The sequence below is a fragment of the Thalassospira sp. MCCC 1A01428 genome (assembly GCF_002115825.1).
GTDB lineage: Bacteria > Pseudomonadota > Alphaproteobacteria > Rhodospirillales > Thalassospiraceae > Thalassospira.
Map to the genome: position 1 here is coordinate 1 of NZ_JFJZ01000006.1, position 115343 is coordinate 115343.

The window sequence follows — 115343 nt, forward strand, 5'->3', positions numbered from 1 at the left end:
TAATGAGTCCTGAGCCTAGTTTTGTCTGTTCGTATGAGCAGCGTAAATGGGATTTGATGAATTAGCTCTTTTTTTAAGAGGCTGATTTTAAGGATGTATTATTTTTCTCCATTGCGGGCGCGGGCGAAGTTCCGCTCGCCTGATGTTTTTGTAAATTGTCCGAGTTTCTTCCTGTTGCCCGATCTACGTAGTTGCCGTAAAGTCCGGACCATGAACGAACAGATTATTTATCGGGTTCTTGGCAGCGATGAATGGGCGGAAGCCCTGTCGCATGGCGAGTATCTGGGCGCGCCACATGATGTGGCCGATGGCTTTATTCATTTTTCAACCCATGACACGCTGGCGGCGACGCTGGCGCTGCATTATGCCGGGCGGGATCATTTGAAACTGTTGCATGTGCCCGTGGCACCCATTGCGCAGAATATCAAATGGGAACCGGCGCGCGGCGGCACGCTGTTTCCGCATCTTTATGCGCGTTTGTCGGTGCAGGATGTTTTTCGGGTAGATGATGTGCGCCTTGATGAGAACGGCGTTCACATTTTGCCGGAAGATTTGCGTTAGGCGACTATCACATCTTTTTGAAGGTGGCGGAGTTAGGGTTTTTCTATTTTTTGATAGACCCGACCGCCGCCTTTTTTTGTGCCGGTATCGATAATGCCGGGAAATTTTCCGGCCCGAACGGCATTCATAAAAGCGTGGCCGCGTTTTACCTTGTCACCGATATAGAGGGTGTCCCAGTCCGGGCCGTAAATTTCGGGAAAGTGAAAATTTCCCGTCGGCAGTTGCTTGATCTGGTGACGCAGACGGATAATTTCTTCGTCGGTCATCGTGGTCCCGGCCCGGTTTCAGGTTGGAAAATATCAATATTTTACCTGAACAACGCTAACAGTTTTATGGCATCGGCAACAGGGCGGAAAAACCGGCCCTGTTGCCGTGATAGTCAGATATTTGGGCCGGGGTTAAACCAGTTCGCCCAGGGAATTGGGGGTGAAGGTTGAAATTTCATCCCATTTCTCGGTGCGGATTTTGGAGGCCCAATGCGGGTCGCTTAGCAGGGCACGGCCAACTGCGATCAGGTCAAATTCATCACGTTCCATGCGGGTTAGCAGTTTTTCAATGCCCGCATTGCTGACCGCTTCACCGGAAAACGAACCGATGAAATCGCCCGAAAGGCCAACAGACCCAACGCTGATGGTGGCGGCACCGGTAATTTTTTTGGCCCAACCGGCAAAGTTAAGGCCGTTTTCGCCATCAATTTCGGGGAATTCCGGTTCCCAGAAACGGCGCTGAGAGCAATGGAAAATATCGACACCGGCATCGGCCATTGGTGCCAGCCAGCTTTCCATTTCAGCCGGGCTGGTGGCAAGACGAGCGGTGTAATCCTGCTGCTTCCATTGTGACAGACGGATGATGATCGGGAAGTCGGGGCCAACGGCCTTGCGCACGGCGGCAACGGTTTCAACGGCAAAGCGGGATCGTTCGGCAATGGTTTTGCCGCCGTATTTGTCAGCCCGGTGGTTGGTGCCATCCCAGAAGAACTGGTCAATCAGATAGCCATGTGCGCCATGAATTTCGGCAACGTCAAAACCCAGGTGTTTGGCATCGGCGGCGGCTTTGGCAAAGGCGGCGATGGTGTCGGCAATGTCTTCGTCGCTCATGGCATTGCCACGGGGTTTATCCGGGGCTTCAAGGCCGGATGGGCTTTCAACCGGGACATCGGGCAGCCAGTCGCTCAGGAAGCTGGTGACAGACCCTGTATGCCAGATTTGCGGACCCATTTTGCCTCCGGCCTCGTGGACGGCATCGATGACGCCTTTCCAGCCGGCAAGGGCAGCATCGCCGTGAAAAAAGGGAATGTTGCCTTCATTGCGTGATGCCGGGCGGTCAATCACGGTGCCTTCGGACAGGATCAGGCCAACGTCACCTTGCGCGCGGCGTTTGTAATAGGCGGCATTTGCCTCGCCAGGAATGCCTGCCGGTGCCTTGGAACGGGTCATGGGGGCCATGACAATGCGGTTGGCAAGCTCCAGAGATTTGATTTTGAAGGGTTTGAAGAGAACGTCGCTGGAAGTCATCGGTTTTCCTTTGAAAAAGTGAATTGCTGTTTAGATATAAAAAATATACTTACTGTCAATCAGGCACCTAAACACAACCAGGTATATTCGAGGAAACCATATGGACGATTATAATGGAATGTGTAACCCGCAGCGCTTCCATGTTGACTGCCCCAGCCGGAAGCTGTTTGACCAGATCGCGGACAAATGGTCGATGATGGTTCTGACTGTTCTGGATGGTGGCCCGATGCGCTTTAATGCCATTCGTCGCCAGCTTGAAGGAATTACACAAAAGGCCCTGACCCAGACTTTGCGCCGCCTGGAGCGCAACGGGCTGGTGGAACGACAAGTGATCGCCAGTTCGCCGGTGGCCGTCCAGTATGAAGTGACAACACTTGGTCGCCAGTTAAAGGAGCCGTTCAAGGCGCTGTATAAATGGACCATTGATAACATGGACACAGTGGAACAGGCCCGTGCCGCCTATGACGCGCGAATTGAAAAGGAAGCGCGCGTTTCGCAAGGTTGAGCCGTGTTGCAGGCAGGAAGATAAGGATAATGGCGAGACATGACTTGCCCCGGCGTGTTCGCCCGCGTAAGAAAAGGGACAAGGACAAACAGATGGATGGAGCCTGACGGGTGGGGTGGTATAAAACTTTTGTTTTACCGGTGGTGCGCTGGATTGATCCGGAATGCGCGCATGGTATGGCCCTGTGGGCGTTAAAGCATAATCTGGTGCCAAAACCGGATGGTGCGCGCGATGCTACCCCTGTCCTGGAATGCGAGGTTTTCGGGCGCAAATTTGCCAATCCGATTGGTCTTGCCGCAGGATTTGATAAAAATGCCGAAGTTCCCAACGCGATGCTTGATCAGGGTTTCGGGTTTGTCGAAATCGGTTCTGTCACGCCGGAACCCCAGTCGGGTAACCGCAAACCCCGTTTGATCCGTTTGTATTCCGACCGTGCCGTTATTAACCGGATGGGGTTTAATAATGACGGGTCGGCAGTGGTGGCGACGCGCCTGCGCAAACGCGCGCGGCGGGGCATTTTGGGGGCCAATCTGGGCAAAAACAAATATGCCGCCGATGCCGTCGATGATTATGCCAAGGGTGTTCGGGCATTGGGCCGGTATGCCGATTACCTGGTGGTGAATGTATCGTCACCCAATACGCCGGGCCTGCGAGCGTTGCAGGGGCGTGAACCGCTGGCGGCGTTATTGTCTGCCGTGCTGGTGGCGCGAGACGAGGCGGCACCGGGGGTGCCGGTTTTGTTGAAAGTGGCCCCGGACCTGACCGAGGATGACAAGGCAGATATTGCTGCTGTTGTGCTGGATTTGAAAATTGACGGCATGATTGTTTCAAATACCACGATTGATCGCCCGGTCGGCCTTAACAGCTATGAGCAGGGCGAAGCGGGCGGGTTGTCCGGCCCGCCATTGATGGCGCCATCGACCAAGGTGCTTGCCGATTTTTACCTGCTGACCAAGGGCCAGGTGCCCTTGATCGGCGTTGGCGGGGTGACATCGGGCAAGGATGCCTATGAAAAAATCCTGAATGGTGCATCATTGGTGCAGCTTTATTCAGCACTGGTTTATCACGGGCCGGGGCTGGCGCAGGAAATTAAGGAAGACCTTGAAAAGCGATTGCGACAGGATGGATTTGCATCGGTTGGGGATGCTGTTGGGGCCGCTTTCCCGGAAATCAGCGGCAAACATGCCGCGATTGACGAGGTTGTGAAGGCAACAGGCATTTCCTCGGATATCGAGGCAGGGCAGAACCCGGATGTAACCCCGGATATAACCCCAGATGCGTCCCCGGTGGTGAAACCCGATGTCGGGGAAAAAGCACCAAACACGCCCAAACAGGATTAATCTGTTTTAGCTTCCCTGATTTTGACGCGGGCATTTTTCGGCCCGTCTGATGTTTGTTCCATGCAGGAGAACCCGATGCCGCAAACCCCGTATCACATGATCAATGGCTTGTCCGAGGTGATCGGCAATTATGATGCCGTTATTCTGGATTTGTGGGGGGTGGTGCATGATGGTGTTACGCCTTATCCCAGCTCAATTGCGGCGATGACGGCGTTAAAAGAGGCCGGTATTCCGGTTGCGTTGTTGTCCAATGCGCCGCGCCGTTCCAGTGTGGTGATTGCACGTATGGAAGATATGGGCATTGACCGCGCGCTTTATGGCCCTGCGGTGGCATCGGGGGAAATTGCCTATCATCAGCTGCGCGACCGGCATGATGAATGGTATGGCAAGCTGGGGCGCAAGGTGTTTCGGGTGGGGCCGGTGCGCGATCATTCAATGTTCGAGGAACAGGACGTTGAAGTTGTTGAAACCCTTGAAGATGCTGACTGGATACTGGTTACCGGACCCGATGACGACCATGATGCGGTTTCGAATTATGAAGATATGTTGCATTTGGCACTGTCACGGGAATTGCCCATGTTGTGCCCGAACCCGGACCGTGAAGTGATACGCGGCGGGGAACGCATTATTTGCGCAGGTGCCATTGCCGGGCGCTATGAAGAACTGGGGGGCAATGTGCGCTGGGAAGGCAAACCCCTTGCCAGTGCCTATGATTTTTGCCTGCAGGCGTTTGATATGGGGCCGGATGCACGGTTGCTGGTGGTGGGGGATTCCCTGTCAACCGATGTTGCCGGGTCTAATGCAGCGGGGCTTGATATTGCTTTTGTCACCGGTGGGATCCATGCCGAGGAACTTGATGCCCCACGGGGTACTTTGCCCGAAAAGGCACGGCTGGACCAGTTACTTGAAGTGACCGGTCGCCATGTAACCTATGCCATGGGCGATTTTTGCTGGTAGGACATATTGGTTCTGGTGTGAAACACGAACGCCGCCCGGTTTTTCGGGCGGCGTTCGTTGTTTTTGCCAAAGGCTTATGAGGATCAGATGGCAGCCGCGCGGTTTGCATCGATATAAATTTCGCGCAGGCGCTTGGCGATGGGGCCAGGTTTGCCATCGGTAATGGCGACGCCGTCGATCTCGACCACCGGATACACAAAGGATGATGCCGAGGTGATGAAGGCTTCTTTTGCCTTTTGGGCTTCGGCGATGGTAAAGGCGCGTTCTTCGACTTTCAGGTCAAGTTCGGCGGCACATTGCAAAATGGCCTTGCGGGTGATGCCATGCAGAATGTCGTTGGACAATTCACGTGTGATGATGGTGTTGTTTTCATCCACGATATAGGCATTGTTCGACGAGCCTTCGGTTACTTTGCCATCCAGCACCAGCCAGGCATCATCGGCGCCTTTTTTGGCCGCTTCGTTTTTAACCAGCGACGAATAAAGCAGCTGAACGGTTTTAATATCGCACCGGCGCCAGCGCTGGTCGGGGAAGCTGGCGATTTTCAGGCCGCGTTCGGCAGCGGCACTTTTGATGAGCGATTTGGCCTGGGTAAACAGAACAAGGCCCGGTTTGACGTCGTCTGACGGGAACATGAAATCGCGATCTGCGGCAGCACCGCGCGAAACCTGCAAATAAATCAGGCCTTCGGTGATGTCGTTTTTGCTGATCAGGTCGCGGTGGATGGCCAGCAGGGCATCGCTATCGACGGTAAAGTTAATACCGAGTTCTTTTAACGAGCGTTCAAGGCGGGTCATGTGGCCGTGAAAATCGATCAGCTTGCCGTCGAGAACCGATGTTACCTCGTAAACGGCATCGGCGAATAGAAAGGCGCGATCAAAGATTGAAACGGTTGCTTCATTTTCCGGCACATACTGGCCGTTGACATAAACAGTACGCATTTGATTTTCCTGATGGTTCAGATCGGCTGCCGATCCCGTAAAGCAATATGGGCGCTTCCAAACATAATGTGCCTGCCAATTCTGGTTAAATGCAGGCATTACAACGCTGTTAACCAGATAGCACAGCTTTGCTGTCCTTGTCGCTGTGCGCTTTTTTTATTGCGCCAAAAAGGTGAAATGTTGTTTGGTTGGGCTAAAAGGCAGGTATAATTGCGCACCAGGAAGCAAGGTTTCCCCAATTTTTCGTATAAAATTGCAAGATTGGCAAGGGCCATGGAATCGTTGCCGAAAATGGGCAAGGTTTTGCGTTAATTGGTCATGACCAGACCATATTTATTGACCAGCCGGGCATATGTGCCGTTCATTTTAACCGTTGCCAGGGCTGTGTTAAAACGGGTCAGCAAGGTTGCGGTATCGGGATAGTTTTTTGACGTCATAAGAAACAGGCCTTCACCGGCCACCAGCGGTTTTTTCAGGGTATAGAATTTCGCGACTTCTTCGGGGGGGAACAGCTGTTCAATAATATACCAGCCAACAGTGGTGGCCGTTGAAAACAGGTCAATACGGCCGATTTTCAAGCGTTTGAAGTTTTGTTCCTCGGACAGGGCATATTGAACATCCAGCCCGGCTTTTTCGAACCATGGTTCATAATAATAGCCCTGAATTCCGCCAATTTTATAAGGAAGAAGATCGGTCAGTTTTTCAAACGGAATGTCGGGTTTGCTGCCGTCTTTGCGATAGGCAAAAAAATGTGAATCTGCGACATAGACCGGATCGGAAAACAGAAATGATTGTTCGCGTGTCGCAGTTTTGCGGTAGGGAAGGGTGGCCCATATATTGGCATTGGCGACTTCCTGCTCGCCCCGTTTCCAGGGGAAATATTGAAAATCAAAATGCACACCCATTTCTTTGCCAATTTCGGCAAACAGTTCGGGAATAAAACTGTTTTTTGCATCGGGCAGGATATAGGGCGGATATTCATTGGTGGCGATGACCAGCGATGGCATGGCCCGCACGGACGTTGTCGAGAGGATCAGCAAGGCTGAAAAAAGCTTGATTTTGCCCAGCAGATTCATGGTGGTATTTCCCCGGTGTCGTCCAATAGAAGCAAGACAGCAAACAGGTGATCTGTTTGTATTTGCTATATATGGGAATGATCCAGACAGATTTTAGCCCCTTATGCATGTTCCAAAAAAGTTAAAGGCCGCAGCATTCATGCTGGCGGCCTTTAACGAAAACATGTCGATAAATTGACATGGGACCGGGCAGATCAGGCCGGTTGGCTTGAATGCGGTTCGCTTGCCGGGGGCAGGCGCAGTTCGCTTTCGCTGTCAAAAAGGTGGGTTTTATCCATGTTAAAGGCGATTTGAACGGTGCTGTCGATGGCAAGGTCGGGCCGGGCAAGGGTGAAGATTTTAACCGGTTTGCCCGCCAGGGTTACATGAACCAGTGTTGACAGCCCCATGGGTTCGATCAGGTCCACATTGGCGGTAACCGATGGCACACTGCCGTTTTCAACAATGTCGATATGTTCTGGCCGCGCACCAAGGGTAACTTTTTGGCCGTTGCTGGCATTGGGGGTTGCCAGCACCGGGATAACGGTACCGTCATCAAGTGTCATGGCGGCTGTGTTACCGGTTGCCTGATACGTACCCGTCAGGAAATTCATTGCCGGTGAGCCAATAAAGGAGGCAACAAAGATGTTTGCCGGGCGGTCATAAATTTCAAGCGGCGTTCCCACCTGCTGGACAATACCGTCATACATGGCAACAATGCGGTCTGCCATGGTCATGGCTTCGATCTGGTCATGGGTGACATAAACCGATGTTGCGCCAAGGCGACGGTGCAGTTTGCGAATTTCCGTACGCATTTGTTCGCGCAGCCGGGCATCGAGGTTTGACAGCGGTTCGTCAAACAGGAATGCCTGGGGCTGGCGCACAATGGCCCGGCCCATGGCAACCCGCTGGCGCTGCCCGCCCGAAAGGGCCTTGGGGCGGCGTTGCAACAGGGCATTGAGGCCCAGAATACCGGCAACATTATCAATCGCGGCACTGACTTTTTCCTTGGCGGTTTTGCGAAGCGTCAGCGCGTAGCTCATGTTTTCGGCAACGGTCATATGCGGGTAAAGGGCATAGGACTGAAACACCATGGCGATATCGCGGTCTTTGGGTTGCAAATCGTTTACAACATTGCCCCCGATGGCGATATCGCCTGATGTGATTTCCTCAAGCCCGGCAATCATGCGCAACAGCGTCGATTTGCCACAGCCCGACGGGCCAACCAGCACGATAAATTCCCCGTCCTGAATATCAAGATTGATGCCGTGCAGAACATCGACGGCGCCATAGCTTTTGCGGGCATTGGTAATTTCAATTGAAGCCATTTTGTCCTCGTTTATCCTTTAACGGCACCAGCCGTCAGCCCCTGAACCAGATAACGCTGGATCAGCAGGAAGAAGGCACAGGCAGGGATCAGGGCCAGCACACCGGCGGCCATCATTTGTCCGAAATCGACACCGAATTTTGAAACAAAACTCAGCAAGCCAACTGGGAAGGTAGAGGCCGATTCACTGCTGACCAGCATCAGGGCGAATAACAGTTCCGACCATGCCGCGGTAAAGACAAAGCCAAGGGTGGCGGCAATGCCAGGCAGGGTGAGGGGCAGGATGATGCGGCGGAAGGCCTCAAACCGGGTGTTACCGTCAATCATGGCGGCTTCTTCCAGATCCTTGGGGATGCCATCAAAGAAGGATTGCATCAGGAAGGTGGCGAAGGGCACGTTAAAGGCGGTGTAAACAATGATCAGCCCGGTCAGGCTGTCGGTCAGGCCCAGCGGGGCCAGAATGCGGAAAATTGGCGCAATCAGCATCACCAGCGGAAACATCTGCGTGATCAGCATCAGGGCGACGATGATGATTTTGCCGTTAAAGCGAAAACGCGAAAACGCATAGCCCGTGATAGCGGCAATGATGCAGGTAAACAGGGCGGTGCAGCCCGAAACAATCACTGAATTCATGAAGTAATGGGGGAAATGGCTTTGCGTCAGGACAAAGGTGTAATTGTCCCACGTTGTGCGTGACGGCCACATCCGCACACCTTCGGTATAGAGAATGTCGTTGGGGGTCACCGAAACCTTAAGCAGCCAGTAAAGCGGAAACAGCGCAAAGGCAACGAAAGCCGCGATCATAAGATAATGCGCGCCCCAATAGATCGTTTTGCGAAGCGGAAATTTTCCGGGCGTTGACATGTCCGAATTCCTTTGGGGTTAACTGTCGGCGTGGGTCATGGCGCGACGCAGCGCAATAACGCCCAGCGCATATGCCAGCAACAAAACAAGCAACACAGCCGCAATGGCCGAGGCGTAACCAAAATCAAGGCGGCGGAAAGCCTGGGTGAAGATGTAGCTGGCGACGATCTGGGTTGAGTCAGCCGGGCCACCTTTGGTCATCACCACAATTAAATCGGCGAAATTGGCGATCCAGATGGTGCGCAACATCAATGTGATGGCAATGGTCGGTGCCAAAAACGGTATGGTGATGCTGACAAATTGCTGGCGCGTTGTGGCACCGTCAATGGATGCGGCTTCGTATAATTCACCGGGAATGGATTGCAGGGCCGCCAGCAGGGTGATGGCAAAAAACGGAATACCGAACCAGATATTGGCAATGATCGGCCCCCACATTGCCAGATCGGGATCCGACAAAATGTTAAAAGGCGTATCCATAATGCCAAGGCTGGTAAGCCAGTGGGGCAGCGGACCCACAACGGGGTTAAACATCCATGCCCAATTAAGCCCGGACAGAAAGGTTGGCACGGCCCAGGGCAAAAACACCAGCGCCTGAACCAGCCTGCGGCCTGCAAACTGGCGATTAAGCAGCAATGCCAGAACCAGCCCCAGTGTAAACTGAAACGCCAGCGAGCCAAAGGTCCACCAGGCGGTATTGATCAGCGCGCCGAGAAACGCGCTGTCATGCATAAGGGCCTGAAAATGAGCCAGACCAACAAAACCGCCGCTAAACGGGTTCAGAATACGAATATCGCGAAAGGCATAGCTTAAGCCCAGAATAAGGGGCATCAGCATAACCGCGATGATAAGCACCACGGCGGGCGAAACATAATAATAGGGTTCAAGTATGCCGGAAAGCCTGCGGGAAAATACGCCCCGCCTTGCGGCGGGACGTTTTCCGACATCAGTCATGTTGGTCACGGGTTTGTCGCCATCCATTTCTGCTGGGCCGGGGTCAGGTAATCGGCCCACTGTTTGCCCAGTTCTTCGGGGGTGATGCGGCCCAGAAGGGCTTCCTGGCTGGTGCGGATCACCAGGGAATCTTTAAAGAACGCAAATTCTTCAAGATGGGTGGGCATCACGGTCGGATGGACATCGGGGTCCGAAAGTTCGGCAAACCAGCCTTTGAACTGGTCGGATGCAAAGAACGGATCGGATTCAGCCCCTTTGTAAATCGGCAACGCGCCAATGCGCTTGTTCCAGGTCAGGTTGGAATCCTTGCTTTCCAGATGCGAAATCAGTTTCCAGGCTTCGTCTTTATGCTCGCTGGATTTGAACATCGACCAACCGGCATAGCCAATGGTCGGGAATGCCTTGCCAGACGGGCCTTTGGGCATGGTGGTAATGCCGAAATCCTCGGCTTTCATGCGGCTGGAAATGGCGATCAGGGCGTCGGGGTCCTGGTCAAGCATGGCGCAGGTACCCGAATAGAACCCGGCGACAATTTCGTTAAAGCCCCAGTTCAGGCTGTCTTTCGGTGCCAGACCGTCTTTGTAAAGGTCGGTCAGGTATTTAAGACCCTTAACCCAGCCATCGGAATCAAAGGTGCTTTCGCCGTCCTTGGTGAAAAATTCGTTCGAGCCGGCCGCTGCCGCACCAAACATCACCCAGCCGTTCAGGCCACCGGGGCCACCGCGCAGGCAATAGCCCGATTTGCCCGGCAAGGCTGAAACCTTTTTGGCGGCTTCGCGGAAATCTTCCAGTGTTTTGGGAACTTCGGTAACACCAGCTTCCTTGAACAGCTTTTTGTTATAGAACATGGCACGCAGATAGAAGCCGTAAGGCAGCATATAGGCTTCGTTGCCAGCCGAGCGGGCAAATTCAAGCGCGCGTGAATTCAGGTTTTCGGTGGCATCCCAGCCCTTAAGGTAAGGTTCCAGGCTTTCAAGTGCGCCGTTATTGGCATAAAGCGTTAGCCAGGTATCGGGCATTTCGACGACATCGGGCGTTTGACCGGCCGAAACCATGGTGGCGAATTTTTCAAATGCCTGTCCCCAGGGCAGTGAAGTGATCTCCACATTCACGCCGGGATTGGCATCTTCATATTCCTTGACCAGCGTTTTAAGGGTTTCGGTGCGGTCCGGGCTGGTGATGACTTCGACCAGCTTCAAGGTGGTATCGGCGTAGGCATTGCTGGCCAGCGCAAGCGAAGCTGCACCTGCCAGAATTGTTGTCTTCCAGTTCATGTGAAGTCCCCTGTTAATGGACGTTTTGTTATTTAAAGGGCGGCATCGATGGCAGCAGACAGATCCGACCAAAGGTCTTCTGCATCCTCAAGGCCGATATGCAGGCGAACCAGGTTTTCAGGCACGCCAAAGCGCAGTGCCGAATTTGGCCCGCCGACCTGTGCCCGCGAAACCAGTGCAGGCACAACCAGGCTTTCATGCCCGCCCCAACTGACCCCGATTTTGAAAATGCCCAGGGCATCGCAAAAATTCGGGATGTTGACACGGGGTGAAAATTCAAACGAAAACAGTCCCGATGCGCCGGTTAAGCCGTCGGGCAGATTGCGGCCCAATGTCGGGTGATGAACGGCAACGACCTCGGGGTGGTCGGCAAGTTTTTGGGCAATGGCAAGGCCCGAGCGCTGATGTTCGCGCATGCGGGCAGGAAGCGTGCGCAACCCGCGCAACAAAAGCCAGGCATCAAAAGCCGAAAGTTTACTGCCCAGATAAGGCAAAATCTGCCCGCGCAAACGACCGATAAATTCGTTGTTCGATGCCACAACCCCGGCGACCACATCACTATGTCCGCCAAGATATTTTGATGCCGAATGAATAACAACATCGCAGCCCAGCTTTGCCGGTTGCTGAAATACCGGCGAAGCCCAGCTGTTATCAATCATGGAAATCGCACTGTGTTTGCGGGCGATTTCGCATAGTTTGGCGATATCGTGAACATGGAATGTCCAGGATGTCGGGCTTTCAAGGTAAAGCAGCTTTGCGCCGGGCAGGGCCTTGTCCACGGCGTCGGGATCGCGGCCATCAACATAATCGACCGTAACGTTAAGGTCCTTGAGCATCATTTCAAAGAAACGATAGGCATCAGGGTAGATATGCTCGACCGCGACAATACGGTCGCCGGGTTTTACCACCGAGAGAACCGATGCCGAAATGGCGGCCATGCCACTGCCAAAACCAAGGGCGTCTTCGGTTTTTTCCAGTTTGGCGATTTTTTCTTCAAAGGCGCGGACCGTCGGGTTCAGGCCGCGACTGTAAACGGGGCGGACTTTTTTACCGGCATAGGTATCGGCCATGTCGGTGAAGGATTCAAAAACAAACAGCGAGTTTTGAAAAATCGGCGGCACAACCGCATTGCCAAAATGGGTTTGATCATAGGCAACGACAGTTGACGGGGAAGACGTAACGACGGGGGGCTTATTGGTGTTCATTGGACATTCTCACGATGTCGTTTTCAACGACTTCCAGGATGGCGAGGGTATGCTGCCGGGCGCTTTCGGGGTCGCGCCGTTCGATGGCGTCAAACAGCATGCGGTGAAATTCAAACGAATCCCGGGCAAAATCGGGGCGATTAAACGGGATGGAAAAGAACGATTCAAAAGCTTCGCGCATTTGACCCAGCAATTGTTCAAACAGCGGGTTTCCTGCGGCCTTATAGATTGACAGGTGAAACACAAGGTCGGCCTGGCCGGCCGTGCCTTCGCGTAAATGTTCGGCCTCCATTGCGTCTAGGGCTGTGCGCATTTCCTCGATATCTTCGGGGGATGCACGTTTGGCGGCCAAAACGCTGGCCTCGCATTCCAGCCCACGGCGAACTTCGAGCGTTTGCAGCAGGCCGTCGCGCTGGGTGGCAATGGAAAGCGGCATGTAAACGGTTTGTTCCGTGACCGATCGTTTCAGATAGGTGCCGGACCCACGGCGAATTTCAACAATGCCCAGGGCCTGCATATGGCCAATAGCCTCGCGGATGCTGGATCGGCCAACCTGAAGGCCCGCCATTAATTCGCGTTCCGGCGGCAGACGGTCGCCGGGTTTCAAGTTGGTTTGAACGATAAAGCCGGTCAGCGCTTCCAAAATTGCATCGCGGCGTCCCGATGATGCAATGGGCGTAAAGCCGGTTGCCGTTATGTCTGCCACACTTTGATCCCTGATTTGTCGGTTATGCATCCTTGTCGGGCATATCTGGTATGCCGTCGGACATCAGACGTCAGACCAATTTGAGCAATGGGAAAGAGCGTGTCAAGATTAATGAAAGTTCACGACTGTTTTTTAATGATTTGCGAAAGAAAATTACAAGATGGCATGTGACAGGTGTGTATGGGGTTGCCGTGGATTTGGTGAGAAATATCACGGCAACAGCCCCTGAAAAGCGTTTCGCACCCGGGGTTGGCCTTGCTGCGTGCGGGCAGGCAGAGAGGGGCGCATGCGCCGGGATCGAGGTGGATTCGCACCCGCGCATGGCAAGCGTTTGGTGCGACGATGGGCGATGCCCCCGCCACGGGGCGTGGTTTTCTTGCGGGTTGTGCGCAATATAAAAGCCTGCCCCCGGCTGTTGCGAATGGGAGCAGGCTTTGAGAAAGGTTGCAGGCTAATCTGGTAAAAGCAGCTGAAATGCTAGCTGCCCGGCCGCGACATTACGGTAACGCCGTTTACCGTGATGCGGCCATCGGTCAGCAATTGCAGCTTATATTTGCTTGTGCCCTGGTTGCCGGGTTTGCCTGCTGCCAGGCCGTCGACGGCGGGCGGGAAAAGTGCGCCAAGGATGGTGGGACTTTTCGGGGTTCCCAAAAGATATTCCAGCTGGTCGCGTCCGATCAGGTCAAGGTCCAGTAACCCCTTAAAGCCATAGGCGGCCTTTTCCTGTGGTATGAACTGGCCTGTTCCGGCAGCTTCAAGGTTGCGGCTTTCGACATACAGGTTTTCAACATCAATCGGTTTGCCGGTTTTCAGGGCTTCGTGCCACAGGGCATTGGCAATGTTGTTGCGCACCAGTGCCGGGCGCATTCCTGACAGAAGGTCGGTTAAGCCCTGTTGCAATATCGGGCGGGCCTTTGTCCATTGAATGCCGGTGGCGTGGCCCGACAGGCGCACCGTGCGCGGCTGAAACAGGCCGGGCACCCACATGCCGTCATGGGTATAGTCAAGGCGGGTGGTGCCGTCATTATCGGGATACAGCGATAGTTCGGCTGATTTCATCGCCCCCATTTTTTCGCGGTTGGGGCCTGTCCATTCTGCGTCGCGCCAGGCAAGGTCAACCTTGCGCGGCAGCCACGAAATTTTCAGATCGCTGAGCAACCAGTGCTGGCGCGAAACCGGTTCGTCGGCGCCAAGGAAATTGGCAAGGCCGGTAAAACCCTCCGGGCTTTGCGTTTGTGTGTTCCAGGTCACTGTGCCACGCGCATTATGCATGGTCAGGTTCCGCTGATTAATGGTTTCCTGTGCGCTGATGCGGGCCTGTTCAGGCAGATTGAAATCGATGTTGACATAACGGGGGGTGTTTTTGTCGTCATTAACGTTGATCGCGACATTGTTTATTACAAGGTCGCGGTCACCTTCGTATCCGCCCAGGGGCACATGAACATTATCGTAACGAAAACGGGCAATGCCGTTGTCGCTGGTGGCAGATGTTTCAGTTGCCGTAACATCATGTTGCGCCATGATTTTTTGCAAAATCTGGCGGGCCTTGGCAACATCCATGGCCGAGGCGATACCGGGCATGGCAAGCATCGCGGCAGTCAGGCACAAAAAGGCCGTTAACCGGGGTGTTTTGCTGCCGGGTCGAAATCGAAAAACGGCCTTGTTCATGTATATCGTCTCGCTGGTCGTGAAGGAACGAATGCGAAGATATTGCAGGATTTTGGTAAAGATGGGGCAGTCCCGCTTTTGGGGCGTGTCACGATGTTGTGAAAACTCGTATGTTATTATTTCTGGCGCGCCGGTTTTTTAAACAGAATGATGGCGTTTGGCGACATAAAGGCATGCTGGCATAGCCCATAAATCGGAATGTCGCGTTTTGATGTGCAACAGGACGGGCATACACGACCGATTTTGCCCGACAGGACGCGCGGACGACGCATGTATGACACCTTGCGCGAAAGACTGGTGACGATGGCCTATTTTGGCGGCGACGCGTTATTTTTTGGCCCGCGCGCGCGGGCATAAAAGATGGCAAGCTGTTATTAAATGATGTGTCGGCGGGTTTTGGGAAAGAAATACAGGCGCGCGGCATTTCAGTGCGCAGGTGCCCCTTGCGTATCAGGTTGCATATCGGGGCTTTACGGGATGAGCATGAGTTTGAAAAGCGGGCAGGGGGCCGGGGATGACAGATAATTGTAATTTAATTTTGCGTTGCAATATATGCGGGTGTGCTAGACTTTTTTTGATGTCGAATTGCGCAGGGATGCCTTTGCCTGTTTTACTTCGGATGGGGGGAAATGCCGTTGAACAGCAAGTCAACCAGCTGGTTGGCGGCTTTGACGATTTCGTCTTGTGACGGGATGTATGGTGGAACCCGTTCAATGACAGTATCGCGCCATTGTCCCTGAATCATGGACAGGAACATTTTGGCGGTAAATTCAGGGTCGGGAACGTGCAATGTACCTATGTTATTGTGGTGGCGAAAAAAGGAAACAATACCTTCCGTAACCAGTTTGGGGCCGCTTTCCATAAAGGCTTCGCGGATGCCGGGGAACTGATCCATCTCTTGCTGAAGAAAGCTCATGAGGCGGATGGATTCCTCGTCCAGACATTTGGTGGTCATGATGATTGTGAAATTCAGCAGCGCGTCGCGCGGGGGGGCGTCTAAAACAAGGGATGTTTGCAGGATTTCGGAAAATTCCTGACACTTTTCGGTCACCACCGATGCGATAAGACCATCTTTGCCACCAAACGCTTCGTACAGGGTGGTGCGGGAACCACCGGAACGCGAGATAACATCGTTTAACGTGACAGCAGCAAAACCTTTGGTCGACAGGATTTCCCATGTGGCATCCATCATGGCCCGACGCCGGGCTTCTCCACGGGAATTCTGTTTTGAAACTGGTTGTAGACTGTCGCTCATGATTTTAACGGGCCTTATCTTTTTGGGGCTTGCTTCGGCACTGCACAATATGTACTGTACAGTACAGTATTATTTAAAGCAATGGCAATGCTGATTCAACGGCTTTGCATTTCGGGACTGGAAGGAAGAAAATTTTGTCGGTTCGTTCTTGTCTAAAAGCTGCCTGTCTGGCGGCAATGGTGATTTCTGTTGCTGCATGCGACGAACAAAAGGGCGGTGGCGATGCTGCGGCCCAGCAGGCACCTGCAACCCAGGTAAATTTTGTCGAGGTGCAACCTCAGACAATTGACCTGGTTGCGGAATTGCCGGGCCGTACCGTGGCATCACGCAAGGCAGATGTGCGCCCGCAGGTGGACGGTATCATCAAGGAACGTAATTTCACAGAAGGTGCGACCGTGAAGGCGGGGCAGCAACTTTATCAGATTGACCAAAGTGTTTATCTGGCCAATCTGGATGCGGCAAAGGCTGAACTGGCGCGTGCGCAGGCAACGCTGGACCAGGCAACCAAAACCCGCGCGCGTTATGACAAGCTGATCAAGACCCAGGCGGTTAGTGAACAGGCCCGTGATGATGCGGTTGCCGCAGAAGCACAAGGCAAGGCCAGTGTTGCATCGGCCCGTGCCCAGATTGATCAGGCGCGCATTAACCTGGAATACACCACCGTAACAGCCCCGATCCCCGGCAAGATCGGCGCATCGACGGTCACCGAAGGGGCGCTGGTAACGGCAAACCAGGAGATGGCGCTGGCAACGATTACCCAGCTTGACCCGATTTATGTCGATGTCACCCAGGCGGGTGGTCGTCTGATGCGGATCAATCAGGGGATTGCATCGGGCCGGATCAAAAGCACGGCGGGCGACGATGGCGTTGATGTTCGCCTTGTTCTGGATTCAACCGGTGACAAATATGCCCATGTCGGCAAATTGCAGTTTTCGGATGTGACAGTGAATGAAACCACTGGCACCGTGCGTTTGCGGGCTGTTTTCGATAACCCGGAACAGATTTTGCTGCCCGGTATGTTTGTTCGGGCCTTTGTTGGCCAGGGTGAACTCGAAGATGCCTATCTGGTGCCGCAGCGTGCAGTCATGCGTCGCCCGGACGGATCGGCCTATGTCTTCACCATCAAGTCCGACAATACCGTCGAAGCCAGGGCACTGACGATTGAGCAGTCCAAGGGCGATGACTGGGTTGTGACAAAGGGACTGAACCCCGGAGACCACATCATTGTCGATGGCTTGCAGCGCGTTGGCCCCGGCGCACCGGTAACACCGGTTGCGGCAAAGGGCGACGATGCACAGCCGGCATCCCGGTAAGGATAGTATCTGATGGCAAAGTTTTTCATTGATCGCCCGGTATTTGCCTGGGTGATTGCCCTTGTAATCATGTTGGCGGGGGGGCTGTCGATTCTGCAATTGCCGATCGAACAGTACCCGTCCATTGCGCCGCCTTCGGTGAAGATATCGGCAACTTATCCTGGGGCATCGGCACAAACTGTTGAAAATACGGTCACCCAGGTGATCGAACAGCAGATGAACGGCCTTGATAATCTGCGTTATATGTCCTCGACCAGTGATTCAACCGGTCGTGCGCAGATTACCCTGACTTTTAACTCCGAAGCTGACCCGGATATTGCCCAGGTTCAGGTGCAAAACAAATTGCAGGCGGCAATGTCTGTTTTGCCAAGCCAGGTGCAGCAACAGGGCATTAATGTTACCAAATCCAGCGGGTCGTTCCTGATGGTGGTGGGGTTTGTGTCCTCCGATGGTAAAATTGGTGCCTATGACCTGGCCGATTTCGTTTCCAACACCATCAAAGACCCGATTTCGCGTGTAAACGGCGTTGGCGATGTACAGGTGTTTGGTGCGCAGCACGCCATGCGGGTGTGGCTGAACCCAAATAGCCTGATCAGCTATGGTTTAACGGTTTCTGACGTTCGCAAAGCAATTGAAGATCAGAATACCGAAGTTTCCGCCGGTCAGATTGGCGGGGCACCTGCCGTCGAAGGTCAACAGATCAACGCAACCATTACGGCCCAAAGCCGCCTGCAGACGCCGGAAGAATTTTCCAACATTTTGCTGCGCGTGAACACCGATGGTTCGCAGGTTCGCCTTGGCGATGTTGCCCGCGTTGAAATCGGCGCGGAAAGCTATAACGTTGTTGCCCGTTACAATGGCAAGGATTCTGTTGGTATTGGTATCAACCTTGCCACTGGTGCCAACGCCCTTGATACGGCAGAAGCGGTAAAAAGCCGCGTTGTCGAGTTGCAGGATTACATGCCTGCCGGTGTGAAGGTTGTTTATCCTTACGATACGACACCGTTTGTTAAAATTTCGATCGAGGAAGTTGTCCATACGCTGGTTGAAGCCGTCGTACTGGTTTTCCTTGTGATGTTCCTGTTTTTGCAAAACTGGCGCGCCACCCTTATCCCGACCATCGCCGTTCCGGTGGTGTTGCTGGGGACGTTTGGCGTGCTGGCGGCGTTTGGCTATTCCATTAACACTTTGACCATGTTTGGCATGGTTCTCGCCATCGGCCTTCTGGTTGATGACGCCATCGTGGTTGTGGAAAACGTCGAACGTGTGATGTTTGAAGACGGTCTGTCCCCGCGTGATGCAACTCGCAAATCAATGGAACAGATCACCGGTGCCCTGATCGGTATCGCCCTTGTGCTGTCGGCCGTGTTTATTCCGATGGCTTTCTTCTCCGGTTCGACCGGGGCAATTTACCGTCAGTTCTCGATCACGATTGTCTCGGCAATGGTGCTGTCGGTGGTTGTTGCTATTGTTCTGACACCGGCCCTTTGCGCCACCTTGCTTAAAAACTCGCATCACGACCCTTATAGCCGTAAGGGCCTGTTTGGCCTGTTTAACCGCGGTTTTGACAAAACCAATACGTTCTACCAGAGCAGTGTTGGCCATGTTGTTAATCGCAAATGGCGCTATCTGGTGGTTTATGTTGGTCTGGTCGGTGGTCTTGGTTATCTGTTTACCCAATTGCCATCATCGTTTTTGCCCGATGAAGACCAGGGCATCATGTTCTCGATGGTGCAATTGCCCGCAGGTGCCACGCAGGAACGCACAATTGGTGTTCTGAAAAAGGTCGAAGACCATTTTCTGAATGACGAAAAAGAAAATGTGAATGGCATCTTTACCGTTGCGGGCTTCAGTTTTGCCGGTAGCGGGCAAAATGCCGGTATCGCCTTCGTCAGCCTGAAAGACTGGTCGCAACGTACCGAGCCGCAACAGGCGGTCAAGGCGATCATTGGCCGGGCCTATGGCTTCTTTGCCCAGATCAAGGAAGGCATGGTGTTTGCCTTTACCCCGCCGGCGATTGTCGAGCTGGGTACGGCAAACGGCTTTGACATGCAGCTGGTGGATCGCGGGGCTGTTGGCCACGATGCGCTGGTTGCTGCGCGTAACCAGTTGCTTGGCATGGCGGCCCAAAACCCGGCAGTTCAGGGCGTTCGTCCGAACGGTCTGGATGACATGCCGCAATTCGAGGTGAATATTGACCAGGAAAAGGCCAAGGCACTTGGTCTTTCCATCGGCGATATCAACGATACCCTGTCCACTGCCTGGGGGTCGAGCTACGTTAACGACTTCATGGAAAAAGGCCGGGTTAAAAAGGTTTATATTCAGGCTGATGCAAAATATCGCATGATGCCAAAGGATATGGACAACTGGTATGTCCGTAACGACAAGGGCGAAATGGTGCCGATTTCGGCATTTGCGACCACGTCGTGGGGTTATGGTTCGCCGCGTCTGGAACGCTTTAGCGGTTTGTCATCCCTTAATATTCAGGGGCAGGCGGCACCGGGGGTCAGTTCTGGCGATGCGATGAATGCCATGGCCGATATGGTTTCCAAGCTGCCAGCCGGTATTGGTCTGGAATGGACGGGGCTGTCCTATGAAGAACGCGCGGCTGGTGACCAGGCGCCGGCACTGTATGCCTTGTCGGTTATTGTTGTGTTCCTGTGCCTTGCCGCCCTTTACGAAAGCTGGTCGATCCCGGTTTCCGTGATGCTGGTGGTGCCGCTGGGCGTTTTGGGTGCCGTTGCGGCAGCTTTGCTGCGCGGTTTGCCCGATGACGTGTATTTCCAGGTGGCCCTGTTGACCACAATTGGCTTGTCGGCAAAGAACGCCATTCTGATTGTTGAATTCGCCCGCGATCTTTACGAAGACGGGATGGATTTGCTTGATGCAACAGTGGAAGCGGCGCGGCAACGTTTGCGCCCGATCATTATGACATCGATGGCGTTTACGCTGGGTGTTTTGCCCCTTGCGATCAGTAGCGGTGCCGGGGCAGCAGCCCGTATTGCCGTGGGTACTGGCGTGATGGGCGGGATGATTGCCGCAACGGTTCTGGCAATTTTCTTCGTGCCGCTGTTCTTTATGGTGATTGTCGGCACGTTCTCGCGCCGCCAGGTTCAGCACAAGGAAAAGCCGGTTATCGACGATAGCCCGGAACTTTAGAAACCTGGTCCCGGTGGTTGGTTTCGATCACCGGGGCATTAATCAGCGGGACTGACATTTATGTTGGTCCCGCACATGAAAAAGCCGGCCCGTTGCCGGACCGGCTTTGTTCCCGCGCCTTCGACGGTCTGCAGAATAATCTGCAAGTCCCCCGACCCCGCCGTCGGTTGCGCGTGACGAAGAGCCGGTGCAAACGCACCGGCTCTTTTGTTTTGGCCAAATGCGTGGGGATCGTCAAGGTCGGATAAGCTAAATCGACTGTATAGATCCGTATTATCGCATTGGGATAGGCGGAACCAGCTGCAACGTGCTGCGTTTAGCTATCAATGGTTTGTTTTTCCAATTTGCCGTGTCCCTTGCGAGAATCGGAAAATCGACCATTTTCTGATAAATGCCCGATGCCGTTCTGGCGCGCTGGCAGCCCCCTTATGATCCTGCCTTGTGTTCTTTCTACGCCCGAAACGCATTCCTGGCCTGTTCGTCGTGTCTGCGAAAGGAACCTTCATGTCCCGAACTATTGCCGAAACCATTGTCGATATGCTGGCCGATGCCGGTGTAAAACGCCTGTATGCGGTTACCGGCGACAGCCTGAATTTGCTAAATGATGCCATCCGCCGCGACGGACGCATTGACTGGGTTCATGTGCGCCACGAAGAAGCCGGTGCCTATGCCGCCATGGCCGAAGGGGTGCTGGGGGGGATTGGCTGTTGTGCGGGCAGTTCCGGCCCCGGCCATGTGCATTTGATTAACGGTTTATATGATGCGCACCGCTGGGGCGCGCCGGTGATTGCGCTGCCATCTACCATCGACCGTGCCGATTATGGCATGGAATCGTTCCAGGAAACCGACCTTGGCATGTTTGATGGCTGTAGCTGGTATAATGAGCTGGCGCAAATCCCCGAACAGGCACCGCGCATGTTGCAACAGGCGCTGCAAAACGCCATCACCCGCAAAGGTGTGGGCGTTTTTGGTTATAGCGGCGATATTCTGCCGCTTGATTTGCCCGAAACCTCCATCGCATCACCGGTTTACCGGCCCGAAACCATCGTTCGGCCCGACGATGCGACGCTTGATGAACTGGCTAATTTGCTTGCCAATGCCAAACGCCCGCTTATTTACGGCGGAATGGGGTGCGACCACGCCCGTGCGCAGGTGCGTGAACTGGCCCGTCGCCTTAATGCGCCGCTGGGCTGGACGTTAAAAGGTAAAATGGCGCTGGAGCACGACAACCCCAACGGCATTGGCATGACCGGGTTTATTGGCGGCAAGGCCTGTGCCGATGCCATTGCCAAAGCCGATGTGGTATTGTTGCTGGGAACGGATTTTCCGTGGAAGGACTTTTTAAAAACCGATGCCCGCATTGCCCAGATATTAACGCATGGCGAACGGCTGGGGCGGCGCACCCATGTTGAAATGGGCCTGATTGGCGATGTGCGCGCCACACTGGATGCCTTGTTGCCGCGCCTTAAAAACCGCGACGATGACAGCTTTCTGAAAGACCGGCGCGACGTTTACACATCCGATCAGGAAGGTTTGGCACGCCATGCCAAAGACGGCGGCAAAACCGGCGAAATCAGCCCGGAATATTTAACCGCCATGATCAGCGAATATGCCGATGACGACGCCATTTTCACCGCTGATACCGGCATGACCACGGTATGGGCGGCACGTTATCTTGAAAGTACCGGTAAACGGGTCTTTATGGGGTCGTTCTCGCACGGGTCGATGGCCAATGCCATGCCCCAGGCCATGGGGGCCGCGCTGGCAGGCGAGGGGCGGCAAAGCATTGCCCTGTGTGGCGATGGCGGGCTGTCGATGCTGATGGGGGACCTTGCCACCATCGGGCAGTATCAGTTGCCGGTTAAAATGGTGGTCTATAACAATTCCAGCCTTGGCATGGTTGAAATTGAAATGCAGTTGGCCGGTTTGCCCAATTACCAGACCGAAATGACCAACCCCGATTTCGCCCAAATCGCCAGAGCCTGCAATATCAAGGGTGTAACGGTGGATGACCCGGAAAAAGTCGATGATGCCATTCGGAGCGCAATGGCACATGACGGGCCCGTATTGCTGGATGTAAAAACCGACCGCTATGCCGTGGCAATGCCGCCCCATACTTCTGTTGATCAGCTTGGCAGCTATGCGCTTAGCGAAGCAAAAATGATCCTTTCGGGGCGCGGTACCGAAGTGATCGACCAGATTTCGACCAATTTCAAATATCTGCGCGATCTGTAACAGCAAGGGGGCCTATGCCCCCTGCCGGTTTTTAACGTTATGGGCCTTAACCATGGAACATCCCGCATGAAACAGAAAGAAAGCATCCTTGCTGCGTTTAACGGCGGCAACGGCCCGATCCGCGCCATTTTACCCCTTATTGCCATTGTGGGGACTGTGGTTTGCCTGCTTGGTGCCGTCTGGGAGGATGACTGGTTATGGGGGCTGGTTGTGTTCCTGCCGGTGCTTGTGATTGCCCTGCATGACGTTACCCAACGCGATTACGCGGTGTTGCGCAATTACCCGGTTCTGGGCTGGGCGCGCTATCTGTTTCAGGATTTACGGCCCTATCTGCGGTCCTATATCGTCGAGGGCGACCTTGAAGGCCGCCCGTTTAACCAGGACCAGCGTCGTCTGGTTTATGAACGTGCGCGTGGGCAGGAAGATAACCACCCCTTTGGCACCGAGCTTGACGTTTACGCCCACGAATATAAATGGATCAGCCATTCGATTGCCGCCAAAGAAGTCCCCGATATTGACCCGCGCATTACCATTGGCGGCCCGCAATGCACCCAGCCCTATAGTGCGTCGATCCTCAATATTTCGGCCATGAGCTTTGGCTCCCTGTCGGCCCGCGCGATCGAGGCACTTAATACCGGGGCCAAAATGGGCAACTTCGCCCATGATACCGGCGAAGGTTCGATCAGTCCCTATCACCGCAAGGGCGGCGGTGATCTGATCTGGGAACTTGGCTCGGGCTATTTTGGCTGCCGGACCGAAGATGGTAATTTTGATGAAGACCTGTTTATCAAAGCTGCCTGTACCGATCAGGTTAAAATGATCGAAATAAAACTTAGCCAGGGGGCCAAGCCCGGCCATGGCGGGGTGCTGCCCGGTGCCAAAGTTACCCCCGAAATCGCCGAAACGCGCAAAGTGCCAGAGGGCGAGGATTGCATTTCGCCCGCGTCCCACAAAGCCTTTTCCACCCCGCGCGAAATGCTGCATTTCGCCGCCCGCCTGCGCGATTTATCGGGCGGCAAGCCGGTTGGCATCAAGCTGTGCGTCGGCCATCCGCACGAACCGTTTGCCATTGCCAAGGCCATGCTGGAAACCGGCATCTATCTTGATTTCATCGTGGTTGACGGGGCCGAAGGCGGCACCGGTGCCGCCCCGATAGAGCTGTCAAACCATGTTGGCCTGCCGCTCTATGACGGGCTGGTGATTGTGCGTAATGCGCTGGTGGGAACTGGCCTTAAAAAACATGTGCGTTTGGGGGCTAGTGGCAAGGTTCATTCCGGCAGTGGTGTGGCCCATGCCATTGCACTCGGCGCTGACTGGGTGAATGCCGCCCGGGCCTTCATGTTCTCGATTGGCTGTATTCAATCCATGAGCTGCCATAAAGGCAACTGCCCCACGGGCATCGCAACCCAGGACCCGCGCCGCCAGCGGGGGCTGGTGGTAGAAGACAAGGCCGAGCAGGTCGAACGCTTCCACCGCAAAACCGTCCACGCGGCCCTGCAAATTTCAAGCTCTGCCGGGCTGGACAGCATCCACGACCTCGAACCCCACCACCTGTTCCACCGCATCAGCCCCACCGAAGCCCGCACGGCCGACCAGATTTACCCGTTCGTGGCGGAAAACCAGCTGATTGATGCGCCGGAAGATACCCCGTATGCCCTTTGGTGGAAAGCAGCCTCCGTGGATAGCTTCAATGTCGCCAAACAAGTTGGGGAAGAGCATAAGGCGCGGTCGATGGAACCGACGAGATTGTAATAGTCGTTGTTTATTAGAGGCGTTTTACATATGAATTAATTCATTTTTTTGTGGTTTGGATTCTTTTCATTTCTTCCTCGGTTAAAAGCGTCATTTTCATGGGTTGTCGTTCATCGTATATTCTATTCATTTGAGACCTTACATCCCCAACCCTACGGTCATTTTTTGTAGGTGGGTGCCTGACATCAATTGCAGTGAGGATGTTGATACATCCTATTAATGTTTCTTTATCTTGATCGTCATTCTTGTCATTAAATTCTCTTGGAGATAATGTTTTATATACTTCGTCTAAAGAATTGCATTTTAATGTTCTTAAAAAAATAAGTCTTTCGTTGATGCGCTCCATTACAGAATCTCCAAATCTTATCGCTTCCTCTATTCTAGGTACGTATCCATTGTGAATGACATTGTTGCGGAAAGATACTTGAGTGTTGTCGTTCAATAAATTGGGAGTATTTTTTTCTAAGGCTAAGGTTGCGGTTACATACGCGCCAATTTGTCGCTCAGACATTTTTGCCATAGGCTTCCAAGCGAGGCTTATTTGCGATTGACTAAGGCCAAAGTGGGTCATGGCAACTCGCCAGTAAAACTCATGAAACCTCTCTAAGGAGGATGCAAAAGATGATACAGCCTCTCTTGGGTAGCCATCAATTAATGCGTTTAAGCCCATTTCAAAAAGAAGTTCAAATTTTACGTTGTCTAGAATTACATTTTCTGTGTGTCCATTGCTGCAATTAACTTGGTATATTCCGTTGTCAGATAATTGAGAGATGGGAACTCTTATGTAGGGTTTGGTGCCTAACTTGTTTTTTGCCTCCATTAGGCAGCGAGGGCAAAATAATGGAATAATCATGTAAAAATATCCTTTTGGTCTGTGCGTTGTATGCTTGGATATTTAATTTAGATGGGTGATTTTTTTTTTGAGAAATAAAGTTCTTGTCAATAAGCAGTAGTGCCGTTTAAGGAGTTAAACGATCGGGCGTTAATGGAGCAATACTGATTAATTTGAAATAACCCTCACCAATTTATCCAAAAACACCTCACAGCGTACCAACTGATCGAGCGCGATGAATTCATCGGGTTTGTGGGCCTGTTCGATATTGCCGGGGCCGCAAACCACGGTGGGGATGTCGCCCAGTTCGGCGAAAATGCCGGCTTCGGTGCCAAAGCTGACTTTGCCGGTGGTGTTCGCCCCGGTCAGTTCCATGACAAGGCGGGTGACGTCGTCGTCATCGCCGGTGGCAAGGCCGGCGACATCGGCGACGGTTTCAATTTCGATGCCGACCTCGGGGTAGGTTTGGCGCATTTCCGGTATCAGGGTGTTGTCGAGATAGTCCTGAATGGTTTTGCGGATTTCAGCGCGATCATGCAGGGGCAGGTTGCGATATTCAAAATCGAACCAGCAATTTTGCGGAATGATATTCAGCTGGGTGCCGCCCTGGATCAGCCCGGTATGGACCGTGGTGTGGTTGGGCACAAAGTCGTTGTCGTGCGGGCCTTCGTCGCGGAATTTTGCACCGAGTTTTTTAAGAAACACAATCAGTTCGGCGGCAAATTCAACCGCGTTCACCCCTTCGCCCGGAAGGGACGAATGGCCTGAACGGCCCGTAACATGGGCGCGGCCGGAAAACTTGCCTTTATGCTGGGTAATGACCTGCATGCTGGTCGGCTCGCCAACAATACACATGGCCGGTTTGCAATTGAGATCATTGATCATTTCAACCAGGCGCGGTGCGCCGATGCAGCCAACTTCCTCGTCATAGGTAAAGGCGATGTGGATCGGTACGCGCAGATTGGCACTGGCGAAAAGTTCTGCCTTGCCCATCAGGCAGGCGAGGAAGCCTTTCATATCGCAGGAGCCCCGGCCATAAAGTTTGTCGCCGCGAATTTCGGTGGTGAACGGGTCGCTTTGCCAAACCTGACCTTCGACCGGCACCACATCGCTATGGCCCGAAAGGATCACCCCGCCGGGAATATCCGGCCCGATAGAGGCATAAAGGTTGGCTTTGCCGTGATCGTCGTCAAACACCGTATGGCAGCGATAACCAAGCCCTTGCAGGAAATCCTGCGCCTGATTGATCAGATCCAGGTTGGAATCCATGCTGGTGGTTTTGTGGCTGATCAGTTTTTCAAGCCAGTCCAGGGTTTTTTCGGTCGGGTGCGCGCTCATTCGACAAACTGTTCCTTTAGAATACGTTCTTCAAGATTGTGTTCCGGGTCAAACAGCAGCCGGATTTTCATGCTGCGATCCTCGCGGACAATGACCTTGGAAACATCACGGACTTCGGTGTAATCGGCCACGGCGGAAACCGGGCGTTTTTCGGCATCAAGAATTTCAAAAACCACTTCGGCCCGTTCGGGCAGCAAGGCCCCGCGCCAGCGACGCGGACGAAACGGGCTGATTGGGGTAAGGGCCATTAAACCGCTGCCCATGGGCAAAATCGGCCCGTGGGCGGAGAGGTTATAGGCTGTGCTGCCCGCCGGGGTACACACAAGTGCGCCATCACAAACCAGTTCGGGCAGGCGTTCCACCCCGTCTATTTTAATGCGTAATTTTGCGGCTTGCCGTGTTTCACGCAGAAGCGATACCTCGTTAATGGCAAGGGCGCACAGGCTGCCGCCATCCTTGGTGTGGGCTTCCATTTGCAACGGGTGCAGTTCCACCGTTTGGGATTCTGCAATGCGGTCGGGCAAATCGATTTCGCGAAATTCATTCATCAAAAAGCCGACGGTGCCCCGGTTCATGCCATAAATCGGCACCTTGCGCCCCATATAGCGATGCAGGGTTTGAAGCATGAAACCATCACCGCCGAGCGCGACAATCACCTCGGCCTTGTCGGGCGAAACATGGCCGTAGCGATGCTTGAGCCGATACATGGCATCCTGGGCAATTTTGGTTTCGGCGGCGACAAAGGCGATTGAATGAATATACATTTTTTATCCGTCGAGGCGGGAATGGCCACGTGGGCCGTCACGATAAGGTCCGACACACGATATGGACCGGAAAGGCACCCGGCGCAATCAGCCTGCAAATAGAGCCTTATTGATTTGGAATTGCAAGGGGCTGGCACAAAAACAGCCCGATCGGGGATGAAAGAAAGGTGATATATCTCACGTCGTTATCCTCAGGTGTTATTGACCTTGGGGCTAAAAGAGGTAACCCTTTGCATAGTTATGGTCACATTACGGCGTATCAAAACGATATGAGCGACATCCGACACCTGACACCGCTGGTTCTTGGCGATGATGACGAAAATGAAGATGGCTGGCGCCGTGATGGCAAAGGCGATGGCGAACGCCGGTTGCAATTGCGCACCCCGCGTGACCCCAACGGGACCCGGCAAAAACTGCTGGATGCCGGGTTTGCCGAAATTCGCCGGGCCGGGGTGGACGGGGCATCGATTGCCAATATTATTGACCTGGCCGGGGTGACCAAAGGCGCACTTTACCACCATTTTCGCAGTAAAGCGCAATTGGCAAATGCGGTGATTGACGAATGCCTGCCAGCCTATATCGATGATATATGGCTGGACGCGCTGGCCTTTGAACAGGATGTTTTACCGGTTCTGATGGCGCAGGTAGACAGGCTTGGCACCCGTGATGCCCCGGAAATATTAAATCACGGTTGCCCGCTGGCCCGGCTGGCGTCGGGGGCTGATAACATGGACGATGCCACCCGCAAACGGGTTGATAGCGTTTATCGCTATTGGCGGCGCGGGCTGGCCGGCCATATCAGCCGGTCGCAATTTGGCAAATATGTTCGCACCGACATTCAGGCATCGTCTGTGGCCGAGTTTATCATGGCTACCCTGCATGGTTATCTTAGCCGCCCGCCGGTTTTGCGCAGTAGCGATGTTCACGCGGCCTTTGCCGGTGAATATGCCCGCTATCTTAGCAGCCTGCGCCCCTGATTTTAACGCGAACAGTGTGCTTATCCGTCTTGCCCTGAGGTTGGGGCGGGGGTATCTTCCTGTATGGGGTATGGCATGGAGAGGGGCACCATGTTGCGGAAGATCACGTTATGTGCGGTGGTTTTGCTGGTTGCTTCTGGTGCCAGCGCAGGGGCGGTTGACAGTGCCGGTTATCTTGACCAGGTGCTTGGCGATGCGTTGGGCCGTTCGCTGGGCGAATTTGATGCCCGGGTGAAGCTGGAACAGGAAACCCGCGAAACACGCCGGATAGAGGGCGATAAACTTGATGCCATTCGCAACGCTGAAATGGAGATTCAGTGGGCCGAATATGAAAAAGCCAAGGCCGAGAAAAAACGCCAGGCAAAACTGGTGGAAGAAAACGAAGCGAAAATAAAGGCCGCCCGCCGTGCCGCCGACATTGCCCGCATTGAAGCCATTCGCAATTCAGGTGCCTCAAACGCGCAGGCGCAAAATAACGCCACGATCATGGATGCGATTAACCGGGCTGCAAACAACATTGCCCAGGCCGAAATACAGGGCCGTGCCGCTTCGGAAAATGCCTATGCCACGGTAAATGCACTTAATGCCGCCCGCCGCGCCCAGGCCGATGCCGAGGCGCAGCTTGTTGCCGCGCAAAATGCCGCAGCGACCCGTGCGGCGCAGGCCCAGGTTGAAAATGCCCGCAAACAGGCAGAAGCCGCCCGCCTTGCCGCCGCCCGACAGGCCAGTGCCGCGCAAAGCAGTGCGGCCGCCTCAGCAACAATTATGGCCGGTGTGGTCAAGGGTGGGGCCGGTGGCGCAATAACGGGCAATAAGGGTTCTGATACCTATGTTGCCTTTGGCGGTGGAACGGCGATGTCGCCTTTGGCACCAAAGGCGGGCGCGGGGACCGGTGCCGGTGCGTCGAATGCGGGGGCAGGGGCATCTGGCGGGCCGGGCGGCGTTTTGCTTGCGGCGCGTGAACCGGTAAAACGGATGGAAGCCGTTGCCTATTGTTACACGCGGGAAAACACATCGGCCGATTTTGGCGACACGCAATGGTTTTGTGATGGCCCGATTCAGAAAACCGAGCTTAAAAATACCATGCCCCAGGCGCTGGAATATGTGGGCTGTGCGGCGGCGGATATAGACCATCGCCGGGTGCCGTATCAGCAGGGCTTTATCCTGTTTTGTGAAGATGCCCTTTTGCCTTATGACCGCGATATGGCCGAAAAAATGTCGCTGCCATCCTATATTCTGGTTCGGCGAAACACCTATCACTGTAACAGCGTGGCGCGCCAATGCGATGCATCAAACGCAATCAGCGTTGTTCCCGGGCATGGGTGATATCATGAAAACAGGGATGTTTCGCGGCGGCACCAGGTTCGGGTTTTTGCTTTGCGCGATGGCATTGTTTTTGGCAATCATGGCGATGCCCCAGGTGCAAATGGCACATGCCGCACCGGCCGCATCAGCCAGCGATGATTTTAAACAACTGGCAACGGCACTGGGCGATGCGGTTATCCGGGCGGATGACAGCGATACGCTGGAAATGATTGCACGTCTGCGGGCGTTAAACGTACCGCTGGGAAATGAAATTAACTTTGCCGAAGGCCAGGCCTTGATGCGGATGCACCGCAATGATGCCGCCACAGCCAGCCTGACCAGATATATGGCAGGCAAAGGACGCCTGAAAAAACGTGCGCAGGCGATGCTCGATGAATTAAAGGCCCGCCAAACCCTGCTCGATAAAAGCTGGCGCCGCGACGAACCCCTTGGCCCCATTCGTCTGACATATCCCGATGGCAGTCATATTGCTGCAAGCAGCACGAGCGAAGATTTGGGGTATTCAAACGCCGTAAGCAGTTTTGTCGATGCGCGGGGCGTGGTGCAATGGCGCAGTGTTCTGGGCGGGACCAGCGGTGCATTTTTCAAAGCCGGAACCTTGTTGGAAGATGGCCAGTTTGTGATGGCCGGGAGTACCTATGGACCGACCCCGATTGAGCGGACGGTGCCAGCAAATGCTGCTTTTGTGCGCTATGATGCCTTGGGGCGCGTTGTGTGGCAGCGAAATATTGGTTCCAGCACGGGTAAAAATGCATATGGAACCGGGGTGCTGGCCGATGGCAAAGGCGGAATGATTGTTTCCTACACGTTGATTGGCGCGCAGGACTATATCGAAAGGCTGGACGGGGATGGCAAAACGCAGTGGCGTTATGTGCCCCCCAAAGAAAAGAATGTCAGTGATGATCTGGCGGCGATGGTTCGCGATGATGCCGGGAATATCTATTTGCACATGGAGGGGATCAACCCGGTGCTGCGTGTTTTAAACGCGCAAGGCCAGTTGCTGCGTGTGGTTAAGCCGCAGCCCCCAACCACCGGCTTTGGCAAGGATTTTTGGGAAAAACACAGAAATTACACCCGTGTCACGAAAGCTGCCCTGTCACCGGACGGGCGCCATATATATTTGTATGGCGCAAGTAGCTTTGGCGCATCAAGGCGGTCACGCGGCAGTTTGTATGTTGTGGATACAACAACAGGTGCCGTGCCGTGGGTTATTGATTTGGGGGCCATGGTTGATTATCGCGATGGGGGTTTTTCCTTTGCTGCTGATAATAAAGGTGTGGTGGTGACCGGCGTTATCGTGCCTGAAACCGGTCCGCAAGAAGGCAAAAGCTTTTTTACGATCACCCGCTATGCCGCCTTGACCGGGGGAAAGGTTTGGGAACGTAGCGAGGAAGTCGGCAGCAATTTGCGGTCGCATCTGGCAACCGTTTCCCTGATGCCATCGGGCATTATGGCCGGGGTGCGGGTGGGCAACAAATTTGAAACGGTGTTTTTGTCGCATAAGGATTTTGATGCGATCGAGGCCGACCCGACAGCCGATGCGCCCGTTGTTGCCTTTTTGCCCTTTAGCCAAAATACCGAAGCCCGGCAAGCCTTGCTGCTGGGGCAGGCTCGGGACCGGTTGAATGCGGCAAATGCCCGTCTTGCCCAATGTCAGGCCAGCCTGATTTCGTTAAACCGGGTTGGGGTTATTCGCGAAGTGCGCGCCGATTGGGGATTTGTTGTTGTTGATCTCGACAGCCCGTCCGGCCCTGGTGGCGATATGCTGGTGCAACGTGATGATGGCGCACTGATAAAATTAAAGCCGGGTAAAAAGCCCAACCCCCGGGCCATCTCGGCCATGCCGGAAGATAACAGTTTTAATCAGTTAACATCCGGGATGGCGGTTGTGGTGTCGGGGGATGTTCCCCCGTCGCGCTGCCCGGCGGAACTTGCCGCGATGAATGCGGCGCAACAGGAACTTGCCGGGTTAAGCGGGTCACAAATAAAATAACAGGTCATGATCGCACAGGCCGGCACAGGCTGGCACAGGATCAGGATACAGATAGCGGCCATCATCGCCTGTGATGCCAAATTAAAGGTCACAGCGGCAGGAACAGGGCGGGCTCTTACCGTTACAGTTTTAGGGAACAAGTATGAAAAAGCGATTTTTGGGGTTGGGGTGCCTGGCTGCTTTTATGCTGGCCGGGTGCGAATTTAAAGACGCGACGATTGACCGCACGGCAGTTGATTTTATGCCAGCGGATGTTGCGCTGACATTTCTAAATAACAATGCCCGCCCCTGGACCGACGGATATGATCCGTGTGTTTTAACCGAACATGGCGTTGTGATTGACGGGGATTTATACCCCTACGCCAAAATGCACCTGATCATTGAACGGAACGCCATTGGCGATTTTTATGATTTGCGGGTGATTGAAAACACATTGATCATTCCGGAATATTGTTCGTACTACAAAGGGCCGGATGATACGGGCACGACCGAGGCCGAAATACGGAAAATAGACCGGATTGGCACTGCCTTTGCCGCCCTTGGGGTGGTTGTGCCCGGGGCCGGGAACTAATCAAATTGTATTTTTATCCGGCAAGGGCCAATAAATGTTGGTGTTGGCGATGCCGTGTTGTGCATTGCCGTGAACTTTGATGGATCAAAATTAACACAATAAATTATGTTATTTAAAAAAATTTGACTAACTAGTAGTGGAAAATATATAAGACCTACAAATCGAATTTCTTTTTGGAGGTTGCATACCATGCGTTCTTATATTCTGGCAGGCATCGCCGCCATTTCCCTGATGGTTGGCGCAACCGCTGCCCAGGCCGAACGTTTGACCGAAAAGCCGCTGGTTGATACATCCTGGCTGGCCGATAACCTTGGCAATGCGTCAATGGTTGTGGTTGATATTCGTTCGCCGGGTAAATCGGGCAATCCCTATTCTGCGGGGCACATCCCCGGCGCGGTTGCTGCGCCCTATGGCAAATTTGGCTGGCGTTCAAAGGTTGGCGACGTTGTTGCCATGTTGCCGCCCGTTGACGTGATCGCGCAGCGCGTTGGCAGCCTTGGCATTGATAACGACAAGCAGGTCGTGATTGTCCCCGCGGGCGATAATTCCAGCGATTTTGGGGCTGCCACCCGTGTTTACTGGACTTTCAAGGTGCTGGGCCATGATGCCGTAACCATTCTGGATGGCGGTCAGCGGGCTTGGGTTGCTGCCGATGGTGACATTTCGACCGATGCCGTTGCCCCGCAACAGGTGGCTTTCACCGCCCATTATCGCCCTGAACTGGTTGCCAGTGCCGATGATGTTGCTGCGGCAAAGGCCAATGGCGTTGCCCTGATTGATGCCCGCCCCGAAGCCCAGTTTGAAGGCAAAAGCAAAAGCCCGGTTGTTGCCCGTTATGGTGCGATCCCCGGTGCGGTCAATATTTCACAGTCGAAATTCTATGACGAGAAACAGGGTAAATTTGTTGCTGCCGATGTGATTGAACAATTGGCAGGCAAAGCCGGTGTTTCGCAGAACAGTCAGGAAATTACCTATTGCAACACCGGCCATTGGGCGTCGGTGGCATGGTTTGGCCTGTCCGAAGTGGCGGGTAACAAAAACACCAAAATGTATGATGGCTCGATGACCGAATGGGCCGCCGATCCGTCGCGCGATGTGGTAAAAACCCAATAATTCCGCGGTTTTTATGGTTGCCGGTATGTGTTTGCATTATGGGGTGATCCCTGCAGGGGCAGGGGGCTGAAACATCACTCTTATATTGTGAGGCAAACATACCGGCGCTGCGCGTAACAATATCGGGCTATGCCGGGGCGGAACTTCAGGGGCGGCTTGATCATATCTTCAAGTGGCCCCTTATGCGTTCGATGCGCACGGCTTTGTCTGAAAATCAAAATATTCAGGATCAATCATGGCTGATACCAGCGGGGCTGCGGCCCGCACCCAAAGCGCACCCATGCCCCGATTTACCTTTGATCGTGGCCCGACGGCGATTTGTGCCGTTATCTTTATTGCTGTTGCGCTGATTATTGCCCAGGCCGTTAGCCTGCATCAGATGGTGGTTTATCTGATTGGCGGGGTGTTGGGGCTTGCGCTTTATCATGCGTCATTCGGTTTTACCGGCGGTTGGCGTCGCATGGCGGTTGAACGTCGCGGGCGCGCTATGAGGGCGCAGTTGCTGATGATTGCGGTTGCCGCCATTGCCTTTATTCCCCTGCTTGCCTTTGGCGCACCTTTGGGCAACCCGATTGTCGGGGCATTGGCCCCGGTCGGGGTGTCGGTGCTGGTCGGGGCCCTGATGTTTGGTTTTGGCATGCAACTTGGCGGTGGCTGTGGTTCCGGTACGCTGTTTACGGCGGGCGGTGGTTCGGCCCGCATGTTGGTGACCCTGGCCTTTTTTGTTTTCGGTGCGCTCATCGGTACGGCTCATTTGCCCATGTGGCTGACCTTGCCGGCCATTCCCGCTGTGGGGCTGGGGGCGGTTTTTGGCCCGGCAGGCGGGGTGGCTGTAACGCTTGTTGCTCTGGCACTGGTCGCGTTGATTACGGTGGTGATTGAACGTCGGGCCCATGGGGCGCTTGAAACGGTTTCTGCCCCGTCACGTTCAGGCTGGCCGCGTTTTTTTCACGGTCCATGGCCGCTGGTAGGAACCGGTTTTTTGCTGGCGGGGATGAACGTCATCACCTTGCTGGTGACTGGTCACCCGTGGTCAATCACGTTCGGGTTCGGGGTCTGGGGCGCTAAAATCGCCCAGGTGTTTGGCGTTGGTGTTGAAAACTGGGCGTTCTGGAACTGGCCCGGACCGGCGCGCGCCCTGCATAATTCAGTGCTGGCCGATGATACATCGGTGATGAATTTTGGCATTCTGATCGGGGCGGCGCTGGCAGCGGCCCTGGCAGGTAAATTTGCCCCGCGGGTGCGGGTGCCAATGGCATCGCTTGTGGCTGCGGCAATTGGCGGCGTTTTGATGGGTTATGGTGCCCGTCTTGCCTTTGGTTGCAACATTGGTGCGCTGTTTAGTGGCATTGCATCGGGCAGCCTGCATGGCTGGTTGTGGTTTGCGGCGGCCTTTACCGGCAGTTTGCTTGGTATTGCCGTTCGCCCCGTTTTTGGCCTTGATGGATTTAAAAAGAAATGACCGATCGTAATTATTTGCTCTATGGCGCGGTTTTTCTGGCGGCAACAGGTGCCATCGCCGCCGACCATTTTAGCCACGCCACAGCCACCCCTAATCCACCTGCTATTGCCAAACCGGCACCGGCGGCATCGGATAACGGAAATCCGTGTGCGGCGGGTAATCCCTGTGGCGCGGGCAACCCGTGTGCAGCGGCCAGCCCCTGCATGGCCAACCCTTGCGGTGCGGCGGGCACCAATGCCAACCCGTGCGCCGGGTTTAATCCCTGTGCTGCTGAAAATCCCTGCGGTGCGGCAAACCCGTGCAGTGCAGCTAACCCGTGTGGCGCATATAATCCATGCGCCGCGAGTAACCCCTGTGCGGCAAGTAATCCGTGCGGGGCGTTTAACCCCTGTGCTGCGGGCAACCCGTGTGCGCCAGCAATGAGCAATCCCTGTGCTGCTGAAAACCCTTGCGGGGCGTACAATCCTTGTGGGGCAGCCGGCCAATAAGGGTGTCGGTAACTGATTGTAAATCAATATCTTCCAATCTGTGCTAGGGGGCGGTTTATGCGCCTTTCTTAGCGTTTTGGGGGATACATGGCGGGTCGTAGGTGGGGCGAAACTGAATTATTGGTGGCCCTTAAGATTTATTTCGAGCTTGAGTTTGGGCAATTCCACCAATATCAACCTCGCATTATCGAGATTTCTAAAGTGCTGGATCGGACACCAAGTTCGCTGGCGATGAAGTTATGTAATTTCGCCAGTCTTGACCCGGCGATGAACGGCAAGGGCCTAAAAGGGGCAAGTCAGGCTGATCGCGACTTGATGGCAGCCTTTGTTGCCGATCCGGAAAGTATCGTTGGTAAGGTTGAAGATGCCGTCATGCGCGTCCTTGATCGCGATCAATACGACGATGGCCTTAATGGTTCAGTGCCGCCACCCCGTCAATTTGACGAAGGAGATATGCCGTTTTTGGGACGGCCACCAGCGGTGACAGAGCGTGTTTCCCTGCGTAAAAATCGCGTCGGGCAGTCATTTTTCCGAGATGCAGTGTTATCGGGTTATTATCATCAATGTGGAGTCTGTGGGCTAAAGATAACAAACTTATTGGTCGCATCGCATATCGTGCCGTGGAATCAGCGCCACGATTTAAGGTTGCGGCCCGATAACGGCATCTCTCTTTGTTCGATCCATGATAAAGCATTTGACCTAGGGTTTTGGACGCTAGACAGCCAATTTCACATTAGGTTGAGCAAAAAGTTACAAGATGATAAATCCGATATCTCTATGAGTTATTTCGGTAAATTTGACGGATGCAGTCTTAATTTGCCTTTTCGGTTTACCCCAAATGCAGAATGCCTGAATTGGCATCGCGAAAATGTTTTTTTAGATGAGAAACCCTAAGTTCTCTGTAGATTCGCTAAAAACCTTGGGGGCAGGTTGAAATATCCCGTTTGACAACGTCGTGGAACTCTGCGTATCTTGCCCAAGTCATTTGATTGCTCCAGTAGCGTAGAAGGAACGTTAACTTGTTCCTGCCTGTTGAGTGGTTACGGAAGAACAGCATGGAACTGCCCTGCTACGCGGGTAATTCGAAAGAGATGCAAGGCGCAGACCTGTAAGTTAAACATATCAAGGGCCGATTCCCTTTGTCTGCTGCTGCAAACCTAAGAGAACTATTTATTTGACCCAGTTTTCGGATCTCGGCCTGGCCGAGCCCGTACTTCGAGCCTTAACGCACGAAGGTTACGTTACGCCGACGCCCATTCAGGCACAGGCCATTCCTTCCCTTCTGGAAGGCAAAGATCTTCTGGGTATTGCCCAGACCGGCACCGGCAAAACCGCTGCTTTTGCACTGCCGATATTAGACCGTCTTTCCAAATCAGAAAAACGGACCGCACCCCGGCATTGCCGTGTATTGGTGCTGGCGCCGACGCGTGAGCTGGCCGCACAGATTGGCGACAGCTTCCGTGCTTATGGCCGCTTTACCAAAACCACTGTTGCGGTTGTTGTGGGCGGGGTTTCCCCCGGTCCGCAGATCAAGGCAATTACGCCGGGTGTCGATGTGCTTGTCGCAACGCCAGGCCGTTTGCTTGACCATGTCGACAGCGGCAAGCTGAAACTTGACCAGGTCGAAGTCGTCGTTCTCGACGAGGCCGACCACATGCTGGATCTCGGCTTCCTGCCGCCGATCCGCCGTGTCGTCAAGATGCTGCCAAAATCCCGTCAGAACCTGTTTTTCTCGGCTACCATGCCAACCCAGATCGGACAGCTTGCCGGCGATATGCTGCGCGATCCGGTCAAGGTTTCGGTAACGCCGGTCTCCACCACTGCTGAACGTGTCAATCAGTCGGTTTATCTGATCGAGGCATCACGCAAGCGGGCTTTGCTGGCCGAGTTGCTTGATAACCCTGCTTTTGGCCGGACCCTGGTTTTTACCCGCACCAAACGCGGGGCGGACCGGGTGGCGCGCCATCTGGAATCTTGCAAAATCAGTGCTTCCGCCATTCATGGTAATAAAAGCCAGAACCAGCGTGAACGCGCCCTGGCAGCCTTTAAGGATGGTCAGGTTCAGGTTTTGGTTGCCACCGACATTGCCGCACGCGGCATTGATGTTGATGGCGTGACCCATGTGGTCAATTACGAACTTCCCAATGTTCCTGAAAGCTACGTTCATCGTATTGGTCGTACCGCCCGTGCGGGTGCTGCGGGCCATGCGATTGCGTTTTGTGCGGATGATGAGCGTAGTTTGCTGCGCGATATTGAACGCACAACCCGGCAGACCATTCCGTCGATTGATCGTCGCGATGCGAAGGCCGCAGCCCAGGAAGAAGCTGAATCCGCTGCGAACCGTGCTGCGCAAGGCCCGCGCCGTTCCAGCCGTGGTGCGGCTGGTAATGGCAATGGTGGCCGCCAAAATAATGGTGGCAGTGCCAATGGTCGTCGTGCAGAAGGTGGCCGCAATGGCGCTGCCAACCGTAGTGACGGCCCGGCAGCAAAGCCGGCGCAAGGGCGTTATAAAGGCGGGCGGAAGCCGGCTTCTGATGCGCCGCGCGGTGAAAATACAAATATTGCCGCAAGCGGCACCACAGACGGGGCTGCTGCGCAGCCGGTAAAAACCGGGTTTGTTGCACGTAATAGCCGCGATGGTGCCCCGGCCCGTTCCGGGCGCAGTGGCAATGGTGGTGCCGTGCGCGGAAACGCGCCGCGCAATAATCGTAATGACCGTGACGGCGGCAGTGATGCCAGCCAGAACCGTATCGCTTCCAGCGTAGCGTTTCTGGGTAAAACGTCATCGGGCAAATCCGGTGCGACCGGCAATGGCAGTGCAAATGCCGATGCGGGGCGTACCAGCCGAAATTCACGAAATTCCGGTCCGGCAAGGGGAGCTGCGAATGCTTCTGATCGTGGCCGGTCGAAAACAGGAAATCGCCCGCGTCATTCTGTCGCGTAAGCTGATTTCCGAAAAAGATGGACAGGATCCACGCGGGGTTCTGTCTGACAGTTTGGGCCAACTATACTCATAGGAGAGATTAAAATGGCAACTGGTACCGTAAAATGGTTTAACGCAACCAAAGGCTTTGGTTTCATTCAGCCGGACGAAGGCGGAAATGACGTTTTCTTGCACATCAGTGCAGTTGAACGCGCTGGCCTGCGTCACCCGCAGGAAGGCGACAAGATCAACTACGAACTGCGCACCGACTCACGTTCGGGCCGCGTTTCGGCTGACGATCTGACCGCTGCCTAATTCGGTTTGTTGCCTTTCGAGGTAACGCTGAAATTGCAAACCCCGCCCGGGTAACCGGGCGGGGTTTGTTTTGTTTGGTGCGACGATACAGCCACCTGCGGGAAATATCGAAAACATCGGAGCACAAAGTAACCCTGCCCGAAAAATAGTGATCAGGGGCCGCCAGCGAGGTTGCGAACAGTCATGCTGCCTGAGGTGTAATGCCCATAACCGCTTGACGAATTGGGTGGCTGTTGTGGTGCGGCTTGCGCTGTTATGGGCGTAAAAACGCTATGTTGGCCCGGGTGGCGGCACTTAACACATGGAAATGCATGGCATCGCGGGCGCGCGACGGGTTGCGTTCGCGTACAAACCGTAAAACCTGTTCATGTTCCTGGAGCGGGGCCTGTATGGCTGCTGCGTTGGCAAAGGGGAGCATCTGGTTTTCGTGAATGCTTTGCGCCGTAGGGTGCATTGCCTTGGCAAATAGCGGATTATCGGCTGCGTGCAGCAAAATATTATGAAATTCGGTATCGGCCTTTGCGGCCTGAAACAGATTATCATCAAGAAATGCCTGGCGCATTTCTTCAATGCTGTTTTGCAAAGCTGACAAATGTATGTTGGTTCTTGCCTGTGCGGCCAGCCCCGCAACATAAGGTTCAATTGCCAACCTGAACTGATAGACCTGTGCTGCGTGCCGGGTGGAGCGGGCGTCGCGCGGCGTGCCATCTTGCGGGTCCGTCACAAACACCCCTTTTCCGGCCTGAACACGAATGAGGCCAAGTGCCTCCAGTGTTGCCAAAGCCTCGCGCAGGCTGGCGCGGCTGATGTGAAGCTCCTGCGCAAGAATGCGCTGGGAGGGAAGCGAGTCTCCTGTTTGTAATGCCCTGGTTTTGATGAGTTTTCTGATCTCTCGTGTGGCACGTTCGGGCGCGCTTTCGGTTTGTTTCATTGAAACTCCCTTAACTGGTCAGACCAGATGGATAAGGCGGAAATTTTTAATTCCGTTATATTTCAACACTTTTCGTAAAATTTGAAGTTGTATTTTGCTGCGATGCAAAAATCAGCATGGACAATAGTATAAAAAATATGCACCAATTAATAATGATCAAAAATTAAACTTATCTCAAATATGCAATTCGGAGAGGCACATGAAGAATTTCCTGAAGGTAACACTTGCCGCAGTGGCAATGATGGCGGCCCCGCTGGCCGGGGCATCGGCGGCGGGCGCGCTTTCGGCGATCAAGGATGCCGGTGTGATAAAAATTGCCGTCCCGCAGGATTTTCCGCCGTTTGGCACTGTTGGAACCGATATGCAGCCCCAGGGCTATGACATTGATATGGCCAAGCTGATTGCCAGTGATCTGGGTGTTAAGCTGGAAATGGTGCCGGTCACCACCAATAACCGTATCCCTTACCTGACCACGGGCAAGGTTGATCTGGTGATTTCGACGCTGGGCAAAAACCCGGACCGTGAAAAGGTTATCGATTTTACCGACCCGTATGCCCCGTTTTTTAACGGCGTTTTTGGCCCGGCCGATATCGAAATTAAAGGCCCGGCAGACCTTAGTGGTCACACTCTGGGTGTCACGCGCGCGACCATCGAAGATATGGAATTGCAGAAAATCGCGCCCAAAGATGTCGATATCAAACGATACGAAGATAACAACGCCACCATTTCCGCGTTTCTTTCCGGTCAGGTCGAAGTGATTGCCACCGGTAACGTATCCGCCGCTGCCATTATCAAACGCAACCCGCCGCGCAAGCCGGAACCGAAATTCCTGATTAAAAATTCGCCTTGTTATGTCGGCCTGAACAAGGACGAACCGGAACTTAAAGCCAAGGTAAACGAAATTATTGCCGCGTCGCTGAAAGATGGCCGTCTGAACGACATTTCCATTCAGTGGCTGGGCAACCCGTTGCCTGAAAAGTTCTGATCTCATCTCATCGCGACAAACAGGTGATAGCTTTTTAATGGCTTATCAATTTGATTTTGGCTCAATTCTTCCACACTGGAAACTGCTGCTGGATGGCGTTGTGCTGACGACCGAACTGGCTGCTGTTGGGGCTGTCGCCGGTGTCGGGCTGGGTATTTTAGGGGCGTGGGCGCGAAGCTCACGCATCCCGGTTATCAGCCAGATTGTGGCTGTCTATGTCGAACTGATCCGCAATACACCGTTTCTGGTGCAATTGTTTTTCATCTTTTTCGGTTTGCCTGCGCTGGGGGTAAAGCTGTCTGAATTTCAGGCTGCTGCCCTGGCAATGGTCATAAATCTTGGTGCCTATTCGACCGAAATTGTCCGTGCAGGTATTCAGGCCATCCCGCAAGGGCAGATCGAAGCGGCCCAAAGCCTGGCGATGAACCGGGTGCAGATTTTTCGCTATATCGTTATCCGCCCGGCCTTGAAAAAAATCTGGCCGGCTTTGTCCAGTCAGGTGGTGATCGTCATGCTGGGGTCTTCTGTCTGTTCGCAAATTGCCGCCGAAGAGCTGACCTTTGCCGCCAATTATATTCAGGGCATGAATTTTCGCGCTTTCGAGGTCTATTTCGTTACGACCGGGATGTATCTGGTGATGTCTATTGTACTGCGCCAGATTTTGAAAATCTTTGGTAACTTTTTGTTTGAACGGCGGCACCATGCCTGAATTTACCCTGTGGGACATTGTTTATAATTTGCTGCTTGCCGCTCGCTGGACGGTATTGCTGTCGCTTGTAGCCTTTGTCATGGGCGGGTTTGTCGCCCTGGTGTTATTGCTGGTGCGCACGGCAGGCAACCCGTGGGCCATGCGGCTGGTGCGCGGCTATGTCGAACTGTTTCAGGGCACGCCGCTTTTGATGCAGTTATTCATTCTGTTTTTTGGCTTGCCCCTGATCGGCATTGATGTTTCGCCCTGGATCGCCGCCATGCTGGGCTTAACCCTGTTTACCAGTGCGTTTTTAACCGAGATTTGGCGCGGTTGTGTTGAATCGGTCAATAAAGGCCAGTGGGAAGCATCGGCAACCCTGGGCATGAATTTTACCCAGCAAATGCGCTATATCATCCTGCCGCAGGCCTTGCGCATTGCAGTCGCACCCACGGTTGGTTTTTCAGTTCAGGTGGTTAAGGGCACAGCTGTGACCTCGATTATCGGTTTTGTCGAACTAACCAAGGCGGGAACCATGATCACGAACGCCACTTACGCGCCCTTCACCGTCTATGGCTGTGTTGCCGTGCTTTATTTTGTCATCTGTTACCCGCTGTCGCTTTATGCCCGCCGCCTGGAAGGAAAACTTCATAATGTCTCTCGTTGAGCTTCATGCCATTCACAAAAGTTTTGGCGCGGTGCAGGTCCTTAAGGGCATTGATTTGAAAATCGATGAAGGGCAGGTTATCGCGCTGATCGGGCGCAGCGGATCGGGCAAAAGCACGCTTTTGCGTACCATCAATGGCCTGGAAACCATCGATGACGGCACCATCATGGTTGCAGGTAAAAAGGTTGGCGATCATGACACCGACCTTCTTGATCTGCGCCTGAATGTCGGCATGGTGTTTCAGCAGTTCAATCTGTTTCCGCATTATACCGCCCTTGAAAACGTGATGCTGTCGCCCCAGGTGGTGAAAAAACAGTCCAAAGCCGAAGCCCGCGCCATTGCCGAAGAAATGCTGACCAAGGTTGGCCTGGCCGATAAAATGACCCATTACCCCGACCAGCTTTCGGGGGGGCAGCAACAACGTGTTGCCATTGCCCGCGCCCTTGCCATGAAGCCGCGCGTGTTGCTGTGCGATGAAGTCACATCCGCGCTGGACCCGGAACTGGTTAACGAAGTGCTGGCCGTTGTGCGCCAACTGGCCGAAGAAGGCATGACGCTGGTGATGGTGACCCATGAAATGCGTTTTGCCCGCGAAGTTTGCGATACACTGGTCTTTATGCATCATGGCCGCATCCACGAAAAAGGGGCCCCCGAAGCGGTTTTTGCCAACCCTAAAACACCCGAACTGGCAAATTTTGTTGGCGGGCTGGCCGGTTAGGCTGGTGTCACTTATGTGACAGTTTCCAGTTGTTGCCGGTTTATGGTTTTCCCCTTTCGCGACAGTCCCTAAAACAGGCTTTCGGTTTTGAAGGTGTGTCGGGGATGGATCGGTGATGAACAAGCGGGTAGATACGGCGCAAACATCCGGCAAGCAGTTGCAGCCTCCTTTAACCGGTGCAATGGCCCTTCTCGACCGTTTCCCGTTTCTTGTTCTTGGGGTTGTGCTGGTGGGGGCGTTTGCCTCGTCGACATCGGCACCGCTGGGGGGCTTGTTTGTTGTCGACGGGCTGGGCGAAGCACCGTGGAAAATCAGCGTAGCGGCCATTATCAAGGTGGTGGTAACACTATTAACCAACCGTTATTACGGCCATGCGATTGATCGCGGGGTGCCTGTTCGCCGTTTGCTGCTAATCAGTATTACCTGCTTTACCATCGGTATGGGAATTATCGGTACCTTTCAGGTGTATTGGGTTTATGCGGGTATTGCCTCGGTCCTGATCGGGGTTGGGTCCGGCGCGTTATCGGTGGTGTATTCGTTCGGGCGTTTGTTTGCCGAACAAACCGGTCGTGACGTAAAAAAGTTTAATTCCTGGTTGCGGATGCAAACATCGCTGGGCTGGATGGTCGGCCCCGCCATATCATTATCGGTTTATGGCGCATTTGGTTTCACGGCCATCTATTTTGCCATTGCGGGCTTAGGCGCGGCGTGGCTGTTATTTTGTTTTTGTGTGGTGCCATCAGCCTTTAAAACCCACCATCCCGGCAGTATCACGCCGGGGCAAAAGGTGCCGTTTAATCGCGGTTTGGTGCTGGCCTGTATTCCGGTCTATCTGATTTCGACCGGGCATGTATTGTTTTTAACCGCGATGCCGCTTTATTTCACAACCGGCCTTGGCCTGGCACCCGCTGCCGCCGGGTTTGAACTAACGGTGAAATGCTTTGTCGAGGTGATCGCAATTTACGCATCAGCCGGGGTTATCCATCGCATTGGGGAACGCAGGGGCCTGATGATTGCGGCAAGCTGTGCGGTGTTGTTTTTTGCGCTGGTGTATCATGCGCAAACCTTGCTGCATGTGCTGGCCTTGGGGGCATTGGATGGCCTTTATTACGGGCTGTTTGCCGCCATTGGCATGACGTTTGTGCAAAATTTTGCCCGGCATCGGCCCGGCATGGCAACCAGTTATTATATCAGCACATTGTTTGTCGGCGGTCTTACCGGCAACCTTTTAATGGGGACCATTGCCAACTGGTATTCGTTTCATGCCACGGTTGCGGTGTCCGGTTTTATCGTTGCCATTGGCGGTTTGGTGTTGCTGGTGATTGGCGACGCCCCCGCCGAAGAAGCACCCCCGCAACAGGCATGATCCACTTGACTTTGGCGCATCTGACGCGATGATCAGCCCATGTCAGATCAAAATCAAAACCCAACACCCCAGCGCGCCCGGCTGTTTGTTGACGCCGATGCCTGCCCGGTAAAGGCTGAATGCGAACGTGTTGCCGAACGCCACCGTATCGAAATGTTCCTGGTGTCGAACGGGGGCATTCGCCCGTCGCGCAACCCGCTTATCCACAGCATTTTTGTCCCGCCCGAACCCGATGCTGCCGATGACTGGATTGCCGAAAATGCCAGCACCAACGATGTGATTATCACAGCCGATATTCCGCTGGCGTCGCGCGGGCTGGAACTGGGCGCGCATGTGTTGGGGCCGACGGGCAAAGCCTTTACCGAGGCCAATATTGCCAATGCGCTGGCCGGGCGTGAAATTGCCGCCCATATGCGTGAAGTCACTGGCGAGCAGGGCCGTAATGCCGGTTTCACGCAAAAGGACCGGTCGCGGTTTTCCAGTGCGCTGGAAGTTATGGTTCAGGCAGCATTGCGCGCCTGAGATTGGTTGCGTGCTTAGGTGCAAGGCCCGGAGCATAACGTTTCCGGGCCTTGTCTTTGTTATTTTAAGACACGTCAGAATGGATAATGCCGCTTGCCGTTCTGAATGGTGATCCAGCGCATGTCGGTAAATTCATCAATCGATGCCTTGGCGCCAAATCGGCCATAGCCGCTGGATTTAACGCCGCCAAACGGCATTTGCGCCTCGTCATGCACGGTGGGGCCGTTAATGTGGCAAATGCCGCTTTCAATTTGTTGGGCGACCTGCATGGCGCGCGAAACATCGCGCGAAAATACTGCCGATGACAGGCCATATTCACTGTCGTTGGCAATGCGAATGGCTTCGTCTTCGTCGTCCACGCGCATCACACAGACCACCGGGCCAAAACTCTCCTCGCTGTAAATCCGCATTGATGACGTGACATGGTCCAGCAATGTGGCGTCCATCAAGGCGCCATCGGCCTTGCCCGACCCCGCCATTAACCTGGCCCCCTTTGATATGGCATCGGCCACCAGTTCCTCGATCCGGCGGGTGGCTTCGGCAGTAACCACGCCGCCCAAAATATGTTCGCCCCCGGCCGGGTCGCCCGCGGTCAGGGTTTTTGCCCTGGCGGCCAGTTTGGCAACAAAATCATCGCCAATGGCATTATCGACAATGAGCCGTTCGGTCGACATGCAGATTTGGCCCTGGTTCATATAGGCCCCAAAGGCCGCGGCGTTAACGGCTTCGTCAATATCGGCGTCATGCAGCACTAAAAACGGGGCCTTGCCGCCCAGTTCCAGCAAAACCGGTTTTAAATGCTGTGCCGCCAACCCGGCAATAATGCGACCCACCCGGGTAGAGCCGGTGAAATTAATGCGGCGGACGGCGGGGTGGGCAATCAGGGTTTCAACAATTTCCGGCGCATCTTCGGGGGCATTGGTAATCACGTTAACCACACCTTCGGGCGCACCGGCTTCACGCAGGCAATCGCCGATTAAATGGTGAATGGCGGGGCAAAGCTCGGATGCCTTCAGGATCACCGTATTGCCGCAGGCCAGCGGCATGGCAATGGCACGAGTGCCCAAAATCACCGGGGCATTCCAGGGGGCGATACCCAAAACCACACCGGCAGGCTGGCGAATACCCATGGCAAAACTGCCCGGCACATCGGATGGAATAACATCACCGGTGATTTGCGTGGTCATTGATGCTGCTTCGCGCAACATATTGGCGGCCAGATGGGCGTTAAACCCGCCCCACATTGCGGTGCTGCCGGTTTCGACCAGCACCCGGCGGCCAAATTCCTCGCCTTTGCTTTCCATAATATCGGCGGCTTTGAGCAAAATGGCCCGCCGCGCACCAGGCCCTGTTTTTGACCATGCAGGAAACGCGCTTGCCGCGGCATCGGCGGCACGAATGGCATCGGCACTGGTTGCCGCGGCGGCCGTGGTGGCAATGTCGCCGGTTATCGGGTTTTTGCGGGTAAAGGTGCGGTTCTGGCTGGCGGGTGTGTCGGTATTATTGATCAACAGGTTAATGTCATACATCGGAACGTGATCCTCGGTGGGGCTGGCATGGCAGCCGGTTTGTTTGTGCTGCGTAATCTGATGTTACGCTGGTTTTGGCATCGGCCACCATACGGGTAACCGGTAAATCGCCCCTGCCACTTATCCATGACCGTCTCATTTAGGCCTGCCTGTGGCTGGAACAATCTTTTGGGCCGTGGTGCAGATAACCTGTGGTCCCGGTTTTCGCAATCCGGCCTATTTCAACCGGTTTTTCAAACGATACACGGCAATGGTACCGGTTACGTGGTGGCGTATGAAACGTGCAAGCCATCTTGCTTACGATACCAGTTTTGCCGCAGGGCCGTAATAAACACGTATAGTTGATCCGCACCGGTACTGGACGACGTAAATAAATCTGACATATTTGTGAAATGGCAACGCGGGGCTACGGGGGTACTCTGTTATGCAATTGTAGAAAATGGATGAATCATTTGAAACGTCGAACAACGTTGTTATTGGGGCTGGTTATGGTGCTGATATTGCCATTCGGGATCAGCCTTGCCCAAAATCCCCCCGGCAATGATGGTGCAAAGAACAGCTGGCGCACAGCGCCGCGCCATTCAGCGGGCATTGCCCCCGATCCGGTGGCAAATGTCGATACCGCAATCGTGCAGGTCTATGCGGCATCGACCTATAGCTGGCGGGGTTATTTTGCCGTTCACACATGGATCATTGTTAAACATAGCGGTGCCAATGCGTTTATCCGTTATGATGTTGTTGGCTGGGGTGGGGGCAATGTTGTTCGCACCAACTATGCCATTCCCGATGGATTGTGGTTCGGTGCAGAGCCGGAAGTTTTGGTTGATCTGCGCGGCGACGGCGTCGATGCGATCATTGATAACGTTGAAAAAGCGGTGCAATCCTATCCCTATCCGCAGCAATATCGCAGCTATCCCGGCCCCAACAGCAATACCTTTATTGCCCATATTGGCCGTGAAGTTCCGGCACTTGATCTTGATATGCCAGCCAATGCAATTGGCAAGGATTACCGCGCCATTACCAACCCGGTGGGCCTGTCGCCGTCGGGAACAGGGGTGCAGGCGAACCTGTTTGGCATGTTAGGTTTTACCGCCGGGCTGGAAGAAGGCCTTGAAATCAACCTGCTGGGGTTAAATTTCGGCATCGATTTTAACCGCCCTGCCATTCGACTGCCGTCTATTGGCCGGTTGGGGTTATCGAATAATGGATCGTTGGCTGCTGATGCAGAGAACCCGTAGCGGGTTTAAGTATCGGCGCTGTGCTTTTGCCAAGCTCATCGAAGTGCTTTCCAAAGGGATAGGCACTTCGATTAAATCATATGCTGATCAGTCAGTTTTGACCTGGTTTCTAAGACTGGCCAGTTCCGCAAGAATATCATGTGCAAGTTCGGCAGGATAACCCCAATAGTCGAAAATTCCGCCTTGCGCGCTATTTTGCCCGCAAACAACAAAAACACCGGTACCATACTTGTGTTTCAAGTGGTTGGCTAACCAGCCGACAAAGCCACTATTGTCCGCTCCGGCAGGGAAATGCAGCCTGAATATCTGAAACTGTTCGCCGCGATCGTCCTTTGCAGGGACAAGCTGGCTCCAGACATCGTCATCACGCACGATTGCCAGTGCATCTTCGCGAATGCGTGCTGAAAATTCCGTAATCGGAAATTCATCGAAAATATAGGGTTCGGCATAGGCCTTAAACTGTGTTTGCACCATGACCTGCCGTAAACGGGTATCGGTTTGTTCCGGTGTTTCCTGTGAGATATTAACCAAAATTAGTCTCCGTTCGAGATTTTCATATGCGTGGAAAGTATTTTCCCGGCATCTGTTTTGTGGATCGAGAGTGTTGCTTGCCGTGTCTGTCTGATTTCTATGACTATGGTGTGCGTCCTTTGCGATATTGATTTTGTCTGGACGGTATGAGAGAGAAAGCGATCAGGATAGGCTGATAAAGTAGAAACCAGAATTCAGTATGAGATGATATCAGACGCATTTGATCCACGTCTTTTACGGGTGTTTGTTGCGGTATGCTCGCATGGCAGTATAAACCGTGCCGCAAGCGAGCTTGGACGAACGCAATCCGCACTTAGTATGCAAATTCGTCGGCTGGAAGATGTGGTCGGCCAACCCTTGTTGCGACGAACCGGGCGGGGTGTGGTGCCTACCGATGACGGTGAAGTGATGCTGGTCTATGCGCGGCGGATTTTGATGCTGTGCGAGGAGGCCGCTGCGCATTTTCGCAAAAATGTGGAGATTGGCGAAATTCGTATTGGTTTGACAGAAACCATCGCCGATTCCACCCTGCCTTCGGCACTTGCAAGGCTGAGGCGCACTTTTCCGGGATTGCACTTGAATGTGACCATTGATCACGGCAGCGCGCTTGGGCAGCGCTGGAACGACGGGATGCTGGATCTGGCAGTGGCGACGTGCTCGGCCTTTTCGGCCGATCCGTTGGAAGTTTGGGATGTAAACCTGAACTGGGTATGCGGAATTGATGCAACGCTTGACCTTGCTTCACCGCTGGATGTGATTGTTAATGCCGAGCCCTGTGCCTGGCGCCGCATTATGTTTGACAAATTAATGGAGGCAGAGCTTGAGTTTCGCGTGGTCCTGACCAGCCATAATATGGGTGCGATGATTACGGCAGTTGAAAACGGCCTTGGCCTGGCATTGATGACCAGCGAAAGCGTTAATACCCGAACCATGCGCGTCGTTTCATCGTCTTTTGGCGGAACGCCACCTACGGTGAAATATGGGCTGTATGCTGCGAGAAACCGATCAAACACAATTGATGCCGCGATTGATGTGGTGCGGGAAAATCTGGGAGCTTTAACAGGATAATAGTCACAGGTGACGGGCCGGGCCGTATGGACAAACAATGGCCGCTGGCCCGCTGGTTTGCAAAGGATAACGACCAGAACATTATGTATGTTTTGGTCGTTATTTTGTTTGCAAACCGTTTCAGGCAGCCAGCTTAACCAGCATTTTCCCGGTGTTCTTGCCATCGAACAGGCCAATAAAGGCATCGGGGGCTTTGTTAAGGCCTTCGTAAACGGTTTCACGCCATGTCAATGCGCCCGATCGTACCAGGTCAACCCCTTCGCGGACAAATTCGGGGTAGGATGACCAATGATCTGAAACGATAAAACCTTCCATGCGGGCACGTTGTGCCGTCAGGCGAAACAGGTTGCGTGGCCCGGTGGCTTTTTCGCGGTCATTATAAACCGAAATCATACCGCAAACGGCAATACGGCCATTGATGTTGATATGGTCAAGGGCCGCTTCCAGATGAGGGCCGCCAACATTTTCGTAATAAACATCAATGCCATGCGGTGCGGCGTCATCAAGGGCGGCGGAAAGGTCATCGGTTTCGCGGTAATTGATGACGCTATCAATGCCAATGGTGTTTTTTAACCAGTCAGCTTTGTCGGCGTTACCGGTACTGCCAATAACACGGCACCCTTTGGCCTTTGCCAATTGACACGCGACCGAGCCGACGGCACCGGCTGCGGCCGAAACAAACACGGTTTCACCAGCCTGGTACTGGGCGATTTTGTTAAGACCAACCCATGCTGTCATGCCGGGCATGCCCAGGGGGCCTAAAAAAGCCTGCTCGGGAATGTCCGGGGTATCGGGCAGGGGATGCAAATAATCGCGTTCCAGCAAGGCATGGCTGCGCCATCCTGTCATGGATGTTACCAGGTCGCCTTCGGTAAACCTTTTATCGCGCGATGCAATAACGCGGCCCACGGCGTGGCCTTCCATTGGGGCATTAAGGGCAAAGGGCGGGATATAGCTTTTGCGCGGGCTCATGCGGCCGCGCATATAAGGGTCAACCGACATCCAGATGTTTTCGATCAAAACCTCGCCATCCAGTGGTTTTAATACCGGAACATCAACAATTGAAAAGTCGTCAGGGGCGGGGACGCCGCTGGGATAGCGCAGCAAATGTACTTCCTGCGCTGTTTCGGGAATTTCGGGAAAATGGCTGGTATTGGTCATGAGTCCTCGGCAGGTTTTCGGCATTTTAAGGGATGCGGAATGGCAATAGGCATCCGGCCTGCTTCGGAACTAGGAAATCCAGCCGTTATGTGCAACCGTTTATCCTGGTAATTCGGGGCGTTTTTTTAACTGTTCAGCCACCAAATCGCCGAATTTAACAGGGTTGCAAACCCTACCCACAAGGCATAAGGCACCATCAACCAGCCAGCCATTCTGTCGATGGGCCAAAACACGGCGATGTTGGCAAGGATCAGTACCAGTAATGGAACGATGTCAATTAACCCTGCCAGTGGGGACTGCGCGCCAAAGAACAAAAAGGACCACAACAGATTTAATACCAGTTGCGCGCCATACAGGATGAAAACGGTGCGCCCGCCTGTTTGGGGCAAAAAGCCGGTTTTGCACCATACCCGCCAGCCAGCGACCGCAATCAGGGCGTAAATGATGCTCCATACCGGGCCAAATAACCAGTTTGGCGGGTTGAAAAACGGTTTGTTCAGGGTTTGGTACCAGTCCCCGACGCTGGTTGCCGTGGCGGCGCCACCGGCAACCGAAATGATCAGGCACAGAACCAGAAACGCAATCAGGGCGAAAAACCGGGTGCGGTGGTTTGGATTAAATTCGGGCGACATTGCCACAGGGGCTGGGCCGGAATCCTGGGGTGTGGGCGACATTTGGGCACCTTGTATTTATCAAAACACAAACGGCAACCTGAAGGTTTTCAGGTTGCCGTTGATTATAACGTTGCACAATCGGTTCGTGCGTTATCAATTTCGTGTGTTTTGCGTAATGCGTCGGTGTTGCCGGAAAAAACGGCGGTGTTACGCCGCTGCAACGCCTGAAACATCTTCCATCAAATCAAATGCGACAATGGCCGCCATGACATCTTCATACATGTGCAAATGGCGGATTTTGCCGTTTTCAATGACCAGATGAAAGGCAACATCGCGGATTTTCTGTTTGGACGATGTCGTGGCTTTTTCGCCGATTTGCCCAAACAGGGCAACATGGCGGTCGCTGATCATAAGGCGTGTTCCCATCGACCGGCTTTCGGCCGGGGCATGGTTGGGCCACAGGCGGCCAAACAGCGCAGCCCGGGCCGAAATGTTATCGACAGGTTCGGCGTGGTCATAGCTGTTATCACCCGGCAAGTTCCACTGCATGCCGGTCGCAAACATATCGGCAACCGTTGCATCCTGTGCAGCGAGCCGGTCAAAAAAGGATTCGGCGGTTTCTTTCGTCGTCTGCATGGCGGCCTCTGCGCATGGGTAAATTGGTATCACTGATTTATTGCATCATAATAATGGAAAAATAATGGTGATAGCGGGCAATATCGTGACAGTGCGTTCTGTTGTCAGAACGCTGTCAGGAGGGTGCAACGCTGTGCGACACGGTGGATGCAAAAACTGATCTCGCGATATCCGCAGACCAAAGCGGAAACAGCCGTTTTCAGGTTAATATTCCAGGGCAGGTATTGGCATCCCGCCCAGGCCCGGTGTTGGGACGGGCGGAATGCCAAAATCACATGTCGGGTTACATTTGGTTGCCCCAGGCCGGAAATGGATCGGGCAGGGCGACAAAGGGGGCAGGGTTGAACCTGTCGTCGTAAGTGTGGGCGTGCGGGGCGGTTTGGTGTTGCACGGCTTGCGAGAATTCATCGTCGTCGATCAGGCAGCGATCAAGTCTTGCCCGCAAGGCTGCCTCATCCATTTCTGTTCCGATAAAAACAATTTCCTGGCGGCGGTCACCAAAAACCGGGTGCCAGATTTTATCCAGAATTGCATCCCATTCCGGGCCTTCTGGCCAGCGTTGCCGCGGAACCGCCACCCACCAGTTGCCCAATGCTTCATATTGCACGGCGGCCCCGGCCTGGCTGATTTCACCTACCCATGACGGGCGGGTCGCCACCCAGAAATGCCCCTTTGCCCGAATGACACCGTGCCATTCGGAATGAATGAAGTCATAAAAACGTTGTGGATGAAAAGGCAGCGCGCAGCGGTAGGTGAAACTGGTAATGCCGTATTCGTCTGTTTCCGGGATATGGTCGGCAAAGCCATAAAGCTCCTTTGCCCATAACGGATGTTCATGGGCGCGTTCAAAATTAAACAGGCCCGTCGCCAGTATCTTTTCTGCGGGAACATGCCCGCGCGTGGTTTCAATGATTTCGGCATCCAGATTAAGCGCGCGAATGATGTGGCGAATGGTCGCCAGTTCGTGGGTATTTACAAGGTCGGTTTTGTTTAAAATAATAATGTCGGCAAATTCGATTTGGTCGACCAGCAAGTTAACGATTGTTCGTTCATCGCCTTCGCCAAGCGATTCCCCGCGGTCGTGCAGAAAATCCTGCGAGCTGTAATCGTTTATCAGGCGGGCGGCATCAACCACGGTGGCCATGGTATCAAGCCGGGCCACGTCGCTCAGGCTTTCGCCGTTTTCGTCGCGAAAATCAAAGGTGGCAGCAACGGGTAAGGGTTCGGCAATGCCGGTTGATTCAATTAACAGATAATCAAACCGGTTTTCACTGGCGAGGCGTCGAACCTCGGCCAGCAGATCGTCGCGAAGCGTACAGCAGATGCAACCATTGCTCATCTCGACCAGTTTTTCATCCAGACGCGATAAATCGGCTCCGCCATGTCGAACCAGATCGGCATCAATGTTCACCTCGCTCATATCGTTGACAATAACGGCAACACGCAGACCGTTACGGTTGTTCAGAACATGATTTAAAACGCTGGTTTTACCAGCCCCCAAAAATCCGGACAAAACCGTTACAGGAAGTTTTTGCATGGAATGATAACCCTCTCGATATTGTTATGTTATAACATAACAATATCGAGAGGGTGTGATGTCGGCAAGGGTAAAGCAGGCCAATGATCGTAAAATTTACGGCGTAAAAGTCAGGGCTGGCGATACATCATCATTGCAACAGGTGCCAGGTGATGCCCGACACGCCGGGATGGCCTGTATTATTGGGAATTTGAAGGTGTAAGGATGATGATAAAAAGACATTCTTTAAAGCGCGAATACCGGAATTCATCAGGTATCGGGCTGTGCCGGTAAAGGCCGGTGCCGGGATTGCGGTTGTTAAAACGTGAAGTGATACCGGATTAATGTTTAGTCCAGTGTTGAAAGGGCGGTATCGACAAAATCGCGCATGGTGTCTTCGTCGGCGGCGCGGCGGGCCATTAATTGTAATCCCTGCAGGGAACCTGCCAGAAACCGGGCCAGGGCGCGGATGTTTTTGGTGTCGGAGATGGTTTTTTGCGCCTGTGCGCGAACCAGTGCATCAACAAACAAAAGTTCGGTACGTTTAAACGATTGGCGGGCAATGGCGGCGGTTTCGGCATCGTGGGGGGCCAGTTCCATGCCGGAATTAACCATCAGGCAGCCCTTGTTGCGACCTTCAGCCAGACCATTTCGCATAACGCTGCGAAATGTCTCGACAATTGCCTGTCGGCCATCCTGCATTTCAACAAGTTTGGCAAACCGCGCCGCCGAGATCGTTCGAATGTAATGGTCCAGAACCCGCAAAAACAGGGCCTTTTTGTCGCCGAAACTGGCATACATGCTGGCGCGGTTCAGGCCGGTTTCGTTAACCAGATCCTGTACCGAGGTGCCTTCAAACCCCTTGTGCCAAAATACGTTCATGGCGTTATCAAGAACGTTGTCTTCGTCAAAGGCGCGAGGACGGGCCATTTTATGGTGCTCACAAGGATGTTACGATGTGGAAAGTGGTATTACCATAAAGGGGTAACATATATGGATCAAGCGTTCTGACCCTCGCCCGTTTCACATTCAGGCGATTTTTTCCCAAGTGACAAAGCTAAATCCCGGACCACTTTCGGGGGTGGGGTGATCGTCACGGTTAATTTCCTGCCATTCTGTATTTGCAAGCGGTGGAAGAAACGTATCGCCATCAAATTCGTCGTGAACTTCGGTAATTTCGTAACGCGTGGTAAAGGGCAGGGCCAGTTTGTAAATTTGTGCCCCGCCAGCAATGATAACTTCGTTCACACCATCGCGAATGGCGATGTCATCTGCGGTCTGAATGGCTGTTTCGATATCATGGCACACAATGACGCGCTCATCGGCAAAGGACCAGCTTTTGTCGCGGGTGACGACAATAGATGTGCGACCGGGCAGTGGTTTGCCAATTGATTCAAACGTTACCCGCCCCATGATCATAGGTTTGCCGCGCGTCAGGGCCTTAAAGTGTTTCAAATCTTCGGGAATATCCCACGGCATCCAGCCTTTGGTACCAATGGCGCGGTTTTGTGAAACGGCAACCACTGCAACCCGGTTGATTTTGCGATTGTCCATTATACAGCTACCTTGCCCGCAATATGCGGGTGCGGGTCGTAATTGTTCAGGGTGAAATCACTGTATTTGAAATCAAATATCGATTTTACAGCAGGGTTGATTTGCATCTGCGGCAACGGGCGCGGTGTGCGTGCCAATTGCAATTCCACCTGTTCAAGGTGGTTGGTATAAAGGTGGGCATCGCCCAGCGTATGGACAAAATCGCCCGGTTTCAGGTCGCAAACCTGTGCCACCATCAAGGTCAGCAGGGCATAGGATGCAATATTGAATGGCACACCCAGGAAAATGTCGGCGCTGCGTTGATAAAGCTGGCACGACAATTTGCCATCGGCGACATAGAATTGAAACAGGCAGTGGCAGGGGGGCAGGGCCATGTCGGGCACATCGGCCACATTCCATGCCGATACGATTAGGCGGCGGGAATCGGGCGTGGTTTTGATCTGATTGATCAGGGTGCTGATCTGATCGACGGTTTCACCATTCGCCCCCCGCCAGGATCGCCATTGCCCCCCATAAACCGGGCCAAGGTCGCCATTTTCGTCGGCCCATTCGTTCCAGATTCGAACACCATTATCTTGCAAATACTTGACGTTGGTGTCGCCGGCCAAAAACCACAGCAATTCATGAATGATCGATTTCAGGTGCAGTTTTTTGGTCGTGACCATCGGAAAGCCTGCCGATAGGTCAAACCGCATCTGATGGCCAAAAATGGAAATTGTGCCGGTGCCGGTACGGTCTTCCTTGCGGGTGCCGGTGTCGCGCACCAGACGCATCAGATCAAGATATTGCTGCATGCCGTGTCTGTCCTGGGTGGTCGTGTTTTTGGGGAATCTGTTTTGGCGCAGGATAGACAGGCACGCGCCCATGTGCAACGCCTGAGAGGCCCTGCACAGGATGGTCTGAAATGTTCCCGCAATGTGATAAAAAGTTTTCGGGCAAAACCCCTTGTGAAGCGGGGGTAGTTTCCCCTATATAAGGGCTGTCAGCGCAAGCTGACTATGGCGTTACACGACTTGACAGAATAGACATTACGGACCCGGGGGCGGTACCCGGCGGCTCCACCAACCTTTCGATTTCGTCCGACTCAGGCGATGTTCGTGGGGCCGAAACAGGATCGACGTGTGTAGTAAAAGTCTATGTTGGCGCTCGGCATGGTACCACCGATATCGGGCCAATGTTTGTAAACGCAAACGATAACAATGCTCCGGTTGCTGTTGCTGCGTAAGCGGCACTAGCACCAAAGCGAAATTCCGGTTGCCGGGAGCGGTAACCTGGTGGGGGACGGGGCACCTAGCAACAGAACGCCCCATTTTCTCCCCGTTTTGAAAATGTTGATGCGTGAAGTGATTGCCACGCTCTTGTAATTCTCTCACGCTTGTTTATGAATAGAAGCTGACAAATGCGCCATTGGGGATGGTGGCGCATAGGAGTGACGGGCCGGGCCCGCCAGAAACAGGATTTTCGATGCACGAACCGGAAGAATTCCGATACGATTTGATGGTCGATCAGGCGCTGCGCGGCGTGGTAAAACAAATTCTTACCCGCGTGGCCAAAGAGGGCCTTTTCGGCGAGCATCATTACTATGTCACGTTCCAGACCAATCACCCCGGTGTCGAGCTGCCTGAAAACCAGCGCAAGGCGCACCCGGATAATATCACGGTGGTTGTGCAGCATCGATTCTGGGATATGACGGTAACCGACGACTATTTTTCTGTCGGAATGAGCTTTGACGGTATGCCAACCGTGGTTGTTGTGCCCTTTGATGCAATGCTGGCATTTGTCGATCCGTCGGCCAACTTCATGCTGACTTTCAGTGTTGAAGAAGAAATGGACGACGAGGATTTCGAAGATGCCGAAGAGCTTGAAGAACCGGCAAAATTGAGCGCTGAACCGGCATCCCGGTCCAAGCCTGCGCCCGAATCGGGTGAAAGTGGCGAAGTCATCGCGCTTGATGCGTTTCGAAAGAAGTAATCACCTCCTGCTGCGGGACGGATTAACGAATAAGAAGAAACGGACGGTTAATCATTGACCGTCCGTTTTTGTTGTTTAAAGGGCTTCTTCGATGAAACCTTTGACTTCATCGTAAAGGCCATCTGAATGTTCAGACAGATTTTGCGAGAAGTCTGACAGGCGGGTACCTTGCTCGGCGGTTTTTTCCGAGAGTTTGTCAAGCCGTGCGAGATCGGCTGTAATGGTGCTTATGCCGTTTGCGACGGAAAGGATGTTGGCGGCAATTTCCTGAGAGGCGGCGTGCTGCTGCTCGACAACGGCACTCAGGTTTTCTGCGATTTCTTCATTGGTTTCGATCACCTTGCGGGTGTCGGTCAATTCGGAAACCACACGCGCGGTGTTCTCGCGAATTGCGGCAATGCGGTCTGTAATATCCTTGGTTGACCGGGCTGTTTGGGTGGCCAGCGATTTGACTTCGCCCGCAACAACGGCAAAGCCCTTGCCGGCATCACCAGCCCGCGCGGCTTCAATGGTGGCATTTAGCGCCAAAAGATTGGTCTGGTTGGCAATATCCTGAATAATTTTGACAACGGAGCCGATTTCTTCGACCGCACCGGAAAGCGTGTTCATGACCTCGCCGGTATCGTTCATTTCCGACACAGCGCGATTGGCAACTTCGGTCAGGCGGTCAATCTGCGATGAAATTTCGCTGATCGACTGGGTCATTTCCTCGGATGCGGTGGAAACATGATTTGCCCTTTGTGCGGTGCTGTCGCCTTCCTCGCGAATTTTACCGGCCAGCTCCGAACCGTCTGTGGAGTTTTCGGCAAGGTCGTTTGACAATGTATTGAGGTTTTCTGCGGCCTCGCGGACTTTCTCTGACAGGCTAACGCAGGTGCGGCCCATTTTGACCTGATCGGTAATGACTTCGCCGCTCATGATAAAGCCGGTTGCTGTGTCATCTTCGTCCATAAGGGGCGTTACCGTTATCATCAGTGTATGGTCGTCAAGACGGACACGTTGATAAATGGGCATTTCATTCAGGCGATTGCCTAAATTGGCGAATTGTTTGCGGTCAAATATCTTGTTGAGCTGGGCAATTGGCGTGTCGATCAGTTTTGAAAAATTCACATCTTCGGTTTTTAAAAGCGTTTCGGCAAATTCGCGCGAAATGAAGAGAATTTTACCGGCAAGATCGCATGTCACGATATTGTACGGAATTGAGTTGATCAGGTCTTTGTAAAAAGAATTTTGTCGATCTGCTGCCAATTTTGTATGAATTTCTGCAGCATCATGGGCATTCGAATTCGCATTCGCGCGAAAGAATTTAAGCATAGACCCCGGTCCTTCAATAGAACATTTTGTGGTAAAGACGCGGATAGTCGTGCTGTGCGGGGGGGCTATTCAAGTTAAAATTACGATTGATTATCAAGTTTTGAAATCAATCGGTTATCGTGCCATTTGTTCTATACTTAAGGGAATGTATTTTAATACTTGAACGACTTTTTTTATAACCGACTGTGCTTGTGCGTTATTGGTGACAATTGACGACTCGACAGCTCGTAAGCGGGAGAATTGCGGGTTTTTTGGGCTTCAAATACGTGGCGTTTTGATGCAGCAGGCGCTATGTTCTGCACCAGCAAAGCAAAAAATAATCCACCTTGTTTTTGAGAGAGACGGAAGCCTTCCATGAGTGATTTTGTCTATAAAGCCATGTTCGAGCAGGGCAAGGATGCCACGCCATATCGCAAGATTGGTGATGAAGGTATCGAAACCCTTGATGTTAACGGTGAAACCTTTTTGAAGGTGGCACCCGAAGCGATTGAAAAGCTTACCCTGCAGGCGTTTTTTGATTGTTCGCATTTGTTGCGCCCCGGCCATCTTGAACAGTTGCGTAAAATTCTGGATGACCCGGAAGCAACGGAAAATGACAAATTTGTCGCCATGGATTTGCTGAAAAACGCCAATATCGCCTCGGGCGGGGTGTTGCCAATGTGCCAGGATACCGGCACCGCCATTGTCATGGGCAAACGCGGGGGCCGCGTTATTACCGATGGCAATGATGAAGAAGCGGTTTCAAAAGGCATCTGGCGGGCTTATCAGGAACATAACCTGCGTTATTCGCAGGTTTCCCCGGTAAATATGTTTGAAGAAAAAAACACCGGTTCCAACCTGCCAGCCCAGATCGATTTATACGCAACGCCGGGCAATGAATATAAATTCATGTTCATGGCAAAGGGCGGCGGATCAGCCAACAAAACCTTCCTGTTTCAGCAAACCAAGGCGTTGTTGAACCCCGAAAGCCTGCGTAAATTTCTGGACGAAAAAATTCGTACGCTGGGCACCTCGGCTTGCCCGCCCTATCACCTTGCCATCGTGATTGGCGGAACATCGGCCGAAGCCACCCTGAAAACCGTTAAAATGGCATCGGCCCGTTATTACGATAACCTGCCGACCGAAGGCGGTAATGATGGCCAGGCCTACCGTGACCTTGAATGGGAACAGAAGGTTCTGGAAATGACCCGCGAAATGGGCATTGGCGCACAGTTTGGCGGCAAGTATTTCTGCCATGACGTGCGGGTTATTCGCTTGCCACGCCACGGGGCAAGCTGCCCGGTGGGCATTGGGGTGTCGTGCTCGGCCGACCGTCAGGTTCTGGGTAAAATCACGGCTGATGGTATCTTTATCGAGGATCTGGAACATAACCCGGCGAAATACTTGCCCGAGGTTTCGGACGAACATCTTGATGATAACGTCGTTAAGGTCGATTTGAACCGCCCGATGGACGACGTCCGCAAGCAGCTGTCGCAATATCCGGTTAAAACCCGTCTGGCATTGACCGGCAAGGTGATTGTGGCGCGCGATATTGCCCATGCCAAAATCAAGGAACGCCTTGATGCTGGCGAAGGCATGCCGGAATACCTTAAAAATCACCCGGTTTATTATGCAGGCCCGGCCAAAACGCCGGAAGGCATGCCGTCCGGCTCGTTCGGGCCGACCACGGCAGGACGTATGGACGCCTATGTTGACATGTTCCAGGAACATGGCGGGTCATTTGTGATGCTGGCCAAAGGCAACCGGTCCAAACAGGTCAAGGATGCCTGCCAGAAATATGGCGGTTTCTATCTTGGCTCTATCGGGGGTCCGGCTGCACGTCTGGCGCAGGATTGCATCAAGAAGGTCGAGGTGCTGGAATATCCTGAACTGGGCATGGAAGCGGTTTGGCAGATCGAGGTTGAGGATTTCCCGGCTTTCATCGTGATTGATGACAAGGGCAATGATTTCTTTGCCGAATTTGGCATCTGATGACGGTGCCTTCGGGCATATATTATCAAACGGGGCAGAACCATTTTCTGCCCCGTTTTGTTTTGCAAGAATGATCGGCTGGTTTTTCTGCCTGCATCACAGGTCGTCGGCCAGCCCTAATTTTCAGGATACGCCCCATGTCCCGCCTTTCAAATCCGCCCCGGCCTTCTGCGCCTGCGGTGCCCGCACCGGTTGAAAACCGGTTGCTGGGAATCATTTGCGCCATTGTAACCGTAACCATCTGGGCGTCATGGGTGGTGGCAACACGTTATGCGGTGACAACCCGGTTTACAGCGGTTGATATCGGCTTGATCCGTTTTGTCGTGCCGTTTTTGGTGCTGGCACCGGTATGGCTGAAACGTGGCATTTGGCCACGCGGCTTGCCGGTCATACCCGGTTTGCTGATTGTGGGCGGGTCCGGCGTTACCTATTCGCTGGTGGTGGCAACGGCGCTTAAATTTGCCCCGGCATCACATGTGGGCACGCTGTTGCCCGGTATCATGTCGATCTGGGCGGTGCTGATTGGTGTTGCCGTGTTTGGGGAAAAACCCGGTTTGATCCGCTGGGTTGGATATGGCGTCATTGCGGTGGGCATTGCCATTTTAACCGCCTTGCAACCGGGCGAGGCTGATCAGGCTTCTGTCATTATCGGTTATGTCTTGCTGGTGGGCGCAGCTTTGATGTGGGCGTGTTATACGCATGCGCTGCGCCGTTCCGGGCTGACCGCGATTGATGCGGCGGCATTTACCGGCTTTTGGTCCTTTGTCAGCTTTGCCGTTATTGCGCTGTTTACCGGCACCACCATTGCCGATGCACCGATAAACGACCTGTTGGTGCAATTGTTGTTTCAGGGTGTGTTATCGGGCGTGGTGGCGGTTGTGACCTATGGGATTGCGGTGCGCAATATTGGTTCAACCGGGGCGGCGGCCTTTGGCGCACTAACACCGGCTTTTGCTGCGCTTGGGGGCGTGTTTTTGCTAGGTGAACTGGGTAGTATCAGCCTGATACTCGCGGTTGCCCTGGTTATTGCCGGGGTGATGATTGCCTCAGGCGTTGCCAGCAAACTGTTGCGGCGTTAACTGGCCGGTATTCCCTGCAAAAACACAAACGGCTGGCGCGATGCCAGCCGTTTTGCTTTGGGCCTTACGTTATGACACGGTTGTCAGCTTGTCGGCGTAAAACGCGCCACGGCCTTTGCCAGCGGCGGGCCGATCAGCAACACCATAAAAAACCGGGCCGATTGCATGACCAGAATAAAGGGTAAATCGACATGGGTGCTTGCGGCAATAATCGCGACGGAATCCAGCCCGCCGGGGCTGGTGGCAAGATAGGCGGTTAACGGGTCCACGCCCAGGAAATGCACCAGAAACACCGAAATGCCCGCGCAAAAACCAATCAGCACCACAATGGAAAGCAGGATTTTGGGCAGGGCATGGGCCGCATGGTGCAGCACGGACGGGGTAAATTTTAACCCGATGCTCCAGCCGATCATGGCATAGGTTAGCCCCAGAAACCATTCGGGCAATTCCACATCCAGCCAGCCATTGATATGCAGCACCATCACCAAAATCATCGGTACCAGCAACGCGCCCGACGGGATGCGCAACAAAACGCCAATGGTTGCAGTCGCGGCCGCGACCAGCAAGGTCAGGCCGAAATTGCCAAGGTCAAAGGCCGGGAACCAGTCATGGACCGGTACTGCTGCGCCGGGCGGCAGGCTGCTGGTAACCCAGAAATTTGCCACCATCGACGCCACGGTAACCACACACACCACGCGCACATATTGCATGAAGGCAACCAGTCGGGCATCGGCGCCAAAGGCCTCGGCCATAATGACCATTGCCGATGCAGCCCCGGGCGATGAGCCCCAAATACCGACAGTGCCCGGCAATACCCGGCGGATGCATAAAATCCAGCCCAGAAAACTGCTGGCGAGCAGGGTTAAAAAGGTAATCCCGATTACCAGCGGCCAGTCATCGAGAAAAGATGTAATGATGGCCGCGGTCATTGATCCGCCAATCATCGCGCCCAAAACCGATTGCGCCGATAAAAAGCCAATCCTGGGAATGCGAATGGTGGCACTGTTTGTGCCCATCACAATGCCCACAATCATCGGACCTAACAACAAGGCTGCCGGGATATGTCCCTGATGCAGGATGATGCCCACAATAACAGAACTGCCCAGCAAAATTGCCCATTGAAGGGCTTCTGGCAGTTTGCCAAGCCGCCGAATGGGGGACTTGTCCAACGGGATGTTGTTGCCTGTTTTATTATCGTTAGCGTCGTTTTCAGTGTTGGCGTTTTGATACGATGACGATGATGGATCGCCCTGGGGGCTATTGGCTGACGGCGATGATTTTGGTGTGATGTCGGGCAAGTCGTGGGGCAAAGTCATTTTCCGTATTAGGGCGCAAAACGGGGGCTTTTACGCGGTGATAGCGGTTTTGGCTGGTGGCTTTAATGTAATGTCAGCGGCAGAACAGAAAATTTCAGATGTGTTTTTGTAGGGCTGTTATGGCGAAATGTTGCGATGGGGCTTGGGTGTTATTCATACCAAAACCCGATAGCTGCGCATTATAGTATAAACGTAACTAATCACGCACGAGCAATGCCATTGCAAGAGGGGGGCGTTGCCGATTTTGATCTCGCGGTGCAAAATTATAAAAATGTAAATTGCGACCACCAATGCTGATGGGGGTTTTTGCGCTGTTTGGGTGTTGGTGCCGCAAATAATGGCCCGTCCATTTTAAGGGACCGCAAGGCACAGTTTGACCGAGGATTCCCATTGCCGGAGGCCCGACTGTTACCGGCAATGGGGGGTATGTTGGGTGCGGCCGTATTTATCAGGCCGGGGTGTGGCATACCGCTTCGACATTGTTGCCATCGGCATCAATGACAAAGGCGCCATAATAATTTTCGTGGTAATGCGGGCGCAAGCCAGGTGCGCCATTGTCAGTTGCACCTGCGGCGATGGCTGCGTGGTAAAAGGCATCCACGGCCGCACGTGACGGGGCGGCAAAAGCAATGTGCGCGCCATGCGTGTTTGGCGTTTTCATTTCCCCGCCCGATATCCAGAAAAAAGGTTTGCCGTTATTCCCGAACCCGGTGTGGGGATAGTTGCCGGTTTGCTCGGCTGTGACTTCCATGACGATGGAAATATCCAGCGGTGCCAGAACCGAAAGGTAAAAGCCGCGCGCTTTTGCATAGTCGTTAACGCGAATTCCCAGATGGTCGATCATTTGAAATTTCCTGCCATGTTTAACCTTGAAAAGCCGGTTTATCATACCCCTCCTGACAGGAGCCTGTCAGGAGGGGTATGATACGGTCCAGCGAGATTGATAAAAAGCGGAAAACCAATATGAGACGCGCCGACAGACTGTTTCGCCTTGTTCAGATTTTGCGCCGACGCAAACTTAGCCGGGCCCGTGAACTGGCCGAGGAACTTGAGGTTTCGGAACGCACCATTTATCGCGACATTCGCGATCTGGCGGCATCCGGCGTCCCGGTTGAGGGGGAGGCCGGCGTTGGCTATATTCTGCGCGATGGTTATGATTTGCCGCCGTTAATGTTTGATGCCGAAGAAATAGAGGCACTGGTGGTGGGCGCGCGCATGGTGCAAAGCTGGACCGACCCGCAAATGGCGCGGGCCGCCAGCGACGCCCTGTCCAAGATAGAAGCCGTCGTTCCCGAACGGTTGCGTGGTTTGATTGGCGGTATTCCCATCGCCGTTGCCGATATCCCCCAGGAGCCGATTTCTGTTTCAATGCCGGTTTTGCGCCGCGCTATTCGCGAACGCAGCATGATCAATATTGATTATACCGATGTTAAAGGTGCGTTGACGCAACGCCGGGTTTGGCCGTTGGGAATGCTGTTTTTCGGATCGGTATGGCTGTTGGCGGGCTGGTGCGAGTTACGCAATGCCTTTCGGGTTTTTCGCGCGGACCGTATCGTGACGATGGATGTTTTAAACGAACGTTACCGGCCTACGCCGGGCCGAACCCTGCGCGATTATCTGATTTCCGAAGGGGTGGAAGGCGAGGTGTTAAATGGCCTTGGCCGTTAATGAATTTGTGGTCATGGTGACCGAGCTGCTAGCGCCCCTTGGTGTGATCAGGGCAAAGCGGCTGTTTGGCGGCTGGGGTCTTTATTGTGACGGTATTGTTTTTGCCCTTGTTGCGCAGGATGTTTTGTTCCTGAAGGGTGACGATCAGTGCCGGCACCTGTATGAAGCTGAAAATATGGCGCCATTTCGTCCGCATGGCCCCGATGGCATCTGTATTGCCTATTTTGAGGTGCCGGGCGACTGGCTGGAAGATGAAGATCTTGTTTTGCCATTTGCCCGTATTGCTTTTGATGCCGGGTTACGGGCTGCTGCAGCCAAAAATGCCAAACCGGCCAAAACGCGAAAACCCCGTCAAAAACGGAAAGCCTGAGCAGGTCTAATGCTGGTGATGCGGGGGGATGGCCTGTTGTCATTGGGTCACAAATGGCATATGGGCCGGGAAGATTGCAAAAATGTCGTTTTTTGCAACGTGGGCTGATTATTTTGTTGGGCCTAAAGTATGCTTTCTTTATGCTGGAAAACTTATACGATGTGATAGGATTGGCCCTCGGCCAAAGGGCTAGGGCGATCGCCGTAATCGGCCCCTTTAATCGTGACAGGACGTTTATCCCATAAACCCTGTCTCCAGAGTGAGAGCAAGTTTGTGCCCCTGACAGAGCAGGTAAAGAGCTTTGTTGAACTGTTCCGGTTGCGCCGTGACCGCCCGGAACTGTTGCGTGCGCAGGTCAGCGGGCTGACAGGGCAAATACCCATGATGTATTTGCTGCTTGTGACAAATTCACTCGCGCTGGCCTATACCCATTATGATCAGGCACCGTTTTTTCTGACAGTTGTTCTTCCGGCAATTTTAACTGTTCTTTGTCTGGTACGGTCCATCAGCTGGATGCGGGCGAAAGCCGTCCTTGATGATCCCGAAGCAATTATCAGTGTCCTGAAACGCATTCGTATTATGTCGGTGGTGGTCAGTGTTTTGTTCGCCGCATGGGGGCTGGCGCTTTATTATTACGGCGATAGCCTGCACCGTGGGCATGTTGCCTATTTTGCATCAATAACGGCGATTGGCTGTACTCTTTGCCTGTTTCAGTTCCCGGCGGCTGCCCTGTTGGTTGTTATTGTGGTTTTGGGCAGTTATGCCGGGTTTTTTGCTTTTAGCGGCACGCCGGTTTATCTGGCAATTTCGTTAAATATGGGAACGGTGCTTGCCGTTATCGTCTATTTTATTCGGAATTATTATTTGTCGTTTTCGGCCCTGTTGCAGTCGCAACTGGTATTGGAAGAAAAACACCGCCAAACCCTGGAATTAAGCCAGCAAAACGAAAAACTGGCCCATTGTGACGCCCTTACCGGCCTTGCCAATCGTCGTGATTATTTTAACTGCCTGAACACAATGATTACGGAGGCAGAACGCGGCCTGCGTGATGCTGGCAGGGGGCTCAAATCCGGGCGATTTGCTGTTTTTCTGATTGATCTTGATGGTTTTAAACCGGTTAACGATGTGCATGGGCACATGGTTGGGGACGAAATTTTAATCAGTGCGGGCCAGCGGATTTGTACTGTTCTGGGGGAAGGGGGCTATGTCGCGCGGCTGGGCGGCGATGAATTTGGTGTTATCTTGCGCGATTACGATAACGAAGACATGCTTGAAGGTCTGTTTTCGCGCATTTGTGCCAGCCTTAATACACCGTTTGAAAGTGTGGGTGGCCCGGTTCAGCTTTCAGGTACGGTTGGTATTGCGACCTTCCCGGCGGCGGCCCGCACAGCAACGGGCCTGTTTGAGCGCGCGGATTTTGCCCTTTATCATGCCAAGCGTAATAATCGCGGCACGGCGGTTTTGTTCGCGGCCCGGCACGAAACCATTATCCGCCAGGAATCGCGCATTGAACAGGGCCTGCGCCAGGCCGAACTGGAAAGCGAGATGTCGCTGGTTTTTCAGCCGCTTTACAATCTTGAAACCGGCGAGATTTATTCGGTTGAGGCATTGGCGCGCTGGAACAGCCCGGAACTGGGTTTTGTTGCCCCGGATGTTTTTTTTCCTATGGCGGAAAAAACCGGCCGGGTGAATGACCTGACACGCAATTTGTTTAATCGCCTTTTGCACGAAGTGGCCAGCTGGCCCGACCATATCGGGTTTTCATTTAATTTGTCAGCGCATGATCTGGCCGTGCCGGAAATGATGAACTGGCTGATCCATCGTATTAAACACAGCGGGATTGAACCCCGGCGTATTACGTTTGAAGTCACGGAAACGGCCATCTTGCGAGACTTCGATGCTGGCCGCCAACATATCGACACGTTGCGGCAGTGTGGGGCGCGGGTTGCACTGGATGATTTTGGGATTGGATTTTCAAGCCTGCGTTATCTCCACGAACTCGATATTGACTGCCTTAAAATAGACCGCAGTTTTATAACGCCCATTGTGACCAACCCTCGTAGCCAGCGTATTGTCAAAACCGTTTTTGATATGTGCGAAAATTTTGGTATCGATTGTGTGGTTGAAGGGGTCGAAACAAGCGAACAATGCGATGTGTTGCGACATTTCGGCGCGCGTTATGCCCAGGGCTATCTGTTTGCCCGGCCTGCGACTGAATTTTCGTTTGAGCCTCTTGCCAGTTTACCGGCTCAGCCTGTTCTTTTTAAGGTTTAGCAACAAACCGACCTGCTTATGGTCGGCACCATATTTTGCCAGATCTTTCCGTACCTCATTGTTCTCATATCAAAGCAAAATGTCGCCGGTGTATGAAGTTGGGTTACCTGCCTGTTTGTCGTGGCGGTACGGGCATAACGTTGTGCCAAATTTGCCTTTGGCATGGCGGCGTCGCGGGGGTGTGAAGCCCTTGCCAATCGGTTAAGGGATTTGTTGATCGGTTTTGATTGACAGGGAGTGAGGTAATATATTGAAATTAAAAATTAATTTGTTCTTTTTGATGTTTATGCCGGTAAATTGCCGCGTCGTTTTTATTTTGAATACACAGGCGCCAGGGCGCGCACTGTAAGTATTTGAAACGACTCGTATATTTTTTCAATGTTGCTTGATTTCTGCCGAGTCGTTACCATCCGGCATCTTTATTTGCATTCGGGATGCCGACCGCGATGGCGCACATGCAGCCGACTGTTCACCTGTTAGCGTTACCTGACGCCCGGTCTGCCGACCTGGCGGCGGAAACGCGTTTGCGTTTGCGCCAGTTGATTGACAGTCTGCCCGATATTCCGGCGCGATTGCGGGTTATGGGGCATGGGTTGCTGGATGTGGGCCAGGTGGATTTGGCCCTGAACTGCTTTGGCCGGGCATTGCTGGCCGATGACCTTGACGATGCGACCCATTTGGGGCTGGTACGGACATATTTGCAAAAAGGCAATCGCGACCAGGCAATGGCCCATGTTGAAATCGCCATCAGCCTGCGCCCTGAAATGCGCGATCTGCGGGTTATTCTGGCCGACCTTTTGTGTGACCGTCATCATCTGCGCAGCGCGCTGGACCAATTGGCACAGGTTTTGGCCGACGAGCCGACCCATGCCGGCGCACGCCGGGGGCTTGCCAATATTTTACAAAATTTTGTAGCAGCGGGGCATGTAAACAGCGCCACCCCGGATGTATCAAAAGCGGTGCCGTTAAATGATACAGAGTATGTTGTTTCGGGTGCCGACAGCGAAAAAGGCCATACCGGCCCGGTCTCTGGCGTGATGGTCTGGAACATAGAAACGGCTTTTGTTCCCCAAAACGGGCAGCCCGCGCCCCATGCCTGGTATTGGTGCGAACCGTTTCATCCCGCCATATCATAAAGTCGTAAAGCCTGAATATTTGGGTATTGGGCTTCGTTCCCCGTTTGCGATTTTGCCGGTTTAGCAGGGGGCAACGGGGAGTGTTCGGGCTGTTCAGGTTTCCACAATGCGCCTGCCTGGTAATATGCTTTAATCGGGTGTTTGTGGTTGCAGGGTAATCAGGGTGAAATCATCGGTCAGGTCACGCGGTGTATGGTCGTAAAAATAATCGGTTACCTGTGACGCCAGATCGGCATTTCCACCCGGGCGCATAAGGATATTTTGCAGCACATCGCGCAGGCGTTCGGGATCAAGCATATTGCCGTCATTGAACGGTGTTTCAATCAGGGCGTCGCTATAAAGCATCAGGAAACAGTCGTCGGAAAACGGGGTTTCCCGGGTTTCATAGCGTGCATCATTGGTGACGCCTAACGGCACACCCGACCCATTTAGAAATTCAAAATCATAGCCATTTTTCTTGCCAATGATCGGCGATGTTGACGCGGCACAGGCATAGCGAAATACCGCTTTTTTGCGATCAATGATGCCATAGAGCATGGTCGCATACTGCCCCACCGGCAGCAGGCGTTTAAGTTGAACATTCAGGGCTTCAAGATAGCTGCCGGGGTCGTGCAGGTCTTCGTCTTCGGACCACATTAGCGAATGCAGGCGAAAGGTGTTTAAAGCAGCCCCGATGCCGTGCCCGGCGAAATCGACCAGATAAATCGCCAGCCGGTCTTTATCAAGGGGGGCAAGGCCCCATATATCGCCGCCCAGTTCCGATGACATTTGAAAAGTGGCGCTGATTGACAGGCCATAATCACGGCCAACGGTACGGTAATAATCGGGCCGTGGCACCAGCATGGACTGCATATCATGCGCCAACACAAGTTCGGACTGTGTTCTGTCGCGATAGGCGCGCAATTGTTTGACCAGAATACGATGTTCAAGATGGATGCGAACCCGGGCCAGCAATTCTGATTTGTTAAGTGGTTTCAGGATCAGGTCGGTTGCGCCATCCTGAAAAATCCGGGTTCGGCCTTCGTTTTCTTCCAGTGCAGTTTGCGCAATAATCGGAATTTCTGCATATACGGGATCGCTGCGTAATTCCTTGCACACCCCATAACCATCCATCCCCGGCATGATAATGTCGAGAATGATCAGGTCTGGCTGATTACGTCGCACCTGATCGATTGTGTCGTTGCCGTCACGGGCAAATACCAGGTTGGTAAAGCCTTCGGCCCGTAAATAGGACGCAACAATTTCACGCGAGATCATGGTGTCGTCCGCGATCAGGATCCGGGCGTGATGCAATTCGTCACTTTCGTCGGCAAGGTTGCGTGCCACGGCAGCATGATTGGTACTGCTATCATATATTTTGACGGTTTCGGGGGCCGGGTTGGCGGCGGGTTTGGCCGGCGCTGGCGGGCGACCGGTCAATGACCCTGGCGATATTGACGATGTTGACGTCTTCACCAATGGCGGGCGGGGCGGGGCAGTCATGTCAGGGGCCGTTGAGACGGCGTCACCGGAAAAACGCATGCGAATGGTGCGGCCACCCCGTTCAAATTTAAGGTCGTGACATAATGTTTTGATCAGCGAAAGACCCCGGCCAAAGGTCGAATCGCTGCCCGGCATTGCTGTCAGGTCTGTATTTTGCGGCGGGGTAAAACCGCGCCCCTGATCATGGATAAAAATTTCGACCCCGCCGGTTTCAAGCTGGCGCGCAGCCAGAATAATCGCGCGGTTGCCATAGTGCGGGTCGGCCAGACGGTCGCGGGTTGTTTGTTCCAGCGCGTTGAATTTTTCCATCGACAAATGGCCGGTGGTGTCTATTTCCATGTTGCCGTGTAGCAGCGAATTGGAAAAGGCTTCCTGAACCGCAATTTCAAGCGTCGGGGCTATTTTGTCGTGCAGGACGTTGCGCCGCCTGAGCGCGGTGACAAATTTTCGCGCAATGGGCAAATGATAGGCGCTTTGTGTCGACAGGCAGGTCAGCAAATCCCATTGCGGGCCGGGATAAGGGCGGCGTAGCGGGCTTAAATCCCGCAGGTCAAGGCCTTCAAAGGCTTCGATAAAGTAATTGCAGTTCAGGCGCGGCAATGCACCCAGCCAATCCGGTGTTACCAGGTTGGGCAAAAAACATGCCTGATACCGAAGTTCACGCGGAAAATCCTCTATACCTGCCCCATGCAGGAAATCGGTGTCAGTAACGTCTTCGGGGGCAAACACATCAGGACCGAACGTGACTTTTCTGGCGATTTCCACACTGGCATTACCGGCAATTGCCACGCGATGGGACATCTGCATGGGCCTTTGTGTCGGTAAGTCGGGGTTGGCGGGCATGGATCAATCTTCCATTTGAAACAGCGTATCGAAGCGGGCAACCTCCAGCATTCGTTTCACCTGGCCTTTGGCCCCGCGAAGAATAACGGTTGCGCGTTTTTTTTCGCCTTCATCGCGCGCCAGTAACAGCATCCCCAACCCGGCAGAATCAATAAACTCGATACCGGAAAGATCAAAAATCTGGGTGGTTGCGGTTTGGGTCGTGATTTCGTCGATCAATTTGCGAAATACGGTATGATCGCTAAATGTGAAGCGGCCGGTCATTTCGGTGGTGATGGTGGTATCGTTTTGTTGCGTTTTGTAATTCACGCTGTCTTCCTCCTGATCGGGTCACGTCACGAAAAATATTTCGAAAACTGTTCAATTGCCTGTTTATATTTTAGCCGAATTTTGTGCCGTCGCCTACATTCGCTCATGTGAAGATTTCGATCACACGGGATCAGGATGCCCTGGCCCCAGCTTGCCAGAAATCAGGCCGGGCAGGTATATGAAATTTAGGGATATTTCTGGTAAAATATTCCCGTTTGTTGCGCCTGTTTGATATTGTTGCGTTTAACCTCGCCAGATAAGGAAGTCATAAAAAGAATGGCAGACCAAAAGTCCCGCATTCTGGTAATTGAAGATACCCTGTCGCTTGCACGGGTATACCAGGATTACCTGCGTGCGGATGGTCATCAGGTAGAACATGTTGGTACGGGGCGCGATGCGATCAACCATTTGCGCCACAACCGTTTTGATGTGGCCGTTCTTGACCTGTTGCTGCCCGATATGGACGGGCGCGACGTGCTGCGCCGGGTGCATGACGTTTCGCCCGCGACCCGGATCATTGTTATTACGGCCCATGGTTCGGTCAATATTGCGGTCGAGGCAATGCGCGATGGTGCCTATGACTTTTTGTTAAAGCCGTTTACCGCTGAAAAACTGCGATCTACCGTCATTGATGCCTTAAAGGGGCGTGCGGTTTCCCCCCGGCATGATGATATGCCTGCCGTCAATGACGGCCTGCATGTTCCCCCTGTTAATGGCAGCGCTGCCGACGATGACCGGAAATATTTTGATATTATCGGTGGTTCGGAAACAATACGTGGAATTTACCGCATTATTGAATCTGCTGCGCCCAGCCGGGCAACGGTTTTTATCACCGGGGAAAGCGGCACGGGCAAGGAGCTGGCGGCAGAGGCCATCCATCGGCGCAGTGATCGCGCCAATGCGGCGTTTATTCCGTTAAACTGTGGTGCCATTCCCAAGGATTTGATGGAAAGCGAGATTTTTGGTCACGTAAAAGGCGCGTTTACCGGGGCGGTGGTTGACCGCGAAGGGGCAGCCCACCGGGCAGCCAATGGAACGTTGTTTCTGGATGAAATTTGCGAAATGGATCTGGAATTGCAAACCAAGCTGTTGCGATTTATCCAGACCGGCACCTTTCAAAAAGTAGGTGGCAGTTCGCTTGAAACCGTTGATGTGCGGTTTGTCTGTGCGACAAATCGGGATCCGCTTGAAGAGGTGCGTGCCGGGCGTTTTCGCGAGGATTTATATTATCGCCTGCATGTGATTCCGCTGCATATGCCGCCCCTGCGTGATCGCGGGCTGGATATTTTGCAGATTGCCAATTTTTATCTGCAGCGTTTCACAACCGAGGAAGGGCGCGATTTTAAGCGCTTTTCATCCGATGTGGCTGATCTGTTTACCCGGTATTCGTGGCCGGGAAACATTCGCCAGTTGCAAAATATCATCCGCAATATTGTGGTTTTGAATAACGGGCCGGAAGTGGTGATGTCGATGGTACCACGCCCGGTAAGTAATTTTGCCGCCGATGGTGGGTTTGCGACAGGCTCGATCGAGGCCCCGCCGCCACATCCTGTTGTGTTACAGGGAATGAACGAAGCTGAACGGTTGTGGATGGATGACCCCGAAGCCCTTGCTTTTTTGTCGGGGCGCCAACCACCAGGGCCAAGCGGGCTGGGTATTTTTGCGGCACGCCCGGTGAGTGCCCGTGATAAAAACGTGCCGCTGGTTGGCCGTGGTGTCGAGGCGATCCGCCCGCTATGGCAGGTGGAAAAAGACGCGATAGAAGACGCGATTGACCGCTGCGACGGTTCCATTCCCCGTGCAGCAGAAGCATTGGGGGTTAGTCCCTCGACCATTTATCGTAAAAAACAGTCCTGGGAAGAAATCGGATAAGGATGCCGGTTCTTACTGTGCTTACTGCTTTGTCGGAATATTTTTACAGACAAAAGCTTTCCAGCGCGGTTTGCAGCCTGTTTTGATTTTCTTTTGTGCCGGGAAGGCCAAATCGTAACCATGTCGGGGCCTGGGTAAAGCCGCGCACCCAGATACCGCACTGTGCCAGATGCTTTTGCAAGGCGGGTAACATTTCCCCCTGATACAGCCGCAAAAGATCGGTTCCGCCAATAAGTTTACAGCCGTTGATTTTGCTTAATTGCTGATCCAGCCAGTTTGCCTGTAGATGCAGGCTGGTGCGCATTGCATGATGCCATTTATCATCGCCAAGGGCGGCGGTGGCGATATGCAGGGCCGGACCGGGAACGGCCCACGGCCCCAACCGGTCGCTGATTTTGGCGATCAGTGCCGGATGAGACAGGGCAAACCCCACCCGGGCGCCCGCCAGCCCGAAAAACTTGCCGAACGACCGCAAAATTACGGTGTGGGTTAGGTGATGGATCTGCGGGCACAGCGACAGGTCCGGGGTGGTGTCGGCAAAGGCTTCGTCAAGGATCAGGTATTTACCGCGTTCCTGAAGATAACAGGCAAAATCAAACAGGCTTTGCCGGTCAAAATAGCCGCCATCGGGGTTGTTGGGGTTCACGATAACAAAGGCATCGTGGTCGTTAACAATATTTGCCAGGGTTTCTACGGGTGTTAATCCCAGCCAGCCGAAATTGGATACAGCATTGTTTGCCGGGGCGTTTTTAATACGGGATGTGGGCGCAAGTGGTTGGTTGCGCACAATGGTTTGCCGGATGTCGGGCGTGGCAAATATTTCGGTTGTTGTGACATGTGCGCGTTCCCATGCCGGGGCATGTTCGCCATAGGTCGGGCCGAAAATGGCGACACGTTTGACTTGGTCCGTTTCCGCCAGAATAAACGGCACAAGTTGTAATAAGGCCTGTGTTCCCGGCCCGCAGGCGATGTGATTAACAGATCCGACGTCATAATAGTGCCGGGCCGCACAAATAGCGGCGTCGGTATCGCGCTTCAGCGGCAGTCGCTGCCAGGTTTCGGGGGCAATGTTTGTACCCTTCACCGGGTAAGGGGTCGGGTTTATGCCGGTGGATAAGTCCAGCCATTGTGACAGGGCAATATTGTAATGTGCTGCTGCCAGGTCTATCGCACCACCATGACGGAAAATATCGTTGTTCATTTTGCGTCATTCTCCGTTTTGGTGGATGTAACAGGGTTTGTTACTGCCTATCCTGCCTTTAATGGATAGGCAAGTGGGGCAATGTCGGGTGGCGAAATGAAGCTGCACCATTAAAAATGACGTGCGCGCAAACCTTGCAAGGTTGCTTGGGCGGACGTATCGTCCGCCAAAATCTGGTTTTATGCAGGAAAATTGCGCCATGATGACCATAAAACAGGCAAAAGACGCCAATTTCTGGCGCAACCTGAACCCCGATTTGTCGATAGAAGGAACGCCAGCAGCAAAGCCGGGGCCGGGCGGGGAAACGGTGTCCGATACGCCGGTTTTGGCCGCAAGCACATATGCCGCCATCCCGTTGTCTCAAACCGCCACCAGCCCGGCGATTTCACCCGTTTCAACGGTTAAACATCCTGTTATCGCATCAGGGGATATTGATTTTGCCGCCCTGTCAGACCGTTTTTGGGATGAAGGGTATTTTGTGCTGCATGATATTTTGCCCGTCGATTCCATTGACAGGTTGCGTGCTGCCATCGAGCGGCTGGTTGCGGCAAATTTGCCAGCAGCCATGATTTATCTGTATGATGAAGCCTGGCAGATATTTGCCAGCTTACGCCCGCTTTTAAGCCATTTTCTGGGGGATCGCATTGCCCTGTTGCCCCATTTCTGGGCCTGGCATGTCAACCCGCAGGACCAGGGGCGAGGGTGGCCGCCCCATCGCGATTATCAGGGTGAAAGTGCGATGGGCGACGATATGCTGATCAGTTTGTCCTTGTGGGTGCCGCTATGTGATGCGACACCGGAAAATGGCTGTATGTATGTGTTGCCGCGCAGTTTTGAACGGTGGTATGATTTTCAGGTAACTAAACCGCAGGACGTTGCCTTGCAGGATGTCAGGGCATTACCTGCGGGGCCGGGCACTGTTATGGGCTGGCGCCAGGATGTTTATCATTGGGGAGGGCGGGCATCACGCCACGCATCTTCACCGCGGATCAGCCTGTCGCTTGAATTTCAAAATGCCGCTTTTGATCCATTGGGGGATCCGTTGCTGAATATGGAAACGCCACCGGGTTTTCATACCAGGCTGGCGTTGATTGCCGGGCAATTTGAAAAATACCGGCATATGCAGGACATGGATGAGGATGTATTGCGCTGGTGCCAGGCCATTTTGAAAACGTGATAACACAGGTGCTGTAAAACGGGTGTGCTACTGGCGCAGGTGGCGGGTGTTATCGGCGCCATCTTTGGGCTTTCTAACTGAAAAATTGATGGGGGAGACTGGCAAACGATGCTTCGATTGGCGGCCATTTGTCTTGTAGCGTTTGGTTTTATTGCCAGTGTCTATTCGGTGGTCCCGGTTCTGTTGGGGCCGCTAGGGGCTGAACTTTCCTTTGCCATTGCCTTCGTTGTTGAATTTATGGCGCTTTTTTCTGTCGCCATTGGCATGGTCATATATGACACCACCAAAAGACGTCAGATTTTATATGTGGCACTGGGCGTTCTTTCGCTTTTTGTCGGCGATGGGGTGGGGCTTGCAGCGCCTGCAATTTTGCCACATCTGAACCCGGGCTGGCTGCGGGTTTTGTTTTCGGATGTTTCATGGTTCGGGCTGCTTAGCCGCGTTGTCGCCAATTGCTTTTTTCTCGCCAGCGTGTTCAAGGCAAATTCCAGCGACAACATGTCCCGGAATGATCAGGTCTGGCTGGCTATTCCGGTAATTGTTGGGGCAATTGTGCTGGTTTTGCTGTCGTTGTCACTGGTCTCCCCGGCGTTTGGTCTTGATGTTTCGCACATTTTTGCCCGTATGATGATGTTGCCCTTGCTGCTGAGCACGGTGCTGTCGATCATTGTTCTGTCAGGGTATCTTGTGCGGGTGATGCGACGGCCAACCGCGTTTGAAATCCTGTTTTCGGTTTTCATGCTGAACGCAGTTTATCACCACATGGCCTTCCTTTTGTTTGATGCTGCGGGGCGCGCCCTGACAGTCGAATTTTTAATGCCGTCGCGCCTGTTTAGTTACGGGGTTGTGCTGGTGGCGATGGTGGCCGCTTTGCGGGATTTATATCGTAGTGCATCGCAATCAAGTTCCGCCAAAAGTGCGTTTCTTGCCACCATGAGCCACGAAATTAGAACGCCATTAAATGGTGTTTTGGGAATGGCGCAGCTTTTACGCCAAACCAGCCTGAACGATGTGCAGCGTGAACGGGTAAATGCAATTTTGTCATCTGGCCGGGCGTTAATGTCGTTGTTAAACGACATTCTCGATATGAGCAAAATCGAGGCTGGACATGCCGAAATCGAAACCCGCCCTTTTCGTCCCTATGATATTACCAGCGACCTTTCCAATGCGATTGTTGCCCTGACACAGGAAAAAAACCTGAAACTGGTGTGGGACGACAAGGTTTTGCGAAACAAAATCTTTATTGGCGATGAAGTGCGTTTTCGCCAGGTTTTGTGGAATTTGTTATCGAATGCTGTGAAATTTACCCGCAAAGGGTCGGTGCAACTGGTTGTTGAACATGATTCCAGCCGTGCCGGTGGTCGGATACCGGGCAGCCGCAATAACGAGGTTTACCGGTTTTCGGTAAGCGATACGGGCATTGGTATTGCCCCGGAACGGCAGGCCCGTATTTTTCAGGCTTTTACCCAGGGTGATAATTCGACCATGCGCCAGTTTGGCGGAACCGGGTTGGGATTGTCGATTTCGCAAAGCCTGATCACGATGATGGGGGGGTATATTGGCCTGCATAGCATTGCCGGGCAGGGCACGCGGTTTGATTGCTGGTTGCCGTTTGATGTGCGGGCCATCGGCCATACCGCACGTGACCGTGACGGGGTAAACCGCGAGGAAAATGCCTCGGGTGTGCTGATGGACAAGCGCGTGCTGGTGGTTGAGGATAATGAAATCAACGCCAATGTCATGCAGGCGTTTCTGGAACGGATGGGCCTGAAAGTTGATATTGTTGGCAATGGTCGCCTGGCGGTACAGGCCTTTCAAACCGGTAATTACGATGTCATCCTGATGGATGCCCATATGCCGGTTCTTGATGGTGAAGGGGCGACCCGCCATATTCGCGAAATTGAACGCGGGGCCAGCGGGGGGCGTATCCCCATTATTGGCGTGACGGCCGATGCCTTTGCCGACCGTCAGCGCGATTTTCTGGCAGCCGGCATGGACGAAGTGATCACTAAACCGGTTGAGGAACGGCGGTTATATGCCAGCCTGATCCATCATTTGCGCGGGCATGGGGAATTAACCCAGGCAATGAGGCCTGCGTTTTCCGAACAAGACGACACCAGCCAGTCTGATTGGGCCATGGCGCAAGGGACGGCCAAGGAACCGGCCCGGTCAAAGGTTGCAGCGGCCGATCTATCATGGCGGGCCTTTGCCAATGCGGACCCCGTGCCGGGTAAATATTCCTTGAAGCCTGCCGGTGACCTTGAGGCCGCCAAAATTGATAATCGGCACGGTGGTAATACGCCGCAATTAGACAATGGCCCTGAAGATAGTAATTTACGCCGGTATAATCCGTCGCCGTTAAAGTCGCCCATAGACACCCCCAGCCATGAAACAGGCGATCAGGATCAGGGGCCCGTTGCCACACAATCGGCAATCGGTAAGAAAAACATTCGGTCTGATACAGGGAGGGTAGATGCCGAACCCGAAACTGCTGGCAAATTACCAGCCGGGATAACGCGCCGACCGCTGGTTCGCCGGTTAATGGGGGGTGGTGGCTTAACACGCAGGTTTTCCAGCCATCCATCAGATGGGAATGGTAACGATCCACAGGTGGCCCGGACAGGCAACATGCCACCGGCCCAGCCCCGTTCCGGTAGCGATGCCGTGAACAAAAAAACTGCTAAAACACCGGGTGACCCCGATGTCGCCACGTTAAAGGCGCCAGAAGCAAGCGGGGCACTTGTTAACACGACCCGATTGCGTGAAATGCAGGATGCCCTGGGCACCGACCAAATGACAATTCTGATCCAGATGCTTCCTGAAGCCTATGGCGAGGAACGGGCGCGCATGACCAAGGCCATTACCGCAAATGATGCCAGCGGGTTTCGCCGTGCGGCCCATTCGTTAAAGGGTATGGCTGCAAATCTGGCGGCAGATGAAATTTCAAGGCGGGCAAGAGAACTGGAATACTTTGAGGGTAATTTGAAGGATTCAGAAGAATATATCGCGCAAATAGATGGCATCGTTCAAAAAACATTTCAGGAATTACTTGATGAATTGTCGAAATGATCAAGTTTTTTCATCCTAAATCCCTGTTTTGGCGGGTTATATTTTCAGGTTAATTTCCCGGTGTTTTTGTTCAATTATTGCAAGGTTGATTGGGCCTGTTTTGCCATGTTAGGTGAAAGGTGATTGAGGGGCGATACAGGAGAAATAACAAATGTTACGCATTCTTTCCAAGTCGATCCTTTTTGCACTTCCAGCAATTGCTTTGACGTTAGGTGTTGCAACGGCGGAAACACCGGCTGCATCCCCCAAAAGCGGGGCTGGCGCGTCCGGGGCATCGGAACCCGCGCGCAAACAGGTAAAAATCCTTGATAGCAAAGAGAATTTTGAAGTTAGCGGTAAAAAGGGACAGCTTGCCCATCTTTCAAACCCGGATACCGGAATGAAGGAAACCGCCGTTGTGATGGAAACCACGGACCTTGAAAACAAGCCGATAATGATTGCCATGCGGTTGGAACACCCGCTTGCCGAAGCTGAACTGGAATATTTTGACAAAAATAAACCTGCCAACGTGGCGCTATCAGCCAAATGTGCCGAGGTGCTGGTCGCGCAAATGCCCAGTGGTCGCCATATCGCGCAGGGCAACCAATGTCGTGTTATTGAATTTGACTGATGCTGAAATGCCGGGTATCGACCATATACTAGGCTGTCCGGGTCAAAGCCGGTCACGGTGACGCACAACTGGCAGGGCCATGCATCGGCCCTTGCCAGTTATGGTGTCTTTCCCCGGCATTGCTGCCCAAAGTATGTAGCACAGCCAGGCCGTAGGGACGCGGAAGGTGGTTAACGTTCGACCAGGTCCAGCGTGTGACGCGAAATTGCATCATTACCTGTTTCTGTGACAATCACGGAATGGCCGGGACACATGGCAAAGCCGGTTTCACTGTCCATCAAAATCATGTGCAGGAAAAAGACCATCCCGGGTTGGGCAATAACCGGGTTGGCATGGTAAAACATCGGCCAGTCCATCCAGTTCGGGGCAAAGGTGGTGCCCATTGAATAGCCGCAGGCATTCAGGCGGTGGCTGTTCATACCGGCTTTGTCACAAACGCGGGCATAGGCATCAAAAACATTGCCAACCGGTTCGCCGGGTTTCAGGGCAAGGCGGCAGGCATCCATTGCGTCGGTTGCGACCTTGTGCATGTCGATATGGCGTTTTGTTGCTGCGCCAACCGGTATGGTTCGCATCATTGCAGCATGATAATGGCGATAGGCCCCGGCCCATTCCAGGGTGATCTGGTCTTTTTCGGCGAGATGTTTACGCCCTGAAAAATAACGGCATAAAAGCGCGTCATGTCCCGAACCAATGATAAATTCATTGCCGGGGTAATCGCCACCACCGGCAAAAATGGCACCTTGCATTGCTGCGAGAATATCGCCTTCAAAGGCCCCTGCATGGACCGTTTCAAGGGCTGCATCCCAGGCATCATCGGCCAGTTCACCAGCACGGCGGATATAAGCCAGTTCGGCAGGGCTTTTTACCACCCGCAATTCCGACACCAGACGCGATGCATCGCTTAGGGTGCAAAAACCGTCGAGTGCGGATTCCAGTTTTTTGCCATTGGCGGCGGTCAGGCCATAGGCATCATACTCAACACCCAGTTTTTTATTTGCTGCGCCAAGTTCTGCCAGGATGTCGCGCAATTGCAGGGCAGGGTTTATATCGGGGCCGTCTACCCACACCCTGATATCGTCGATGTCGGATGTATGTTGTGCCTGACGCAGGTCCGGTGCCCGTGTGATCAGGGCGACGGTGCCATCAACCCCCAGATAAAGACACTGAAAAAAGACATATCCAAACGTGTCATACCCTGTCAGGTAAAACATGCTTTCCTGACGAAACATCAACAATCCGTCCAGTCCTGCCTCTTCCATTTTGGCAATGGTCGCTGCCCGGCGTTGTGCCAGTTCTGCCCGTTCAAAATGCAATGCCATAAAGGGTGTCCTGTCTTTGGTAAACATTTGAAAAATGATGCCGATACGCTATCAAGTTTATGCAAACCGGCACAGGTTATTTTACGGATTTTCAGGCAGACAAGGCGGTTGACGGCCATGGGCGGGGCAGGGCTGGAAATGTTTGGGGAACAGGTCGGGCGGGGTTTCGTTATATAAATACCTGATAAAATAACGGAGGAGATCATGGTTCAGGACCACGGACCTTCGATAAAGGATGACAAGACCTATCAACGGCTTCGCGATGACGGGGCGAGTAAGGAAAAAGCGGCACGCATTGCGAATGCCGGTCCATCGTCGAGCAAAAAAGGTGGCAAGCACCCGCCCTATGAAAGCTGGACGCGTGATGAACTATACAGGCAAGCGCAGAAAGTTGGCATAGAGGGCCGTTCTGACATGACAAAAGATCAGTTGATTGACGCATTACGCAATCATTAGGGTCAGGCCTGTTTAACACCCCGGACGCCCTGTTGGCGGGATGCCTGAATTCCCGTTACCCCCGCAAACGAACCTGCGTTATCGGCGCCGGTTCGTTTTTGATGTGGCGTTTTTCACATCACGGGTTGGAATTTTGCAGATTTGTTACCACATCTTGATTTCGGCCTTGTGAAACGGGGATCACGAGGCGGTCAGTCATTGCCTTGTTTGGATGAACCGCTTTTGAAAGGAGCAAAAAATGGCGAGTTACAATGACCTTAAACGTTTTTCAGCGTCCCCAAATGATACAAAAATGGCAGGTCCGCGGTATGAAAAATGGAACCGCGATGACCTTTACCATCTGGCAAAAATGCGCGGCATTGAAGAACGGGCCCGCATGAGCAACGAAGAACTTATTCAGGCCCTGCGCACGCAAGGTTAAATGCCGACAAATATCTGTCGATGGAAGTGGGAAGCATGAATGCCCACATATAATGTCGCGGGCTACACGCGTATCGGGGCAGGCAATTTCGAAAAAACTTGGTTTTCATTGCCTGCCCGGTTTTCACAGTTTCTTTTGCGATATTTACGGCACTCTTTGGTTCGTTCGTCGCACCTTCACGGGAAAATTAACCAGGTTCCAATGCGAAGTGCTGTATCGCACCGGCTGTTTCACCCGTTTTATTCGGGTGCCTGCCGGGGGCATATTGCCGGGCGCGTTACGGCAGTGTGCCGTGGCGGATTGCCCTGTGGCATGTCTTTGCCAGAATAATGATTGCCGCAGGGGATGGCTGGATCGGACGGGTTTGCTCGCCTGCTTTTTGTGGACGGGGCCTGTTCGTCAAAATTGCTGAGCGCAAGGTATTGTAATCGGCAAGGTCGTGCTTTGGGGCCGTGGTTGACGGTTGAGTGTTATTTTTTGCCACAACCCGTGATTCTGACTATGCGCCTGTCTGGTATGGACAGGCTGTTTTTTGGGGAAAATTATTTATTATAATTATTCCAGTGTTTCCGCTAGAAATAGAACCAATATGGTTTGTAACAATAAATTTCAGGTATTGTCCGGGGTATAAACCGGAGCGATCAGGGGATTTCAGCCCAGCAAGGTCTATGACAGGCTATGCTAAAGAAGGGCCTAACCATGTTTGACCGCAGCAGCAGAATTGATTATGGCCTTGATTGCTGTTTGTTGGGGCAGCGAAATTCCCTGTGAAATCAGGGATTGTAAAGGGGCAGGGCGAACCGGGTGAAGGTATTACGAACGATTTGCCGATTAGTGATTGGTGCCTGTTTGTCGTTTACAGGCAGCCATGCCGTGCTGGCCGGGCCGGAGCATGCGCCTCGGGTTGCTTTTATCAATCCGGGCTATGGGGATCACGGATTTTGGAAAGATGTTAGCGACACCATGCATGTCGCGGCCTCGCAGTTTGGTTTTGAAATTGTCGAATTTGATAGCAACCGGCAATGGCCGTTGATGGCAGAAAATGCCAATCGTGTTTTTGCAATGAACCCGCCACCCGATTATATCATTGCCTCGAACGAACATCAGCAAGGCGGGCGTATCCTGATCGAGGCGAATGCACGCCAGATACCAATATTCATGTTGTTAAATGATTTAACCGACGAGCAGAAAAACCGTCTGGGCCGGGCCGGTACAAATTTGCCATTCTGGATTGCAACCCTGACGCCGGATAACAAAAAAGCCGGGTTTGATATTGCCCGCTCGCTGGTGCAGGCCGACGAAAAACTTCATCCTGATCAGCCGGATCGTGAAATCTGCCTGCTATCGCTGGCGGGGGACTGGAATACACCTGCGTCGCTTGACCGTCTGGCCGGGCTTGACGTTGCACTGGCAGAATACCCCAAGCTGGTCGAAAAACGCCGCCTTGTTGCCAACTGGTCGTATGACGAGGCCTATAAACGTACGGCAGGCTGGTTGCCTGAAGGATGCCTGGATGCGGTGTGGGCTGCAAATGACGATATTGCCCGGGGCGCCATTGCCGCGATTGAAAATGCAGGCAAGGTTGCGGGCAAAGATGTTGTCGTCGGGGGCTTGAATTGGTCGGCGGAAGGCCTGAAATTGGTGAAAGAAGGAAAAATGACCATGACTCACGGTGGCCATTTTCTGGCCGGGGCCTGGATAATGGTTATGGTGAATGACTTTCACAACGGCGTTGATTTACAGGGGCGAGGCCCAAATTATTCATTTCCGATGCAGGCGATAACACGCGATAACGTCGACCGGTTCGAGAAAAAGTTTGGTAAGAGAAACTGGGACAAGGTGGATTTTTCACAATTCTCGCTGGCGGGAAAATCCGGTCAGAAAGGCACCTATCATTTTGACCTTGAACATCTTTTTATCGCGACTAAAAACTGACTGATCAAAATATAAGGACCAAAACTGGTGCAGGCACCAACGGGCACAGTAAAAAAGGGTGAATCTGCCAAACTAAAGCTCGGAAGTTCGCTTTTTGCGCGCCAGCTGCGGTGGGGCCTTTTGATTGCTTTGCTGTTAGGGCTCCTGATCATGCTGTATCAGGGCATATCGGATTATCGGGCCTTGCAAACAGTTTATGATCAGGCCAATGAGCGCGTGATCAATTCTACCCTTGCCGTTGCGGGAACTGCGGCCCGAACTGGCGATGTCGCCCTTGCAACTGCGGTTACGCGCGGGGCAATGGTGCAACGTTCTGTTGCTGCGATACGGCTGTTAACCGCGGATCACAAGGTTCTTGCGGAACAGCAGCGTGACCTTGATCTTTTGCCGCAAAGCATGTGGCTGGATGATTTGTTTGGCGGTGTGGTGACACAGAATGTCACATTATATGCCCCAACGCAGGATATCGCACAGAAGGTTGTCATCGGGGAGTTGCAACTGACATTTTCCCCACATGTGTATATCGCAGCGCTATATGGACGGATTCAACTGTCATTTTTCGCGGTGTTTGTTTTTGCGCTGGCAATGACGTTGGGTATGGTTTGTGTCTCCTATTTCATTGTGACCAAGCCGCTTTTGCAACTGATTGACTATATGGTTAATATCAATCCGGTTGATACCAACAAACATTTGCCGTTGCCGCCGCCGTATCGCCATGACGACGAAATCCAGTTGCTGGGGTCGTCCATGATCGGGTTGTTTGCCCTGATCCGCAACAAGGTTGAAAAACTGGCCAAGGTGACCGAGGCCTTGCAGGCGTCCAATCAAACCTTGGAAATACGGGTCGAGCAACGGACCCGGGAATTAAATGACGTTGTTGAAAAGCTGGAGCTTTTGGCAGCAACAGACCCGTTGACCGGCCTTGCCAATCGCCGGGCATTAATGGGGCGCCTGAAAAATGCGATCGCGGTATGGAAACGGCGCGGTACCCGGGTGGGGCTGATCATTCTTGATCTTGATCATTTTAAAACACTGAACGACACCTATGGCCACCAGACGGGCGATATGGTGCTTAAATCGCTGTCGGCGGTGTTTGCCAGTGTTCTGCGCGAAACCGACCTTCCGGCCCGGGTCGGCGGCGAGGAATTTGCGGTACTGATCAGCGACGAGGATGAAGACGGCTTAATGATAGTTGCCGAAAGGCTGCGTAAATCCATATCGGAAGACGTTATTACTGTTAACGACCAAACCATAAACTACACTGCCAGCCTTGGCATAGCCTGCCTGCCGTCGAAAAACGAAACCAGCGACAGCGACAGTATGGAAGGTTTGTTACGCCAGGCCCGCGAAGTGGAAAACATCATTGATATGCTGTATTCCGTCGCGGATCAGGCCCTTTACACTGCAAAAAAGGCAGGACGTAACCGGTTTGAAATGGGCGAATTACCGCAAAATTTTTTAGCGGCAGGCGAATAATATCGCCCGTCACGGTGTCAACGGCCCGGACATTGTTTCAGGAATCAATGAGATTTAAGATCCGGTGACATTGCGGTACGTTTCCAACAATTCCTGTTTGCACTCTGACCGTGCAGGGTCCAAAAGCACACATGCTTTTGCTATGAACCGGACCAATGAGGTGGTAATGGGCGCACAGGACCCGATGCGGAATATTTTGCTGAACGTTGACAGCTACAAGGCCAGCCACGCCTTTCAGTACCCGCCCGAAACCCGGTATGTTTACAGTTATATCGAAAGCCGGGGTGGCAAGTGGGACCGGACAGTGTTTTTCGGTTTGCAGATGTTTTTAAAGGAATATCTGTGCACACCCATTACCCGTGAGATGATTGACGAGGCCGAAAGTTTCTGGCGTGCGCATGGGGAACCGTTTTATCGCGCCGGATGGGACCATATTTTGCAAGAATATGACGGTTACCTGCCGGTCGAGATCAAAGCCGCCCCCGAAGGTGAAATTATACCGACCGGAAATGTGCTGCTTACCATCGTTAATACCGATCCCGAATGTTACTGGCTGACATCGGCACTGGAAACGGCCCTGTTGCGTGCTGTCTGGTATCCCACAACAGTGGCGACCAATTCCTGGCACTGCAAACAAATCATTTTGCAATATCTGGATTTAACATCGGATGATCGCGAACAGGTTGCGTTTAAATTGCACGATTTTGGCGCGCGCGGTGTTTCAAGCCTGGAAAGTGCGGCGATTGGCGGTGTTGCCCATCTGGTTAATTTCAGCGGTACAGATACGGTCAGTGGTGTTTTAGCCGCACGCACATATTACAACGAAGACATGGCCGGTTTTTCTATCCCTGCCGCAGAACATTCAACCATGACAGCCTGGGGCCGGGATGGCGAGGCAGCAGCCTATCGCAACATGATCCATCAGTTTGGCGGCGAGGGAAAGCTGGTTGCGGTTGTTTCTGACAGCTACGATCTTTTTAATGCTGTTGATAAAATCTGGGGCGAGGAACTGCGCCAGGAAGTTATCGATAGCGGAGCAACCATTGTCGTGCGACCAGATTCGGGTGACCCCGCTGTGGTGCCGGTGCAATGCGTGGAGCATTTGGGTGAAAAATTTGGCTATAGCCTGAATGGCAAGGGTTACAAGGTTCTTGCCCCGTGTGTCCGGGTTATTCAGGGTGATGGCATTACGATTGATACCATCGGGCTTATTTTGCGCAATCTGGCCGACAATGGCTGGGCGGCGGATAACATCGCTTTTGGCATGGGCGGTGGCCTGCTTCAGCAGCTTAACCGCGATACCCTGAAATTTGCCATGAAATGTTCCGCCGCGCAAATCGGCGGGCAGTGGGTTGATGTTTATAAAGACCCGATCACCGATCATGCAAAACACAGCAAACGTGGCCGTTTGGCGCTGGTGCGTGAAAATGGGAAATATGTAACCGTTGCTGCGGATGACGCAGGGGATCGGGATGTGCTGATACCTGTTTATCGCAATGGAAAGCTACTCTGCGACTGGACTTTCGCCGAAATCCGCGAACGGGCAGCCTCGTCTGCATAAAAAGGCGTAATTTATACCGCAAAAAAACAAAACCCCTGAAAACCATGAAGGTTTTCGGGGGTTTGATTGGTGGGCGCACGGGGACTCGAACCCAGGACCCGCTGATTAAGAGTCAGCTGCTCTACCAACTGAGCTATGCGCCCATCGTAAGATGGGTCACTTGACGGTGCAGGGCATCTATCAAGTGCGGAGCGGGTTATAGCGTTCCTGGCGCGGCCTTGTCCAGATGAATTTGGCGCGAAGGTGATTTTTTACGTTTTTGTTAATGTCGCCCGTCGTCATTGCCCTGCCGGGATATGCGAACATCGCGGTGGATGCTGATGCTCATGAGCAGGCCAAAGCTGACAAGAATGGTCATCATTACGGTGCCACCATAGGACACCAGTGGTAACGGTACCCCCACCACAGGGATAAGGCCCATCACCATCGCAATATTAATGAAGACATACAGAAAGAACGTGGTCGTCACCCCAATGGCAACCAGACGCCCGAATTGGTTGGCACAGCGCAGGGCAATGACATATCCATAGACAATGACCAGCGTATAAAGCAGCAACAGGGCAATGCCACCAACCAGACCAAATTCTTCGCCGAGCATGGTGAAAATGAAGTCGGTTTGTTTTTCGGGCAAAAAGTTAAGGTGGCTTTGCGACCCCAACATAAAGCCCTTGCCGAAAAGACCGCCAGAGCCAAGGGCGATTTTAGACTGGGTAATATGATAACCGGCCCCTAGCGGGTCGTTTTCGGGGTTCAGGAAGGTTAGAACGCGGTTCTTCTGGTAATCACGCAGGAATTGCCAGCCAATCGGTATGGCCGCCAAAGCGCCGCCCAGCACCAGTGCAAATTTCCACATGCGGACACCGGCCAGCCAGAATATAACCCCGCCGCCTGCCACCAGCAGCAATGCGGTGCCAAGGTCGGGCTGGCGTAAAACCAGGGCCGCCGGGGCTAAAACCATTAACAGGGGCGGAATCAGCAGGGGGATACGCCCGGTTTCCTCTATTGTCAGGCCGTGAAAATACCGCGCCAGCGATAGCACCAGCGAGATTTTCATCAATTCAGAGGGCTGGAGCTGGAAAAAGCCCAGATTGATCCAGCGTTGTGCGCCCATGCCGATATCGCCCTTGATCTCCACACCAACCAGCAGGATGAGCGAGATTACATAGGCAGCATAGGACATGCGTAACCAGATGCGAATATCGGTCAGGGCAATCAGGATCATTAATGTCAGCCCGGCGGCAAAGCGCATCATTTGGCGTTCGGCCCAGGGTTGCAACGACCCGTTCGCGGCCGAATACAACATGGCAAAGCCGATACCCGACAGAATGCACAGCAAAAGCACCAGCGTCCAGTTCATCAATAACAGACGGCGCCCCAATGGCACATAGTCGGGATCCTGGCCGATGCGATAGCGGGATGCCATTTAGCTTTCCTGTTTTTTTGTCGTTGTCCGCAGGATTTGCGATGCTGACTGGATATTGACGGCGGAAACACCCGGGCGACTGGATTTAAGTTCCTGGGCCTTGGTAAGCAGGTCGCGGGCAATCGGGGCGGCAACGCCTGAGCCCGACCCGCCATGTTCAACAACGACGGCACAGGCATAGCGCGGGTTTTCAACCGGGGCAAAAGCAATAAACAGGGCATGGTCGCGGTATTTCCATGGCAAATCATCATTGCCGATAATGCCTGTCTGGCGTTCGTGCATGGAAATACGGCGAACCTGGCTGGTGCCGGTTTTGCCGGCCATTTCCAGCCCTTTTATTTTGATGCGCGACCGGTACGCCGTTCCCCGAAGCTCGTTGGTGACGCCGTTCATACCATCGTGAATATGTGCCAGATGGGCGCGTGAAACCCCAAGATCCGGGAATTCGGCATCGTTACGTGCGGCAATCTCGTCGGGGGCAACATGATCGCGCGTTAAATGCGGGGTAACGGCCTTGCCCGAGGCAAGCCGTGCCGTCATGGTTGCCAGTTGCAACGGGGTTGTCAGAACATAGCCCTGGCCGATTGAACAAATAAGGGTTTCACCGCCCTGCCAGCGTTTGCCAAGCTGGGTTTCTTTCCATTCCTTTGTCGGAATCAGGCCGCTGCGTTCAGATGGCAGGTCGACACCGGTTGGATCCCCCAGGCCAAGACGCTTTGCCATGGCGGCAATTTTGTCGATGCCCAGTTTTTGCGACAGTTCGTAATAATAAACGTCGCAGGAATGTTTCATCGAGTCATGCATGTTGACCCAGCCATGCCCGCCCCGTTTCCAGCAGTGAAACCGGGCATTGCCCAAATCCAGATGGCCGGGGCAGAAAAACCGCTGTTCGGGTGTAATCACCCCGGCTTCAAGGGCCGCCAGTGCCACACAGGTTTTGAAGGTGGAACCGGGCGAATAGGTGCCGTTGATCGCCTTGTTCGACAGGGGCGAATATTCGTTGTTAATCAGGCTATCCCACAATTTATGCGAAATACCATTGGTGAAGCTGTTGGGGTCGTAAGTGGGGTGGGATGTCATGGCAAGAACATCGCCATTGTAAACATCCATCACCACTGCTGCCGCACTTTCATGTTCGGCAAGGCGCTGGTTGGCAAAGCGTTGTAGTTCAATATCAAGGGTTAAAACAACGGTTTCACCACTTTGGCCTTCTTCGCGGTCCAGCTCGCGGATGACACGGCCCAGGGCATTGACTTCTACCTGGCTGGTGCCTGCACGGCCGCGCAAAGACATATCGTAGGTTTTTTCTATGCCGCTTTTGCCAATGCGAAATCCTGGCAGTTCCAAAAGCGGGTCGCCGGTAAGCTCTTTTTCCGCAACGGCGGCAACATAGCCCAGTGTATGGGCCAGGTGCGGCCCTTCAGGGTAATCACGCGACCGGCCTGCATCAATGATGATGCCGGGCAAATCGGGGGCATTGACACCCACCCGTGCCACTTCGTCCCATGTCAGGTTATCGCGCACGGTAACGGGCACAAAAGATCTGCGGCGCTGTACATCGCCTTCAACCCGATCGATTGTTTCAGGGTCAATTTCGATGATTTGTGACAGAACCGTCAGGGTTTTGCGGACATCAGGGCTTTGTTCGCGCACAATCAGGATATGGTAATTTTGCCGGTTAATGGCCAGCGGTGCGCCGAAGCGGTCGGTAATGATGCCGCGCGGTGGTGGCAATAACCGGTGTGATATCCGGTTATCATCAGCCAGCGTGGAATATCGGTTACTTTCCATGACCTGAAGATAATACATGCGTGCTGCAAGACCGGTCAGCAACACACCCTGACCCGCGCCGAGCATAATGGCGCGGCGGGTAAACATGCGATATCTGTCTGAATCTCGGTGCCACATCGATGGGTCAATGTCCGTGTTCGGCTGCGATATGTAAAAGACATGCCGCGTGGAAAGAAAAGTCGGTATTTTATCGGGACCGGCACGGCTTGCAAACTGTTCTGCCAGCATCGGTACGGCTTTTACCGCACGGAATATGCCATCATCGGTGTGACATCAAGCTGGCTGATACAATTGGGCCATGTCGGGCAACATTGTCTGGTTTTATGGTTCAGATGGTGCGGTTCAGATCGTGCAGTTTGTATTTAATCACCGGGTCGCGATCAAAGATTCCGAAGCAGGCCGTTCTGGATGCGGACCAAAATCCATGCGACCAGTGGAAACATGCCTGCTGTTATAAGATAACTAATCACCAAAGGCTGGAATGGCAACAGCGCACCTGTCAAAGCGGAGCTAAATAACCACTGCAGCAGAAAAGCCGGTAGCGACACAATGGTAAATCCCCACCACATAACGGTGAAGGCCTTGTTATGAAAAAAGCGCCCCTGATTGGCACTGACCGATTGCACCAACAAAAAGACCAGCGAACTAACGCCCAAAGGCAGCCCGGTAAGCAAATCCTGTATAAGGCCCAGCATAAATGCCGCCAGCCCGGTTAGCAGGTCCGGACGGTTTACCGACCAGTAAAACACTGCCATCAGCGTCAGGGCAGGGGTAACATCGGCCAGTTTCGGGATGCTGTAGGGCAAAAGCCCTATTAACAGCAAAACAAAAACACTAAATGCCGGAACCGTTGATCGTGCAATGACGTCAAGGCGTTGCCATACGCCAGGTTTCACGGCCTGGCGCCTGGTGTGCCAGACGGCGACGGTGAGAATGTGGGTGGTTCAGGCATGGCGGGTTCATCTGATGCGGGGCCCACACCAACGCCCGTAGGCAAGGAGGCCGCGTGGCCCGATGTGCCCTGATCAAGATGGGGCATGGAATGCAGGGCATCCGGGTCTTTGAGGATACCTGCCAGCCCGTAATTGACGACACGCAAATATTCAACCTGATGGCGGCGAAATAACGGGGCGACCCGTACGGCATTTTCTGAAACCGACGATACAATTCCCACTGGAATACCCGGTGGAAAAGCCCCGCCATGGCCCGATGTCAACACCCGGTCGCCCGGGGCAACGGTGGCATCGGCGGTTAAAAATGTTAACAGGGGGCGATCGGTATTATCCCCTGACAAAAACGCGCGATCACGGCTGTTTTCAATCATGACAGGGATGCGCGAATTGATATCGGTAATAAGCAAAACCCGCGATGCCTGATACCCGGCATCGGCGATACGGCCAATTAACCCTTCGTCCGAAAGAACAGCTTGCCCCTTAAGAACACCGTCACGGGTGCCTGCACTGATCATCATGCTATGCGCAAAGGCACCGCCCATATCGGCGATAACGCGCGCGCTGACTTCGTGTTGCGAGGGCGGGTTGGCGTAATGGCTTAGTTCGCGCAGGCGACTGTTTTCATAGGTCAGGTTGCGGGCAACCTGCTGCCATGCCAGCAATTCGCGGTTCTGTTCGCGCAGGCGCAGGTTTTCTTCGTAAAGGCTGGCGAAACTTTCAATGCGGGTGGTTACGTCATCAATGCTGGCTGCCGGACGCGACGCCAGATTCATGAAAGGTGAAACCAGATCGACGGCTGCCCCGCGAATGCGTTCGATTAAAACGGTGTCGGCTTTACCCAGCAACATCAGGGCAAAACAGGACACAATCAGTAAAATGAACGCAAAGCGATGAAGCGCCGTACGGATCGGCGAAAAAATGCGCTGTTGTGGGCCACCGTGCTGAGCCACTTTTTTCCCCGTATTCCCCGCGTGTCGTCAAAAGTCCAGGTCACGACCGATAATAATAAAAACGCCGAGTCGCGTCCAGTAAGGATGCGGCCCGGCGATGATTTTCTCACACAAACCTTAATAGGCAGTGTGCAACACGTTCCGCAGCATTTTCTTTTCTTCCAGTGCGCGGCCCGTACCGAGCGCAACACATGAAAGCGGATCGTCAGCAATGGATACCGGCAGGCCGGTTGCATGACGCAGAACGTAATCAAGGTTGCCCAGCATTGCGCCACCACCGGTCAGAACAATGCCTTTGTCGACAATGTCGGCGGCCAGTTCGGGCGGGGTTTGTTCCAGCGCGACCTTGACGGCCTCGATAATCGCTGAAACAGGTTCGGCAAGGCTTTCGGCAATCTGGCGTTCGGAAATCAGAAGTTCCTTAGGTACGCCATTCATCAGGTCGCGACCACGGATTTCCATGGTTGCGCCATCGCCATCGTCAGGCGCACAGGCAGAACCAATTTCCTTTTTAACCCGTTCAGCCGTGCTTTCGCCGACCAGAAGGTTATGGGTGCGACGGATATAAGCGATGATCGCTTCGTCCATTTTGTCGCCACCAACCCTTACGGAACGGGCATAAACGATACCGCCCAATGACAGAACAGCCACCTCGGTGGTGCCGCCGCCAATATCAACAACCATCGAACCTGTTGGTTCCGTCACCGGAAGACCGGCGCCAATTGCTGCCGCCATTGGTTCGTCGATCAGCCATACCTTACGTGCGCCCGCACTTTCAGCACTTTCCTGAATGGCGCGGCGCTCAACAGCGGTGGAACCAGAAGGAACACAGATGATGACTTCCGGGCTGGCAAAGCTCCGACGGTTATGCACTTTGCGAATGAAATGTTTGATCATTTCTTCGGCAATGTGGAACTCGGCGATAACGCCGTCCCGTAACGGGCGAATAGCCTGAATATATCCAGGGGTACGGCCCAACATCAACTTGGCTTCTTCGCCAACCGCGAGAACCTGTTTTTTACCTTTCTCGTCGGTGATTGCAACAACCGATGGTTCGTTCAGGACGATGCCGCGTCCTTTGACGTAAACCAGCGTGTTGGCGGTACCAAGATCGACCGCCATGTCGGAGGATAATAGCCCAAGCAGTTTGGAAAACATTCCTGCCCTATGCCCCGGTAATAGAAAACTTTTAAACGCGAATGTATCGCTCTAGATAGCGCAGCGAGAGCGCCTATGCACGAATAAACTGCAACGGATTGCGGAATAGTTAAGGACGGCTCTGCCTTTCACGTGCTTAACGTGAATTTGCCCCGAATGACCAGCGCAAAGGTGGATAACGGATTGGCGCGGGAACGATATTCAATTTAAGATTGTGTTTACGGAGTGTGTTTTTTTATTGGCGGTTCCAAAAATGTTACAGACTCGTAAAAAGCATCCGAATCGCCTCAAACAGGGTTGGTTGTCGGCTTTCGGAGAAAGATGAAGGTGTTCTCCAAATTTCATCAGTTTTAGCTGTTATATGAAAAACATTGAAAAACTGCGATTTTAGAGTGCTTCTTCTTTTCATTCCTGCCAGGCGCTGAATGCTGACAGTTGAAAAAGGGGGCTGAAGAATTTTTCAGGCGCATTAACAATCAAATGAGGGGTGAACTGGTTGTAATGCTGTGCCATTTGGGCGGATGACGGTGTGTTTTGCTCTTTTGCATTTCAACATGTTTTCAACTTCTGGTCGTTGACTGGCGCGACGGAGGATTTCTGGCAAGAAGTGCGTACTTGACTGTCTTTGGTGTGAAAACTGGATAAAGTTTTTCTGCAATCTCACAGGCTTGTCCGACACATGAAAAAAGCGTGATGTTGAAGGCTGAATTTAGCAGGGAGTGATTGCCCGGATTTTTCGCAGCCTGCAAAACCAGCAGATAGGATGTAAGGCGAATGGTCTCTGTGCTATTTTACCGTCGTCTGGCAGGCCGGGTTTGGGGAAATCTGGTTATTTGCGCGGGTTGTTGCGCGCTTTGTGTGCGTTATGATTGCGAAGGCCGGTAAATAATTTGCGCCCCTGACCAGGTTAAAATGCGATTCGCCGGGCGTTATATTGGTCTGCACAGGGGCATGTCATTGCATTCACGCAAAAGGGGCGACCCGGTAAGGTCACCCCTTGATAGATTAAGCAGGATTAGAGCCAGCGTCGTCCGATCAGGACGCCATGGCGTCCGGTGCGGTTTTCTGGCTTTTCAGGATCAGCTTGTTCACTGCGGTGACATAGGCCATGCAGGACGCCACAACAGTGTCGGTGCTAGATGCATTGCCGATAACGGTGCGGCCATCGCCTTCCAGCTTGACGGTTACCTGTGCCTGGGCGTCCGTGCCTTCGGTGACGGCATGCACCTGATAAAGTTTCAACTGCCATTCGTTGTGCGGGTAAATTTCCTGAATGGCATTGAAGGTGGCATCAATCGGGCCATCGCCGGTGGTTTTGGCGGTTTTGGTTTCGCCGTTAACGCTCAGTTCCAGTTCGGCAACCTGCGGGCCTTTGGAGCCACAAATAACGCCCAGCGAAACGAATTTGATGTGTTCATTGTCGCGCAGGCCGTCATCTACCAGGGCGACGATATCGTCGTCATAGACTTCTTTTTTCTTGTCGGCCAGTTCCTTGAAACGGTCAAAGGCATCCTGAATGGCGTTGTCGCCCATTTCGGCAAAGCCCAGTTCTTTCAGCTTTTCCTTGAAAGCATGGCGACCGGAATGTTTGCCCATTACCAGACTGGATTTGTTCAGGCCGATGCTTTCGGGTTTCATGATTTCATAGGTTTCGGCGTGCTTCAAATAGCCGTCCTGATGAATGCCACTTTCGTGGGCGAAGGCGTTGGCACCAACAATGGCTTTGTTGGGCTGTACGACAAAACCCGATACCGCCGAGACCAAACGCGACGCATTCATGATTTTGGTGGAATCCAGCCCGGTCGAAAATGGCATAACGTCATTGCGGGTTTGCAATGCCATCAGGATTTCTTCCAGTGCAGCATTCCCGGCCCGTTCGCCCAAACCGTTAATGGTACATTCGATCTGGCGAGCACCTGCCTGAACAGCGGCCAGCGAGTTGGCAACCGCCAGCCCCAAATCGTTGTGGCAATGAACCGACAGAATCGCCTTGTCGATATTGGGGACCCGGTTAAACAGCATTGTCATCAGGTCGGCATATTCGCGCGGGGTGGTATAGCCAACGGTGTCGGGGATATTGATGGTGGTGGCGCCGGCATCAATGGCGGCTTCAACACAGCGACACAAAAAGTCGTGCTCGGTACGCGATCCGTCTTCGGCAGACCATTCAACATCGTCGGTAAAGCGTCGTGCGAAGGCAACGCTTTCGCTGACTTTTTCCAATACCCGTTCCGGTTCCATCTGCAATTTGTATTTCATGTGCAGCGGGCTTGTGGAAATGAAGGTGTGGATACGTTTGTTTTCTGCCGGGATCAGGGCTTCGCCAGCCCGTTCAATGTCGCCTTTGGTGGCACGCGCCAATGAACAAATGGTCGGGCCTTTAACTTGTTTGGCAATTTCATTGACGGATCGGAAGTCACCGTTTGAGGCGATGGCAAAACCGGCCTCGATCACGTCGACCTTCAATTCGGCCAGAGCATGGGCAACACGCAGTTTTTCATCGAGTGACATGGACGCGCCGGGGGACTGTTCGCCGTCACGCAGGGTGGTGTCAAAAATGATGACGCGGTTGTCTTGAGAACTTACCATAGCTTCGTTTCCTGTCTTGGTTGGGCCGAAACGCCCGTAATGCTTTGTTTATTTCTGGAAATTCAATGCGGGCCTGAAATGCGGCGCGACTGGTTCCCCTGAGCTGCGAGGCGCACATCCCGATTTGCGGGTGCGGGGGCCTCGGGTGGAACGCTCAGGGGCGGGTAAGTCGTAGCGACCCGCGAGCGGCACAACCTAGAAGACCCGATAGGATAATCGCATCAGACATAATCGCACGGCCATGTGCCGAACCGGCCATGGCGCCTTTGGCGCGATTGATGTGAGAGGTCTGATTTGCGAACATCGGTCTTCGATCAGGTGAAAGCACAGTTTGTTTGAGGACCCAATCTTGACGTCATGGGCGTACAGGTCAAGTAATTTTTGAACCTGATGTGCGTATTTTTTAACTGTTTTTGCCAAAACACCAAAATGCCGCAGGGACCAATGGCAATACCGGACGATACCATATGGGGGAGAAGGCCCTGTTTGCAGCCAGTGTGCCGGGGGGGGGGAGCGAAAATCGGGCAGAGTTTGACAGGAGTATTTTATAGGTACGCCGGATCGTTCAGAATAAGAAGTCATATGGATATGTGAAAAAGTTCATCATATTGTGCCATGCGGGCAATTGGCTAACGGGTTTAGTTGGTATATGCGGGGGAATCTGTTTTGTTATCTTGGATAAAAAAATGAACCTGTCGCTTCTAGCAGCGTTTGTGCCGACGGCATTTTTCGTTTCGATCACCCCCGGCATGTGCATGACCCTGGCCCTGACCATGGGCATGACCATTGGTGTGCGCCGAACAATGTGGATGATGGCGGGGGAACTGGTTGGTGTCGCAATTGTCGCGGTTTCGGCGGCCCTCGGCGTTGCCACGATCATGCTGGAATATCCGGCAGTATTTGTCGTTTTCAAATATGCCGGCGGGGCCTATCTGGTGTTTCTGGGCGTGCAAATGTGGCGATCGCGCGGGCGCATGGCACTGTCATTTGATAATGCCAACATGGCCGCGTCGGGCAAAATGGCAACGCCGGTGGCCCTTGCCAGTCAGGGGTTTGTCACGGCCATAGCCAACCCCAAGGGCTGGGCATTTATGATTTCGCTGTTGCCGCCTTTTATTCATGTTGAACAGCCTGTTTTGCCGCAACTTTCAATCTTGGTGGCGATTTTGCTGGTGTTCGAACTTGCTTCGCTGGTGATGTATGCGTCTGGTGGCAAATCGTTGCGAAATTTTCTGGAAAAAAGCGGAAACGTCCGCATTTTGAACCGCATTGCGGGCACGTTAATGATTGGTGTCGGTGTGTGGCTGGCAAGCAGCTAGCGGGATTTGCAGTAAATTCTTGCCGATACCAGTGTGCAAGTGATGTGCGATAGCAGCATCGTTGATGTTCAGGATGCTTTTTTCGCTATCGTGCAAAGGTCGCCATTGATGGTATGGCGTTTTGGTTGCCGGCGTTGTATCAAAATAGAATAGACTTTCCATATAGTTGATATTTTGGTCCGGGGTCTGTGAGTGATAAATTTGGCCATGTCATGCTTTGGGGCGCAATGGGCCAGGGCACATCATGGCAAGACGGGCCGGGACATGACCTTGAACTGGCGCAAGATGCCACGATGGTATTGATCGCCCAAAAGCCGGGAAAGAGCAAAAACATGCGTGAGCTGCGCTGCATTATTTTCGAAAATGTCGAAATTATAAGGGCCATTACCGGGCACCGTCGCCGTACGGGAAAGCCTTTACCGCCGGGCCAGCTTGGCAAACTTAAAATCAGTACCAGTCCTGAAATTGTCGTAACGCTTGAACTTCTCCCCGACGATGGGCATTCCCTGTTCATTCCCTCGTCAGGGGCAGAGCTTGCGGCGGCCCTGATTGCCTATTGCATTGATTTGCGCGTGCCAATGCCTGCGTCCGCCCAAAAGGCGTTGACGGTGCTTGATGGTCATATCGCCCTGAAAATTACCAAGGTCTGATATTTGTGCCATCGCCTGGCCGTGCGATAACGCCAAAATGCAAACCCCGCCAACCGGTTGTATCGTTGGCGGGGTTTTTGTTGGCAGGTAATTTATGTGGCTGAAGCCGCCCTGCTTTTCGGCGGTCTTGCGGGGTATTCCGGCCCATTACCACTGCATCATTTTGCCCTTAAGGGCGTTCATGCGTTCTTTTTCATCCTTGAAATGCTGGCCCGATGCAATGCCATCCTGCACCTTGGTCATCATCAGCCATTCCTTGACCTTCATAAAGCGCGGTGCCAGGAACTGATAGGTATCGCGGACCAGCCTTACCGTATCGGGTGCGCGTTCCGGGGTCAGGGCTGCCCATTGTTCAAACAGGGGTTCCCAGGCGCGCAGGCGGCGGAACAGGTCGTCGCGTTTGGTGCGAATATATTGGCGTTGCGTTGTGAAATTGCGCAGAACCGACATGATTTCACCGGTATTGGCGTCAATTTCATCAAAGGATGCCTCAAACTGTTTCATGGCATCGTCAATCAGGCGGATCACCTGTGTGACTGTTTCAAGAACACCCTTTTCATGGGCATAAATCCGGCGCAATTCCTGTAATTTGGTGTTCACCATTTGAACCATGCGGTATTTTTCGCGCAGGGTTTCAATATAGGCCAACTCGTCGGCAACCTGATGGACCAGATTGATCACTTCTTCGCGGTTTTCCTTGCCCATGCCCAGCTTTTCCGAAACCTCGTCAAAGGCTTCGTTGATTTTGCGTTTGGTGGTTGGGTCTTCTGCAATTTGCAGCAGCTTTTCCGGGTCGGTGATCAGTTCTTCACTGCCAGACATCCAGGTGACCAGCTGCATGGTGACGCGGTTATAGGCGATCTGGCGGTGGTTGTTGTCAACCGGCCATGATGCTTCGCCCGTCAGAACTTCCAGCGGCAGATCGTCGCCGGGGCGCAGCACATTGATAAAATCCAGTGCCTTGTCGACAAGGCCGATCAATTCGCCATCGTTGGATTCTTCATCAATGCCAAATTCGCGGCAAACGGCACGCAGTGGCAGGGAAACGGTGGAGCCTTCGCTCATTTTCAGAATAAACAGCGATTCGCGCGAAATATCGGATTTCTGAAAATGGCATTCGTCGAATGTTCGGAAAATTTTGTGCTGGAGGTCCAGTTTGCGTTCGCGTATCTGCTTGGTCATTGTGCTGGTTCCGCCCGTTCAAGGCCTGTCATTGCAGACGCCGCTCGTAATGTTTTTGCCTGTTGGGGCATGTTTTTGTTCTGTAGGGCCAAATGGTACATAAACATCATACCGGATCAAAAATACCTTGTTCGTATGATAGTTTGCAATCGCCATATTTTCAAATCTGCCCCTTCGTCATCGTAACATGCCTGATAACATTTATGATGCGCCGTGCTTTGATCTATATGGGGATGTTAACGGCAAAAGCCATAAAGACCTGTCATGATCAAACATGGCGTTTGATGACGGGGCAAGCTGAATTTTTTGCACGCGCAATATCCGGGCGGCATTGCGTGCCATTTTCAGGTGGAAGACATGCAAAGGTGCTCAGGGCAAACAGAAAGGCGTTTGGCCGGGTTTTCGGGGTTTAATCCAGGCGAATGCAGGTGTTTCGGCCCGCCTGTTTGGCCCGATACAGGGCTTCGTCGGCGCGATCGATAAATTCCAGAATATTTTCACCCAGTTTCAGGCCGCTTAAACCGATTGAAACCGTTAGCTGGCCAAAATCCTTGCCGGTCTTTTTATTGCGAATACGCCGGGAAGATACATTCTGACGCAGTTTTTCAGCCAGTTTTTCGGCGTTGTCCGGTGTTGTTTCGGGCAGGATGATGGCAAATTCCTCGCCGCCGTACCGTGCAACGGTATCGGCCCCTTTGGTTGAATTAACCAGGACCCGGGCGACTTCCTTTAACACGCCGTCGCCGGCGCGATGGCCGTAATTGTCGTTAAAATGTTTGAACCGGTCGATATCAATCATCAGCAAGGTTAACGGGTGACCGGTTTCCATGCTGTTGGTAACGGCTTCACGCAAGGACGCGTCAAACATTTTACGATTGGCAATGCCGGTCAGGGTGTCGGTCAGGGCATCGCGGCGCACCAGCTCAAGTTCATTGCGAACCCGGCGAACTTCACCGTGATACTGCTCCAGTGATCCCTGAAAATTAACGCAGCGCTGACGGGTGTTCTGGGTGGTGTCAACCAGACCGGTGGTGATGCCGCGCACCTCTTCCACTGTGATGTCTTCGTCCTGAAACCGGGTTGCTGCATCATCAAGATGAGAGCAAAAATCCTCGGTTTCGCGTAACACTTCATCAACAGCATCTTCAACCCGCTCAACAGCGGCCTGCAACCCGGCAACGCCTGCTGTCAGTTGTTTGTCGACAGCGGCAACACCCAGATATTTATGATATAACCGATAAACAGTTTCTTCGTTCAAATCCTGCGTATTACGCACAAGCACCCGAATGATCTGGCTCAGTTCGGAAATCTCGTCAGCAAGATAAGCGTAAAATACGTGAAACACCTGCGGGGTCGGTTGCAGGTTCAGGTCCGCAATCATGGACATGACGTTTTGTGCGATGTCACGGGGGTTGGCAATCTTCGTCGCTGCGGTCACTTGATAATTATCCGATCCGGTATCCCATAAATTCAGTTTGGCTCTAAATCCCGCAGCGCTCGTGTATACGCAAAATAATGTCCTGTTACGGCGCAGGCCGATAACATTTGCACCTTGCAAACAAGCCAGCCGCCAGACTTATAAAATTTTGTCCACCCGAACTTATTGCACTCTTCTTGAGGCTATTGCAATTCCTCATCATCGATATGGGCAGGGGTTTTAGACACATAAGCGTTTTCACAATATACTAAAGTATATAAAATTCATCGTTTAGTGGGTTCTGATCTATCAGAAAGACTAGGTGCAGAGGCGAGAAAAGAGTTAAGACCTATTCTAAAGAACTATCAGAAGAAAAGAATCCTTAATATATGATTTCGTTGCGTGAGAGGCGTTTTTCGCGTAATTATTGAAACAATGCAGTGTTTCAGAGGATGGGCTGCTTGCCTTCTGGTTGAGGAAAAGCAGCTTTTATCCGGACGTGATGGTGCAGGGACTTCGCAATAATGCCCTTCTTGGGCGAAGGGCATGCATATCAAAACTTAAGGACGACTACTGATATGGCTACCGGAACGGTTAAGTGGTTCAACGCGACCAAGGGATATGGCTTCATTACCCCGGACGAAGGTGGAAAAGATGCATTCGTGCACATCACCGCGGTTCAGCGCGCTGGACTCCAGGGTCTTGATGAAGGCCAGAAGATTCAGTTCGAGCTGATTGAAGGTCGCAACGGCCGCATGTCGGCGGAAGATCTTGCTCTCCTCTAATATCGATTTGGATTGCAGCATTGCTGACAAACCGTTAACGCGCCGGTCACCGGCGCGTTAATCGTTTTTGGCGGGGTTTGTTGTATATGTATGGCGTTCAGCCCCCAAAACATCACGAGCCATCCCATGTCGCAACATAATCGTTTTCCTGACAGTGAGCCGTCTGATCGGGGCTTTCCACCGGCTCCGGCACAAAATAGCGACGCCGCCGCATTTTCCGTCTGGCGCCAACAGGTGCGCGATGCCCTGTTAAAGTCACGGGCAAACATGCCTGTAACAAGCCGAATTGCAGCACAGAAATGCATCAGCCAGAAGCTGGCAGATATTCTTGCCACGTCGGAAATGGTGCCGGAAAAAAGCTGTGTCGGGTTTTACTGGCCGGTACAGGGGGAAATTGATGTTCGCAATGTTATTGTCGGCCATATTGCCCAGGGTGGGTCGGCTTGCCTGCCGGTTGTTGTTGCCCGTCACCAGCCCATGGTTTTTCATCGCTGGACGCCGCAAACCACAATGAAAGCCGGCTTTGCCGGCATTGATGTTCCTGCGCACGCGGATCCGGTTTTGCCCGATGTTATTCTGGCGCCGCTGGTGGGGTTTGATCGTAATGGGTATCGTCTGGGCTATGGCGGCGGTTTTTTTGATCGCACCCTGGCCGCGTTTAACCATCGGCCGGTGGTTATTGGCGTCGGGTTTGCCTCTGCCCGGTTAAACAGCATCTTTCCCCATCAATATGATGTGCCGGTGGATATTCTGATTACTGAAACCGGCATGTCCCGCTTTTCCTGAAAGGAAGGCGGGGCTGCGAACCGCGAACTTGCGGTGGCCGGTTATTATCCCTTGCCGGGCAGTGGATGATAATGTGGGTGTGTACAGGGTTGGGGTGGTTGTTGTCTGCAAACCAAACAGGCGCGCCGGGGCCCGCCGCGCCCTTGTTTTTGTCGGTTTAAATGTTGGTATGTCGTTATTCTGCGGCCTTGAAATGGCTTGGCATTTGCACCTTGCGGTCGCGGATCGAGCGGATGTTTTCGCGCGTGGCAAGAAAATCCGGCCGGGGGGAGTTGGCGGCAAAGGGTGCAACAACGCGGTTTTGCATGCTGTTATAAACGAAAAACGCGTTAGAGCGCGGAAACGGCGTAATGTTGTTGCCCGACCCGTGCAGGGTGTTGCAATCAAAAATCAGGACGGATCCGGCTGGCCCGGTGGGGGCGGCTAGACCATGTTTTCGGATCATTGCCGTCAGGCTTTCCTGGTCCGGTGTGCCGTATTTCTGCGCCTTAAGCGAGTTTTTATAATTGTCGTCCGGGGTTTCCCCGACACAGGATATAAATTTTTTATGAGACCCGGGAACCAGCATCAACGGCCCGTTATAGGGCGTATTTTCCGACAGGGTGATCGACATGGAAAGCGCACGCATACGCGGCATTCCATCTTCGGTGTGCCATGTCTCAAAATCCGAGTGCCAGTAAAATTCCTTGCCCTTGAAGGCCGGTTTGAAATTAACGCGTGATTGATGAATATAAACCTCGTCATTGAGGATATGTTCGGCAATTGACGCCAACCGGTCATCTGCCATCAGATCCAGATAGGTCCGGTTTTTTTCATGGATGCGAAACACGCTGCGCACGGCATTGCTGGACGCTTCCTTGATGGTGTCTTCCTGTGCAGCACCTTCCTGGCGAAGGGTTTCGGCCTCTCGGCGCAAGGTGGCAATTTCGTCGGCGCTAAAAACATTTTCGATGAACAAAAATCCGTTTTGCTCATAAAAATCTTCCTGCGCAGGTGACAAAACGCTGCCGCTTGCGGTGTCTGACCAGATAACCGGGTCTTTTCGATCTGTGATTTGGGGTTTGTTGTCTTTTCGGGATCGATACATGTCGTTCAGCATCGTATGCTCCTTTGCTTTCGCACTCTCTGCATTCGTTGCAATTAAACATTGCCTTCACCCAACGATGTGATCGTGATGTTGTTCCAGAAATTTTCAATCAGCGATTTTACGGTGCAGGAAAAACCGCATCTGGCAACGAAGAAACGATGGTGGTCGCTGGGGTGGTTTTGGGCATCCTTGCCGTAAATGGCGGATGCGGAAAAGTTGGCTGGGGAACGTGGATTCGAACCACGACTGACGGAGTCAGAGTCCGTAGTTCTACCGTTAAACTATTCCCCAGCAGAACTTTTATCGCAGCGTATTGCACGCTGTGTGCAGTGAGTTAACCGAGCCAGCCTTGCTTGTCAATATGGTTCCTGTTGGCGGCGGAAATCCGCCATCTTTATGGATAGTGTTGAAATTCCACCTTGGGGTTTTGTCACACAGTGGTATGACTGTGCAGATATGAATTTATAAGTCGAAACACCTCATTTGACTGTGCTGCAAAATACGAGAACCTGATGCCCGTGCTGTTTTATGGTGATCCACACCGGAAATTTGACCCCCTGTTTGACGCTGTTGCCCGGCATCGGCCCGAACATGTGGTGATTGCCGGTGATCTGGATTTGCAGCGCCCGTTTCGCGATGTTCTGGCCCCGGTCATCGCCCAGGGTGTTCAATGCTGGTGGATCCCTGGCAATCATGATTGCACCGATGCTGCCCAGTACGATTTCCTGTTTGAAGATTACCCTGAAGGCAATTTATGCAACCGTGCGGTTTCGATGCCATGCCGGGATGGCACATTATCGGTTGCCGGACTGGGCGGGATTTATCGAGGCCGGGTGTGGTATCCGATTTCGGGTAAAAAACCTGTGTTTATGCGCCGAGAAGATTTTCTCGCGGTGACCAGGCCGCATGTACGCTGGCGCAAAGGGCTGCCGCTGCGTCAGCGCGACACAATTTTTCCCGAAGATCACACAATTCTGGCTGCCCAGAAATGTGACATCCTTGTCAGCCATGAAGCCCCATCCTGCCATGAATACGGCACTGCCGAAATTGATCGGCTGGGGCAGGAAATGGGTGCAAAGCTGTTTGTGCATGGTCATATGCACCATTCCTATCGCGGATACAGCAAGTTTGGCACCCCGGTCAGGGGGCTGGACGGCGCCGAAGTTTTTATTGTCTCGCCCCAGGATCTGGCGGCCTGAAGCCCCCTGAAATAACGTCAGCTTTAGATTTATTCTTCGTGGCGTCCTTCGGCTTCGCGGTCTTGGTCATATTGTTTGGCAAAGGGGAGCGGCGGAAGCCAGGATTCACGACGGATGGTCCAAAGTTCGTAAGTGGGGGTGAGTTGGTCCGGGGCATCAAGCGATCCGATATTCACTTCGATTTCATCATCGCTACGCGAGAAAACAGATGATCCGCAGTGCGGACAGAAAAAACGCCCGGCATAGTCCCGTGTTTCGCCATCAACCTTGACGGCATCCTGTGGGAAAATGGCGGACGCGTGAAACAGCGCGCCGTGATATTTGCGGCAGTCAAGACAATGGCAAAGGCCCACCCGATATGGACGACCTGATACCACCAACCGAACCTTGCCGCATAAACAGCCCCCGGTAAAATGGCTCATTTTGTGTCTCCTGTAAGGTCAGGTAGGTGCAATATTTACAAAAAAAAGCACGATTGCGCAATTCCGTGCCGGGGATAGGCATCCGTACTGGGGAATGTTTGCAGCGAAATTTACCGTGCGATACGCTGTAAGCTGGTCGTTATCATGCCGGTTTTAGCATGATGACGTCGACAATCTCTTCTGGTTGGAAAATCATGACAGAAGGATAGTTATATCGGAATTGTCGACATGTTTTATTGGATGGCGTTCCAGCCAACGCCGAAAGGATGCGAAGCATATGGTGGCAACCTCATCAGGTGAGACAATAAAAGCCGTCTGTGCGATTATCGTATCCGTTTTCGCTTTATCGCTGGGGGATGCCGTTATCAAGGCCACCAGCCTGTCGCTGCCATTATGGCAGATGTACATTTTGCGTTCTGCCTTAACCCTTCCGCCGCTTTTGCTGATTGCGATTAAAAGAGGAAGCGGCGCGCATTCGTTACGTGTTTCGGGTTGGTCGGTTTTGCGCAGCTTTTTGCTGGTGGTTATGTGGCTAAGCTACTATGTCAGCTTGCCGCTTGTCCCGTTATCATTGGCTGCTGCCGTTTATTATACCAGCCCGATATTCATTTTGATGATTACCGCTATTTTGGCGCACCGGCTGCCGTCTGTTCGGGCGTGTTTGGCTATCGCATGCGGTTTTTTAGGCGTGGTACTGGTCATTCGTCCTGATGCCACGGGGTTTGATTTTGCCGCATTACTGCCGGTTCTTTCTGCCTTTTTGTATGCCTGTGCGATGGTGCTGACCTCTGCAAAGTGCAGGGACGATGATCCATTTGTGCTGGCGATTGTTTTGAACGTTACCTTCATTGTTTTTGGGGTCGGGCTTGGGCTGTTTTCAGGCGAGGAAGGTGCGTTCCTGTTTGGGCCGTGGCAGACAATTGATTTAAGCCTGATCACAACAGTTGCTGTGTTGGCCGCACTGATCCTGATTGGAAGTGTTGGTGCTGCAATTGCCTATCAACGCGGGGCACCCGCAACGGTGGCCGCGTTTGATTACAGTTACTTGCTGTTTAGCACTGTGTGGGGCGTGGCCTGGTTTGGTGAATGGCCAGGGCTGTTTACCTATTTGGGGTTTGTTTTGATCATCGGGGCGGGATTGCTGGCGATCAAGCGACAGAAAGCAAACGTTGCTGCGTTGGCGAAATGATGGAAATAAAAATGGCACATATGAGTTTGGAAACCTGATTGGCTTATATCGCGGCTTACATCGTGATTTGACTGATACCTGGCCCCGGCGTCTTTCTGGTTATTGGCCAATCCTTGTCGCGGGGTCTTCGCTTTGCAATGTTTTGTGGAATTGATGACGTGGCGGGCGGGGGTGTTGCGATGGTAACAGGCCCGCGTTGCTGGCTGCCTTTGCCCGGCAGAAATTTCAAAACCTTCGTGCACGCAAGGCGATAGGCGATGCGGGCAGCTTATTTATGCTTGGGGGGGGCATTGGTGGTTGCTATGCGCTAACCCGCGATGGCACTTTTAATTAAAGCGAACCGGGAGGCTTGCCTGAAGATACGCTCGCGCGCTTTTTGGCAATATGCGTTTGAGGACTGATTGCCTCAAATCCAGCGTTCGAACTAAATTTAGGGAAAATAAGGTGGCTGGGGGACCTGGATTCGAACCAGGACTGACGGAGTCAGAGTCCGTAGTTCTACCGTTAAACTATCCCCCAGCAGAACTTTATGTCACGCCGTCTGGCGTGGAGCGGTGTTTATAAAACCGGCCCGGTTTTGGCAAGCCTTTTTTTGAAAATTTGTCGTTTTTGGATGCGAAATGAATGAAGGCACCATATATGAAGCATCACACAGCGCGAGAAAGACCAACGCAGCTTGCCCTATGATTTAACCACAAAATGAATGGGGGATTTGCGTTATTTTGCTTTCTCGTTAAACTCATGTGACAGATTCGCCGTTTTTGTGTTCAGACTGTTTCCAATTGACCATGTTGTTTCGTGGTAAAAGGAATGTTATCGCAGAAAATGGCTGGATTTTCGCAGGCAGATCGTAACTGGCAAAGGACAATGTAACGGTGACCCACAGCTTTCCTCAGAACACATCCGGCGGGCCAGTGCGGCTTGACTCCGGGCATGTTGTGTCCGGGGATGCGGTGCTTGATGCACCGATGCAGGGTAATGCCGGCACATCTTTTAACAATTCCCGTTGTCTGAGTAGCCATCCTGCCCTTTACGGGGCTATCGACCTGGGCAGTTCGAACTGCCGGTTGCTTGTCGCACGTCCCTGCAATAACGGTTTTAAGGTTGTAGATGCGTTTTCCCGCGTTGTGCGCCTTGGCGAAGGGGTGCGTGAAAAAGGATATCTGTGCCAGGGGGCAATGGACCGCGCGATTGAAGCCTTGCGGATTTGTGCCAAAAAACTGCGCAAGCACCCGGGTGTTTCCGTTCGTGCCGTTGCGACCGAGGCGTGCCGTTCGGCAGATAATCGCGATGAATTTATCCGTCAGGTCCGCGATGAAACCGGTATTTCGCTTGATATCATCAACCCCGAAGAAGAAAGCCGCCTGGCTTTGCAGGCCTGTTCGGCCCTGCTTGATGAACGGCCCTATGCCATTGTTTTTGATATTGGTGGCGGCAGCACCGAAATTTGCTGGATCAAGGTTGCGCAAACGGGCGAAACCAAATGCGTTGAAACATTATCCATGCCGTGTGGTGTGTTATGCCTGACCGAACGTTATGCCGGGGTTGAAAACCGCCGTGACCGGTTTGAAGCCATGCGCAGCGAAATTCGCGAACGTCTTGAAGATTTCGCCGCACGCAATTGCTGTTCCGATATTCTGGACGATAACAAGGTCCAGATGATTGGGACATCGGGCACTGTTACCACGTTTTGTGGCATTGCCCTGGGGCTTGAACGCTATGAACGTCATAAGGTTGACGGGTCTGATTTGCGGTTCGATGATGCCGAACGGGTTACCGAACTGTTGTTGCGCATGGAAGCTGACAAACGCAAGGGGCACCCTTGTATTGGTAACCAGCGGGCCGAACTGATGGATGCCGGGGCTGCCATTTTTGCCGCCATTCGCGATATCTGGCCGCTGGCGACCCTTAAGGTTGCCGATCGTGGTTTACGTGAAGGCATTCTGGTCGATTTGATGCGCGCGGATGGCCATGCTATTGACCCGTGCGAAGCGCGCCGTCATACAGGGGCGAAAATACCGGCATCGGTCTGACCGACCCCTGTTATCTGATGGCTGGTTACCCCATAAATTTATGCATTTTAATTTCAGGATTTTCTTATGACCGATCAACGCAGCGGAAAAGGTGGCGGACGCCGCCGCAAGGGCTCGGCCATTGCCGCCATTGATACAGGTGCGCGTCGTGGACTCCGAACCCGGGTGAAAAGTGCCAAAGGGCGCAAAATTTCGTCCACGCGCTGGCTTGACCGGCAATTGAACGACCCTTATGTTCAGGAAGCCAAGCGCCTGGGCTATCGGTCGCGCGCGGCGTTTAAGCTGATTGAGATTAACAACCAGTTTGATTTGTTGCGTTCCGGCATGCGGGTGGTTGACCTTGGTGCTGCCCCGGGCGGCTGGACGCAGGTTGCGGTTGATATGGTCGGGTCCAAACAGGGGCGCGGCCAGGTTGTCGGCCTTGATATTCTGGAATGGGAAGGCGTGCCTGGTGCCACTTGCTTGCAGGCGGATTTTCTGGACCCTGCAGCCCCGGCAATGATCAAACATGCCCTGCAAGGCCCGGTCGATGCCGTGATTTCCGATATGTCGCCCGAGACCACCGGCCATCGCCAGACGGATCATATTCGTATTATTGACCTGGTTGAACATGCCTTGCTGTTTGCCGAGGAAGTGTTGGCACCAAATGGTATTTTCATTGCCAAGGTGTTTAAGGGCGGTACGGAAACCGACTTGTTGAACCGGGTAAAACAGCATTTCCGTATTTCCAAACATGCCAAGCCGCCGTCATCACGCGCTGAAAGCCCGGAAACCTATTTGATTGCTACCGGGTTTCGCGGCCAGAACAATGCGGAAGACGAAATTGCGACGGCTGAACTTGTTCAAAATCAGGACTGGTCGCCGGTTGAATAAACCCGTGCGGGCGGCTTTGATGTAAAACCTGCTTTGATGCCTGATATCAGGTTGCAGGAAATTGACGATTTGACGAACGTGCCGGGGCGAAAGTTCCGGCACGTTTTCTGTTTGAGCGCAGTTTTATTGTTGGCAAAATTCCAAACCCGCGGCTTTTTTTGCGCTAGGTCAAACCAGTTTGAGAAAAGCGGAGCTATACAATTTCCTAGACGATAGTATGGGGTTCGCAAGGTGCGTGCCCGATAAAAGCGACGGGCGCCCCTGACTGCGCAGGGAAATGCCCGACAGCAAGACATGGGAGCGCGTTGCAAGTGCCCTGCATGTCGGAAATTGGGGGTTTCTGATGAAGCAGGAAAATTTACACCTGACCGGTGTCGAACGCCATTTTGACGATGACGAAATCATTGTGAGTAAAACCGATCCCAAGGGTCGGATTACCTATGCCAATGATGTGTTTTTGCGCATGTCGGGCTACAACGAAAGCGGGTTGCTGGGGCAACCACACAGCATCATTCGGCATCCCGACATGCCAAGATGCGTGTTCGCCCTGATGTGGGAAACCATTATCAAAGGTCGCGAGATTTTCGCCTATGTTATCAATCGGGCGGCCAATGGTGACCATTACTGGGTGTTGGCCAATGTGACACCCACCTTTAACCCCGATGGCACCATTCGGGGGTTTCATTCCAATCGTCGTAAACCCGGCCGGGATGCTGTGAAATCGGCAGCAGACCTTTACAAACAATTATGTGCCGAAGAAGCCGCCGTGCAAAACCGTCGTGATGGTATGGCGCGCGGAACTGCGACACTGGTTGACCTGCTAAAAAGCCAGGGGGTGGATTATGACCAGTTCGTTTTCACTTTGTAAAATCTGCAATGGGCTGGCAGTTGGGGTGATCGTGCAACTGGGTTTGCTGGCGGTTTTGATTGCCGGTGATAACCAGGGAACATTCACCTGGATTGAAATGGCGGCGGCGGGGGCCGGGGCCCTGATTTTTGCCATCGCGTATGTGATGATATTTCGGCATGAAAAATTGCTGCGCCGTGCAATTGAAACCATTAACGCCGCAGCCTCCGGCAAAATGGATGTGCGCATTAATAACCGTGCCGCCACGGGGCATCTGCGCCCACTGATGACCGCGATTAATAACCTGCTGGACCTGACCGAGGCGTTTACCAAGGAAGCCGCCGGGGCCATGTCCCATGCCGCGAGCGGGGCATATTACCGCAAAATCCTGCCCAAGGGATTGCAAGGCGATTTGATCGAATATGCAGCCAAGGTCAATGCTGCCCTAAACGCGATGGACGATAAAACCCGAACCTTTACCTATAGCGCGGGGGCAATTGGCGATAATATCCAGTCTGTTGTCACATCGGTTTCGGTTGCGGCAGGGCAATTGTCGCAAAATTCCAGTGCGTTATCGCAACGGGTGGAAAACATCGCCCATCAGGCCCGCGAAGTTGATGCCGCTGCCGCGCAAAGCACTGCCGCCCTTGATGGTATTGCCGAGGCAACCGACCAGTTTATTTCGTCTATCCGTAATATCGGTACCCAAATGACCGGTGCTGTTAGCCTGGCAGAACACGCGGTGGGCAATGCCGATCAGGCCAACCGGCATGTCAGCGACCTTGATAATATGGCCGGGCGCATTGCCAACGTAATTGAACTGATTACCGACATTGCCGAACAGACCAATCTTTTGGCCTTGAATGCCACGATTGAGGCTGCCCGTGCAGGCGAGGCCGGCAAGGGGTTTTCGGTGGTGGCAACCGAGGTGAAAAACCTGGCCCGGCAAACTGCCCGTGCTGCCGAAGATGTGGCGCATGAAATTTCGGACATGCAAAATGTGACCCGTACGGTGGTGCAATCAATGCATGGCATTAACGCCAATATCGCCGATATCGATAAAAACGCCCGTCATGTGTCTGATACCGTCAGTCAGCAATATCAGATGATTGCTGAAATTGGCCGTCGGGTAGAGGGGGCGGTGACGCAGATGCGTAAGATTGCCGATATCGTGGCCGATGTTGCCGATGGCACCCGGCATGCCGGGGGCGAGGTGTTGCAAATCAACGATGCCGCCGAAGACTTGCAACGTCAGTCAGGCCTGCTTGATGGTGATGTGCGCCAGTTTATCGGCAAGGTGTTAACCTCCGCCTGATGGTGCTATTGCAAACGGTCTTTATTCCGAACACATCCAGATCGCAAATCAGGTGGCATTTATTAAAATGCTGCCTGTTTTTTTGCCAGGTGGAGGTAATGAAGGGCGAGTTGGGCTACGAGATGCAAAATGGTCGCGGGCAGGTGTGCGATGCTGGCATCGGGCTTGTGATGATGCGGGTGTGTCCCCATTTCCCGATACAGGAATGTTTGGTGAAAACGACACAAAAAAGGGGCTTTGCCAAACAGCAGCCCCATCGACCAGTATCTAACGGAAACCGCCGAACAATGCAGCAATAAAATTTCAGGGCTGTATTGTGACGCAAAACCTTGGCACGGGCGCCATAACATGTATAAGTTCCGCGCCAACTCAGATTAACGAGGTGGTGTAGATGACCCGTATCGAAGAAGCCCTGACTTTCGACGACGTCCTGATCAAGCCCGCGGCCAGTTCGGTCCTGCCGGCACAGGTACAAACCAACACCCGTCTTACCCGTGAAATCGAATTGCGTGTGCCCTTGCTGTCATCAGCAATGGATACCGTAACCGAAAGCCCGATGGCCATTGTTATGGCGCAAAACGGCGGTATGGGCGTTATCCACAAGAACCTTGATATTGCCCAGCAGGCCGAAGAAGTGCGCCGGGTGAAAAAGTTTGAATCCGGTATGGTCGTCAACCCGATCACCATCCACCCGGACCAGACTCTGGCTGACGCCCTTGGCCTTATGGACTCCAATCGTATTTCCGGTATTCCGGTTGTTGAACGCGAAACCAAAAAGCTGGTTGGTATCCTGACCAACCGCGATGTGCGTTTTGCCTCCAACCGGGCGCAGCCGGTTTCGGAACTGATGACGTATGAAAACCTCATCACTGTTACCGAAAACGTCAATACCGACGAAGCCAAGAAATTGCTGCATCAACACCGCATTGAAAAGCTGCTGGTGGTCGATGATGCCTATCGTTGTACCGGCCTGATCACGGTCAAGGATATTGAAAAAGCCAAACTGCACCCCAATGCCTGCAAGGATGCCAGTGGCCGCTTGCGGGTTGCCGCGGCAACCGGGGTTGGCGAAGATGGTTATCGTCGGTCAATGGCGCTGATTGAAGCCGAAGTCGATGTTCTGGTGATCGATACGGCGCATGGTCACAGCGCAGGCGTTATTGCCGCTGTTGAACAGATCAAGGCGCTTGCCGGTCGCACCCAGATTATTGCCGGTAACGTTGCCACCCCCGAAGCCGTACGTGCTCTGATTGAAGCGGGTGCCGATGCGGTGAAGGTCGGTATCGGGCCGGGCTCGATTTGTACCACCCGTATTGTTGCCGGTGTGGGCGTGCCGCAGTTAACAGCCATTCTTGAATGTGCGGCCGAAGGTGCCAAACACGGCGTGCCGATCATTGCCGATGGCGGCATTAAATTTTCGGGCGATATTGCCAAGGCCATGGCGGCGGGTGCCAGCACCTGCATGGTTGGTTCCCTTCTGGCCGGGACGGACGAAGCCCCGGGCGAAGTTATTTTGTATCAGGGCCGTTCTTATAAATCCTATCGCGGCATGGGCTCTGTCGGGGCGATGGCGCGCGGCTCGGCGGACCGTTATTTCCAGGAAGATGTCAAAGACAACCTTAAACTGGTTCCCGAAGGTATTGAAGGGCGTGTACCCTATAAAGGCCCGGCCAGCCAGATCGTGCATCAGCTGGTGGGCGGGCTTAAGGCGGCCATGGGCTATACCGGTTCGGCCACTTTGGCGGACTTCCGCGAACGGGCAACCTTTGTGCGCATCACCAATGCGGGCCTGCGCGAAAGCCACGCCCATGATGTAACAATTACCCGCGAAGCACCGAACTATCGCCCCGGTGCGTAACGCAGATTGACGACGCCTGATAGAAGTGCTGGCCTGCCTTGCGTCCGAAACGGTTGGCGTGGCAGTGCTGGCATGTTATCAGCAGCGCAAATTACAGATGACGGCGGATGTTCTTTCCCGCCGTCATCGCCTTTTTATATCCAATGGCAGTGACGCACCAAGGTGACGCGCAGGCCATTCAACCAGGTCTGGAATTACGTTTTGAAACCCGGTGCACGCATAGCTGCCGTTATTGAACTTTACGATGGGTGGACCCACACCCGCGATGATGCTGATCGTGTTATCTCCAGTTATTTTGGTAATCGTCGCTATATTGGCGGCGGGGATCGTCGTGATATTGGGGAACGGTTTTATAACCTGATCCGTCATCAGGCCCGTTTGGGCTGGTGGCTGGCCGAATGTGGTTATGAATATCAGGATGGCCGGGCGCGGATGCTGGCACAACTGGTTTTGCAAAATGGCCGTTCCGGCGATGATATTTCCGACATGTTCAATGGCGAGGAATTTTGCCCCGATGTTTTGCATCCGGCCGAACGCCACCTGATCAACAAATTGTCGGGCCAGACGATTGACCATGCTGCCCAGCCAGGGGCGGTTAAAACCGAATTGCCCAAATGGTTGTATGCCGAGCTTTTGAAGCTGCATCACGAAAACCTGCAAGCCGAAATGGCGGCCTATAACCAGCCCGCCAAACTGGATTTGCGCGTTAATACCCTGCGCGGCAGTGTCGATAGTGCCATTCGCTCGCTAGAGCAGGATGGTATTAAAAACATCGAAAAAACGCCCTATGCGCCCAATGGCCTGCGGTTGCCGCTGGGTGTGAACATGCTGGTAACGGCAGCCTACAAGGATGGCCTGATCGAAATTCAGGACGAAGCCTCGCAGATTTGCGTGCGTTTGGCCGATGCCCAGCCGGGCATGACCGTGCTTGATATGTGCGCAGGCGGTGGCGGCAAAACCCTTGGTATGGCCGCAGACATGCGCGGGCGTGGCCGTATTCTTGCCTGTGATACGCATGGGGCAAGGCTTGATAGCGCGCGCAAGCGGGCCAAACGGGCCGGTGCGGGCGATTGCATTCAGTTGCGTAAAATTGCCGACGAACGCGATAGCTGGCTGCGCAGCAAGTCGGGCTTTTTTGACCGTGTGTTGCTTGATGTGCCCTGTTCGGGCCTTGGCACACTGCGCCGTAACCCGGCCCTTCGCTGGCGCATTGGGCAGCGCGATATTCGTGCCTTGTCGATGGAACAGGCCAAAATTCTTAAGGCCGGTGCCGCCCGTGTTACCAAGGGTGGCCGGTTGATTTATGCGACCTGTTCCATTCTGGGCGAAGAAAACGAACGCCTGATCGAAACCTTTATGCGTGATCGCAAGGATTTTAAACCGGTGCCGGTTAAGGACGTCTGGGCCGATGTGCCTGCCTCTGTGCCGGTACCAGGTGGCAAGGACAAACCCTGGTTGCGGTTGTCGCCCAATGTGCATGGCACGGACGGCTTCTTTGTTGCGGTGTTTGAACGCACTGCCAAGGGCAATAAATAATGGCGGGCGGGCCCATGGTTCTGGCATTTGCCGGGGCTGATGTTGCCTGCCGGTCTGCCTGCGCGGCATTTTTGCCACCATATAAAAACGCCCTGTCCCGGAAAGGGGCAGGGCGCAGTTTTTTCGGCCCTGGACGGGGCCATGCGGGTGTTTTTTATCCCGCAGTTTGCTCTGCCGGTGTTTTCACCAGCGTTTTGTTTTTATTGTTATTCTTTTTTCATCAATGTGCTGTCGTCATCGGTTTTACCCCCCCGCTGGCGGGGTCAGTTGCACCGGGGCACTGCCATCATTGGTGCGCTCATCGCCACTGTCGGTTCCCATCGGGGTGGTGGTAATGCCGCTCGATGCATTGCCATTTTCATCAGGCGCGTTTGGCATCGGGGCTTCGCCGGTTTCGGCGGCGGGCGGATTATCGGTTTCACCTTGCTGCGCCGAATTGTTGGTCAATGGCACCATGCCATCCTTGGGCGCGTCGGCTTTATCCTGGGTCATGGCAATGGCAGTTGCTGCGCCGGCAATCAACAGAAGGCCCGCCACGGCAAGTGCGATTTTGCTGCCTTTATTGTCTGTCATAGCTTTTGGTCCCTTTTTCGTTTGCTCGCCGGGCGCGGTTGGTTCTGCGCTCCGTCAAATGTTAAGTTAGGCGCGCTTTGCGTACAAAAAACGGACCAAATGTGCGAATTTGGCGATAAAATACGGCCAAATTGGCCGGTTTGCGTCGTTGATGGGGCCGCTGCCCCCCGCCGGGCATTGCGTGATCAAGCCGCCCGGCCTGCCATAACAGGCAGTTTGATCACGCAATGTTCAAAGCGCAGCAATTTGAGCGTTAGGCAGCCATTGCGCCGGGTTGCCCAAACGGCTGGTTTCGCGTATGTACGGCGCACCCCCTTGAGCGATGGAGAAACGGCCCGATGACAGATCGCGTGCTGATTATTGATTTCGGATCGCAAGTAACCCAGCTGATCGCACGTCGTGTGCGCGAAAGCGGCGTTTACTGCGAAATTCACCCTTTTAACAATATCTCGGACAGCTTCCTCGATGAATTTGCCCCCAAGGCAATCATTCTTTCGGGTGGCCCGGCGTCCGTGCATTGGGAAAAATCTCCTGCTGCCCCGGTTCGGGTGTTTGACATGGGCATTCCGGTGCTGGGCATTTGTTATGGCCAGCAAACCATGGTCAACCAGCTTGGCGGCAAGGTTGAAACCTCGGAACATCGCGAATTTGGCCGCGCCTTTGTTGATGTGGTCGAAGATTGCGCCCTGTTTACCGGTGTGTGGGCCGTTGGTGCGCGCGAACAGGTCTGGATGAGCCACGGCGACCGGGTAGACAGCCTGCCCGAAGGTTTCCGCGTGGTTGGCAAATCCGATGGCGCCCCCTGTGCCGCGATTGCCAATGACGATAAAAAATTCTACGCCGTTCAGTTCCACCCCGAAGTCATGCATACCCCGCATGGTGCACAGCTTTTGCGCAACTTCACCCACGATGTGGCCGGTTGTGTTGGCGACTGGACGATGGATGCCTATAAAGACGACGCGATTGCCAAAATCCGCAAACAGGTGGGCGATGGCAAGGTGATTTGTGGTCTTTCGGGCGGTGTTGACAGCTCGGTTACTGCCGTTCTGATCCATGAAGCCATTGGCGACCAGCTGACCTGCGTGTTTGTCGATCATGGCTTTATGCGCTCGGGCGAGGCCGATCAGGTTGTGACCCTCTTTCGCGATCATTACAACATCCCGCTGGTGCATGTGGATGCCGCCGATACCTTTATCGACGCCATCGAAGGCGAGGTTGACCCGGAAGTAAAACGCAAAACCATTGGCCGCCTGTTTATCGAAGTGTTCGAACAGGAAGCCAAAAAAATTGGCGGGGCCGATTTCCTTGCCCAAGGCACGCTGTATCCTGACGTGATCGAAAGCGTTTCGTTCACCGGTGGCCCGTCCGTCACCATTAAATCGCACCACAATGTTGGTGGTTTGCCAGAACGCATGAACATGCAACTGGTTGAACCGCTGCGCGAACTGTTCAAGGACGAAGTCCGTGATCTCGGTCGTGAACTGGGCCTGCCTGACAGCTTTGTGGGCCGCCACCCGTTCCCCGGACCGGGCCTTGCCATCCGCATCCCCGGCCAGCCGATCACGCATGAAAAACTCGATATCCTGCGCAAGGCCGATGCGATCTATCTCGAAGAAATCCGCAATGCGGGCCTGTATGACGCCATCTGGCAGGCCTTCGCCGTGCTGCTGCCGGTCCGCACCGTCGGCGTGATGGGCGATGGCCGCACCTATGACTATGCCTGCGCACTGCGTGCAGTGACCTCCACCGACGGCATGACGGCAGACTACTTCGCCTTCCCGCCGGAAATTCTCGGCCGCATCGCTAACCGGATCATTAACGAGGTCAACGGCATCAACCGCGTCACCTACGACTACACCTCGAAACCACCGGGAACGATTGAGTGGGAGTAACCACTTTCGGCACCGTCCGGAATTTTGAGTATAGGAATACGATTTAAGCCCGCAGAAATGCGGGCTTTTTCATTCGAGTGATTGTGTCGTTATTTCCCGCAAAGCTTAGCCGAATAGTTGAACTATTTAACGTTAGGTCAACTATTCGGCTGGCGTTGCCAACTTAGGTGTGTGCCCATTCATTTCACATGAGAAATACCTCTAGAAATAATTCTCACTAGACACTAGCGGGCTCCCCGGAGGGTGATGTCGTTAGACATTTATGGCAACCATGG

At 53.3% G+C, this 115343-nt stretch carries 99 protein-coding genes, 3 tRNA genes and 1 other RNA gene; 56 read left to right on the forward strand and 47 right to left on the reverse strand.

The window, feature by feature from the left end; genetic code table 11:
• Nucleotides 1–210: 210 nt before the first annotated feature.
• On the forward strand, nt 211–561 hold the full coding sequence (locus THS27_RS06790; protein ID WP_085589206.1) for a DUF952 domain-containing protein: 351 nt from the start codon (nt 211–213) through the stop codon (nt 559–561).
• Nucleotides 562–593: 32 nt separating this feature from the next.
• On the opposite strand, the gene THS27_RS06795 is transcribed toward THS27_RS06790, so the two are convergent.
• Both THS27_RS06795 and THS27_RS06800 read right to left on the reverse strand, forming a co-directional pair.
• Entirely contained in the window at nt 594–827 is a 234-nt protein-coding gene (locus tag THS27_RS06795) for a DUF1413 domain-containing protein (protein ID WP_085589208.1), read from the reverse strand.
• 132 nt (nt 828–959) lie between these two features.
• A complete protein-coding gene (locus THS27_RS06800; protein ID WP_085589209.1) occupies nt 960–2075 on the reverse strand; it encodes an NADH:flavin oxidoreductase in 1116 nt (371 codons plus the stop codon).
• A 100-nt stretch (nt 2076–2175) separates the two neighbouring features.
• Here THS27_RS06800 and THS27_RS06805 point away from each other — a divergent pair, with 100 nt between their 5' ends.
• The 3 genes from THS27_RS06805 (at nt 2176) to THS27_RS06815 (ending at nt 4877) form a co-directional block, all read left to right on the forward strand.
• Nucleotides 2176–2580, forward strand: coding sequence for a helix-turn-helix domain-containing protein (locus THS27_RS06805; RefSeq protein ID WP_246832872.1), 405 nt, complete (start codon nt 2176–2178; stop codon nt 2578–2580).
• A gap of 110 nt (nt 2581–2690) precedes the next feature.
• Nucleotides 2691–3920, forward strand: a complete 1230-nt coding sequence (locus tag THS27_RS06810) for a quinone-dependent dihydroorotate dehydrogenase (protein WP_085589211.1) — start codon at nt 2691–2693, stop codon at nt 3918–3920.
• Between the two features lie 75 nt (nt 3921–3995).
• Complete coding sequence (locus THS27_RS06815) at nt 3996–4877, forward strand: TIGR01459 family HAD-type hydrolase (protein ID WP_085589213.1); 882 nt, start codon at nt 3996–3998, stop codon at nt 4875–4877.
• A gap of 83 nt (nt 4878–4960) precedes the next feature.
• On the opposite strand, the gene THS27_RS06820 is transcribed toward THS27_RS06815, so the two are convergent.
• From THS27_RS06820 to THS27_RS06860, 9 genes are all read right to left on the reverse strand, one after another.
• Nucleotides 4961–5818, reverse strand: a complete 858-nt coding sequence (locus tag THS27_RS06820; protein WP_085589498.1) for a D-amino-acid transaminase — start codon at nt 5816–5818, stop codon at nt 4961–4963.
• Between the two features lie 308 nt (nt 5819–6126).
• Nucleotides 6127–6894: an ABC transporter substrate-binding protein gene (locus THS27_RS06825; protein ID WP_085589214.1), complete on the reverse strand. Its 768-nt coding sequence runs from the start codon at nt 6892–6894 to the stop codon at nt 6127–6129.
• Nucleotides 6895–7088: 194 nt separating this feature from the next.
• Nucleotides 7089–8201 (reverse strand): ABC transporter ATP-binding protein, encoded by a 1113-nt coding sequence (locus THS27_RS06830; protein WP_085589216.1) that lies wholly within the window; start codon nt 8199–8201, stop codon nt 7089–7091.
• A gap of 11 nt (nt 8202–8212) precedes the next feature.
• On the reverse strand, nt 8213–9064 hold the full coding sequence (locus THS27_RS06835) for a carbohydrate ABC transporter permease (protein WP_085589218.1): 852 nt from the start codon (nt 9062–9064) through the stop codon (nt 8213–8215).
• Nucleotides 9065–9082: 18 nt separating this feature from the next.
• Complete coding sequence (locus tag THS27_RS06840; protein ID WP_085589500.1) at nt 9083–10015, reverse strand: carbohydrate ABC transporter permease; 933 nt, start codon at nt 10013–10015, stop codon at nt 9083–9085.
• A 5-nt stretch (nt 10016–10020) separates the two neighbouring features.
• On the reverse strand, nt 10021–11289 hold the full coding sequence (locus tag THS27_RS06845) for a sugar ABC transporter substrate-binding protein (protein ID WP_085589220.1): 1269 nt from the start codon (nt 11287–11289) through the stop codon (nt 10021–10023).
• A gap of 32 nt (nt 11290–11321) precedes the next feature.
• On the reverse strand, nt 11322–12494 hold the full coding sequence (locus THS27_RS06850; protein ID WP_085589222.1) for an aminotransferase class I/II-fold pyridoxal phosphate-dependent enzyme: 1173 nt from the start codon (nt 12492–12494) through the stop codon (nt 11322–11324).
• Nucleotides 12481–13200, reverse strand: a complete 720-nt coding sequence (locus tag THS27_RS06855; protein ID WP_210402847.1) for a FadR/GntR family transcriptional regulator — start codon at nt 13198–13200, stop codon at nt 12481–12483. The genes THS27_RS06850 and THS27_RS06855 overlap by 14 nt, the downstream gene beginning before the upstream one ends.
• Nucleotides 13201–13677: 477 nt before the next feature.
• On the reverse strand, nt 13678–14868 hold the full coding sequence (locus THS27_RS06860; RefSeq protein ID WP_085589226.1) for a hypothetical protein: 1191 nt from the start codon (nt 14866–14868) through the stop codon (nt 13678–13680).
• Between the two features lie 198 nt (nt 14869–15066).
• On the opposite strand from THS27_RS06860, the gene THS27_RS26875 reads away from it, so the two are divergent.
• Nucleotides 15067–15225, forward strand: coding sequence for a hypothetical protein (locus tag THS27_RS26875; protein ID WP_168184839.1), 159 nt, complete (start codon nt 15067–15069; stop codon nt 15223–15225).
• 253 nt (nt 15226–15478) lie between these two features.
• On the opposite strand, the gene THS27_RS06865 is transcribed toward THS27_RS26875, so the two are convergent.
• A complete protein-coding gene (locus tag THS27_RS06865) occupies nt 15479–16123 on the reverse strand; it encodes a TetR/AcrR family transcriptional regulator (protein ID WP_085589228.1) in 645 nt (214 codons plus the stop codon).
• 134 nt (nt 16124–16257) lie between these two features.
• Between THS27_RS06865 and THS27_RS06870 the strand changes: the two genes are divergently transcribed.
• From THS27_RS06870 to THS27_RS06890, 4 genes are all read left to right on the forward strand, one after another.
• Nucleotides 16258–17436: an efflux RND transporter periplasmic adaptor subunit gene (locus THS27_RS06870; RefSeq protein WP_246832873.1), complete on the forward strand. Its 1179-nt coding sequence runs from the start codon at nt 16258–16260 to the stop codon at nt 17434–17436.
• 12 nt (nt 17437–17448) lie between these two features.
• Nucleotides 17449–20595, forward strand: coding sequence for an efflux RND transporter permease subunit (locus tag THS27_RS06875; RefSeq protein ID WP_085589230.1), 3147 nt, complete (start codon nt 17449–17451; stop codon nt 20593–20595).
• A 504-nt stretch (nt 20596–21099) separates the two neighbouring features.
• The gene (locus tag THS27_RS06885; protein ID WP_085589234.1) at nt 21100–22830 is read left to right on the forward strand and encodes a thiamine pyrophosphate-dependent enzyme; all 1731 of its coding nucleotides are present in this window, start codon (nt 21100–21102) and stop codon (nt 22828–22830) included.
• 66 nt (nt 22831–22896) lie between these two features.
• Nucleotides 22897–24582, forward strand: coding sequence for an FMN-binding glutamate synthase family protein (locus THS27_RS06890; protein WP_085589505.1), 1686 nt, complete (start codon nt 22897–22899; stop codon nt 24580–24582).
• A 40-nt stretch (nt 24583–24622) separates the two neighbouring features.
• Here THS27_RS06890 and THS27_RS06895 read toward each other — a convergent pair whose 3' ends face one another.
• The 3 genes from THS27_RS06895 to THS27_RS06905 form a co-directional block, all read right to left on the reverse strand.
• Entirely contained in the window at nt 24623–25435 is an 813-nt protein-coding gene (locus THS27_RS06895) for a hypothetical protein (RefSeq protein WP_085589236.1), read from the reverse strand.
• Nucleotides 25436–25582: 147 nt separating this feature from the next.
• Nucleotides 25583–26752 (reverse strand): acetylornithine deacetylase, encoded by a 1170-nt coding sequence (argE, locus tag THS27_RS06900; protein ID WP_085589238.1) that lies wholly within the window; start codon nt 26750–26752, stop codon nt 25583–25585.
• Nucleotides 26749–27516, reverse strand: a complete 768-nt coding sequence (locus THS27_RS06905) for an NAD kinase (protein ID WP_085589240.1) — start codon at nt 27514–27516, stop codon at nt 26749–26751. The genes argE and THS27_RS06905 overlap by 4 nt, the downstream gene beginning before the upstream one ends.
• A gap of 269 nt (nt 27517–27785) precedes the next feature.
• On the opposite strand from THS27_RS06905, the gene THS27_RS06910 reads away from it, so the two are divergent.
• The 6 genes from THS27_RS06910 to THS27_RS06935 all read left to right on the forward strand — a co-directional run bounded on the left by THS27_RS06910 (nt 27786) and on the right by THS27_RS06935 (nt 34958).
• On the forward strand, nt 27786–28493 hold the full coding sequence (locus tag THS27_RS06910) for a TetR/AcrR family transcriptional regulator (protein ID WP_085589242.1): 708 nt from the start codon (nt 27786–27788) through the stop codon (nt 28491–28493).
• Between the two features lie 90 nt (nt 28494–28583).
• A complete protein-coding gene (locus THS27_RS06915; RefSeq protein ID WP_085589244.1) occupies nt 28584–29819 on the forward strand; it encodes a hypothetical protein in 1236 nt (411 codons plus the stop codon).
• A gap of 4 nt (nt 29820–29823) precedes the next feature.
• A complete protein-coding gene (locus THS27_RS06920) occupies nt 29824–31812 on the forward strand; it encodes a hypothetical protein (RefSeq protein ID WP_139835501.1) in 1989 nt (662 codons plus the stop codon).
• Nucleotides 31813–31954: 142 nt separating this feature from the next.
• Nucleotides 31955–32383, forward strand: a complete 429-nt coding sequence (locus tag THS27_RS06925) for a hypothetical protein (protein WP_085589248.1) — start codon at nt 31955–31957, stop codon at nt 32381–32383.
• Nucleotides 32384–32572: 189 nt separating this feature from the next.
• Complete coding sequence (locus THS27_RS06930) at nt 32573–33496, forward strand: sulfurtransferase (protein WP_085589250.1); 924 nt, start codon at nt 32573–32575, stop codon at nt 33494–33496.
• A gap of 235 nt (nt 33497–33731) precedes the next feature.
• Entirely contained in the window at nt 33732–34958 is a 1227-nt protein-coding gene (locus THS27_RS06935) for a YeeE/YedE family protein (RefSeq protein WP_085589252.1), read from the forward strand.
• Nucleotides 34959–34977: 19 nt separating this feature from the next.
• On the opposite strand, the gene THS27_RS06940 is transcribed toward THS27_RS06935, so the two are convergent.
• Nucleotides 34978–35385 (reverse strand): hypothetical protein, encoded by a 408-nt coding sequence (locus tag THS27_RS06940; RefSeq protein ID WP_139835502.1) that lies wholly within the window; start codon nt 35383–35385, stop codon nt 34978–34980.
• A gap of 148 nt (nt 35386–35533) precedes the next feature.
• Between THS27_RS06940 and THS27_RS06945 the strand changes: the two genes are divergently transcribed.
• From THS27_RS06945 to THS27_RS06955, 3 genes are all read left to right on the forward strand, one after another.
• Entirely contained in the window at nt 35534–36340 is an 807-nt protein-coding gene (locus tag THS27_RS06945; protein WP_085589257.1) for an HNH endonuclease, read from the forward strand.
• Nucleotides 36341–36620: 280 nt separating this feature from the next.
• Complete coding sequence (locus THS27_RS06950) at nt 36621–38390, forward strand: DEAD/DEAH box helicase (RefSeq protein WP_085589259.1); 1770 nt, start codon at nt 36621–36623, stop codon at nt 38388–38390.
• 84 nt (nt 38391–38474) lie between these two features.
• A complete protein-coding gene (locus tag THS27_RS06955) occupies nt 38475–38684 on the forward strand; it encodes a cold-shock protein (protein ID WP_073953706.1) in 210 nt (69 codons plus the stop codon).
• Between the two features lie 253 nt (nt 38685–38937).
• Here the strand turns inward: THS27_RS06955 and THS27_RS06960 are convergent, their stop codons facing one another.
• Complete coding sequence (locus THS27_RS06960; protein WP_085589261.1) at nt 38938–39615, reverse strand: FadR/GntR family transcriptional regulator; 678 nt, start codon at nt 39613–39615, stop codon at nt 38938–38940.
• A gap of 199 nt (nt 39616–39814) precedes the next feature.
• Here THS27_RS06960 and THS27_RS06965 point away from each other — a divergent pair, with 199 nt between their 5' ends.
• The 6 genes from THS27_RS06965 to THS27_RS06990 all read left to right on the forward strand — a co-directional run bounded on the left by THS27_RS06965 (nt 39815) and on the right by THS27_RS06990 (nt 44561).
• On the forward strand, nt 39815–40600 hold the full coding sequence (locus THS27_RS06965; RefSeq protein WP_085589263.1) for a transporter substrate-binding domain-containing protein: 786 nt from the start codon (nt 39815–39817) through the stop codon (nt 40598–40600).
• A 37-nt stretch (nt 40601–40637) separates the two neighbouring features.
• The gene (locus tag THS27_RS06970) at nt 40638–41309 is read left to right on the forward strand and encodes an amino acid ABC transporter permease (protein ID WP_085589265.1); all 672 of its coding nucleotides are present in this window, start codon (nt 40638–40640) and stop codon (nt 41307–41309) included.
• A complete protein-coding gene (locus THS27_RS06975) occupies nt 41302–41955 on the forward strand; it encodes an amino acid ABC transporter permease (protein ID WP_085589267.1) in 654 nt (217 codons plus the stop codon). The genes THS27_RS06970 and THS27_RS06975 overlap by 8 nt, the downstream gene beginning before the upstream one ends.
• The gene (locus THS27_RS06980) at nt 41942–42673 is read left to right on the forward strand and encodes an amino acid ABC transporter ATP-binding protein (RefSeq protein ID WP_085589269.1); all 732 of its coding nucleotides are present in this window, start codon (nt 41942–41944) and stop codon (nt 42671–42673) included. Before THS27_RS06975 ends, THS27_RS06980 begins: the two co-directional genes overlap by 14 nt.
• A gap of 115 nt (nt 42674–42788) precedes the next feature.
• Nucleotides 42789–44039 (forward strand): MFS transporter, encoded by a 1251-nt coding sequence (locus tag THS27_RS06985; RefSeq protein ID WP_085589271.1) that lies wholly within the window; start codon nt 42789–42791, stop codon nt 44037–44039.
• Between the two features lie 39 nt (nt 44040–44078).
• The gene (locus THS27_RS06990; protein WP_085589273.1) at nt 44079–44561 is read left to right on the forward strand and encodes a YaiI/YqxD family protein; all 483 of its coding nucleotides are present in this window, start codon (nt 44079–44081) and stop codon (nt 44559–44561) included.
• A 74-nt stretch (nt 44562–44635) separates the two neighbouring features.
• On the opposite strand, the gene THS27_RS06995 is transcribed toward THS27_RS06990, so the two are convergent.
• A complete protein-coding gene (locus THS27_RS06995) occupies nt 44636–46090 on the reverse strand; it encodes an aldehyde dehydrogenase (RefSeq protein ID WP_085589275.1) in 1455 nt (484 codons plus the stop codon).
• A 452-nt stretch (nt 46091–46542) separates the two neighbouring features.
• Between THS27_RS06995 and THS27_RS07000 the strand changes: the two genes are divergently transcribed.
• The gene (locus THS27_RS07000; RefSeq protein ID WP_371455228.1) at nt 46543–47328 is read left to right on the forward strand and encodes a DUF3750 domain-containing protein; all 786 of its coding nucleotides are present in this window, start codon (nt 46543–46545) and stop codon (nt 47326–47328) included.
• 87 nt (nt 47329–47415) lie between these two features.
• Here THS27_RS07000 and THS27_RS07005 read toward each other — a convergent pair whose 3' ends face one another.
• Nucleotides 47416–47859 carry a DUF6196 family protein gene (locus THS27_RS07005; RefSeq protein ID WP_085589279.1) on the reverse strand — a complete coding sequence of 148 codons (444 nt, stop codon included), beginning with the start codon at nt 47857–47859 and terminating at the stop codon, nt 47416–47418.
• Between the two features lie 204 nt (nt 47860–48063).
• Here THS27_RS07005 and THS27_RS07010 point away from each other — a divergent pair, with 204 nt between their 5' ends.
• The gene (locus THS27_RS07010; protein ID WP_085589281.1) at nt 48064–48927 is read left to right on the forward strand and encodes a LysR family transcriptional regulator; all 864 of its coding nucleotides are present in this window, start codon (nt 48064–48066) and stop codon (nt 48925–48927) included.
• A 120-nt stretch (nt 48928–49047) separates the two neighbouring features.
• On the opposite strand, the gene THS27_RS07015 is transcribed toward THS27_RS07010, so the two are convergent.
• The 7 genes from THS27_RS07015 to THS27_RS07045 form a co-directional block, all read right to left on the reverse strand.
• A complete protein-coding gene (locus tag THS27_RS07015; RefSeq protein WP_085589283.1) occupies nt 49048–50088 on the reverse strand; it encodes an NADP-dependent oxidoreductase in 1041 nt (346 codons plus the stop codon).
• Between the two features lie 125 nt (nt 50089–50213).
• Nucleotides 50214–50762, reverse strand: coding sequence for a TspO/MBR family protein (locus tag THS27_RS07020; protein ID WP_246832874.1), 549 nt, complete (start codon nt 50760–50762; stop codon nt 50214–50216).
• A gap of 147 nt (nt 50763–50909) precedes the next feature.
• Complete coding sequence (locus THS27_RS07025; protein WP_085589285.1) at nt 50910–51338, reverse strand: nuclear transport factor 2 family protein; 429 nt, start codon at nt 51336–51338, stop codon at nt 50910–50912.
• A gap of 283 nt (nt 51339–51621) precedes the next feature.
• Nucleotides 51622–52875 (reverse strand): zinc metallochaperone GTPase ZigA, encoded by a 1254-nt coding sequence (zigA, locus tag THS27_RS07030; RefSeq protein ID WP_085589287.1) that lies wholly within the window; start codon nt 52873–52875, stop codon nt 51622–51624.
• Between the two features lie 327 nt (nt 52876–53202).
• Nucleotides 53203–53784 carry a TetR/AcrR family transcriptional regulator gene (locus tag THS27_RS07035; protein WP_085589289.1) on the reverse strand — a complete coding sequence of 194 codons (582 nt, stop codon included), beginning with the start codon at nt 53782–53784 and terminating at the stop codon, nt 53203–53205.
• Between the two features lie 99 nt (nt 53785–53883).
• Nucleotides 53884–54408: a dihydrofolate reductase gene (locus THS27_RS07040; protein WP_085589291.1), complete on the reverse strand. Its 525-nt coding sequence runs from the start codon at nt 54406–54408 to the stop codon at nt 53884–53886.
• Nucleotides 54408–55202: a thymidylate synthase gene (locus tag THS27_RS07045; RefSeq protein ID WP_085589293.1), complete on the reverse strand. Its 795-nt coding sequence runs from the start codon at nt 55200–55202 to the stop codon at nt 54408–54410. The genes THS27_RS07040 and THS27_RS07045 overlap by 1 nt, the downstream gene beginning before the upstream one ends.
• A 147-nt stretch (nt 55203–55349) precedes the next feature.
• Here THS27_RS07045 and ssrA point away from each other — a divergent pair.
• Nucleotides 55350–55719, forward strand: a transfer-messenger RNA (tmRNA) gene (ssrA, locus tag THS27_RS07050).
• A gap of 153 nt (nt 55720–55872) precedes the next feature.
• On the forward strand, nt 55873–56379 hold the full coding sequence (locus THS27_RS07055) for an SspB family protein (RefSeq protein ID WP_085589295.1): 507 nt from the start codon (nt 55873–55875) through the stop codon (nt 56377–56379).
• A 75-nt stretch (nt 56380–56454) separates the two neighbouring features.
• Here THS27_RS07055 and THS27_RS07060 read toward each other — a convergent pair whose 3' ends face one another.
• On the reverse strand, nt 56455–57564 hold the full coding sequence (locus THS27_RS07060; protein WP_168184840.1) for a methyl-accepting chemotaxis protein: 1110 nt from the start codon (nt 57562–57564) through the stop codon (nt 56455–56457).
• Nucleotides 57565–58047: 483 nt separating this feature from the next.
• On the opposite strand from THS27_RS07060, the gene THS27_RS07065 reads away from it, so the two are divergent.
• The gene (locus tag THS27_RS07065; RefSeq protein ID WP_085589299.1) at nt 58048–59664 is read left to right on the forward strand and encodes a fumarate hydratase; all 1617 of its coding nucleotides are present in this window, start codon (nt 58048–58050) and stop codon (nt 59662–59664) included.
• Between the two features lie 137 nt (nt 59665–59801).
• Nucleotides 59802–60743, forward strand: coding sequence for a DMT family transporter (locus THS27_RS07070; RefSeq protein ID WP_085589301.1), 942 nt, complete (start codon nt 59802–59804; stop codon nt 60741–60743).
• 83 nt (nt 60744–60826) lie between these two features.
• Here THS27_RS07070 and THS27_RS07075 read toward each other — a convergent pair whose 3' ends face one another.
• A complete protein-coding gene (locus THS27_RS07075; protein WP_139835503.1) occupies nt 60827–62059 on the reverse strand; it encodes an AbrB family transcriptional regulator in 1233 nt (410 codons plus the stop codon).
• A 448-nt stretch (nt 62060–62507) separates the two neighbouring features.
• Entirely contained in the window at nt 62508–62903 is a 396-nt protein-coding gene (locus tag THS27_RS07080) for a VOC family protein (RefSeq protein WP_085589511.1), read from the reverse strand.
• Nucleotides 62904–63022: 119 nt separating this feature from the next.
• Here THS27_RS07080 and THS27_RS07085 point away from each other — a divergent pair, with 119 nt between their 5' ends.
• From THS27_RS07085 to THS27_RS07100, 4 genes are all read left to right on the forward strand, one after another.
• Complete coding sequence (locus THS27_RS07085) at nt 63023–63727, forward strand: YafY family protein (protein ID WP_085589513.1); 705 nt, start codon at nt 63023–63025, stop codon at nt 63725–63727.
• Nucleotides 63711–64097 (forward strand): TfoX/Sxy family protein, encoded by a 387-nt coding sequence (locus tag THS27_RS07090; RefSeq protein WP_085589303.1) that lies wholly within the window; start codon nt 63711–63713, stop codon nt 64095–64097. The genes THS27_RS07085 and THS27_RS07090 overlap by 17 nt, the downstream gene beginning before the upstream one ends.
• A 273-nt stretch (nt 64098–64370) precedes the next feature.
• The gene (locus THS27_RS07095) at nt 64371–66371 is read left to right on the forward strand and encodes a bifunctional diguanylate cyclase/phosphodiesterase (RefSeq protein ID WP_085589306.1); all 2001 of its coding nucleotides are present in this window, start codon (nt 64371–64373) and stop codon (nt 66369–66371) included.
• Between the two features lie 446 nt (nt 66372–66817).
• Nucleotides 66818–67507 carry a lipopolysaccharide assembly protein LapB gene (locus THS27_RS07100; protein WP_139835504.1) on the forward strand — a complete coding sequence of 230 codons (690 nt, stop codon included), beginning with the start codon at nt 66818–66820 and terminating at the stop codon, nt 67505–67507.
• A 129-nt stretch (nt 67508–67636) separates the two neighbouring features.
• Here the strand turns inward: THS27_RS07100 and THS27_RS07105 are convergent, their stop codons facing one another.
• On the reverse strand, nt 67637–69790 hold the full coding sequence (locus THS27_RS07105) for a SpoIIE family protein phosphatase (RefSeq protein ID WP_246832875.1): 2154 nt from the start codon (nt 69788–69790) through the stop codon (nt 67637–67639).
• A 45-nt stretch (nt 69791–69835) separates the two neighbouring features.
• The gene (locus THS27_RS07110; RefSeq protein ID WP_085589310.1) at nt 69836–70141 is read right to left on the reverse strand and encodes an STAS domain-containing protein; all 306 of its coding nucleotides are present in this window, start codon (nt 70139–70141) and stop codon (nt 69836–69838) included.
• A 276-nt stretch (nt 70142–70417) separates the two neighbouring features.
• Between THS27_RS07110 and THS27_RS07115 the strand changes: the two genes are divergently transcribed.
• Nucleotides 70418–72013: a sigma-54 dependent transcriptional regulator gene (locus THS27_RS07115; protein WP_085589312.1), complete on the forward strand. Its 1596-nt coding sequence runs from the start codon at nt 70418–70420 to the stop codon at nt 72011–72013.
• Between the two features lie 43 nt (nt 72014–72056).
• Here the strand turns inward: THS27_RS07115 and cobD are convergent, their stop codons facing one another.
• Nucleotides 72057–73214 (reverse strand): threonine-phosphate decarboxylase CobD, encoded by a 1158-nt coding sequence (cobD, locus tag THS27_RS07120; protein ID WP_085589314.1) that lies wholly within the window; start codon nt 73212–73214, stop codon nt 72057–72059.
• A 199-nt stretch (nt 73215–73413) separates the two neighbouring features.
• Here cobD and THS27_RS07125 point away from each other — a divergent pair, with 199 nt between their 5' ends.
• From THS27_RS07125 to THS27_RS07135, 3 genes are all read left to right on the forward strand, one after another.
• A complete protein-coding gene (locus THS27_RS07125; RefSeq protein WP_246832876.1) occupies nt 73414–74391 on the forward strand; it encodes a phytanoyl-CoA dioxygenase family protein in 978 nt (325 codons plus the stop codon).
• A gap of 108 nt (nt 74392–74499) precedes the next feature.
• The gene (locus THS27_RS07130; RefSeq protein WP_085589316.1) at nt 74500–77460 is read left to right on the forward strand and encodes a sensor histidine kinase; all 2961 of its coding nucleotides are present in this window, start codon (nt 74500–74502) and stop codon (nt 77458–77460) included.
• Nucleotides 77461–77611: 151 nt separating this feature from the next.
• Nucleotides 77612–78070, forward strand: coding sequence for a hypothetical protein (locus THS27_RS07135; RefSeq protein WP_085589318.1), 459 nt, complete (start codon nt 77612–77614; stop codon nt 78068–78070).
• Nucleotides 78071–78240: 170 nt separating this feature from the next.
• Here THS27_RS07135 and THS27_RS07140 read toward each other — a convergent pair whose 3' ends face one another.
• Complete coding sequence (locus tag THS27_RS07140; protein WP_085589320.1) at nt 78241–79392, reverse strand: Xaa-Pro peptidase family protein; 1152 nt, start codon at nt 79390–79392, stop codon at nt 78241–78243.
• A 204-nt stretch (nt 79393–79596) separates the two neighbouring features.
• On the opposite strand from THS27_RS07140, the gene THS27_RS07145 reads away from it, so the two are divergent.
• The 5 genes from THS27_RS07145 (at nt 79597) to THS27_RS07175 (ending at nt 85241) form a co-directional block, all read left to right on the forward strand.
• Nucleotides 79597–79848 (forward strand): Rho termination factor N-terminal domain-containing protein, encoded by a 252-nt coding sequence (locus tag THS27_RS07145; protein ID WP_085589322.1) that lies wholly within the window; start codon nt 79597–79599, stop codon nt 79846–79848.
• A 238-nt stretch (nt 79849–80086) separates the two neighbouring features.
• On the forward strand, nt 80087–80269 hold the full coding sequence (locus tag THS27_RS07150; RefSeq protein WP_085589324.1) for a hypothetical protein: 183 nt from the start codon (nt 80087–80089) through the stop codon (nt 80267–80269).
• Nucleotides 80270–81073: 804 nt separating this feature from the next.
• Nucleotides 81074–82204 carry an ABC transporter substrate-binding protein gene (locus tag THS27_RS07165; protein WP_246832877.1) on the forward strand — a complete coding sequence of 377 codons (1131 nt, stop codon included), beginning with the start codon at nt 81074–81076 and terminating at the stop codon, nt 82202–82204.
• A 27-nt stretch (nt 82205–82231) separates the two neighbouring features.
• Nucleotides 82232–83680, forward strand: a complete 1449-nt coding sequence (locus THS27_RS07170; protein WP_085589330.1) for a GGDEF domain-containing protein — start codon at nt 82232–82234, stop codon at nt 83678–83680.
• Nucleotides 83681–83822: 142 nt separating this feature from the next.
• Nucleotides 83823–85241, forward strand: a complete 1419-nt coding sequence (locus THS27_RS07175; RefSeq protein ID WP_246832878.1) for a nicotinate phosphoribosyltransferase — start codon at nt 83823–83825, stop codon at nt 85239–85241.
• A gap of 67 nt (nt 85242–85308) precedes the next feature.
• Here the strand turns inward: THS27_RS07175 and THS27_RS07180 are convergent.
• From THS27_RS07180 to THS27_RS07210, 7 genes are all read right to left on the reverse strand, one after another.
• A tRNA-Lys gene (locus tag THS27_RS07180) sits at nt 85309–85384 on the reverse strand.
• A gap of 119 nt (nt 85385–85503) precedes the next feature.
• A complete protein-coding gene (gene rodA / locus THS27_RS07185) occupies nt 85504–86664 on the reverse strand; it encodes a rod shape-determining protein RodA (RefSeq protein WP_085589332.1) in 1161 nt (386 codons plus the stop codon).
• Nucleotides 86665–88542 carry a penicillin-binding protein 2 gene (mrdA, locus tag THS27_RS07190; RefSeq protein WP_139835505.1) on the reverse strand — a complete coding sequence of 626 codons (1878 nt, stop codon included), beginning with the start codon at nt 88540–88542 and terminating at the stop codon, nt 86665–86667.
• A gap of 293 nt (nt 88543–88835) precedes the next feature.
• Nucleotides 88836–89351: a rod shape-determining protein MreD gene (mreD, locus tag THS27_RS07195; RefSeq protein WP_085589334.1), complete on the reverse strand. Its 516-nt coding sequence runs from the start codon at nt 89349–89351 to the stop codon at nt 88836–88838.
• On the reverse strand, nt 89348–90358 hold the full coding sequence (mreC, locus tag THS27_RS07200) for a rod shape-determining protein MreC (RefSeq protein ID WP_085589336.1): 1011 nt from the start codon (nt 90356–90358) through the stop codon (nt 89348–89350). The genes mreD and mreC overlap by 4 nt, the downstream gene beginning before the upstream one ends.
• A 117-nt stretch (nt 90359–90475) precedes the next feature.
• Nucleotides 90476–91516 carry a rod shape-determining protein gene (locus THS27_RS07205; protein WP_085585470.1) on the reverse strand — a complete coding sequence of 347 codons (1041 nt, stop codon included), beginning with the start codon at nt 91514–91516 and terminating at the stop codon, nt 90476–90478.
• A gap of 1035 nt (nt 91517–92551) precedes the next feature.
• Nucleotides 92552–94105 (reverse strand): 2-isopropylmalate synthase, encoded by a 1554-nt coding sequence (locus tag THS27_RS07210; protein WP_085589338.1) that lies wholly within the window; start codon nt 94103–94105, stop codon nt 92552–92554.
• A 686-nt stretch (nt 94106–94791) separates the two neighbouring features.
• Between THS27_RS07210 and THS27_RS07215 the strand changes: the two genes are divergently transcribed.
• Both THS27_RS07215 and THS27_RS07220 read left to right on the forward strand, forming a co-directional pair.
• Nucleotides 94792–95424, forward strand: a complete 633-nt coding sequence (locus tag THS27_RS07215) for a LysE family translocator (protein WP_085589340.1) — start codon at nt 94792–94794, stop codon at nt 95422–95424.
• 188 nt (nt 95425–95612) lie between these two features.
• Nucleotides 95613–96074: a hypothetical protein gene (locus tag THS27_RS07220; protein ID WP_246832879.1), complete on the forward strand. Its 462-nt coding sequence runs from the start codon at nt 95613–95615 to the stop codon at nt 96072–96074.
• Between the two features lie 147 nt (nt 96075–96221).
• Here THS27_RS07220 and THS27_RS07225 read toward each other — a convergent pair whose 3' ends face one another.
• Together THS27_RS07225 and THS27_RS07235 are read right to left on the reverse strand one after the other, a co-directional pair.
• Nucleotides 96222–97256, reverse strand: a complete 1035-nt coding sequence (locus THS27_RS07225; protein WP_085589342.1) for a hypothetical protein — start codon at nt 97254–97256, stop codon at nt 96222–96224.
• A gap of 409 nt (nt 97257–97665) precedes the next feature.
• A complete protein-coding gene (locus THS27_RS07235; protein WP_085589346.1) occupies nt 97666–98694 on the reverse strand; it encodes a GGDEF domain-containing protein in 1029 nt (342 codons plus the stop codon).
• A gap of 557 nt (nt 98695–99251) precedes the next feature.
• Between THS27_RS07235 and THS27_RS07240 the strand changes: the two genes are divergently transcribed.
• Entirely contained in the window at nt 99252–99458 is a 207-nt protein-coding gene (locus THS27_RS07240) for a cold-shock protein (protein WP_073953794.1), read from the forward strand.
• Nucleotides 99459–99584: 126 nt separating this feature from the next.
• Nucleotides 99585–100244 (forward strand): 5-formyltetrahydrofolate cyclo-ligase, encoded by a 660-nt coding sequence (locus THS27_RS07245; RefSeq protein ID WP_168184841.1) that lies wholly within the window; start codon nt 99585–99587, stop codon nt 100242–100244.
• 175 nt (nt 100245–100419) lie between these two features.
• On the opposite strand, the gene thpD is transcribed toward THS27_RS07245, so the two are convergent.
• Nucleotides 100420–101343, reverse strand: coding sequence for an ectoine hydroxylase (gene thpD / locus THS27_RS07250; protein ID WP_139835506.1), 924 nt, complete (start codon nt 101341–101343; stop codon nt 100420–100422).
• Between the two features lie 205 nt (nt 101344–101548).
• Nucleotides 101549–101622 (reverse strand) — tRNA-Gln (locus THS27_RS07255).
• Nucleotides 101623–101843: 221 nt separating this feature from the next.
• Here THS27_RS07255 and THS27_RS07260 point away from each other — a divergent pair.
• The gene (locus THS27_RS07260; protein WP_085589349.1) at nt 101844–102530 is read left to right on the forward strand and encodes a metallophosphoesterase; all 687 of its coding nucleotides are present in this window, start codon (nt 101844–101846) and stop codon (nt 102528–102530) included.
• Between the two features lie 29 nt (nt 102531–102559).
• Here THS27_RS07260 and THS27_RS07265 read toward each other — a convergent pair whose 3' ends face one another.
• Nucleotides 102560–102952 carry a GFA family protein gene (locus THS27_RS07265; protein ID WP_085589351.1) on the reverse strand — a complete coding sequence of 131 codons (393 nt, stop codon included), beginning with the start codon at nt 102950–102952 and terminating at the stop codon, nt 102560–102562.
• A 277-nt stretch (nt 102953–103229) separates the two neighbouring features.
• Here THS27_RS07265 and THS27_RS07270 point away from each other — a divergent pair, with 277 nt between their 5' ends.
• Nucleotides 103230–104141, forward strand: a complete 912-nt coding sequence (locus THS27_RS07270) for a DMT family transporter (protein WP_085589353.1) — start codon at nt 103230–103232, stop codon at nt 104139–104141.
• Between the two features lie 445 nt (nt 104142–104586).
• On the opposite strand, the gene THS27_RS07275 is transcribed toward THS27_RS07270, so the two are convergent.
• Nucleotides 104587–104660: transfer RNA gene (locus THS27_RS07275), tRNA-Gln, on the reverse strand.
• Nucleotides 104661–105016: 356 nt separating this feature from the next.
• Here THS27_RS07275 and THS27_RS07280 point away from each other — a divergent pair.
• From THS27_RS07280 to THS27_RS07310, 6 genes are all read left to right on the forward strand, one after another.
• Nucleotides 105017–106174: a Ppx/GppA phosphatase family protein gene (locus tag THS27_RS07280; protein ID WP_246832880.1), complete on the forward strand. Its 1158-nt coding sequence runs from the start codon at nt 105017–105019 to the stop codon at nt 106172–106174.
• A gap of 66 nt (nt 106175–106240) precedes the next feature.
• Complete coding sequence (locus tag THS27_RS07285; RefSeq protein WP_085589355.1) at nt 106241–107047, forward strand: RlmE family RNA methyltransferase; 807 nt, start codon at nt 106241–106243, stop codon at nt 107045–107047.
• Nucleotides 107048–107390: 343 nt separating this feature from the next.
• Nucleotides 107391–107915, forward strand: a complete 525-nt coding sequence (locus THS27_RS07290; protein WP_085589532.1) for a PAS domain-containing protein — start codon at nt 107391–107393, stop codon at nt 107913–107915.
• Nucleotides 107890–109209: a methyl-accepting chemotaxis protein gene (locus THS27_RS27645; protein WP_085589358.1), complete on the forward strand. Its 1320-nt coding sequence runs from the start codon at nt 107890–107892 to the stop codon at nt 109207–109209. Before THS27_RS07290 ends, THS27_RS27645 begins: the two co-directional genes overlap by 26 nt.
• A gap of 391 nt (nt 109210–109600) precedes the next feature.
• Complete coding sequence (gene guaB / locus THS27_RS07305) at nt 109601–111067, forward strand: IMP dehydrogenase (RefSeq protein WP_085589361.1); 1467 nt, start codon at nt 109601–109603, stop codon at nt 111065–111067.
• Between the two features lie 201 nt (nt 111068–111268).
• On the forward strand, nt 111269–112603 hold the full coding sequence (locus THS27_RS07310; RefSeq protein WP_085589363.1) for an RsmB/NOP family class I SAM-dependent RNA methyltransferase: 1335 nt from the start codon (nt 111269–111271) through the stop codon (nt 112601–112603).
• Between the two features lie 243 nt (nt 112604–112846).
• Here the strand turns inward: THS27_RS07310 and THS27_RS07315 are convergent, their stop codons facing one another.
• Nucleotides 112847–113176 carry a hypothetical protein gene (locus THS27_RS07315; RefSeq protein WP_085589365.1) on the reverse strand — a complete coding sequence of 110 codons (330 nt, stop codon included), beginning with the start codon at nt 113174–113176 and terminating at the stop codon, nt 112847–112849.
• A 338-nt stretch (nt 113177–113514) separates the two neighbouring features.
• Here THS27_RS07315 and guaA point away from each other — a divergent pair, with 338 nt between their 5' ends.
• Entirely contained in the window at nt 113515–115068 is a 1554-nt protein-coding gene (gene guaA, locus THS27_RS07325; protein ID WP_085589368.1) for a glutamine-hydrolyzing GMP synthase, read from the forward strand.
• Nucleotides 115069–115343 lie beyond the last annotated feature (275 nt).

Bases quoted from the DNA above. Each gene is read 5' to 3' on its own strand.
- THS27_RS06790 (WP_085589206.1), top strand. From the start codon at position 211: ATGAACGAACAGATTATTTATCGGGTTCTTGGCAGCGATGAATGGGCG.
- THS27_RS06795 (WP_085589208.1), bottom strand. From the start codon at position 827: ATGACCGACGAAGAAATTATCCGTCTGCGTCACCAGATCAAGCAACTG.
- THS27_RS06800 (WP_085589209.1), bottom strand. From the start codon at position 2,075: ATGACTTCCAGCGACGTTCTCTTCAAACCCTTCAAAATCAAATCTCTG.
- THS27_RS06805 (WP_246832872.1), top strand. From the start codon at position 2,176: ATGGACGATTATAATGGAATGTGTAACCCGCAGCGCTTCCATGTTGAC.
- THS27_RS06815 (WP_085589213.1), top strand. From the start codon at position 3,996: ATGCCGCAAACCCCGTATCACATGATCAATGGCTTGTCCGAGGTGATC.
- THS27_RS06820 (WP_085589498.1), bottom strand. From the start codon at position 5,818: ATGCGTACTGTTTATGTCAACGGCCAGTATGTGCCGGAAAATGAAGCA.
- THS27_RS06825 (WP_085589214.1), bottom strand. From the start codon at position 6,894: ATGAATCTGCTGGGCAAAATCAAGCTTTTTTCAGCCTTGCTGATCCTC.
- THS27_RS06830 (WP_085589216.1), bottom strand. From the start codon at position 8,201: ATGGCTTCAATTGAAATTACCAATGCCCGCAAAAGCTATGGCGCCGTC.
- THS27_RS06835 (WP_085589218.1), bottom strand. From the start codon at position 9,064: ATGTCAACGCCCGGAAAATTTCCGCTTCGCAAAACGATCTATTGGGGC.
- THS27_RS06840 (WP_085589500.1), bottom strand. From the start codon at position 10,015: ATGACTGATGTCGGAAAACGTCCCGCCGCAAGGCGGGGCGTATTTTCC.
- THS27_RS06845 (WP_085589220.1), bottom strand. From the start codon at position 11,289: ATGAACTGGAAGACAACAATTCTGGCAGGTGCAGCTTCGCTTGCGCTG.
- THS27_RS06850 (WP_085589222.1), bottom strand. From the start codon at position 12,494: ATGAACACCAATAAGCCCCCCGTCGTTACGTCTTCCCCGTCAACTGTC.
- THS27_RS06860 (WP_085589226.1), bottom strand. From the start codon at position 14,868: ATGAACAAGGCCGTTTTTCGATTTCGACCCGGCAGCAAAACACCCCGG.
- THS27_RS26875 (WP_168184839.1), top strand. From the start codon at position 15,067: ATGTCGCGTTTTGATGTGCAACAGGACGGGCATACACGACCGATTTTG.
- THS27_RS06865 (WP_085589228.1), bottom strand. From the start codon at position 16,123: ATGAGCGACAGTCTACAACCAGTTTCAAAACAGAATTCCCGTGGAGAA.
- THS27_RS06875 (WP_085589230.1), top strand. From the start codon at position 17,449: ATGGCAAAGTTTTTCATTGATCGCCCGGTATTTGCCTGGGTGATTGCC.
- THS27_RS06885 (WP_085589234.1), top strand. From the start codon at position 21,100: ATGTCCCGAACTATTGCCGAAACCATTGTCGATATGCTGGCCGATGCC.
- THS27_RS06890 (WP_085589505.1), top strand. From the start codon at position 22,897: ATGAAACAGAAAGAAAGCATCCTTGCTGCGTTTAACGGCGGCAACGGC.
- THS27_RS06895 (WP_085589236.1), bottom strand. From the start codon at position 25,435: ATGATTATTCCATTATTTTGCCCTCGCTGCCTAATGGAGGCAAAAAAC.
- argE (WP_085589238.1), bottom strand. From the start codon at position 26,752: ATGAGCGCGCACCCGACCGAAAAAACCCTGGACTGGCTTGAAAAACTG.
- THS27_RS06905 (WP_085589240.1), bottom strand. From the start codon at position 27,516: ATGTATATTCATTCAATCGCCTTTGTCGCCGCCGAAACCAAAATTGCC.
- THS27_RS06910 (WP_085589242.1), top strand. From the start codon at position 27,786: ATGAGCGACATCCGACACCTGACACCGCTGGTTCTTGGCGATGATGAC.
- THS27_RS06915 (WP_085589244.1), top strand. From the start codon at position 28,584: ATGTTGCGGAAGATCACGTTATGTGCGGTGGTTTTGCTGGTTGCTTCT.
- THS27_RS06920 (WP_139835501.1), top strand. From the start codon at position 29,824: ATGAAAACAGGGATGTTTCGCGGCGGCACCAGGTTCGGGTTTTTGCTT.
- THS27_RS06925 (WP_085589248.1), top strand. From the start codon at position 31,955: ATGAAAAAGCGATTTTTGGGGTTGGGGTGCCTGGCTGCTTTTATGCTG.
- THS27_RS06930 (WP_085589250.1), top strand. From the start codon at position 32,573: ATGCGTTCTTATATTCTGGCAGGCATCGCCGCCATTTCCCTGATGGTT.
- THS27_RS06935 (WP_085589252.1), top strand. From the start codon at position 33,732: ATGGCTGATACCAGCGGGGCTGCGGCCCGCACCCAAAGCGCACCCATG.
- THS27_RS06945 (WP_085589257.1), top strand. From the start codon at position 35,534: ATGGCGGGTCGTAGGTGGGGCGAAACTGAATTATTGGTGGCCCTTAAG.
- THS27_RS06955 (WP_073953706.1), top strand. From the start codon at position 38,475: ATGGCAACTGGTACCGTAAAATGGTTTAACGCAACCAAAGGCTTTGGT.
- THS27_RS06960 (WP_085589261.1), bottom strand. From the start codon at position 39,615: ATGAAACAAACCGAAAGCGCGCCCGAACGTGCCACACGAGAGATCAGA.
- THS27_RS06965 (WP_085589263.1), top strand. From the start codon at position 39,815: ATGAAGAATTTCCTGAAGGTAACACTTGCCGCAGTGGCAATGATGGCG.
- THS27_RS06970 (WP_085589265.1), top strand. From the start codon at position 40,638: ATGGCTTATCAATTTGATTTTGGCTCAATTCTTCCACACTGGAAACTG.
- THS27_RS06975 (WP_085589267.1), top strand. From the start codon at position 41,302: ATGCCTGAATTTACCCTGTGGGACATTGTTTATAATTTGCTGCTTGCC.
- THS27_RS06980 (WP_085589269.1), top strand. From the start codon at position 41,942: ATGTCTCTCGTTGAGCTTCATGCCATTCACAAAAGTTTTGGCGCGGTG.
- THS27_RS06985 (WP_085589271.1), top strand. From the start codon at position 42,789: ATGAACAAGCGGGTAGATACGGCGCAAACATCCGGCAAGCAGTTGCAG.
- THS27_RS06990 (WP_085589273.1), top strand. From the start codon at position 44,079: ATGTCAGATCAAAATCAAAACCCAACACCCCAGCGCGCCCGGCTGTTT.
- THS27_RS06995 (WP_085589275.1), bottom strand. From the start codon at position 46,090: ATGTATGACATTAACCTGTTGATCAATAATACCGACACACCCGCCAGC.
- THS27_RS07010 (WP_085589281.1), top strand. From the start codon at position 48,064: ATGATATCAGACGCATTTGATCCACGTCTTTTACGGGTGTTTGTTGCG.
- THS27_RS07015 (WP_085589283.1), bottom strand. From the start codon at position 50,088: ATGACCAATACCAGCCATTTTCCCGAAATTCCCGAAACAGCGCAGGAA.
- THS27_RS07020 (WP_246832874.1), bottom strand. From the start codon at position 50,762: ATGTCGCCCACACCCCAGGATTCCGGCCCAGCCCCTGTGGCAATGTCG.
- THS27_RS07025 (WP_085589285.1), bottom strand. From the start codon at position 51,338: ATGCAGACGACGAAAGAAACCGCCGAATCCTTTTTTGACCGGCTCGCT.
- zigA (WP_085589287.1), bottom strand. From the start codon at position 52,875: ATGCAAAAACTTCCTGTAACGGTTTTGTCCGGATTTTTGGGGGCTGGT.
- THS27_RS07035 (WP_085589289.1), bottom strand. From the start codon at position 53,784: ATGGCCCGTCCTCGCGCCTTTGACGAAGACAACGTTCTTGATAACGCC.
- THS27_RS07040 (WP_085589291.1), bottom strand. From the start codon at position 54,408: ATGGACAATCGCAAAATCAACCGGGTTGCAGTGGTTGCCGTTTCACAA.
- THS27_RS07045 (WP_085589293.1), bottom strand. From the start codon at position 55,202: ATGCAGCAATATCTTGATCTGATGCGTCTGGTGCGCGACACCGGCACC.
- THS27_RS07055 (WP_085589295.1), top strand. From the start codon at position 55,873: ATGCACGAACCGGAAGAATTCCGATACGATTTGATGGTCGATCAGGCG.
- THS27_RS07065 (WP_085589299.1), top strand. From the start codon at position 58,048: ATGAGTGATTTTGTCTATAAAGCCATGTTCGAGCAGGGCAAGGATGCC.
- THS27_RS07070 (WP_085589301.1), top strand. From the start codon at position 59,802: ATGTCCCGCCTTTCAAATCCGCCCCGGCCTTCTGCGCCTGCGGTGCCC.
- THS27_RS07075 (WP_139835503.1), bottom strand. From the start codon at position 62,059: ATGACTTTGCCCCACGACTTGCCCGACATCACACCAAAATCATCGCCG.
- THS27_RS07080 (WP_085589511.1), bottom strand. From the start codon at position 62,903: ATGATCGACCATCTGGGAATTCGCGTTAACGACTATGCAAAAGCGCGC.
- THS27_RS07085 (WP_085589513.1), top strand. From the start codon at position 63,023: ATGAGACGCGCCGACAGACTGTTTCGCCTTGTTCAGATTTTGCGCCGA.
- THS27_RS07090 (WP_085589303.1), top strand. From the start codon at position 63,711: ATGGCCTTGGCCGTTAATGAATTTGTGGTCATGGTGACCGAGCTGCTA.
- THS27_RS07100 (WP_139835504.1), top strand. From the start codon at position 66,818: ATGGCGCACATGCAGCCGACTGTTCACCTGTTAGCGTTACCTGACGCC.
- THS27_RS07105 (WP_246832875.1), bottom strand. From the start codon at position 69,790: ATGTCCCATCGCGTGGCAATTGCCGGTAATGCCAGTGTGGAAATCGCC.
- THS27_RS07115 (WP_085589312.1), top strand. From the start codon at position 70,418: ATGGCAGACCAAAAGTCCCGCATTCTGGTAATTGAAGATACCCTGTCG.
- cobD (WP_085589314.1), bottom strand. From the start codon at position 73,214: ATGAACAACGATATTTTCCGTCATGGTGGTGCGATAGACCTGGCAGCA.
- THS27_RS07125 (WP_246832876.1), top strand. From the start codon at position 73,414: ATGATGACCATAAAACAGGCAAAAGACGCCAATTTCTGGCGCAACCTG.
- THS27_RS07130 (WP_085589316.1), top strand. From the start codon at position 74,500: ATGCTTCGATTGGCGGCCATTTGTCTTGTAGCGTTTGGTTTTATTGCC.
- THS27_RS07135 (WP_085589318.1), top strand. From the start codon at position 77,612: ATGTTACGCATTCTTTCCAAGTCGATCCTTTTTGCACTTCCAGCAATT.
- THS27_RS07140 (WP_085589320.1), bottom strand. From the start codon at position 79,392: ATGGCATTGCATTTTGAACGGGCAGAACTGGCACAACGCCGGGCAGCG.
- THS27_RS07145 (WP_085589322.1), top strand. From the start codon at position 79,597: ATGGTTCAGGACCACGGACCTTCGATAAAGGATGACAAGACCTATCAA.
- THS27_RS07150 (WP_085589324.1), top strand. From the start codon at position 80,087: ATGGCGAGTTACAATGACCTTAAACGTTTTTCAGCGTCCCCAAATGAT.
- THS27_RS07175 (WP_246832878.1), top strand. From the start codon at position 83,823: ATGAACCGGACCAATGAGGTGGTAATGGGCGCACAGGACCCGATGCGG.
- rodA (WP_085589332.1), bottom strand. From the start codon at position 86,664: ATGGCATCCCGCTATCGCATCGGCCAGGATCCCGACTATGTGCCATTG.
- mrdA (WP_139835505.1), bottom strand. From the start codon at position 88,542: ATGTTTACCCGCCGCGCCATTATGCTCGGCGCGGGTCAGGGTGTGTTG.
- THS27_RS07205 (WP_085585470.1), bottom strand. From the start codon at position 91,516: ATGTTTTCCAAACTGCTTGGGCTATTATCCTCCGACATGGCGGTCGAT.
- THS27_RS07210 (WP_085589338.1), bottom strand. From the start codon at position 94,105: ATGGTAAGTTCTCAAGACAACCGCGTCATCATTTTTGACACCACCCTG.
- THS27_RS07215 (WP_085589340.1), top strand. From the start codon at position 94,792: ATGAACCTGTCGCTTCTAGCAGCGTTTGTGCCGACGGCATTTTTCGTT.
- THS27_RS07225 (WP_085589342.1), bottom strand. From the start codon at position 97,256: ATGACCAAGCAGATACGCGAACGCAAACTGGACCTCCAGCACAAAATT.
- THS27_RS07240 (WP_073953794.1), top strand. From the start codon at position 99,252: ATGGCTACCGGAACGGTTAAGTGGTTCAACGCGACCAAGGGATATGGC.
- THS27_RS07245 (WP_168184841.1), top strand. From the start codon at position 99,585: ATGTCGCAACATAATCGTTTTCCTGACAGTGAGCCGTCTGATCGGGGC.
- thpD (WP_139835506.1), bottom strand. From the start codon at position 101,343: ATGCTGAACGACATGTATCGATCCCGAAAAGACAACAAACCCCAAATC.
- THS27_RS07260 (WP_085589349.1), top strand. From the start codon at position 101,844: ATGCCCGTGCTGTTTTATGGTGATCCACACCGGAAATTTGACCCCCTG.
- THS27_RS07265 (WP_085589351.1), bottom strand. From the start codon at position 102,952: ATGAGCCATTTTACCGGGGGCTGTTTATGCGGCAAGGTTCGGTTGGTG.
- THS27_RS07270 (WP_085589353.1), top strand. From the start codon at position 103,230: ATGGTGGCAACCTCATCAGGTGAGACAATAAAAGCCGTCTGTGCGATT.
- THS27_RS07285 (WP_085589355.1), top strand. From the start codon at position 106,241: ATGACCGATCAACGCAGCGGAAAAGGTGGCGGACGCCGCCGCAAGGGC.
- THS27_RS07290 (WP_085589532.1), top strand. From the start codon at position 107,391: ATGAAGCAGGAAAATTTACACCTGACCGGTGTCGAACGCCATTTTGAC.
- THS27_RS27645 (WP_085589358.1), top strand. From the start codon at position 107,890: ATGACCAGTTCGTTTTCACTTTGTAAAATCTGCAATGGGCTGGCAGTT.
- guaB (WP_085589361.1), top strand. From the start codon at position 109,601: ATGACCCGTATCGAAGAAGCCCTGACTTTCGACGACGTCCTGATCAAG.
- THS27_RS07315 (WP_085589365.1), bottom strand. From the start codon at position 113,176: ATGACAGACAATAAAGGCAGCAAAATCGCACTTGCCGTGGCGGGCCTT.
- guaA (WP_085589368.1), top strand. From the start codon at position 113,515: ATGACAGATCGCGTGCTGATTATTGATTTCGGATCGCAAGTAACCCAG.